Below are 115,343 nucleotides of genomic sequence, written 5' to 3'. Positions count from 1 at the left end.
GGGCTTAATGTCTTTGTGACGCAGCAGTGGAAACCGCTGCGCCGTTCTTGCCGGTGCGAACAGATTTGAGGATTAATTGGGTGGTTACAACCACTTTGCCCTCCAGGCTTCGACGGATCGCCACCATGCAGCTTCTGATCGGTCGCAGGGAGCAAGCGCTTTCGGCTACCAAGTTCGACGACCCCAGATTATGTCATCAACGGCCATGCACCGGGGATGGACTAGCGGACCTGTTTCGGCGACCGGCCCTTTAATGCTTCGGCGGATTACGATCGGAGCCGCCGGCGAGCCCGAGCCTGTCCGGGGAATACATCATGCCCCCACGAGCCTCGAACTAGCACTCGAAGAGATGCTGGCCGACCCCATCGTCCAGCTTGTGATGAGGCGCGATAACATCGTCGCGGACGACGTGCGGCGGGTCATTCATGAGGCTCGGCAGGCACGCAGAATCGAGAACTGCTACTAGAACGGCGCATCGGCCTGGTGTCCGACACCCTCAGCGACTCAACCAATGACAAAGGCGGGCCCGAGTTCTGGAGACGAACTGAAGGAAATAATGCCTATGAGCTTTGACGCATCCAATCTGCGATTGCGGATGTTCGCCACTTTACTATTCTTTTTACCTCGATGGGCCGGCTAGACAGCCTGACGCGTCGCTACATGGCTGTTCGCTCCTGACATCGATCTCGATGTTGCCACAGCAAGATTGTTCGGATTCGTGTCTGATCCCGATGCGCCCTTCGGACCAAAAGCAACCCCCTACGGCCTTTTGCCGCCCACAGGCTCGCTGCATCTGACAGTATATTCATCTAACAGTGACTAGGCTCTTGCCCTTTCAAGCGGGCTGTTCGGAAGCGTTGTGCGGCTCGGGCGATTAACGAGCGCCAGCATCAGCTCCAAGAAGGCGGGCTCGAATGCGCTCTGGAAGAATTCGCAGTTATCGGGTGTCGCCGACTTTATCGAACACAAGGGAAGAGCGGACTTTGCGGGGCATAGCTATTTCTTGTCCGAGCCGGCGGTTCAAAAAGATCTAGTTGCTTTAGTTAGGGACCGCCTCAAGGCTGGTGATCCCGGTCGGCCGCTCGTCGAAATAAAACGTCTATTTTGGGGAGTGCTCAGCGGCAATAGAAAGCTATCTCACTGATAAGAATACTACTTCATTTGTGACGCTCTGATCGGTCGTCAGATTCGGCGGTCGGGTTAGACTATAGACTGGCCTTCGCCGCTTGGCCTTTAACCGCAGCTCGATTTGCTGTCGCGCGAGCTCATGCAAGGCCTCGGGTGTATCGATGTTAAATTGTCGCCTTGTTCAGTGTGTCGTCGACTGTCTTGCGCATTTTTGGTGTGAATCCGCTGATCAGACCCGCGGATATCCACTTCATCTCATGGATTTCCATGAGGTGCGGTTCGGCCATGGCGGGATTAGGGTGGCCTATGAGTTCGCCAGGCCAGATATTGAGAACAAGTGCTCTACGAAGCGCGCTGATAGCCCCCAGGGCTTTCTTTGTCCGGCAGGAGAAGCCAATGATATGCGTCTGGTCGCACCGCCCCCAATTCTTGCATCTGGGATTTTTTGTCGCAGCCTATGTTCTGGGCTGCGGTTTCGCTCAGTCGCTCGCAATCGTACCCGGAACAGGTATTTCCATATGGCCTCCGGGCGGGCTTTTCATGGCTACGCTTATCCTCGCTTCCAGGCACAGCTGGCCGTGGTGGGTGCTGGGGGGCCTTCTGGCGGAACTGGTTAGCAATCTCCTGTGGTTCCATAGTCCGTTTCCTGCCGCCGTCCTGATCTATGCCGGCAACGCTCTTGAAGCGGCGGCCGGCGCATGGCTCGTGATCCGGATCTGCGGGCGGCCGGTGCGGCTTGAAACCTTGCAGGAAGTTCTCGCATTCGTCGTCTTGGGCGCTGGAATTGCGCCTGTCATAAGCGCTACGGTGGGAAGCGCGACACTTGCGTGGTTTCGCATACAATCGCAATCCTTCACAACTGCCTGGCCTCTTTGGTGGATCGGAGACGCAACCGGAGTCTTGATCGTGGCACCACTGGCGCTGGTCGTGTTGCAGAACTGGCGCGGCAAGGCCCAGCTCTCGGCCGCGCAATGGATAGAAGCTTGTGTCCTTGGGCTGATCTTTCTTGGTGTCGCTGCCCTTTCCTTGAGCGGTTACCTGCCCTTCGCCTACATCATCATGCCGCCTCTTCTTTGGGCCGCAGTGCGCTTCGAGTTCAAGGGCGCCGCGGTCAGCTTGACCCTCCTCGCTCTGATCACGGCAGTATTCACGATATCCGGCGCCAGCCAATTTGCCGGCGATCCTGAGTCCCAGAGGCATAAGCAGGTCATGCTGCAGCTCTTTCTGGCCGTCTCGGCATTTTCGGCGCTCATCGTGGCCGCCATATCCCGGCAGCACCAGCTGGCGGTGCTCACATTGCGCCAAAGCGTGGAGGCATTGCGCGACCGGGAGCGGGAATTATCGCAGCTCGTGAACATGGTTCCGGCCCACATCAGGCGTCTGACGCCCGCAGGCGAGCCGACCTTCTTCAACCAGCGCTTGATAGACTTTTTCGGTCTGGATGTAGGGGATTTGGACAAGCCGGGTATGAGCCGGCTGGCTGCAGTCATACAGGGCCTCGTCCATCCCGATGATGCAATTAGCCTGCTGGAGACGGCCCGCCACTCCTTTGTTACCGGCGAGCCCTTCTCCAGGAAATATCGTATGCTCCGTGCGGACGGCGCATACCGCTGGGTTGATAGCCGCGGGGAACCGCTGCGGGATCAAAACGGAGCGATTGTGCAATGGTACGTAATTTCCATCGAAATCGACGATGAGATGCGCGCCCAGGAAGCGCTGCGCGACCGGGAGCGGGAGCTCTCGCAGCTCGTCGATCTGGTTCCGAGTTTGCTCTGGCGGTTGAGTTGGGAGGGGGAGCCTACCTTCTTCAACGAGCGCCTGAGAAATTTTCTCGGCCTGGACACTGCAGATGCAGACAAGCCGGGCATGAGCCGGCTGGCGGCCGTCATAGAAGCCGCCGTCCATCCGGATGATGCGGCCAGCCTCGAGGAAGCGCTCAACCATTCCTTCGTCACCGGCGAGCGCTTCTCCAAGAAGTATCGCCTGCGGCGCGCAGATGGCGTTTATCGCTGGGTGGAAGGCAGCGCGGAGCCGTTGCGGGATGAGAGTGGGCGCATCGTCCAGTGGTACGGCCTCTCGCATGACATCGACGATCAGTTGCGCGTCGAGGAGGCGCTGCGACGCAGCGAGCGGCAGCTTCAGGAACTCATTGACACAGTGCCGGTGCAGATTTGGTGCGTAACGCCAGGGGGCGAGCCCGCATACATCAACAAAACCATGATTGACTATATCGGCCTGAAGCTGGAGGACTTTGATGCCCAGCAAGGATTAGCCGGGGCAATTCAGACCATCGTCCATCCTGACGACAGGATCCCTTTGCAGCGCGCCCTAACCCACTCCTTCAGCACGGGTGAAGCGTTCGAGTTGAAATTTCGCAACCGCCGATGGGATGGTTCATACCGCTGGACAGAGGGGCGTGCGGATCCGCTGCGCGATGAGAGTGGCTGCATCATCCGGTGGTACGGCGCCAACGTCGATATCCACGATTTTGTGACTTCTCAGGAAGCGCTGCGCGAGAGAGAACGCTCGCTATGGGAGCTCGTTGAAACGCTACCGGTAATGATCGATTGCGCTGCGCCGGACGGCGAGCCGTTATATCGCAGCCGACAGCTCCGCGAATTCCTCGGGTATGAGCTTGAAGAATTGGACGGAACCGGGAAGTCTCGCTTGGCCGGCACACTCGACGCCGGTGTTCATCCCGACGACGTGGCGGGTGTCAAAGAGAGATATGCCCATTCGTTATCCACCGGCGAGCCGTATGCTCGGAAGCACCGTCTGCGGCGCTTCGATGGCGAATATCGCTGGGTCAATACTCGCGCCGCAGCGATGCGCAACGCCGAAGGTGCCATCGTGCAGTGGAACGTCATCTGCCTGGACATCGACGGCGAGGTTCGGGCGCAAGAAGAGCTGCGTCTGGCGCAGGAGAGCCTTGCGCGTGCGAGTCAGGCGGCGAGCCTTGCTGAGCTTTCGGCTTCTATAGCGCACGAGGTGAACCAGCCATTAGCGGCCGTCGTGGCGAACTCGCACGCCTGCCAGCGTTGGCTCACGGCTGAACCGCCAAATCTCGAGCGCGCGCAAAAGACGGTGGAGCGCATCATTCGTGACGCAAATGCCGCCGCCGAGGTCGTGAGCCGCATCCGCGCCTTGTTCAAGCAGTCTGTCGAGACGAGGCATGCGATGACACTGGACAGTGTCATCGCGGAGGCGCGTGACCTCACGGCTGAGGAGGCGGCGCGGCGGCGCGTCCGCATGGACGTTGATGTCGAAAACAATCTTCCGGCCGTCGCGCTCGATCGGGTCCAGATTCAGCAGGTTCTTGTCAATCTTATTCGCAACGGCATGGAGGCAATGGACACCATTACGACTGACAGAGTTCTCCGGATCCGCGCGCGGCGGATGCAGAACGCGGTCGAGACCGAGGTCAGTGATCGCGGCCGGGGCGTCGAATCTCCTGACAAAATCTTCGAGCCGTTCTTTACGACGAAAGAGCACGGGATGGGCATGGGGCTCGCGATATGCCGTTCGATTGTCGAGTCTCACGGCGGACGGCTGTGGGTGGAGCAGAACCAGCCGCATGGAGCGACCTTCGTCTTCACATTACCCGTTGAAGTGGGAGCAGCGTGATGACGACGGACGATCATATCGTCTTCATCGTGGATGACGATGAACGCATTCGAGAGGCGCTCAGCGAGCTGCTGGCCTCACACGGCATGCGCGCAATCGCGTTCGGATCGGCCGGCCACTATGTCAGCGCGGACAAGCCGAACGTCCCTGCCTGCCTCATCCTCGACGTCGAATTGCCGGATATCAACGGCCTCGATCTGCAGAGGCAGATCGCGGCGGGCGATCATCCGCCGATCGTTTTCATCACAGGACATGGTGATATCCCGTCCTCGGTGCGCGCGATCAAGCACGGCGCCGTGGATTTCCTGACCAAACCGTTCAGCGATGTGGACGTCATGGCCGCAATCCACGCGGCAATCGCCCAGGACCGGGAACAGAGAGCAGAACGCGCCGACCTCGCCATGTTGAGGCAACGCTATCTGGACCTGACGCCGCGCGAACGCGACGTGCTGCCACTCGTGGTGAGTGGCCTGCTCAACAAGCAGGCCGCAGCCGAACTGGGGATCAGCGAAGTCACGCTGGAAATTCATAGAAGGAACGTGATGCAGAAAATGGCAGCGGCGTCGTTCGCTGATCTCGTGCGTATCGCGGAGCGATTGGAAATACCGATTACCCACTCGCGCCGAGCAGGAGGGAGCGAAGCGTGAGCAAGCGAAGACCTGTCGTGGCGATTGTTGATGACGATCCAAGACTGCTCGAGTCGCTGGAGAATCTTCTGGAGTCCGCGGGCTATGCCGCCCGCAGCTTCCCGTCGGCGGGATCGCTACTCATCAGCGGGCTGTCGGGCGTGGACCTGCTCATCACCGACATCGGCATGCCAGGCATGGACGGCTTTGAACTTCGTGACTGGGTGAAGAAGGTTCGTCCGGAGCTGCCGGTGTTCCTGATCACTGGCCGCCACGAGATAGCGGATCAGGACCGCGCGCGGGGCGTCGGCGCGTTTTTCCGCAAGCCCTTTGATGCACAGGCCTTGCTGGCGGCCGTCGACGACGCCTTACGCAATCGAAACATGGAGGGTGATGATGATGGTTGACCAGTCGTTCGTGCGGAGATCGGCGCCGCTATCAGCGCAGCAGAGGATTGAACCGGAGCAGCCGCTCGTCATCATTGTCGATGACGATGCGTCTGTGCGGGAGGCGCTGTCGGAGTTGATCCTGTCGGCCGGCTTCCAGTCGGTTTGCTTTGCCTCGACCCGCGAATTGCTCGCCACCAACGTCTTGGAAAGCCCCGGCTGCTTGATCCTCGACGTGCGCATGCCAGGAGCCAGCGGTCTCGATCTGCAGCGTCATCTGACCCAAAATGGTAACCCCAAGCCAATCATATTCCTGACCGGGCATGGTGATATTCCCATGACTGTCCAGGCTATGAAGGCCGGGGCTGTGGACTTTCTCACTAAGCCAGTGCGGGACCAGACGCTGCTTGACGCTGTGATTGCGGGCGTTGCGATGGATGCCGCGCGGCGCCAGGAAGCCGTGATCGTCAAGCGCAATGTCGAACGCCTCGAGACGCTGACGCCACGCGAGCGCGAGGTTCTGCACGAAGTGGCGCGTGGACGCCTCAACAAGCAGATCGCCTTCGATCTCGGCATTAGTGAAGTTACTGTCAAACTGCATCGAGGTAATGTCATGCGCAAGATGGCGGCTGCTTCCATCGGCGAGCTGATCCGGGCATGGGAAACGCTGCCCGCGCCGATGCGCGAGGTCGGCGCGACCTAGGGTACTCATAAATTCGGTTCTATAAGCATGGCTCGCTGAATGTCCGCTCGCTCCGAAAGCGACGCGATTGTTGCGTTGCCGCGAAATGCCGCGAAGGGCCACTTGCTGACGTGAGCAGAGCAGTGAACTATCCTCTGAAACCGGGCAATGGCCGATCAGAGGTTTGCGCCAAGAAGCAAAACGCCGCCGGGACACCTGCATACCGCCCGGAGCACAACCGGTGCGGCGCGGAGATTCGACCTGCCGCGGTAGAGAGCCGAGGCCTAAGCCGGCGAAGATACAAGCGGCGTCGCACGAGGCAGCGATCGACCAGTTGTTCAAACGCATGCGGTCGTCTAGATCGTTTCATTGTTTCATGGAAACAGTGAAACGATCTAACTCTTTGAAAGTCCGCAACTCCGGACGGAAAACCGTTACACGCTTTTCCTAGAATTGCTCTCGTTCGGCCCTAACCTAATAAGCGGTCAGTAGTCCCAGAAGACCGGTACCCAACGAAAGGCGTCGCCGTCGACCGCCACCCGGCCGACGGACGGGAACGGCAGGTGAGTGGCCACCAGCTGTTCGCCGGTTGCCGCCAGCTCCTTCAAAAGACGGATCCGAACGCGGGCCGCCTCTTCGGGGTCGTGTTCGAAACCGTTGTGCCAATCGGGATGGTCGAACCCGACCGCGAACACGGCGTCACCGGCGAAGGTCAGCCGATCGCCGCCGGATGCCAGGCGGACCACGCTGTGCCCAGGGGTGTGGCCGCCAGTGCGACGGACGACCACCCCAGGCGCCACCTCGTGCTCCTCATCGAACAGCCGCAGCTGGCTGCGGTACTCTTTTGCGAATCGGTTGGCGGCCGCCCGAAGCGCGTCCGGGAACCCATCCGGCATGGAGACCTGGGTGAAGTCGGGCGCCTCCCAAAACTTGACCTCGGCGGCCGCCACATGGATCCGCAGATCCGGACGGAGCCGGTCTTTCACCCCGTCAACGAGCAACCCGCCAATGTGATCCATGTGCATGTGGGTCAGCACCACGTCGGTCACGGACGCGAGATCGATGCCGGCAGCCTCCAGCCGCTTGACCAACTGCCCGGCCCGCGGCAAGTTCAAGGCTGGGTCCAACCCTAGTCCAGCGTCGATGAGTATGGTCTGCCCGCCGCTCTGCACGACGACCACATTCAGCGGCCAGTCGAATGCGTCCGGCGGCAAGAACATGTTGTCCAGCCAGGCCGCCCGGACGGCCGGGTCGGTGTCGTGTGCCAACATCGCGGTTGGGAGCGGTAGCACCCCATCGCTGACCACCAGCACGTCAATCTCGCCGACCCGCACCGCGTAGCGCGACGGAACCAACTCTTCGGGCCCCGGTTTACCGGGGTGTGAGATGTTGTCCAAGCTCATGTTCGTCTCCTGCTGACCAATCGAACGGGGTTTTGTTTCTGGCTGCGACATGATGCGCTCCTGTTTTGGGTGATCGAAACGTGTCGGTCACGAGCCACCTCGCTGACGCTATGTTGAAGCGTGTTGGCGGTCGAGCTACACCTGAGGATAGGCCAGCCTGTGCTCTTAGTGGACCGCAGCGAAGATCTGGTGGTGAAGAGGCTGGTATGAAGGAATAGACGCTCTCGCCCGCCGAACGGTGCCCCGCGCTCAGCGTTGACTCGAGGCCGCTCGGCGTTTTGATGTCCGCGACACTCTCGAGGTGGTCTTTCGGGCAGGAAAGATGTCGGGAGGAGCTGCTATTCAACTACGTCGACAGCGTTACCCACGGCAGTATCGGCCACCTCCGCCGCCAGCCCCGTGGGTCGGCACGCGCGCCGAACCCGAAATTAGCTTGCGCCGTGTGCAACCTACCACGGCAGATCGCCGCGCGGTTGAGTGACACGATTGGGATCCCCATCCGCCGGGCGCATCCGACCTAGACCTTGCCCTCGCATCACAGAGACTTCGGTACAATGGTTCTCCGGACGCATAGGCGCATTCTCGTCATTGCCGGCCATAGCCTGCATGGAGGAAGCAATGCGCAATATCATCGGAATTTGGGGGCGTCGTGGCTGAGCTCAACAAAAAAAAGATAGTCGGCTTGCTGTTGTGCCTCGGCGCCGTCGCCGTCCTGGCCGGCGGATGGGCCTGGGCGCGTCCGAGCAGCGAAGTGTCGACCGACAACGCCTATATCCGCGGGAATGTTACCTCGCTTGCCCCAAAGGTCGCGGGCTACGTCACGGCGGTCGAGGTCGAGGACAACCAAGCGGTTCGGGCGGGCGACGTGCTCTTCCGGATCGACGATCGGGACTACCGCGCAAAGCTTGCGCAAGCGGTGGCCAATGTCGAAGCGGCCCAGGCGCGGCTGACCAACGTCGATGCGGAGATGGCGCTTCAGCATGCCCTGATCCGCCAGGCCGAAGCGCAGCGACGTTCGGTCGTGGCCGAGTTGAATCTTGCGGCCAAGGCCTCTGACCGCCGCCGCGCGCTTATCCGCAGCAACACGATCAGCCAGGCCCATGTCGACGAAAGCGACGCGGCGAAATCGAGGGCCGAGGCGAACGTGTTGGCGGCTTCCGCAACGGTCGAGGCTCAGCAGCAGCGCATCGCCGTGCTTGCCGCGCAGCGCGAAGGCGCCGTTGCTGCGGTGGCGCAGGCGGAGGCCGCGCGCGACCTTGCCGGGATCGATCTCGAGAGCACCGTGGTGCGCGCGCCCGTCGGCGGCGTCATCGGCAACCGGCAGGTCCGCGTCGGCCGGCTCGTTGCGCCGGGCGCTTCCCTGCTCGATATCGTTCCGCTCGACAATGTATGGATCGTCGCGAATTTCAAGGAAACCCAACTCGAACATATCCGGCCCGGTCAACGCGCCAGCATCACCATCGATGGGTACCCGAGCGGAGCGCTTGAAGGCGTGGTCGACAGTTTTGCGCCCGGCAGCGGCTCTGCCTTCAGCCTGCTGCCAGCAGACAACGCCACGGGCAACTTCGTCCGGGTCGTCCAGCGCGTTCCGGTGAAGATCCGGTTTGCCGGCAATCCGCTGGCGGGCCGCCTCGTGCCGGGCCTGTCGGCGCGCGTCGAGATCGATCTGGAGAGCGGTTCATGACCATCGCCACCGCCACGCCGAACCGCGACATATCCATGGCAGGGAGCCTTCTCGTCGCCGGCATAGTGCTTGCGACGCTGACCGAGGCGATCGCCAGCACCGTGCTCTCGCTCGGGCGCGGCGATATCATCGGCGACACATATGCGACGGCCGACGAGTTCGCCTGGGTGGATGTCGGCTACACCGCTTTCAAGCTTATCGGGTTCATGGCCGCCTCCTGGCTGATGAGCCGCTTCGATCCGCGCAGCCTGATCGTCGGCTCGACCCTCGCCATGGGCATGGCGTGCGGCATTGCCGCCATGACGGCCCGGCTGGACCTCCTCGTCGCTCTTCGAATGATTCAGGGCTTTTCCGGCGGCACCCTGCTCGTCGGCGGCCAGGCGATCATCTTTCTCGCCTTTCCGCGATCCCGCCAGCCGATCCTCCAGGCGCTGTTCGCGATGGGGTCCGTCGTCGCTCCGGCGACGATCGCCCCGGCGCTTCAGGGCTGGCTGCTCGATAGCCAGTCCTGGACATGGATCTTCTTCAGCATCGTTCCGCTGGCGCTGGCGGCTGCCGGGCTTCTGCTGATCGCGGAAGCGCCGATGCCCGCACGAGCGGCGCGGCGGCGGTTTGACTGGATCGGCTTCTCCCTGATTTCCATTGCGCTTTTTTGCTTCACCTACGTCTTCAGCCAGGGCAGCCGGTGGGACTGGCTCGAAGAACCGCGAATCCTGTGGCTGGCAGTGATCGGTACGGCCACGCTTCTTGCCTTTCTCGGCCAGCAGGTGCTCGCCAAAGGACAGGGCCTGTTCGACTTCACCCTGTTCGAAACGGAGGATTTCTGCTTCGCCTTCATCGTGAGTTTCGTCGCCGGCGCCGCATTGTTCGGGAGCGCGTTCCTGATCCCGTCCTTTGCCGTGTCCGTCCTTGCCTTCACGCCGACAGACGCCGGGCAGCTCCTGCTGCCGAGCGGGGCACTCTTCATCGGCGCGCTCCTCATCGCCGCCTTTGTCATGCAGTTCCGCCGTGTTCCTCCGGTCGCCACCGTGCCCTTCGGCATCCTGATGATCATGGCGGCGATGTGGATGCTGTCCGGGTCGACCAGCGAAAGCGGTGCGGGCGACATGATGGCAGCGATCCTTTTGCGCGGCGCTGGCCTTGGCTTCCTGTTCCTGTCGATCACCCTGATCGCCTTCAGCAATCTCAACAGCCGAAATCTCGCCTCCGGCATCGGCCTCTTCAACACGGGCCGCCAGCTCGGCGGACTCATAGGGGTCGGCGCACTCCAGACCCTGATCGAACACAACGTCTCCCACAATCTCGCGGTCCTCGGCGCCAACGTCACCGCAGGAGCTCCCGCGGTCGCCGAGCGGCTGACGACCACCGCTGCCCTGCTGACGGCAAAAGGGATGGACGCGGCTGCCGCAAGCCGCGGGGCGGCCAGTCTTCTCGGCCGGGCCGTGGCAGGTCAGTCCACCGTGATCGCGTTCGACACCGCCTTCAATGCGATCGCCCTGCTTTTTGTCATCGCCGCACCCATGCTGGTCGCCGTCAAGATCGCACTCTCCCGGTACGCGAGAGCGCGCGCTGCATTGCCCAAGACGAAGGCGTATCAACGTGAGAACTATCCGGTTTTGTGGAGCACGCACGCCAAATGTTGGTGTGGACCGCCGTTGGGACCTGTAAACACGGTGGACGGGTCAAGGAACGTTACATGAACCACCGCTGCTTGTTGCTATTCATCTTCGCATTACTGATGCCGTACCAAACAGCGCTGGCTCAAGCGGGCCTCCATCCGGTCAAGCAGCAGCCATCCGTTGCGGCACCACCTCCGGAAGATTTGCGAGAGCTTATCGACCTCTTGCGACGCCCCGACATTCAAGCATGGTTTCAGTCTCAAACGGGGAGCGGTCCGGTCGAAGCGCAAAGTTCAGCCGAGGCAGAGAACGCCAGCGAGATTATCGTTGGCCGGTTGAATGCTGCGCGCGCCTTCGTTCACGACATGGCGACCGCCATTCCGACGCTGCCTGCCGAACTCGTTAGAGCGCGTGTCGCATTGATGACCGAGATGAAGGAACAGGGACCCTTCGCCGCCATTCTGTCACTGGTCTTTTTTGTGATGTTAGGCTTCGGTCTCGAGTGGTTCTATTGGCACGCCACTTCCGGCCTCCGCAAGCGGATAATCGCGACACATCTGGATACGATCGACGACCGATTGCGCGTGGCGGGATTGCGTATGCTCTACGCCCTGGGCATCCTTCTGGCCTTTGCCGTCGGAAGCATTGGCGCCTTCTTGCTGTTCGACTGGCCACCGCTACTGCAGCACACTGTCCTTGCTTATCTTCTCGTATTTCTGGCAGTGCGTTTGACATTGGTTGCGGGGCGGATCGTGCTCGCTCCCGGTGCGGAACGGTTTCGGCTGATGCCGATGGCGACAGTCACCGCTCGCTTCTGGTTTTTCTGGTCGGCAGTGCTGGTTGGCAGCTTCGCATTCGGGCATTTCACCTATCAGCTGTTGCCGATACTCGGAGTAGGACGCGAGGCTAACTACATTGTTGCGCTTGCATCCGGTTTGATCCTGTTCGGCCTGGCCCTCGTCGCACTTTGGCACTGTCCAACATTCGACGGTGTCGATTTGGTCAATCGCCGCCACCGCGTCGGCACGGTGCTTGGTACGCTCTATATAATCGCCAATTGGTTGGTCGCGCTCTCCGGCATCGCCGCCACGTTCTACATTGGGGTAATACTTCTGATTTTGCCGATCGCGATTTCGTGCGTGAAGCCTTCAGTAGACCACATTATGCGTCCGCCGGGCGCGATGACCGCCGATGGAGGTGTTCCTGCGCTCACCGGGGCAGCATTGGAACGTGGTTTGCGCGCTCTGCTGCTGATCGGAGGGGCCTACCTCATTGCATCACTGCTTGGACTCGACTTCGGCGCACTGGCGGCCAGGGACACCATGGCGACCCGTGTTATTCGAGGGCTCCTGAATGCCCTTGTCGTCATTCTGCTGGCCGATATTACATGGCGGACAACGAGTGCATGGATAGATCGCAAGCTGATGCAGACAGCGGCGGACCACGCGATCGACTCCGACGAGCTACGACGAAGCGCCAGGCTTCGCACACTGCTTCCGGTCTTTCGCAACCTATTGTTTGTTGTGCTGCTCGCGATGGCCATACTGATGGCGCTTTCCAGTGTGGGCGTGGAGATTGGCCCGCTTATCGCCGGCGCAGGCGTCGTTGGCATTGCTGTTGGTTTCGGTGCCCAGACGCTGGTGAAGGACATCATCTCCGGAATGTTCTTCCTCCTCGACGACGCCTTCCGGGTCGGCGAATACATCGAGAGCGGCAGTATCAAAGGCACCGTCGAATCCTTTTCGTTGCGCTCGATAAAGATCAGGCATCATCGTGGTGCGCTACATACGATCCCTTTCGGCTCGCTTGACAAGATAACCAACTATTCGCGTGATTGGGCTATCGACAAGATCATGGTGAGCGTCACCTACAATACCGACTTAGACGTCGTAAAATGTACCATCAAGGAGGTTGGCAAGCAGCTGCTGACAGATGAGGAAATCGCGCCGAGCATCATGGAAACACTGAAGATGCAGGGCGTCGAGCAGTTTGGCGATTTCGCTATTCAGATTCGCATGAAGATCATGACAAAGCCGGGCGAGCAGGCGGTGATCCGTCGCCGTGCCTATGCTTTGATCAAAAAGGCCTTCGATGCCGAAGGGATCAAATTTGCCGTTCCGACTGTCTCCGTCGCCGGCGGGGACGCAAGCAACGCGGTCGCGCAGAAGGGGCTTGATCTCATCAAACCACCGCCCCAGACCGAGCAAGCAGCCTTAGATGCCTAGCAACAGCGCTCAAGCCGCCCCTCGCCGCAAGCCCTTGTGAATGTTTATGACCGGCAGGTTCCCGATGCAGCGCCTCGAAAGTCGGTGAAAGCGGGGAAGCTCTTCAACCGGTAGGATCAATCTCGCAACCGCGATCGGTGTTCACTACCTTGCGTAACCGCAACGACGGCGGTTTTGCCGCAAAAGTTGGCATTCATGGCGGATGAGGTGCGTCGGCAATCCTGTGGTTTACGTGGGGGTTCCCCGAACTGTTGCCTGCGCTAACCAGGCGGGGACCACATCATCGATGTTCATGTTCTGTGCCCAAACGATCGCATAATATATCGACGGGAACTGCGGTAGCGAGCCAGGTCGAATCGGCACCGCACCAGCAAGTGCGATGCCCTTCTGACAATCATCCGCGACGTTTGCCGCGACGCCACGGCGCGTTGCTCTGCCAGTCGCCGGCCATGATGGAGCCATAAGGGCTGACCTCGTCGACGACTTCGGCGAGACCGCAATGCTCGAGCTTCAGGGGAAGCTTCATCCTCACGTAAAACCATCATTATTCGGAAATGGCTTTATATTAGAGCTATTTACCCAAAACTGGTCAAGGGGACCGGGGTTCGAATCCGTTCAACTGCAAGCTCGTGTAACCGTGGGGTGCGCGGTCCCTTCGAGAGTTCAAGAACTACCACCAGCGAACTCGACTGCTCGCAAGAAAGAAATTTCGGGCCCATCCCCGCTACTGGACCATGAAGCGCGAGCTAAACGGCAGGCTCGCTGCGCCAACAGCTTTCGGGGCCGCGGAGGCTCGGCCGACGACTGCATTTACTGACGGAATTTCTTGCCGGATCAATGCGCATAACTCCGCACAGATCTCGGTGGGCGCGAACGACGAGAGAACGATTGTCTTGAGTTCGATGAATTGCAGCAGCGATTGCGTCGAGTTGACGAGGCTCTTGGCACAGGCCTGTTGCCAGGCGGCAAGCGCCGGCCCGATGGCTGGCCAGGTGGGAGCCTGACCCCAGAGCGCATCCGCCACAGCATCGCCCGCCGGTAGGGCGCGCTCCAGCGCCAGCACGCCGACATCGTAGCTCAGCGGTGAATTGCCGTTGTAGATCTGATGGTTGAGCACGAGACGGCCATGCAGGCGGGCACCGAGATAGAAGAACAGGAAATCCTGCAATTGCCGCGCTTTGCCGAACAGGCTTTCGCCGCCGGCTGCCGCTGTTATGTCGTTCTGCACGAACACTGGTAGGCCGTGTACATTTTCCAGATACCGGTGCAGCACGTCATGGTCCGGGCCGGAATGGATCGGTGGTGTGGGCAGCGCAAGGCCGATACCGGCAATGCGCGCCTGGCGGCTTTCCGAAAGGCTGGCGATGGCCTGGTGGATTTCGAACGCCAGCGCTTCCGGCGCATCGAACGTATCGGCGGTCTTGTGCGGCATAACACGCTGATGCTGCACATTGCCGATGAAGTCGACAAGGACGATATGGGTATTGCGATAACCGACGCTGACGCCGACAGAAAAAGCGCCCTCGGAATTCAGCATCAGCGGCGTAGTCGGCGGGCCGACGCGGCCCTTCTGCGCTTCCCCGCGCACGACAAGACCTTCCTGTTCGAGCGAGCGCACGATGACGGAAATCGTTTGTGCCGAAAGGCCGGTCTTTTCACCGATTTCGAGCCGGGTCGTCGCCTCGTTCTGCAGGAGCAGCGAAAGGACCAGGCGTTCGTTGTGGCTGCGCACGCTCAGTGAGTTGAGACCGCTCGCGCGATCGGCAATGCGGAGGGGGTTGGGCGGCGCGAAACGCATATCAGGCAAAGGCGCGATCCTCCCCACAAAGGCCGACCATCAGGGGGCAGGACTTATGCATCGGCCCACCCGATTGCCAGAACTTCCTGCGCCAGTGCTTCGCCAAGCTGGCGGTGCGCTTCCTCGTCGATATGGAAGCCATCGGCCGGTGAACATTGGCAGACCGTGTCGGCGTCGAAGAAGTGCGCCTCTAGCGAATCCGCCATGATCTCGAATTCCAGCGCCAGCTTGCGGGATTTTTCCTGTGCGCCGGAGAATATCGATTCCCATTCACGCAGGTCATCCAGCATCGGCGGCGGGGCGACGATCATGATCTCCGGGTCGTGGCCGGCAGGCCCCGGCGAGAGTTCGCGAATATCATGCACGAGGCAGCCGATGCCCATGGCAACCTCCGAGGGCGGCATGTTGAAGCGCCGCTTCAGGTCGTTCGTGCCGAGCATGATGATGATGAGATCGAGCGGCGTGTGGCTCTGCAGGCAGGGCCGCAGATAGGTACGGCCGTTCTTCAGCGCGCCCTCGATCGGATCGTCGTGAACGGTCGTGCGGCCGCTCAAACCCTCCTCAATGACCTGCCAGCCGGGGCCGAGCAGGCTCTCCAGCACGCCGCCCCAGCGCTGCTCGCGGCGGTAGCGCTCAAGCGGCCCGCGGCCGGGAATCTGGCCATGGGTGTTGGAATCCCCGAAGCAAAGAACGGTCCGCGTCACTGTCTCCTCCGCCGGGTCGTATGTCCGCTTTTCGGGTTCAGATTTCGCATTCGGTGGGGCGATTTGCAAGGACCATCTATTATTCATTCAGTCTGAATAACTATTGACAGCCAGATGCGCCAGTGATTTTGTGTCGCCCGGAGGAGAGTTTCAGGTCGTTGCAAGGCTGTGCACGAGCGCCGGACATGGGTCGCGGGCTGTCGCTGCCGCATGCCCTACGGCCGGCGAAATCCTTCGTTGGACGCCTACTTTGGAGGAGAAGTATGAGCAGCATCATCAAGAAAATCGGCCTGTCGGTTCTTTTGGCCGGCGTGGTCTTCGCAACGAACAGCTTTGCGCAGGAGGTGCCGCTGCTCGAGGGCGTCACGACCCGTGCGGAAAACAATCCCACGGTGGAAGAAGGCAAATACAAGAAGGATGCACCCTGGGTCATCGGAATGAGCAGTTTTGGCGTCAACGCCAACACGTGGACCGTGCAGGTGGCGCATGAAGCGCAGGCCGCAGCCAATAATGACAAGCGCATTACAAAATTCATCCTGCTCGATGCTGGCTTCGACCAGAAGAAGCAGGTCGCCGACATCGAGGACCTGATCGCCCAGAAGGTGGATGCGATCATCGTCCAGCCCGTCACGTCGACTTCGGCCAATGCCAGCATCGAGAAGGCCGTCGCGGCGGGCATTCCGGTCGTGCTGCACACCGGCCGGATCGAATCGGAGGCCTATACGACGGAAATCCAGGGTGGTGCCGAGCATTTCGGCAAGGTCATGGGTGACTTCCTCGTCAAGGAACTCGGCGGCAAGGGCAACATCTGGGTGCTGCGCGGCCTCGCCGGCCATCCAGAAGATACCAACCGCTACAATGGCCTCAAGCAGTCGCTCGAAGGCACTGAGATCAAGATTGCTGCCGAGGAGCACGGCGACTGGCAATACGACAAGGCCAAGAAGGTCTGCGAGACCCTCTACCTCAATGACCCGAATGTCGGCGGCATTTGGTCATCGGGTGCGGACATGACACGCGCCTGCGTCGACGTCTTCAAGCAGTTCGGCTCCCCCATCCCGCCGATCTCGGGCGAAGGCAATAACGGCTTCTTCGGTCAGTGGATTGCCGACGGCTTCAAATCGATTTCGTCGGAATATAGCCCCGCGCAGGGCGCGGCCGGCATCCGCGCCGCTGTCGCACTGCTCGAAGGCAAGGCGCTCCACAAGCACTATGACTACAACCCGCCGGGCTGGGACCTCGAAAAGGCCAATAAATACTACCGCGACGACCTGTCGGCCAATGTCTGGTGGCCATCGGAACTCTCCGAAGAACAGCTGAAAGAATTCTACGCCAAGCAGTAAGGCGGACCACGCCGGGGGGCGGCGCGTGCCTGCCTCCCGTCATCGGGGCAGAGGAAGTCCATGTCGCATCTTATTGAAATGGCCGGGATATCGAAAGCGTTCGGCGGCAGTGCCGCGCTTCGGAACGTATCGCTGGCGCTGACGCCGGGAACCGTGCACGCCCTGATGGGCGAAAACGGTGCGGGAAAATCGACGCTGATGAAAATTCTCGCAGGCGTGCATCAGCCCGATAGCGGCGAGATCCGCCGCGCCGGCCGGACCGCCAGCTTCGCCAATCCGCGCGCGGCCTTGGAAGCCGGGATATCCACGGTCTTCCAGGAGCTTTCGCTGCTTCCGAACATGACGATTGCGGAGAATATGTTCCTCGGCCGCGAGCCCCCGGGGCGGTTTGGCGGCATCAACCGGCGGCGAATGCGCGAGGAGACGAAGGGCGCGCTTGCGCGTCTTGGTCTCACGCTCGATCCCGATACGCTGGTCTCCGAACTTTCCATCGCCGAACGGCAATTCGTCGAGATTGCCCATGGCATCGACGCGGATGCCGACGTTTTCATCCTCGATGAGCCGACCGCAGCGCTCAATGCGGCGGATGTCGATGTGCTCAACCGGCATATCCGGGCATTGCGCGAAGCCGGCAAGACCATCGTCTACATCTCCCATCGCATGGACGAGATTTTTGCAATCTGCGATGTGGTGACGGTGCTGAAGGATGGCCAGCTGGTCGGCACGCGGCCGCTCTCTGACATGACGCCGGCCTCGCTGATCGCGATGATGGTCGGGCGCGAGCTGGAGGATCTTTTCCCCGAGCGCGGCGAGGGAGAAGGCGGCGCCGCACTCTCCGTATCCGGCCTCATGCTTCACGCGGACGCCAAGCCCTTCTCCTTCACGGTGAAGAAGGGCGAGATCGTCGGCTTTGCCGGGCTCGAAGGGCAGGGGCAGCAAAAGGCGCTGAGGGCGCTGGTCGGGCAGTTTTCGCCGGCCGAAGGCACGGTTTCGCGCAGTGGAAACATCATCCGGCTTCCCGTGCCGAAGGAGAGCGGCGTGCGGCGCTGGCAGGCGCTCGGCGGTGCCTTCGTGCCGGAAGACCGCAAGGACGAGGGCCTGTTCCTCGAGCACTCCGTCGGCCAGAACATCGTGGCGGCATTGCATGCCAGCCGTCCGGCCTTGAAGGCCGCAAAGCGCTACGGCGCGGTGATAGCGGAAACGATGCGGCGGCTGAACGTCAAGGCGTCGGGGCCGTCCGCCACGGTCGGCGCGCTCTCCGGTGGTAACCAGCAGAAGGTGCTGCTCGGGCGCTATCTCGCCACCGATGCCGACCTGCTGCTCATCGAGGAGCCAACGCGCGGCGTCGATGTCGGCGCCAAGGCAGAAATCTACCGGATCCTGCGGGACTTCGCGAAATCGGGCGGCGCGGTGCTCGTCCTGTCGCGCGAGACGGTCGAGCTGATCGGCCTCTGCGACCGCCTATACGTGATCCACGGCAATACGATTGTATCGGAAATGCGCGCTGCGGAAGCAACCGAGCACGGCATTCTCGATGTGGCGCTGAGCGCATGACGGACGGAAAAGCCAGATGACACCTTCTTCTTCCATCCTTGGAAAATTGCTAACCGGTTGCGGCAGCCGGCAAGGCCTCTGGCTGCTGCCGCTCGTCATCGCCCTTGCCATGGCACTCTGGCTCGCCGCGACGACCAGCCAGTTCGGCCAGTGGGGCAACCTTGCCAATCTCGTCGCGCAGGGCATGCCGCTGCTGATCACAGCGGCCGGTCAGATGTTCGTCGTGCTTGTCGGCGGACTTGACCTCTCCATCGGCTCGGTCGTCAGCTTCACCACGGCGATCCTCGCGCTCGACCTGCCAGGCTATGTCACCATTCCCGGTGTCTTTCTGCTTGCCGGCCTGATCGGCGCCACCAACGGCTACTGCGTCACCCGGCTCAACGTGCATCCGATCGTCGCGACGCTCTCCATGCAATACGTCGTGCTCGGCATCACCCGCGTGCTGCGTCCGGTCTCCGGCGGTACGGTACCCGAGGGCGTGCGTTGGCTGGTCGAGGGTTCGCTCCTCGGTCTGCCGCTGCCGGTCTTGTGGGGCATAGTCACGATCCTTGCCGCCTGGAAGCTGCTCTATGGGTCGCGCTATGGTCTGCATCTCTTCGCCATCGGCGGCGGCAGGGCCTCGGGCTCGGACGATGCGGCGCGCAATTTCGGCATTCCCGCGAACCGCAATATTCTGCTTGCCTATGTGATCTGCTCGCTGTTTGCCGCCCTTGCCGGCGTGTTCCTTGCCGGCCGCATCCTCTCCGGCGATCCGAATGTCGGCCTGCTGATGGAGCTCGATGCCATCACGGCGGTTGCCATCGGCGGCACGCAGCTTTCCGGCGGCGTCGGCAGCCTGCACGGCACGGTCATCGGCGTCGCGGTTCTGGCATTGCTCTCAAACGGCATGAACCTGCTCAACGTCACGCCTTTCGTGCAGACGGCGATCAAGGGCGTCTTGCTCATGGCGGTCGTGGCACTCCAGTCGCGCAAGAGGATCGGACTCTGATCATGTCGGCTCTCGTCAACTCGACCCTCTTCCGGCGCGTTTCCAAAGTTCCGCCGTCCTATTATCTGCTCGTAGTGCTGCTGGTGATCCTCTTCGTCGCCCGCCCGCAGATGCTGAACGCCAATGTGCTTGGCGTCTTCGTGCGCCAGGTCGTGCCGCTCGGCATTCTCGTCCTTGGCCAGCTCCTGGTCATGCGGGTGAAGTCAATCGACCTTTCGGGCGGCGGGGTGATCCTACTCATCAATTACTGCATCTCGTCCGGCATCTTTCCCGGCGCCTCGCTCGGCTTCTATGTCGTGCTGGCACTTGCGATCGGCCTTGCCATCGGCCTGTTCAATGGCCTGATGGTTGCCAAGCGCCGGGTGTCCGCGGTCATCGTCACGCTGGCGCTGTCCATCGTGCTCGTCGGCTTTGTGCAATATCTTTCGAGCGGCAAACCGCCGGGCGACGTGCCGAAGATCTTTGCCGAGCTGTTCAATACCCGCTTCATCGGTCTGCCGAGCCCGGCCCTCTTCTGGATTGCGCTCACCGCGCTGATGGCGCTGTTCCTGTCGCAGACCGTCTTCGGCCGCTTCGTCGCCGCCGTTGGGGAAAGCATGCCGGCCGCGCATTTTTCCGGCGTGCCGGTGGAGCGTACGGTCATCCTTGCCCATACGCTCGCCGGCCTGATGGCAGCCATCGCAGCGCTCGTCCAGACGGCCTCCATTGCGGTCGGCAGCGTGCGCGTCGGGCTCGACCTGCCGATCCTGTCGGTCGCCGCGACTATTCTCGGTGGCGTGGTCTTCGGGCGAGGTGAGGGCGGCGTCTGGGGTCCGTTCTTTGGCGTGCTCTGCTTCGCCTTCCTCTTCGTCGTGATGACGATGTTCGGCGTGGGTGACGCGGGAAAACTCGTTGCGCAGGGCCTGATCATCCTGTTTGCGGCCATCTTCTACGGCCTTCGCGCCGGCAAGTGACATCAACAGCCATTCAAGGAGGACTAGATGGCCGAAAAGCGCTCGATCCTGTGCTTTGGAGATTCTTTGACCTGGGGCTGGATCCCCGTGAAGGAATCCGCTCCCACACTGCGCTACCCCTACGAACAGCGCTGGACCGGTGCCATGGCCGCCAAGCTGGGGGATGGCTACCATATCATCGAGGAGGGCCTCAGCGCCCGCACCACCAGTCTCGACGATCCGAACGATCCGCGGCTGAACGGCAGCGCCTACTTGCCCTCGGCGCTCGCCAGCCACCTGCCGCTCGACCTCGTTATCATCATGCTCGGCACAAACGATACGAAATCCTATTTCCATCGCACGCCCTATGAGATCGCCAATGGCATGGGCAAGCTGGTCGGTCAGGTGTTGACCTCGGCCGGCGGGGTCGGCACGCCCTATCCGGCTCCGAAGGTGCTCGTCGTCGCCCCGCCGCCGCTCGCGCCGATGACCGATCCGTGGTTCGAAGGCATGTTCGGCGGCGGCTACGAGAAGTCGAAACAGCTCGCTGGCCTCTACAAGGCCCTCGCCGACTTCACCAAGGTCGACTTCCTGGCGGCCGGCGATCACGTCGAAACGGACGGCGTGGACGGCATCCATTTCTCCGCCGACACCAACATTAAGCTCGGACACGCCATCGCGGACAAGGTCGTGGCGCTGTTCTGAGCGATGCCACTCCGGCGTCTCCCGTGCCGGAGTGGCACCCCGCATTTCGAACGCATTGTCCTCGCGCCGCGCAACGCTCGACGGGCTGGGCGTGATCATGCTCGCCGATTGGCTGGTCAACCGAAACATCAAAGATCACGCCTTGGTCGATGTCTTTCCCGACCTCGAGGTAACTGCCACAGGCTTCGCAGCGGGGATATGGGCACTATACCCGAGCAAGGCCTTCCTACCGCAGCGCGTCCGGTCGCCATTGATTGCCTCTGAGAGGTGGCAATGCGCATCTGTCACAGTAATTCCGCAGCGCAGCCCGCAGCAGCTCCAGCTAGCTCTGAATTCGATGCTCGCAGCCTTCGCCGCACGAACCCGACCGCCAAGCTCAATATCGCCACGACGGAACAGAACCGGGAACGGTTCTGGAAGTTGGCGCAGCAGATGGGGATCACATCAGGCGACGAGATAGTTTCTGCCCTGATGGACGCCTAGGAGCGCGATGCCATGAGGGGAGGGGACCGATAAGCGGTCGCCCCTGCATCCAACCATTCCGGCCGGAGGAGATGGAGCCGTGAAAGCGCAACGGGATACGGCGGGCCGTCGCGGTATCCCCCTTTGCCTCTGCCTTGCTTTATAGGACGGATGGCTGGCAGGGCGCGCGCCAGCCGCAGCATCGTCGCCCTAAAAATTTCCCCGGCCTTCGCCCTCCTCGCGCGACATTTTGAGGGCTATGATGCCCTCCATTGCATTTCGGCCCTACGGGTGCACCCGTCGCTTTTCGCCCTGTCTCTTGAGCCCCCGTCAGCAAGACGAGGCAAAGGAGATAACCATGAGCGAAGGCCGCACAGATACCTATCAGCGCATCACCGACACCATCGTTTCCGCCTTTGAGGCCGGAACCCGGCCAAAGGCTATACCGTCTTCAATCTCTCGCAGATCGATGGCCTGCCCGAAGCCTTCTACGCCTCGCCGATGCCCATGCTGGAGGACCGACGCATGGAGCGAGCCGCTGTTATCCAGCATCAGGGCGATCGAGCCTGCTACATTCCCGCGCTCGATCTAATCAAGATGCCGCCGTTTTCAGCTTTCGAAAGCCCCGAGGCGTACTATTCGACGCTCTTTCACGAGACAGCTCATAATGCCGACATCCAGGTTATGCCGGCACCTGTTCCTGTGAACTGGAAAACAGTCGCCTCCGGCTCAAAGGTGTCGGCATAATCTTGGGGGCTGGCGACACCTAACACGAGCTAACTACTGCGCTGAGGCGTCTCAGGTCACGTCTAGATTTGGATCAGACCGCTGTCGTTAAAGGCTTTCAGAGAACGCCTTGCAATGGAGGAAGCAAAGCTTATTGCCCTCAGGATCACGAACGTATGCGGCATAAAAATCTTCGCTGTAGATGGGACGATCGCCGGGTTCTCCCTCGTCCAAGCCGCCATTCGAAAGTGCGGTGCGCCATGCCCGATTTACAGCATCCCGTGAACTGCACATGAAGCTAATTTGAACCCCGTTCCCCGCGGAGGCAGGCTCGCCATTGAAGGGCGCACGAAGCGCAAACTGCGGCCACCTTTGCCCGTCCCTCTGCCAGATAATGCCTGCGGGCCCAACGGATTGGAGCAGGGTTGTTCGCTCCAAGCCGGCATGGGAAAGGACCACATCATAGAACGCGACCATCCGCTCCAAGTCGTTCGCGCCAATCATGATATGACTGAACATATTTTGCCTCCCTTTGATGCTCTCAAACAATGGCCGGAGTTTGCTTCGCCGTTGACAGCGCTTGTAGAGAGAAGCTTTAGGGTATCCGCAACGCGCCAATCCGACATGCAAGGCAATCGGCCTAACTTGTGTGGCGCAACGCTGCGCCACACAAGATGATCCTGCGCTACTTTCCCGCCGCTTGGGCAGCATACACGTAGCTGTCGTAGCTGTATTCGGCAACGCGGAACCACTCGAAGGACTCGTCACGGAATTTCTTCCAGGCCGGATAGATCTTCGCCCAAGCAGGGTGCTTCTCGGTGTATTCGGCATAGAGCTCAAAGGTCGCCTTAAAGGCGGCGTCCATCACGTCGCGCGGCATCGGGCGAAGGTTGACGCCCTTGCCGACCAGGGAGCGGATCGCCGTCGTGTTCTTCACGTCGTAGAGCGCCTGCATGTTGATGTTGGCAGCCTTGCAGGCCGTGTCGAGCGCGACCTTGTAGGCCTCGGGCAGCGCTTTGTACTGCGCCTCGTTGATGAAGAAGTGGATGGTCAGCCCGCCCTCCCAATAGGCCGGGTAGTAGTAGTAAGGAGCGATCTGGTAGAAGCCGAGGCGCTCGTCGTCATAGGGGCCGACCCATTCGGCGGCATCGATCGTCCCGCGTTCAAGCGCCGGATAGATGTCGCCGCCCGGAAGCTGCTGCGGCACGACGCCAAGGCGCGACATGACCTCGCCGGCAACGCCGGCAATGCGCATCTTGATGCCCTTGAGGTCGTCCAGCGCCTTGATCTCATTGCGGAACCAGCCACCCATCTGGGCGCCGGTGCCGCCGCCGGGCTTGCCTACGATGCCGTATTCCTTCAGGAACTCGTCATAAAGCTCGTTGCCGCCGCCGTGATAGAGCCAGGCATTCTGCTGGCGGGCGTTGAGGCCGAAGGGGATGGTCGAGCCGATCGCGAAGGTCGGGTTCTTACCGGTGAAATAGTAGCCGCAGGTATGGGCGATTTCCACGGTGTTGCTCTGCACAGCGTCGATCGCCTGGGGGCCTGGCACCAGTTCGCCGGCCTGGAAGACCTGGATCTGGAATTTGCCCTCGGTCATCTTCGACAGCGCTTCCGCCATGACGACGGCGCCGCCATAGATGGTGTCGAGATTGTTCGGGAAGCCGGACGTCAGGCGCCATTTCAGGGTCGGGAGTTCCTGGGCGATTGCAGGTGCCGCGAGCGATGCCCCGGCGACCGCTGCCGCGCCGCCGAGCGCGCCCTTGGCCAGAAAGTTGCGGCGGTTCAAAAAGTCAGTCATCGTATCCTCCTCAGGTGGCTGCGTGTCCGGCCGGCGCGGATGGCCAACCGGGACCGTTGGTTGTGGTCAGTTGGACTGGGCGGGCTGGCCGAAGCTTGGCTGCGGCGAACCGAATTCCGGTGCTTGCGCTCCGAAGGACGGCATCGAACTGTCATCAGACGATTCCGGGGCGCCGAAGGGCTGCGTCGGCGTTCCGAACGGGTTTTCACCCTCGGCACCGGGCATCGGCACATTCAGCTGGATCGTTGCCGGATCGACCGCCGCCTGACCGGACTTGTAGTGGGTGACGAGACCCGGGAATGCCACGACCATCGCGACCATGAACAGTTGGATCCCTAGGAACGGCAGGGCGCCCATGTAGATCTGGCCCGAGGTCACCGGCTGGATCGACGCGCCGGTCACCCTGTCCTTGTAGGCCCGGCTGGGTGCAACGGAGCGCAGGTAGAACAGCGAGAAGCCGAAGGGCGGATGCATGAACGAGGTCTGCATGTTGATCGCCAGCATCACGCCGAACCAGACGAGGTCGATGCCGAGCGCATCGGCGACCGGCGCTAGCAGCGGGATGATGATGAAGGCCAGCTCGAAATAATCGAGGAAGAAGGCCAGGAAGAACACCAGCAGGTTGGCAACGATGAGGAAGCCGATTTCCCCGCCGGGGATCGAGGTCATCAGGTGCTCGACCCAGATATGTCCGTCGACGCCGTAGAAGGTCAGCGAGAAGACGCGCGCGCCGAGCAGGATAAAAATCACGAAGGACGACAGTTTTGCCGTGGCATAGAGCGCCGACCTCATCATGGAGAGATCGAGGCGGCGGTTGGATGCGGCCAGGGCGAGCGCGCCGACGGCTCCCATCGCGCCGCCTTCGGTGGGCGTCGCAAGGCCGATGAAGATCGTGCCGAGCACCAGGAAGATCAGAACGAGCGGCGGCACCAGCGAGGTCACCACCTTGCGGCCAAGCTTCCACCCGCGCAGCGTTCGGGCCTCCGGCGGCAACGCCGGAACGCTGGCGGGCTGTAGGTAGGACATGAGAATGATGTAACCGGCATAGATCGCAACGAGCAGCAGGCCGGGCACCAGCGCGCCCTTGTACATGTCGCCGACCGAGCGGCCGAGCTGGTCGGCGAGGATGATCAGCACGAGCGACGGTGGGATGATCTGTGCGAGCGTTCCCGACGCCGCGATCGTGCCGGCCGCCACGCGCCGGTCGTAGCCGTAGCGCAGCATGATCGGCAGGGAGATCAGGCCCATCGAGATGACCGAGGCCGCGACGACGCCAGTGGTCGCCGCAAGGATCGCGCCGACGAAGATGACCGCGAAGGCAAGCCCACCGCGGATCGGGCCGAACAGCTGGCCGATCGTATCGAGCAGGTCCTCCGCCATGCCACTTCGTTCCAGGATCAGCCCCATGAAGGTGAAGAACGGAATGGCAAGCAGGGTTTCGTTCGACATTTGCCCGAAGATGCGGTCGGGCACGGCGCCGAACAGGTTGATCGGCAGCAGACCCATTTCGATGCCGATGAAGCCGAAGACAAAGCCGACGAAGGCCAGTGCGAAGGCGACGGGATAGCCCATCAGCAGCACGACGACCAGCGACAAGAACATGATGGGCGCGAGATTTTCGGCGAAGAAAGCAAACATGGGATCGGTTCCTGGCGTTAGAGCGTCTGGGCTTCGGCGTCGGCAAGTGCCGTCGCGTCGGGCATGTCGCCGCGCAGAATCGCCACGCGCTTGATGAGCTCGGAGACACCCTGCAAGGTTAGTAGGCCGAAGCCGATGGGGATCAGCGCCCAGACCGGCCAGAGAAGCAGGCCGCCGGTGTTGTTCGACACCTCACCGCTCAGGAACTTCGACACCACGATCGGCCAGGAGAGATAGATGGTGACGAGGCAGAAAGGGAACAGGAAGAAGATCGTGCCGAGAATCTCGACCCAGAGCTGAGCCTTGCGCGGCATGTGGCCGTAAACGAGGTCGACCTTCACATGTTCGCTGCTAAGCAGGGTATAGGCCGCCGCGATCAGGAAGACCGCGGAAAACAGGTACCACTGCGCTTCGAGCCACGCATTGGAGCTCAGGTTGAAGAGCTTGCGCGTGACGGCGTTGACGGCACTGATCAGCACCGCGGCAAGCAGCAGCCACGACACCGATTTTCCAATAAACGTGTTGAGCGCGTCGATGACGCGCGACAGCGACAAAAGGCCGGACATGATGAATTCCTCCCCAGCCGGCACCCTCCGCCGGCCGTCATCGGAACTCGTATGGCGTCCTTATTGGGTGAACAAGATAGCTGGGGTCACCAATGAAAACCGCCTACCCAGTAGTGGGTAGGCCTACCGGTCAGCCGTCCGTGAGGCTAAAACCGCTGTCGATCGCATAGCGAATAAGGCCAGCGGTGCTGGAAATTCCAAGCTTCTTCTTGATGTTCTTGCGATGTGTTTCGACCGTCGCCTCGGAAAGGGCCAGCGACTGGGCAATGGCGCGGTTGCTCTTGCCGGATGCCAGCAGCATCAGCACGTCCTGCTCGCGGGTGGTCAGCGGATTTGCGGGCTCGCTCGGCCGGCGATCGAGAAGAACGTCGGAGACGCCGGTGGAGAAATAGGTCCGCCCCGCAGCAACGGTCTCGATCGCCGTGACGATCTCGTCAGTCGAAACATCCTTGAGGACATAACCGGACGCGCCATGCAGGACAGATGCCGAGATGTATTCTCGGCTGTCATGCATGGACAGCATCACGATGCGACAGTCGGGCAACTTCGCCTTGAACAGCTCGATTGCCTCGATTCCGCTGAGCTTCGGCATGTTGATGTCGATCAGCACCACCGCTGGGTTGGTCTGAATCGCGACTTCCAAGCCGGTCAGCGCCAGGCCCGCCGTGCCGACCACCTCGATATGCGCAAACGTCTCCAGCACGGCCCGAAGGCCGTCGAGAACCAGCGGATGATTGTCGATGAGGACGACCTTGATTGGCTTGACAACACTCATGCAGCTTCCGTCCGGTTCTCCAGGCTGACATTGGCCGAAAGAGGAAGCATCGCGGTTAGCACAGTTCCTTCCGGCTTGCTCCGGACGAGGAGAACACCGCCGAAATGCGCCATGCGCTCCTGCATGTTGCGAAGGCCAAGGCCGCTCTGCTGCCCGGTCCGGCCAAGGCGAGCGCTTTCTTCGAAACCGTTGCCATTATCCGAAACCGTCATACGCATACGGCTGCGAGTACTCCAGAGCTTGATCCGCACCTCGCTGGCGCCCGAATGGCGCTCGATGTTGTTCAACGCTTCCTGGGCAACCCTGTAGAGCGCCGTGCTCGCTTCGGTCTTCAGCCTGTCCTTGCCGGCGTCGGCCTCCAGTACCGTGCGGATGCCGGTCCGTTCGGAGAAATGATTGCTCAGTGCTGTCAGCGCGGCGGTCAGACCGAGGTCGTCGAGCGCGGGCGGCCTCAGATCGTGCGACAGTCGGCGGACCTCCTTGATGGCGACGTTGAGCGCCTCGACGCCCTTATCGATGGCGCCGGAGGCGTCATCGGCGTGGTTCCGGACCTTTCGGCCGGCAAGGTCGATTGCATAGCGCACGCCGACAAGGTTTTGCGATATGCCGTCGTGCAACTCGCGGGCAAGGCGTGCGCGCTCTTCCTCCTGGGTGTCGATGATGCGCTGTGTGAGGGCCTTGAGCTTGTTATCTGCCATGCGCCGTTCACGCAACGTGACGAGCATGCAGGTGGCAAAGACGACCATAACGGCGGGCACAGCTATCAACGCCACCACGAGGAAGGTATGGCCGATCTTTTCGCGCAGGTCCGCTTTCGCTGCCGCCGTCTGCGCGAAGACGTCATCGAGATAGACGCCGGTTCCCAGCATCCACTGCCACTTGTCCAGTCCCATGGCGAAGGAGAGCTTGTCGGCCATCGTGCCGGATGAGGGTTTCTCCCACTTGTACTGATACAGACCGCCGCCTTCCTTGGCCTTGTGGATTAGGTTGGCGATCACCTGGTTGCCGTCAGGGTCGGTCAGATCCAACCAGTTGTGGCCCGGCCGGAAGGTCTGCCGCGGGTGCACGACATTGTTACCATCGTAGTCATAGACGAAGAAATAGCCGTCCTTGCCGTAGTCGAGAGACGTCAGAATGCTGCGCACGCGATCCTTGGCCGCTTCATCGTTCGCGTCCGCCGAGGCATAAACTTCCTCGATCGCCGAGCGGGCGAGGTTGGTGAGGTTGAGCAGCTCAGTCTCCTTCGCTTTGAGCATGTTGCGTTCGAACGTGTCGATGCTGCTCTGCGCGAGGCTGGTCGCCTGCCACGTGATGAAGGTGGTAATGGTGAGGATCGCAATGACGAGCGGCACGACCGCAAGAGCGACGATCTGATGGCGAAGGTTCACGGCACTCCCCGATGCATTTATTCAGACGCTAAAGGTAAAGCGAGCCACGGCCCTGCGCCAGACCCCTGGTCTCACTAGCCAGAATTGCTCCTCGGGGGGCGTGTTCGCTTAGCTAGTGCCCGTCCATAAACGCCTGTTTTTCTGATTTGTCAGAGGTGTTTTGCCCGCTGCAGCGTGTTTTTCGGGACGCATGATGGCATCGGGCTTCTAGGATCTGGTCGAAGGGCGATTTGGCGGCAATACGGTCGTGGGGTGTCGGCCGGCGCTCGTGGCCTGCTCCCGAACGCGGCGTCATGATCGGCGTCAGGTCGGCCTGAGGCGGGCGAAGAGGGCGTGATTGTAGGCGACCACCGAGGGACCAGACGTAGGTCTTGAAGTGGTCAAGCCCGCGCCAGGTGCAGCGGGCCAGGCCATAGGTCCGCTTCAGGCAGGAGATGCCGGCCTCGATGCCGGCCCGGAAGTTTTTGAGCTTTCGATACACCCAGCGGCTCCTGACCATGTCTTCGATCCTGAGGCCGCTCTTCTTATGGAAGGCCATGTCGCGTACACCCCAGGCCTTGGCCTGGCGCAGGTTTTCACGGTTCGCACAGCCGCCGTCGGCGGCCGCCTGCCGCGGTGCCTCGCCATAGAAGGCGATGTGGCGCTAGATGGACGCGCTCTTGGCCGCGAGTACCGGTGCGGCCCAACGACGGATGAGCGCCGAGCCGCCGAAGAGATCCGGCTCGATCGATATTTCGTAAAAGCGTGCCATGTTTCTGGGCGCTGATGCGCTAAATATAAAGGCGGAACCGATGCTGGGTCATGGCTCAAATTTGGCCAGACAAGGCTCAGGCGTCCAACGACAATTATGAATCGATCAGCGCTGATCGATTCAACACGTTGATGCGACGGTGAGGTGTCCGTCCGTCCCATGCGTTAGCCGAAGAAGCCGACAAACGGCGCAGCGGGGCGGAACGATCATTGTCGCGCTCAGCGTCTGGCTCGAGCACCGGGCGGGGTGTCGCCGGGCGCAGCCAATCGGCGGCGATCGAGAAGGAGTTCCGCCCCGCTCCCGTTTTCCACTCCGCCTTTGGCGGAGCGAAGCAGGCGGAGGCCTGAACGCGCATTCCATTGCGCCGAAGAGAAGGCCGGAGCCGGTGGTAAACGGGGGTGGGGCGGCTGCCGCTTCGTAACCTCATCGCGCGACGGCAGGCATTTCAACTGCGCCGCCATGGGAGCGGTGTCGTTTGCTTTGGGCCGCGCTTGCGCCCTCTTGCTCCTCCGCATCCATGCGGGATGCGCACCGTCGGTGCAGGACGAGGCCGGGCCTAGGCTCCTTCGCATTGCAGCCCCCTCCGGTTCTCGCGCTTCTGCCGGACGGCACCTTGCCATCAATGGCCTGCGCGCGCCAACCTTCGTGGAAGGCCTGTGTTGGCCATGACGGCGGCGGCCGACGCCGCCCGGCCTTTCAAGCCGCGTCCTTCGGGACAGAGCAACGAAAGGAGAGAATCATGGGACTCGACATGTACGCCTGCACTCTTCGCGATTTCATTCTGTGGTCAAAAGATCGTTGATCGCTTTCCTGAAGATGCACCAGTGTGACAGTGCGGCGCCGGTGCAAGTCATCGACTAAGCATTGACGGCGACGCAGCCGGAGTTTCGGCTGGGTCTTTCGATTTGCCTACTGGCTGGTCCGACCAGCGATAGATGAGAGAAGGCTTGTGGGAAATTGCCGCTCTGCCGCTTGAGACGGGGGTCGTACTCCTCGGCGAGCAGCCCGACATCGTTGCGGAGCGCCAACAGCCGTTCGAACAGGGCGCGGGCCTCCGCATTGCGGTTTTGCAAGGTGTAGTTGTCGACGAGCCAGAAGCTGCAGGGGAGGAAAGCGCCCTCGCCGGGGGGAAGCCCGTCGACGCCCTTCTGTGTACGGTAGCGCAGCACGAGGCCATCCGCCACCAACTCGCGCTCAATAGCGACCACCGTGCCAAGGACGCGCGGATCGTCCGGCGGCAGGAATCCAACGATCGGGATCAAGAGGAGGCTGGCGTCGAGTTCGTCGCTGCCGAAACTCTGCGTGAAGGTGTTACGGCGGCTGTCGAACCCTCGTTCGCAGATCGTTGCGTGCATGCGGTCGCGCAGTGCCCGCCAGCGCGCGACAGGCGCATCGAGTTTGAAGCGCTCGGCGTCCCGGAGCGCCCGATCGAGGGCCACCCAAGCCATCACCTTGGAATAGGTGAAATGGCGCGCCCCGCCCCTGACCTCCCAAATGCCCTCGTCCGGCTGGTCCCAGACGGTTTCCAGGTGCTGGATTAGGCTTTCTTGTAAGGCCCAACCGGACGGGGCCGGGGCCAAACCATGATTGCGCGCCTGGTGAAGGGCGTCGAGGAGCTCTCCATAGACATCGAGCTGCATTTGGTCTGAAGCTGCATTGCCGATGCGCACCGGACTGGAATCCTGATAACCGGGCAGCCATGGCACCTGCCATTCGTTCAACTGCCGCTCGCCCGCGACGCCGTACATGATCTGAATCTGTTCGGGGCTGCCAGCGGCGCTCCGCATCAGCCAGTCGCGCCAGGCGCGTGCCTCCTCGACATAGCCGGCCGACATGAGTGCGATCAACGTCAGGGTGGCGTCGCGCAGCCAGCAATAGCGGTAGTCCCAGTTGCGCCGCCCGCCGATCTGTTCGGGCAGCGAGGTGGTGGGCGCGGCGACGATCCCGCCGGTGGGAGAGAAAGTGAGCGCCTTCAGCGTGAGCAGCGACCGCTGGACCGGCTCCTTCCATGCACCTTCATAGGTGCACTGCTTGCACCAGCCGCGCCAGAATTTCTCTGTCGTCTGCAGCGCGGCCTGCCAATCGAGTGGCGGTGGCGGCGGCAGATGTGATGGGCCATAGCTCAGCACGAAGGGGACGCATTCGCCTTGGGAGACAGCGAAGTCTGCCACCGTGGCAAGGTTCTCGCCACACAGTTTGATCGGAGTGCGCAGGGCGACGGCGTTCGGGCCGGCAATGGCGCTGAGACCCGAACCCTCGTCGAGCCGCGTGACCCACGGTACCGAAGCGCCATAGTCGAAGCGCAGCCTGAGGTCCAGGCGCATGGTCACTTTGCCGGAGCGCCCTTGCACCAGCCTAACGACAGAAGAGTTCGACCGCCCGGCGGGCATGAAATCGATGAGTGCGACCTGGCCCTCACGCGTGTCAAAGACGGTCTCCAAGATCATGGTGCCATCGCGATAGGCGCGTCGCACACGAGCCGCCGGATCGGCGGGGCTGATCCGCCAGCGCCCGTGTTTCGCAGTGCCGAGCAGGGCGGCAAAGCAGGCATTGCTGTCGAAGCGGGGCCAGCACAGCCAATCGATGGAGCCGTTGCGGCCGACGAGCGCTGCCGTGGTGCAGTCACCGATCAGCGCGTAGTCCTCGATCGCGAGCGGCAGGTCAGATCCGGTATGGCGAGCGGGTTCAACGGAAGGCTGCCGGTGTTTTAGCTGCCGGCCGTCGGCCGGTATCGTGGGGCGGTGGCCGCGTTTGCCATCCGACCGACCGTGCTCCAGGTCCAGCTCACGCACGATCTGGGCGACAATCGTATCGACGGGCGAAGCGATCTCGACTGTGATCGCGTGCTCCTCCGGCAAAGGCGCCTCGAGTGCCGCGGACTGGCTGGCAAGCAAGTCGGCCGGCATGAAATGGCAGCGGCGGGCAGCGAGCCGTGCCGCAAGCAAAGCGGGTTCTCCGCGCAAATACACGAAGCGGACCTCCTGTCGCCCAGCAGAGAGAAAGTCGCGATAGCTGCGCTTTAGCGCAGAACAGGTGATAATGCCGGCAGTGCCCGCCTGCAGCCACCTGCCGATCCAAGCCGCGATTTTTTCCAGCCACGGCATGCGGTCGGCGTCGCTAAGCGGAATGCAGGCGTTCATCTTACCGATATTGGCCCCGGGGTGCAGATCGTCACCCTCTTCGAACGGCCAGCCGAGCCGTTGAGCGAGCGCCTTGCCGACGGTCGTCTTGCCAGCTCCGGAAACACCCATCACGACGAGAATGGGACGCGACTGGTCAGGAGCGGCCGTGAACGCGGGCTCCTCAGTGGTGTTTCCGGTTCGTCCGGTCATCGTATCCAACTCCTCACGCCGCAGGCTGACGTTTTTTACGCAGCGGCAGCCAGGCGCGGCCGTCGTGCTTCATGAGTGCATCGGCGGCCGATGGGCCGCTGCTGCCGGCTTGGTAGAGATTCACGCCACTGCCGACCCCTGCCCAAGCATCCAGGAACGGCTGAACCGCGCTCCATCCCGCCTCGATGTTGTCGGCGCGCTGAAAGAGCGTCGGATCGCCGATCAGGCAATCATAGATCAGCGTCTCGTAGCCGGTGGACGGCTCTGCCGCAAAATAATCCGAATAGTGGAAATCCATGTCCACTTCGCCGAGCCGCACGGTGCGGCCTGGAACCTTGGCGGCAAAGCGAAGTGACACGCCCTCGCTTGGCTGGATGCGGAAAACAAAGAGGTTGGGATCAGGCAGGTGGGATGACGTGTCGCGGAAGAGCATCGTCGGTGCCTGATTGAATTGAATGGCGACCTCGGTGCGCCGGACCGCCATCGATTTGCCGGTCCGGATGTAGAAGGGCACGCCAGCCCAGCGCCAGTTGTCGATCATTAGCTTGAGCGCGACATACGTTTCTGTGTTGCTGTTGGGCGGAACGTCCGGCTCCTGCCGGTAGCGCTTCACTGCTTGGCCGCGCACCGTGCCCGCGTCGTACTGGCCGAGCACCGAGTTTTCCATCGCCTCCTTCGGCGACCAGTGGCGCACCGCCTCGATCACCTTCGCCTTCTCCGAGCGCACCGCATCCGCGCCGAAGGAGTTCGGCGCCTCCATGGCCGTCATCGCGAGAAGCTGGAACATGTGGTTCGGGACCATGTCCCGGAGCGCGCCGGTGGCGTTATAGAAGCGCCCACGGTGCTCGACACCGACGGTCTCGGCGGCGGTGATCTGCACGTGGTCGATATGGTCGCGATTCCACAGCGGTTCGAAGAAGCCGTTGGCAAAGCGAAGCACCATGATGTTCTGGACCGTTTCCTTTCCCAGAAAGTGGTCGATCCGGTAGAGCTGATTTTCGTTGACGACCTTCAGAATGCGGCGGTTGAGCGTTTTGGCCGAGCCGAGATCGGTGCCGAACGGCTTTTCGATGACAATGCGCCGGAAGTCTTTTTCCGTTTCGCGGGTAAGGCCCGCCGCACCCAGCCGCTCCACCACCGTGCCGAAGAAGCGCGGTGCTGTCGCCAGGTAGAAGACGGCGCTGCCATGGCCGCTTTTCTTGGCGCGCCGTTCCAGGCGCTCGGCGAGGTGGCGATAGGTCTCGGGATCGTCGAAGTCGCCTTTCAGATAGTCCAGGCGCCCGGCGATCCAATCCCAGGCTTCCGTATCGAGCAGAGTCGCATCGAATTCCCCGTCGCCCTCCGTCACAAGAGCTTGCATGGAACTGCTCAGGTAGGCGCGGAAATCATCCTCTGTTCGCTCCAAATGATCGACGCCGATCACCTGGAAGCTTGGATCGAGGGCTTTTCCCTTGACCAGGTTGTATAGCGCCGGCATCAGAAGTCGCTTCGTAAGATCGCCCGAAGCGCCGAAGATGACAAGCGTACTGGGCGGCGCCGGTTCGGCGTCTGCAGGCAGATAGGGACGTGGGGTAGGGGACTTCATGATCGACCTCCAAAAGGACCTTCGACATGGCCACCGAATTTGAAACGCATCGCCGAAAGCAGGCGCTCCGCGAAAGTGTGCTCCTCGCGTGAGCGGAACCGCGCGTAGAGGGCGGCCGACAGCACCTCGGCCGGGACAGCTTCCTCTATTGCCGCCATCACTGCCCAGCGCCCCTCTCCGGAGTCGGCGACCGCACCGGAAAAGTCGGATAGTGCCTCGTCCTCGGAGAGCGCCATGGCGCTGAGGTCGAGCAGCCAGGATGAGATGACGCTGCCGCGCCGCCAGACCTCGGCGATGTCGGCGAGACTGAGATCATAGCGTTCGTCTGCGGGCAGCGTCTCCGAGGCTCTGGCTTTCAGGATATCGAAGCCCTCGGCATAGGCCTGCATCAGGCCGTATTCGATGCCGTTATGGACCATCTTGACGAAGTGGCCCGCGCCGACCGGGCCGGCATGTATGTAGCCCTTCTCGGGGCGGGGATCGCTGCCATTGCGGCCCGGCGTGGGCGTCACGTCTCCCGGGCCTGGAGCGAGCGCGGCGAAGATCGGGTCGAGCCGGTCGACCGCACGGCTGTCACCGCCAACCATCAGGCAATAGCCACGCTCCAGCCCCCACACGCCGCCCGAGGTCCCGGCATCGACATAGTGGATGCCATTGGACTTGAGCGCGGCGGCGCGGCGGATGTCGTCCTTATAGAAGGTGTTTCCGCCATCGATGATGATATCGTCGATGCTCATGATCTTGCGGAGGCATCGGATGGTCTCTTCGGTGGCATCGCCGGCCGGCAGCATCACCCAGACCGCGCGCGGAGCACCCAACATGGCGACCAGGTCTTCCAGACTTGAGGCGGCCTGTGCGCCCTCGTCGGCGAGCGCGTGCACGGCATCGGCATTGCGGTCATAAACGGTGCAGCGGTGGCCCGCGCGGCCAAGTCGGCGGGCGATGTTCGCACCCATCCTTCCGAGTCCGATCACTCCCATTTCCATGGCCATTCTCCTGCGTTTGTTAGAGGCGGCCTGTGAAGATCCGGCCGCTGTGGGTGCTGCTTGCTTGAGTCTAGGCAAGGTGTGGGCCAGGCACTCAAATGACTGATGGACAAGACAAAAGTTCGATTGTGTTCGGCATTTGCCGGGGTGCGCTGGGGCATATCCACCTTGTTGGTGGACGAAATCAGCCTATTCGCGCTCTACGATCCGGAGGGTTGTCGTCCGTGCAGACAGTGTCGCGCCATTCGGAAGACCGACGATAAGATGCCCAAGGCCGGCGCAGGCACTGTCAGACGAGCCGCGGTCTCTGAACGCGAATATGGAGACGAAGTCCGCTAGCGTAGCATCAGGCTGGACGTGCTATAGCTGCGCGCCTAAGCCCTCCCGTAGCTTGTCCTTGACCCTCAGCGATGCCGAGAGCCGCTCACGGATGTGTTCACTCTGCCAGGTGCAGGCCGCATCCCTGATGGCATCTCAAGGCGAAAGAGATGCAGAACCGTTCTTGCGAGTGCGAGGAGATAGGGGACGGCGGCCCAACTGGCGGCATTCAAGCTGCCACCGAGCTAGCGTTCGGTGGTGGCCGACAGAAGTTGCACGCTTTCATTCACCTGGCCCATGAACGTCACGACATGAACGTCACGACAGGCTCCCGAAGGGCCCCGGTCCGGCTCGTGCGGCGGGGCTCCTGCATGATCCGGGCGCCATGTCAGTGAACCGGGGCCTGCGGGCCGCTCGTTGCAGGGCGCATGAGGAGGACAAGAGGCACGAGGGCGACGAAGATCATTGCAAGCAGCAGGAAATTGTCGAGGAAAGAGAGCGTCAACGCCTGCTTCGCAATTTTGTCGGCTATCACCGCCTGCGCTTGGTGCAGCGCCTGCTGCTCGCTCGAGCCCGCCACCATGAAATGCTGCTGTAGCCCGGTGAGCACCTGCCGGTAGGCGGGACTGCCCGGCGTCACGTGGGCGACGAGCACCGTATGGTGGGCTTGCTCATGGCGTTGCAGCATCGTCCCCAGGAAGGATATGCCGACACTGCCGCCGATGTTGCGCGATACATTGATGAGGGCAGAAGCGCTGTTGCTCTTCTCCGGCGGCAGGCCGACATAGGCGAGCGTGGTGATCGGGATGAAGAGGAAACCGAGCCCGATTGCCTGAACGATCCGGGCCTCGGCGATGGACCAGTAGTCTACGGTGAGGTTAAAGTGCGACATGCGATAGAGCGACCAGGCTGCGATCGCGAGGCCGAAGGCGATCATCAGTCGCGCGTCGACGCGCCCCGTCATCCGCCCCACCAGAGGCATGACGAGCATCAGCGCAAAGCCGCCTGGCGAGATCACCATGCCGGCACCCGTTGCCGTGTAACCGAGAAGCTGTTGCGTGAACTGCGGTAGCGCCGCCGTGGTGCCGAGCAGGATAAAGCCAAGCATGAACATGAGTGCATTCGAAACCGCGAAGTTGCGGTTGGCGAACAGCCTGAGATCGACGATCGGGTTTTCGGCCCTTAGCTCCCAAAGCACAAAGGAAATGAGTCCGACGGCGGAGAGGAGGGCAGCGGCAAGGATGAAGTGCGAGGCGAACCAGTCGGCCTGCTGGCCGCGGTCGAGCACGATCTGCAAGGAGCCGAAGCCAAGCGCAAGCAAGCCGAAGCCGACATAGTCGACCCGGACTCCGCTCGCGCTGAGCCGCAATCGCTCGGCGACGAGATGCGGTGGGTCCTTGATCGACCGGCTGATGAGCAGCGACAGGGCGATGCTGACCGGCACGTTTATGAGGAAGACCCACCGCCAGTCAAAATTGTCGGTGATCCAGCCGCCCAGCGTCGGACCGATGGCCGGGGCCACGACGACCGCCATGCCGTAGAAGGCGAAGGCCATGCCGCGCCGTGCCGGAGAAAAGCTGTCGGCGAGGATGGCCTGGGAGACCGGCTGGAGGCCGCCGCCGATCAGGCCCTGTAGGGCGCGCGAAAGCACGAGGATCGCCAGGGTTGGCGCGAACCCGCACAGGAGGGAACTGGCGCCGAAGCCGAGGATGCAGCCGACATAATAGCGCTTGCGGCCGAGCACGGTGGCGAGCCAGCCACTCATCGGCAGGACGATGGCGTTGGTGGCCAGATAGGAGGTCAGGATCCAGGTCGCCTCGTCCGCGCTCGCGCCGAGTTCGCCGGCGATGTTCTGAAGCGCGACATTGGCGATGGACAGGTCGAGAACCTCCATAAAGGCCGCGAGTGCCACCACGATTGCAAGGGTGAAGGGGGCTGCGCTTGGCTCCGCTGGCCGAGCGGCGGTGGTCTCGGACATCGTCATGAGTGCGCCCGTCCCTCGGGGCCAGTGGACGTCGTGCCGACATGGACCGTCGGCTCGACGGAAATTCCTGGCCCCAGCACTGTCTCAGGATTGATCGGATCGTCGATGACGATCTTGACAGGCACCCGCTGCACCACCTTCACGAAATTGCCTGTAGCATTTTCCGGCGGCAGGAGGGCGAAGGCGGCGCCGCTGCCGCGCTGAACGCTGTCGACGTGACCACGGAGCACCTTTCCCGGATAGGCATCCACGCTGATGTCGACCGGCTGGCCGGGCCGCATGCGCTCTAGCTGCGTCTCTTTGAAGTTCGCCACGACCCAGGGCTTGCCGACGACAAGGGACGCAAGCGTCTGAGCCGCTTCCACCGCATCACCCGGATTGACGGACCGGTTGGTGATGAAGCCGTCGCTCGGCGCTTGGATTTTCGTGTAGGAGAGGTTGATTTCGGCGGTGTGCAAATCCGCCTCGGCCGAGGCTACATTTGCTTTTGCGGCGTCGCGTTGTGCGCGCTTTTCCGCAACCTGCTGGGAGGCGGTGTTGGCGGCGTCAAACTGTGCCATGGATTGGACAAGCTGAGCATGGGCTACGACGACAGCCTGCTCGTCCGCGATCAGTGCCGCCTCGGCGCTTTTAAGGGCGGCCGTCGCCTGATCAAGTTGCTCCTGCGAGGCGACGGAATCGGCAGCAAGCTTGCCATAGCGTTCGGCCTCGACCCGGTCGTAGTCCACATCCGCCTGGCTGGCAGCGACCTTCTCCTTGGCCTCCTTCACCGCGGCTTCGCTGAGCGCAACGCCGGCCTTCGCCTGTTCAAGATTGGCCGCGGTTGTTTTCTGGGTGAGTTCCAGAGCGCGGCGCGCCACCTCCTCGTTCGCCTTCGCCGCATCGAGCGCCCCGCGTGCCTGGGCGCGGGCGGATTCGTAGTCGCGCGGGTCGATCTCGATAAGCAGGTCACCGGCGCCGACTTTATGATTGTCATCGATGTGGCTCGCCCGGACGGTACCCGCCACACGCGAGGCGATCTGAACGACATTGGCCGCAATGAACGCGTCGTCCGTTGTCTCCTCGTTGCGGGTGAGGAACCAATAGGCCGCTCCCGCAACGATCAGCCCCGCAGCCACAACGCCGGCAAGAACCAATTGGAGCCGGCGATGTGGTGCCGCGTCGCCATTGGCGGGCTCCTCCATCTGATAGGGACTTTCGTTATCGTTCGTCATCGGCTGTACTCGCGTCCCAGACAAAGATTTGCGGCATGTCTTTCGCTGTCCCTATTGGGCTGTTGCGGAGAATGACCCCTCAGGGGGGTACCTTTGATCGCCGGCGGGCGCTCCAGAAAAAGGGTCGGGCTGAGCGTTATGAAACGGCACGTCCTCGGTCCCCCACGCACGTTTGAGGTGATGGACATGCACATGGCGGCCATGATGCGCGTGGAGAACCTGAAGCGCCTTATTCTCTTGGTCGAGGTTGCGCGCCTGCACCCAAAGCAGGAGGCCGCCATTCGCGAGTTGAGCGGCGACGGGGTCACGGTGGTGCTGCGAAATCGTATGGGCGAGAAAACCGCGCAACGTGCCCCCTGCCGTACCCGCTAGGAGCAACGCGGCGAGCGCCAATGCGAGCGATCCACCGGAGGCCACGACCGCGGCATAGCCGCCTATCGCCGCCGCATAGATCGGGACGCCGACTGCGGCGGCTTCGATCTCAGCGAGCGAGTCGGAAGAGACGAATGCGCCAAGACGTGTGTGTGGATCGTCCTCCAGCAAGCTGAGAGGCGGGAATTTCGCCGAAGTGCCACCTCTTTCGGCGCCCTTCGATTGGTATGCCAGAACGCTGATTTGTTGCCGATCGAAGCCGGAGAACGACAGCTCGTCGACGGCGGCTTCAAGCTCATCCTCAGTCGGGAGCACTCCGACCACCTCCGGCGAGCCGTAGGATACACCGTCGGCTTCCACGCCGTTGAGCTGGCGATACGCTGGGCTGGCACTGCTTTTCCTATGCATCATCGGATCCTTTCGTCTTTGCCGTCGAAGCCGCGAAGCCGTTTCGCAAACGCTTCAACTGGATAGAAGCAACTCGCGAGCCACTTCACAGGCCGCTGATGTCAACGGAGAAACTTTCAATGAGACCAATTTATCGCAGCGGCTTGGGTGATATGAACCGCCGCCCACCGCCGCAGCGGCAAAAAGGCTCTCAGCCGGCGTTGATCTGACCTGGGACCTCAGACGCAACTTGCTGGGTGAGCTTCTGCGCTTCGACGACATCGCCCTCGGGCATCGTCTTGACCAGCGCGTCGCGCAACTGTTGCGCTTCATAGTTGCCTTCCCGAGCGGCGATCTCGTACCAGACATAGGCCCAGATCGGATCCTTCTTCACGCCCCACCCGTTGGCATAGAGCTTCCCGACATCCAGCTGCGCCACGGAGTCTCCGCCATGGGCGGCCTGCTCCAGCCATTTGTGTGCCTTCTCGAAGTCCTGCACCGCTTCGATGCCATTGAAATAGATTTCTCCAAGCCGCATTTCGGCCGCGGTCCAGCTGCCTTCAGCCGCTTTGGTGTACCACTTGAGCGTGGTCTTCATGTCCGTCGGCACGCCAAGACCTTGTTCATACATGTCACCGAGCCAGAAGGCCGCTTCGGCATTGCCGGCTTCGGCCAAGGGCTTCAATATCTGCAGCGCCACGTCGCCGTTTCCAGCCCTCAAGGCTGCGACGCCTCCATCCACCGTGTCGTCATTTAAACCCGCACGCGCCTCGATCACGCGGGCGAGTTCTCCCTTGAGTTCGACATAGCGGGCGTTTTTCTGGTCGGCTGGCGCCTCCTCGGCCAGGTCAGCGATGCCGGTGCGCAGTGCAATGATTTGCGGAGCCTGAGCATCCGAGGCCTGATCGATCGCTTGGTCCATGTAGCTCAGTGTTAGACCGAGCTCCTGCGCGGCCTGCTCGGCGTCGTGGGTTGTGAAACCGGCGATCTCGGCGAAGGACAGGTGCAGCTTGGCTTCGATAACGTCGGCTTTCAGATCGGACTTGGTGCCGGCACGCTGAAGCCCGGCAGCGACGTATTCAACCCCTCTCTCCGACAACGCTTTGGCCCTTTGCCAGACACCGTCCAGTCGTGATGGCACGTCCGCGGACTTCGTGTCGATGTCCGCTCTCAGCGATTGCGCTTCATCCGACAAGTTCTGCGCCGCCTTGCGCGTCTTTGTATCCGTATTCTGCACTTCTTGGTTCAGATATCCGATGCCCCGATCGACATCAGCCTTTGCCGCGTCATAAGCGCCATCGGCATAATCCTGGGCAGCCTGCCAGAGAGACCGGTGCGCCTTGGCCAAAGGCTCCTGCACGACGACAGACAGATAGACCACGTTGTCCTCTGCGGCCTCCAGCGCAGCGTTGGCCGCTTCGACATTCTTCCGGCGCAGTGCTTCCTGGGCCTCCGTAACAAGACGGCGTGTCGCATTCAGCGCAAGGTCTACCTCGCGATAGGCGGGTGTTCCCTTCGTCGCCGTCCACGTTTCGTCCTTGATCGTTCTGCCTGAGAGGGAAGACTGGACGAGGTCCAGCAGACCGAGGGCCCTTCCAAGTTCCCGGTCGGCCGCGTCTACGTCATTCTTCGCCAGTTCTCCTCTTGACCGTGCGATGAGGCGCAAGGCCTTGGCGGCGGCCGGGGAAACGGCGGCTTCGCTCTCCGACTCAGAAGAAGGGGCGCTGGCCGCGGTCGCTTGCTGATTAGTTGGCGCAGCCGTTGCTGGCGTCATTGCCGTAGTGATCATCAGGGCAGTCAGAACGATCACCGCTGACGGTGCCGCCGTAATCTTCCGGGATTCACGTGGCATCGTATGTTTCTCCTCAATTGTGACCAATGTCTTCGCGCCATCCTCATTCTCCGGGTCGGCGGACACACGGGAACGGATGCAAGGTGAAAAGCAATCGGCGCGCCAGCGGCCATAGCGCCGTCAGATCAAAGGCTTGCACCTTCGGAAGGGGGACGCCCACTGCTGCTCTGGCTCAAATGCACCACCTTTCCTTGCTGAAATCCACCAACGTCATAGCAGTGGCTTCCCGGAAGCCTTTCATAACAGGCCGTTTCGTCGCGTCATCGGACTTGCTGGATGGCAGGCGTCGAGCACACCCTACGAAGAGACGCAAGATGGACAAGAAGCATCAAGCATCGCTGCCGCCGCCCCGCTGTTCCTGTTTCGGGGATGGTATGCGACCTGGCGCACCGTGGACCCAATTCCGAGTTCGAGCGGTGAGCAGCAGCTGGTGGGCCACTTCGAGAAACCTCTGAAGGATGGCCGCACCGAAAGCGCGACCCTCTCGACCGCAGCGCTCTCCTTCTCTCTCTCACTGCACGCCAGCACCGCTTTGTTGTGCAGGTAAGTCTCCCGGACGAATCACCCGTGACTTGCCCACGTCTGGCGTTGGCTCGACAATTTCCGTGTCGCCGACCTTTGGCGGCCTGATCACGCCATTGCAGTCATCGAGCTTTTGGGTAAGCGGCTTCTGATCCGCGCCCGGGACGGCGCGGCAGGGGTCGGCCTCGGCGCTCGGTGAAGGTGCCTGCGACAGGGCAGGCGTGGCGATCAAGGTCGCGAATGCGAGCAACGGAATCGCGATAGAGTGTCTGTATTCTGTCATCGGATGGGTCCCTTCTATCGGCCCCATCGGAACCGCCGCACTTCCGTCGAGGGACTAATCGTTCTCTCGGCCAACCGCGACCGACCGCAATGGTTCCGGTGATTGTTCTGAGCTGGCGAGGTGCAACTGGCCATCTGCTCACTCCGCGGGCCCGCGTGGTGTTTGCCGCAATTCGACGGGCCCTTGGCCGGAACTTCGGCCGGCTAGTTCCAACGCTTCGTGCCGGACTTGATGTATTCGGGTTTGTCGCAGTCACTCGACCTGTCCAGTAGTCCTTCATCGAGAAGTGCTGAATTTTTTGCTTCATGGTCACCGACCGCGCAAACTGAGGGCTTCCTCAAGTCTGTGAGGGTGATACAAATCCTCGAACAATAGGCTCTATTCTCCGAGTTTCCGTATCAATGTCTGGCTCCGTCACTCAACGTCAAATCGCCCGGACCGTGCTCATTGAGCGCGGAATAGCACGCCTGGCGGAGCTTCGGAACGCTGGTGTGACAGCGGCAACCATGAGCCGGATGGAACGGGATGGTGAGGTGCTGCGGCTTGCTCGCGGCCTCTATCAACTTCCCGATGCCGAGCTCGATGCCAACCATAGTCTGGCAGAGATAGCCAAGCGTGTTCCGAAAGCCGTTGTCTGCCTTGTTTCAGCTCTCGCATTCCACGGCCTGACCGATCAGCTGCCGAGACACGTATGGCTTGCCATAGGCCGCAAAGACTGGGCGCCGAAACCAGATGGCACACCAATTCATATTGTGCGTTTCGCGGGAAGCCTACTCAACGAAAGCGTCGAAACCCATGTCATTGAAGGCGTTACGGTGAAGATTTTTGGAGTTGCCAAAACAATTGCCGATTGCTTCCGCTATCGCAGCAAGATCGGCCTTTCTGTGGCGATCGAGGGACTTCAGGAAGCGCTGCGGCAGCGCAAGGCCACGCCCGGCGACATTGTTGACCAAGCCGAACGCGGTGGTGTCGGCACCGTGATCCGCCCTTATCTCGAGGCGCTGACCGCCAATGGCTAAGGAAATCAGAAATGTCGGCGCCTCGGTGCGGGCCCGCCTGCTGCAACTCGCCAGGCAAGCGGGCAAAGCTTTGATCTGGTTCTGACGCCAATCGCCCCATGCTGGTCGTTTCGTGCTGAAGGGCGCCATGCTGATGATGAGCTGGTTCGACGATCCGCACCGCGGCACGCGCGACCTCGACCTTCTGGGATTTGGTGATCCCGAACCGGACCCGATGCTGGAGACATTTCGGGCAATCCTGGCGCAAGAGGTTGATGACGGTGTCATATTCGATGCCGACACCCTGCGGGTGGATCGCATCCGCGAAGAGCTGGAATATGGTGGGCTCCGGCTACGAGCGGTCGCTTCGATCAGCGGCGCCCGGATCAACCTGACCATCGACATTGGCTTTGGTGATGCGCTTTGAGCCCGGGGCGGAGATGCTGGGCTATCCTTCCATGCTGGATTTCCCAGCGCCACGGCTCCGGGCCTATGCGCGGGAGACGGTCATCGCAGAAAAGTTCCAGGCAATGGTCATGCTCGGGCGTGTGAACAGCCGGATGAAGGACTTTTACGACATCTGGATTCTCAGCAGGTGCTTTGATTTCGATGATGACAGGCTGGCGCGTGCAATCGCCGCCACCTTCGAGCGCCGCGAAACGCCGATCCCAGAAGACCCACCGGATGCTTTGACGGATGCTTTTGCTAAGGACGTTCAAAAGCAAAGGCAATGGCGCGCGTTTGTCGAAGGCGTTGCGCACAATCCGGGGGATCTGACGCACGTCATAGCGGAGATTGCCGCATTCCTGATGCCGCACGCTATTGCAGCCGCGAAGCTGGGAAAATAATGAGCTTGGCTTCAGACCGTCGAACTGTGGAGAAATGGCTTGACGGGCTATTCGACGATTCCGTTGCCTGCGAAAATCCCCTCGGCGGAATCGCGTACTACGCTGCCTCCCAGACCTGATTGAGAATCCGGGCCGCGAACGTCGCCTTATCCTGCGGCAGGAAACGACATGGATGTAGTCGCAGATAGTAGGCATCGTAATCAGCGGAGCTTCGCTTGGAAACTGGCCAGCCACTCCTGCGCCATCGCTGAGTAAGGTGCTCTTGGTTTAGGATCTAGTCCAAGTGCGACAATGACGTGTGAAGGGTAGGGCATCAGCTACTCGCAAATGTGCCATGAAGACTTCGGCCGGCGTGCGGTAGCCCAGGCACTTGCCGACTGTCCTTTGGATTTGGAATACTGTCACATCCAGGTCGCCGGCCGCCATTGCGGCAAGCGCATCCTGGGTCGCATCGATGCCGACGACGATCACATCGTCCATCGACACCCCGGCGGCCTTGAGCGCTTGAATCGCACCGATCGCCATCTCGTCATTGTTGGCGAAGATCACGTCGATCGGGCGGCCCGCGGTGACCCAGTTCGTGGTCAGGTCCATCGCATTGGTGCGCGTCCAGGCGGCGGACTGCTCGTCGGCGATGGTCACGCCCTTGCAATCGCCTGCTGCCAGCGTCTCCTTGACCGACGAGGTGCGATCGCGCGACGCCTGGTGAGCCAGGTCGCCCATCAAGATGTAGGCCTGCGCATCGCTCACCTTGCCACTCTTCTTCAACAGGTCACAGGCGGCCTCGGCACCGAGCCTTCCCGAGTCGGTCTCCTTCGAACCAACATAGACCTGCTTTTCGGGCGATCGAGATTTTCCGGCTCGAGATTGAGGTAGACGAGTGGAATTCCTGCTTTGCTCGCAGCCTCGCTTATGCCCGCGGCGGCTGACGTATCCGCCAAGGTCATGATAATTGCGTCCACGCCCGAGGCGATGAAGTTGTCCACCTGGCTGCGCTGTTTGGCAATGTCTGTCTGAGCATCCTCGATCTGAAGATTGACCCCGCTCACCTTGGAAGCTCTTGCATCGAGCCCCTCGCGCAGCAGTGTCTGAAAGTTGTTATCGAAGCTCTGCATCGAAACGCCGGTCGTCCCGGCCGATGCGGTACCCGCCATGAGGGCGGCCAGGACAGCCGCCACAAACTCGTTTTCATCTCATCCTCCCATCGGGCGCCGGACCACCCAGTTCAATCCCCGGAGGCCGGTGCGGCCCAGCCGATGACGCGCAGCTAAGCGAGCGTTACGCGAACCTCTCCGTCGATCACTTCCGCCGGATAGATTTTTAGGTTCTCGCAGGCGGGAAGCCGGATGGCCTCGCCGGTGCGATAGTCGAAGGCGCCGGAATGCTTGGGACATTCCACCTCGAAATCCATGACCAGTCCGTCCGCGAGATGGATCGCCTCGTGCGTGCAGAGCCCTGCGGTGCAGTAAACGCTGTCGTCCGGCCCGCGATAGATCGCGTAGGTGCGCCCGCCATGGTCGAAGCGGATGGCCCCTTCCTGCTCGATATCGTCAAGCTTGCAAGCTGAAACCCAGGTCATTCGGCAGCCTCCCCGGTTTCGACGCGCGCCTTGCGGGCCGCGAGTTTTTCCTTGCGCCTGCGGTAGCGTTCCTGCATCCGCGCCTCGCCCTCCGCAGAGCCGTCGTGCCAGGTGCCGAACCATTCATCGAGCGGGATCAGGGCATCGCCGTAGTTCACCTCGAAATATTTGTGGTGCAGGTAGTGAGCATAGGCGTGGCTATCGACCAGCTTGTCCTCGCCGATCTCCACCTTGTCGAAGCCGACATGGCCGGGAATGGCCCCGAAGCCCGCATAATGAAGCTATAGAGCATCAGCCCCGGATTGGAGGGCAGGATCAGGTGATAGAAGGCCGTTCCGAAATAGAGCAGATGCTCGACCGGATGCATCGATAGCGAGGACCAGGGCGAAGGATTGACGGAATTGTGGTGGACCGAATGCACCCACTTGTAGAGCAAAGGGGTGTGGATGAGCCGGTGAATGCAGAAGAAATGGAACTCGTGGATGATCGGAACCACGAGCGCGACCAAGGCGAGCGTCCAGGGATTTCCTGCAAAGTCGAGCCAGGGCGCATATCCGTTGGCATAGGCCCACAGCATGGCGACCTCGACTGCGGTCCAGATCGTCACACCCGAGAGGAATGTACGCAGGATGTTGTCGAGGTTCTGGCTTTCGAACCAGAATGCCTTGCTTTTCTGATCGGCCGGGAACCTGCCGTTGTACTTGAAGCGGTTTTCCTGCCGTTTCAAGACATAGAGATGCAGCTCGAAAGCGCCGTAGAATAGTAACACCGAGATAGCGTTCACCACGTAAAGCCACGCGATCCACTCGATGCCGAGTGTCTGCATCCTTTCCACCGGCGGGATCACCCAGGCCCAGTAGGCCACTGCCGAGGCCGCAAAGATCATATTCCATGGAAAGAAGTAGTGCGGCAGCCACTTCAGGACTGCCTTGAGGCGCGGCGGAAAGGCGAATAGGGGCGCGGTTTCGACCGGCTTGTTCGGCGCCCAGTCACCGCGCTTGTTGCGCGTTCCATATTTGAGATCGTCCATAGCGCTCTCCTTCGGGCGGTGGATTGAAGGTCCCGCGCCCGTTCGAATTTTTACGGTGGAAGGAGCGATGCAGTCGCGCCGTTATCCGGTGCGCAGCTCTTGCAACTCAGGCTCTCCTCCTTGCCGCGAAGTTAGCAGGAGGCTTTCCGACCTGCGAAACCTTCTTTGATCTAATTAGATCAAAGGCCTTCGGGGGTAATGGTGATGAAGCGAATAGGGGCGTAATCCGGTTCGCTCGCCGTCAAGCCGATGCGACGCAGGATCAGATCGAGCGCACGCTGCGCCTGGGCCTCGGGCGCTTGATCCAACACGACATCCATAATGCCCTCGCGCAGGGCGGCGCGCGTGTATTCGGTCAGTTCGTGCCCGACGAACAGTACATCCCGGCCGCGCCGATGACGGCGAAGCACATCGATAAGGGCGGAGTTCGCGCCGCCGGCATTATAGAGCCCGACCAGATTCGGATAGTTTTCAAGTGCAGTGGACAGGGTTTCGGCGCTGTAGTGTTCTTCGTCGCGAGTGAAGCCGAGCCATTCGAAGGCAATGGGGCCGGGGTTGTCGCGGAAGTAGTCGGAGAACCCCCGGATGCGATCGCGGTGTACCTGATAGATGGGATGGCACAGGGCGACGACCGGCCCCTCTGCCCGCGCCATGCGGGCGATGAAGTGAGCCGCAGTCCGCCCGGCCGCGTAGTTGTCGATCCCGACGAACTCCCCCTTGTCCACTGAGGCTCGGGTTACAACGTGGACGACCGGCAGGCCCCTCTCGACAACCGCCTCCACGGCCGCGCTGATCACCGGACTGCTGGGTACGGCAAGGATCAAACCGGCGCGCGTGAGGTCCGCGGACAGGATCCGCATTGCGATCTCTTCCGGCTTCATCTCTTCGGCGAAGCTGCGGTGTACGACCACCAAAGGATCGAGGGTGTCGGCAATTCTTTCGAACGCCTTGGAAAGCCGCCGATAGAAGGTCGTCTCGGGGCGGACCAGCAACACTTCGATGCGCAGCAATCCTCGATGGGCGTCGGGAAGCGTGCGCGGGTAGTTCAGTGCGCGCGCGGCAACGACCACCTTCTTGACCAGCTCCGGTCGAACACCTCCGCGCCCATTCAGCACACGCTCGACCGTTGCCGTCCCCACGCCCGCATGGCGAGCGATGTCGCGATAATTCGGCTTGCTCACTTTCCGGCACCCTCTAATGGGCTGACGCGACCATGGTTGATTCCATGCGCGTGTCCTTTGCTCATACACGGTGAGCCCGCAAGCCTCACAGAGGTATGCAGGGAAGTCAAAAGCGGGGCGAATGGAGATTGGCCGCGGGAAATTTGGTCACGTGACATGTCTGCTTTGCGCCATTCACCGGAAATTGCAGATGCTAGCGGCGAGATCTCCTTTGGCGAAGGCAGCCGTTCTTCAGTTCTTCACAAGGCGTGTGCAGGGCTTGTTGCGAGGATTTTCTCGATCTGTGCTCATAAGATCGCGTAATGTATCGTCCGGAACGGCTCCTCGACCATGGAGGAATTTCAGCTTCGCGGAGCCCGGGTGCGCCTTTGCAGCGATTTTTGCCTCGCCTGCATGACGCTCTCGGCTTCTTGTCTCGTCATACCACTCGTCGCGTTGAGAAGATCGGCGAGTGCCGAAAGCCCAGGTCATTTCACTGGCTAGGAACACTCCCCCAGGAGCCAGTTCGGTGGAGTCCAGAGCACACATCCCCAATATATCCAAAACCGGCTCCCTCCTGTCCTGTGTGGCGTGCGCACTCGCCGTAGAATTCTCCTGCAGCCGTTCGTGAATATCTCCGTAGGAGCAATCTGTCCGGAACGGCAAGCATCGAGCAACTGCGCGGGCTCCAATCATATATGATGCATGATACTTGACGCTCTCCCCGGAGAGCGATAGCTTGCTCGCAGTTACTACGATGGCCCGCGCAACAACCATGATCATGGGAGGACGAACGTGAACGGTAATACTGATATTTCCACGGAGCAGATCGAGCGATTGGGAGACCGAGCGCGTTTCGTGCGCTTGGAGACCATCCGGCTGATCGAAATCGCCAAGGTCGGCCACTATTCCTCGGTCTTCTCCTGCGCCGAGATCTTCGCAGCCCTCTACTACGACGTCATGTTGATTAACGATGACCCGAAATGGCCGCTGCGCGACCGTTTCCTGATGGGCAAGGGGCATGCCGCCGTAGGGCTGTTCCCGATCTTGGCGGATCTGGGCTATTTCCCTAGGGAATGGCTTGACAGCTACACCCGCCTCGGCAGCCCGCTAGGCGATCACCCGGACATGCGCAAGGTGCCCGGAGTCGATTTCAGCTCCGGATCCATCGGACATGCGCTTTCGAACGGCGTCGGTATCGCCCTTGGTGGCCGGATGCAGGATCTGTCCTTCAACGTCTTCGTGATGTTGGGCGATGGCGAAATGCAGGAAGGACAGGTCTGGGAGGCCGCAATGTCAGCCGCTAGTCATAGGCTGTCCAATGTCATCGCTATCGTGGACCGCAACGGGTACCAGTTGGATGGAAAGGTGGACGATGTCATTGCTATCGAGCCCCTGGATGAGAAATGGCGCGCCTTCGGCTGGGAGGTGCACGAGGTGGACGGACATGACATCGTCGCGCTCACATCGCTTCTGCGTCGGGTCAAGGCGGACAAGAGCCGCGAAAAACCCTGCTGTATTATTGCCAAAACCGTAAAGGGCAAGGGCATCGACTACATGGAGACCGAGCCCGGCTGGCATCTGGGCTACCTCTCACCCGAAGACGGCGAGAAAGCCCGGCAGACCATCCTGAACACCCGCATCAGCGGAGGAGCGCAATGAACATCAAGTCCGACCTGACTCCCGCAAGCTGGCAATATCGCGACCTGAACACCCGTGCGCCCAGCCTCTTGGTCCTGGCCGACACGCTGATCGAGCTGGCCGCCGAGGGCTATCCAGTCGCCGCGGGAACCGCGGACCTGCAGCACTCGAACGGGCTGGTGAAGTTCGCGCAGGTGCACCCCGACCGTTTCGTGCAGTTCGGCATCTCGGAACAGAACATGGTCTCGGCCGCCGCCGGCATGGCCACCACCGGGATGATTCCCTATGTAGCGACCTTCGCCTCGTTCCTAGGCTTGCTCGCTTGCGAGCAGATCCGCATGGACGTAGCCTATTGCGCGCAGCCGGTGCGGCTGATCGGGCATCACACCGGCATTTCGATGGGCTTTTACGGCACCTCCCATCACGCCACCGAGGACATCTCCACGATGCGCGCGATCGCTGATCTGGCCGTAATCTCACCCGCCGACGGCGCGCAGTTCCGCCAGCTTCTGCGGCATTCGGCGACCTACCCCCTGCCGATCTATTTCCGCACCGGTCGCGGGCACGATCCGGTTGTCTATGATAGCGACGAGCCCTTCGAGATCGGCAAAGCCAAAGTCCACGGCATCGGCAAGGATGTCACGATCATCGCGTGCGGGATGGCGGTTAACGGTGCGAAGCAGGCAGTCGCGGCATTGAGCGAGGCGGGTTATTCCGCTGGGCTGATCGACATGCACACAATCAAGCCTTTGGATGAGGCCGCGGTGCGCGAGGCGGCGGAGGCCTCGCGCATAGTGCTGACCGTCGAGGAACACAACATCCTTGGTGGCCTTGGCTCGGCGGTGGCCGAAGTCATGGCGGAAAATCCCGGTAAGGCGCGGCTCAAGCGGCATGGGATCATGGACGAATATGCCCTCATCTCGCCGCCGATGCGGCTTTACCAGCACTACAAACTCGACGGGAACGGTATCCGGCAGGTGGCGGAGGCGCTGCTCTGACAATCTGTCTCAGCTGGCATCGGCTGTCCGGATTCTGTGAGGCCGATCGGTCGAAGGCGGCGGTCCCGAGGCACGGGGCTGCCGCCGCTCTTTGTTGAAGGGGCGCCGGTAACAATGGCGCGCCGGGTGTGTCGCGCGCCCGTTTCGCTCCGAAGGCCCGTTCAAGTGAGATCCAACAACACCTTCATCGCCTGGCTACGATCCTGCGCCAGGGCAAAGGCCTTCTCGGCTTCTGCCAGCGGGAAGCGTTGGGAGATCAGCGGGCGGACATCGATGTGGCGCTCGGAAATCAGCCGCACGGCCTGCTCGAATTCCACGTCGAAGCGGAATGTGCCGCGGAAGTTGAGCTCCTTCGTCACGACATGGGTGAGGGGTGCGGTGGTTTCCGCGCCGAGCATGCCAACCTGGACAATGGTGCCGCAGGGGCTGGTGGCGGCGATGGCATCGGCAATGGCGGCCGGATGAGCGGAGCATTCAAAGGTCGCGTGCATTTCGCCGCTTCCCCTGGTCAGTGCCGCCAATGCTCCCGGCTGCGACGTATCATGGGTAGCATCGGCGCCCAGCTTTCGGGCCAGCGTTAGTGGGGCTCGGGCCACGTCAGTCACTACGATCTCCGCCGCGCCCGCATGACGCGCCGCAAGCAGGCACAGCGCTCCGATTGGGCCGAATCCGGTGATAAGAACACGCTTGCCCCTCAGATCGCCCGCCTGCGCCACGGCGTGCAAGCATACGGCCAGGGGCTCGGCCAACGCAGCCTCTTCCAGCGCCGCGCCCACGAAGGGCACGGCTTGCGCTGCCGTGCAGACCACATGTTCGCGAAAACCGCCCTCGATCGGCGGGTTTCGCATAGCACTGCCCATGAAGCGCATATCCTCGCAAAAGCGAGGCTTGCCGCCGACGCAGTGTTTGCACCTGCCACAGTTCAGTGAGGGATTGACGGCGACCATCTCGCCGATGCGAGCGGAACCGACGCCTGTCCCGACGGCCTCGACCCTGCCGCAAATCTCATGCCCCAAGATCATCGGCCCGCGCATCCGTACGGTTCCGAACCCGCCATGCAAAAAATAATGAAGGTCAGAACCGCAGATTCCGCCATAGCCGATACGCACACGCAGCTCGCCCGGTCCGGGCTCCTGCAGGTTTCGGCTTTCGATTCGCAGCTTGCGTGGCTCTTCAAGGACAAGCGCCTTTGTCACTTCGCTTCCTCCTATTGCGGCGGAGAATCGGCCGCTTGACGACGATGAAATATCATGCATCATACATGAGAGCAAGGAAGCGGAGGGGGCATGCAGATCGACGGAACCACGGCGGTGCTGGTGCATCTGGCCTATCCGGCAGCTCACCTGCAAACGCCCCAGCGCTTCAATCCTCGTTGCGCAGAACGTCGCATGAACGCCGTGCTGGTGCCTTGGCAGGTCCGGCCCGAGGATCTGGCCGCCACCATGGATGCACTGCGAAAGGCGGAAAGCTTGGCCGGCGCCATCGTCACGATTCCGCACAAGGAGACGTGCGCGCGGCTATGCGACAGGCTCGAGGGTGCCGCGGCGATCCTCGAAGTCGTCAACGTGATCCGGCGCGAGCCGGATGGCACGCTGACCGGCCGCATCCTTGACGGCGCCGGCTTTGTCGGTGGGCTGCGCGAGCGTGGCGTTTCGCTTCAGGGCCGCTCCGCGCTGATCGTCGGGGCAGGGGGTGTTGCGCTGGCCATTGCCGCCGCCCTGATTGAGGCCGGGATCACACGTTTGCGCGTGGCCAATCGCACCCGCTTTCGGGCCGAAGCGATGGTCGCGCGTCTGGACCAGTTGGTCGAAACCCACGGCGCATCCGTCCGTCTAGAGGTCGGGAAGGCTGATCCCACCGGCTTTGACATCGCCATTAACGCGACCTCATTGGGAATGCATGAGGGCGATGCGTTGCCTCTGGCGCCCGAGCGCATCACCTCTGCGATGACCGTCGCCGAGGTGGTCATGCTGCCCAGGATCACGCCGCTGCTGCGCGAGGCCGAGACGCGCGGCGCCGTGATCGTGCCGGGCGAAGCGATGATCACCGGCCAGATCGACCCGTTCATAGATTTCGTGCTCGGTCCCGCCGGCGGCGGATCCGCGCACCAGACCGTATAATAGGAGGACAAGATGATCGTTTTCGGAGCGCCCCGCCGCTATGTGCAAGGGCCCGGCGTGTTGGGCTGGATCGGTAAAGAACTGGCCGCCATCGGCAAATCGGCGGTACTCATTGCGGATGAGCGGGTCATGAGGCTTTGCGGCGACACTGTACGTCAAAGCGCCCAGGTCGAGGGCATCTCGGTTGCGCCGATGCGGTTTGGCGGCGAGATCACCTATGACGAGATCGCCCGCATCGTCGCCAAGATCGGCGATACCCCCACCGATATCGTGATCGCGGCTGGTGGCGGCAAGACCATCGACACCGGCAAGATGGTGGCGCGCAACATTGGCGCGGCCTTCGTCTCGGTCCCGACCGTGGCCTCGAACGATTCGCCGACCAGTCATATCGCGGTGATTTACGATTCCGATCACAAGCTGGTCGGCGTCGAAGAGAACAAGGGCAATCCCGATCTGGTGCTGGTCGATACCGAGATCGTCGTCAAGGCCCCGCTGGAGTTGCTTTCGGCCGGCGTGGGCGATGCCCTGGTCAAGGTCTTCGAGGTCGAACAATGCATCGGCTCGGGCGGCAAGAACGTCTTCGGCGCCAGCTCGCCATTGACCGCACTGGCGCTGGCACGCGCCTGCTATTCAACCGTGCGGGAGAACCTCGTCGGCGCCTACGAAGCCCATGCGGCCGGCACGCCTGATCCGGCCTTTGAGGCGCTGGTGGAGGCCGCGGTGCTGATGAGCGGCCTCGCCTTCGAAAGCGGCGGCCTGTCCGTCAGCCACGGCATGACGCGTGGATTGTCTGCAGTCCCGGGTGTGGCCAATGCTCTACATGGGCATCAGGTCGCCTATGGCCTGTTGGTGCAACTGGAGTTGGAGGATCGCGATCCCGAGTTCATGGCGGACATGCGCGAATTCTACCGTGCGGCGAGATTGCCGCTGAAGCTATCTCAGCTCGGCGCGGATCAGACCTCGAATTCGACCGTGCAAACCATCGCCGATCTTTCCGCCGCCGCGGCGCATATGAAAAAGTTCAACCGTGAGCTCACCGCGAACGACATCGCTGAGGCCATCGGGCGGATCGAGGCAGCCTGAGATGAGCATCGATCTAAGCCAGTTTTCGCTCGAAGGCCGCGTTGCCCTGATCACCGGGGCGGGGAGGGGCATCGGCCGTGCCTTCGCCCAGGCGCTGGCGCACGCGGGAGCGCAAGTGGTCGTCAACGACCTGCGCGCTGAAATTGCCGAAGAAGCCTGCCACGTCATTGAAAGCGCGGGCGGAAAAGCCATTCCCGCGGTCTTCGATGTTACCGATTTCGAGGCGCTGGACTTGCAGGTCGATGGCATCGTCTCGGTGTGCGGGCGGCTAGACATCCTGATGAATAATGCCGGCATCCTGATCCGGGCGCCAATCGAGGATCACGGGATGGGGGATTTCACCCGCGTCATCGACATCAATCTGAACGCCGTCTACGCGATGGCGCGCGCATGCGCGGGGCCGATGAAGGCGCAGGGCAGGGGGCGGATCATCAATACCGGCTCGGTCATGTCGATATCATCCCGGCCTGGTGTCATCTCCTATGTCGCGGCCAAGCATGGCGTGCTGGGCCTGACCCGCGGTCTGGCGGCCGAACTTGGTCCGTATAACATCACGGTCAACTCCATCGGCCCCGGCTATATCCTGACTGAGATGAACCGCCATGTCCTGGGCACGCATTTCGAGCAGGTGGTGATCGAGCGGACTCCCATGGCCCGCTGGGCCGCGCCTGAAGAGCTGACCGGCACCGCGATTTTTCTGGCCTCGGACGCGGCAAGCTTTGTGACGGGCCAGTTGCTGATGGTTGATGGCGGCATGACTAGCAACTCGCTGCTGGTGGAAAGCCAGAACCTGGGGGCATCAAGTTGAGCCCACTTTCCGAAACCGTCACCCGTGCCGAGATCCTGAAGCTGGTAGTTCCGCTTGAGCGGCCGGTGCGCCTGGGCGCCTTGCCGATCCGAGAACGTGCCTATGTGGCGCTGCGGCTGGACCTTTCGGGCGGGGCTGCGGGCTACGCCTATGGCTATGACCGTGGCATGCCCCTTTTCGAGATCGCGACCGAGGCGGCGCGGCGCTATCTCGGCCGTCCAGTCGCCGACAAGGTGCGGCTGCGGATCGAGGCGCTTGGTCCCACACCCGCTCCGCGCGCGACGATGGTGCGAGGCGTCTCGCTTTGCGACATTGCGCTATGGGACGCCGAGGCGCAGGTAGCCGGGCTGCCTCTACACGCCATACTGGGGACGGTGCGAGATCGCGTCGAACTGATGCCAGTGATCGGCTACGGCATGAGCCCCGAAGTCGCTGCGCGCGAAGGCGCCTCTTTAGCCGCGCGCGGCTTCCGGACCATCAAGCTGATGATCGACGGCAGCGACATCGCCTTTGACCGCGAGGTGGTGCGCGCGCTGGCAGGGGCGTTGCCAGAGGGAATTCGGTTCGGCCTCGATGCACATTGGTCATGGCGCCGGGCGCATGATGCGCTGCCCTGGTGTCGTCTGGCCGAGGAGACCGACGCGCTGTTCCTGGAAGATCCAGTGGCGCCGACAGACTGGCGCATCGCGGCGGAGCTGCGACAGCGCACGACCGTTCCGCTTTGTCTGGGTGAGGATGCGATCGACCTCGCCGCACTGCGGGACATGGCCGAGGGCGCGGATATCCTGCGGCTGGATGCGGCTTCTTCGGGCGGGGTCGGCTATGCACTCGACGGGCTGGCGCTCGCGCGGGCGCAGGGCAAGACGGTCATCCCGCATGTCTTCCCCTCGCTTCATCAGCATCTTGGCTTTGCGCATGAGACTGTTTCGCGGATCGAGGCGATTCTGCCCGAGTTCGGCGCTGATCCGATCGATGCCTTTCTAACTCGGCCGATCCAAGTCGAGGGCGGCATGCTGCTCGCGCCGGACGCACCGGGCGCCGGCCTGGCGCTGAACTGGGACGCATTGCAACCGTTCATATCCCGAAGAGAGGTCCTGACCCGATGACAGACGCACCCGCATCGGTGGGCGGCGCTGCGCTCCCTGCGCTCCCCGACTTCATCTTCGATCATACAGGCTTCATCACCCCGGATATCGAGGTTTCGGTGAGATTTTGGCGGGACGTTCTGGGCTTCGAGGCCCGGCCCATCGGCGAGCGCCGCCAGGAATGGATCTCGGGCTTCATGGGCGTCGAAGGCGCGCAGGTGCGGCTGGTGCATCTGTTCGGCCACGGCACCCACATAGAATTTATCGAGTTCGAGACACCCGAGGACAGTCCCGCCGTCGCCCGCGCCTCACAGGCGAATGTAGCCCATATCTGTTTGATGACGTCGGACGTGGACATGTTGCGGGCACGCATCCTTGCCGGCGGCGGCCGCGAACAGGGCCGCATGGTCGCGATCACCGAGGGTGTCGCCAAGGGCCGCAGGGGATTGTATATGATGGATCCGCACGGTGTCCTGATCGAGATCGTCGAAAAGTCGCGCGACTGAGGATGAAGCAGATGACCAAGAAGATCGTTCGTCAAAGCCTGTCGGAACAGCTGTATAACAGCCTGCGGCTGGCCTTGATGAACGGCCAATATGAGCCGGGGCACCGGCTGACCATTTCGGGGCTGGCCGAGGAGTACGGCACCTCGATCACTCCCGTGCGCGAGGCGATGTTCCGGCTGGTGAGCGAGCGCGCCCTGCAGATGCGGGCCGCAACCTCCTTTCAGGTGCCGCGTTTCGACACGGCACAGCTTTTGGAAATTCAGGCGATACGCTGCGAACTCGAAGGGCGCGCGGCCTATGAGGCGGCGGCGCGGATCACGCCCAAGCAGTTGAATGAGCTGCGCGAGATTCATACAAGATTTATCGCCGCAGCGGCGCGCGACCCGGCCAAGGCCAGCATCCTGAATCGCGATTTCCATTTCGCCTTGCTGCGCATGTCTGGCATGCCGCTGCTGGTGGGATTATGCGAAAACATGTGGACATTGATTGGCCCACTCCTGCGGCTTTTCCACGTACGGATGCCCGCGCGCGAGATCGCCAGCGATGAACACAAACATCATGAACTACTCGATGCGCTTGCCGCACGGGATCAGGAGCGTAGCCGCAAGGCAATCCAGGAAGACATCGCCTGGGCGGAAGACCTGATCCGCGAGATCGGCGCCGAACTGGCAGAGGGCGCCGCCGCCAGCTGACGCGAGGCGCACGTATCCATCACGGACCCGTTCACGGGCCGCCGGTACGTCCCGGTGGCAGGTCGTCGCATGCGCGCCGCAACTGGTCGCTTCCGCTCAGAAAAAGCAGAAAACGGCAGAAAATTCCTTGACGTTAAGGACTCATCATGCATCATATATCATATAGGGAGGGTCCGGTTCGCCGCATCTCGGGGATCGGGAGGTGAACGGGCTGGGTGGCCGCCCGGACGCCGGAAAAACGGCGCACAAGATGCGCTTTGGGAGGAGGAGGATCCATGTCCATTACCAGAAAGCAGTTCCTGAAGACCTTTGCACTTGGAGGCGCGGCCGCGGTGTCGGGCCTTGCTGCGCCGAGCGTCCTGCGGGCGCAGTCGCCGGTGCTTCTGCGCATGAACCTCGTGGTCGGAAACCAGGACCCGAGCTTCCCCATGTGGCAGGATTTCGGCAAGCGTATCGAGGAAGCGGCCGAGGGCACATTGCGCGTCGAGGTCTATCCCACCGAAACGCTGGGCAAGACCAATGACATGATCGAGGCGGTGTCTCGCGGCGCACCGATACTCCAGGACAGTGACCCGACCCATCTGTATAATTACAAGCCCGACTTCGCCGCAATGATGGCGCCTTACCTTGTCAAGAAGCCTGAAGACATCGGCACTCTGTGGAACTCGGATCTTGTCCGCGGATGGGAAGAGGAGGTTCAGGCCCAAGGCATCCGCGTCCTGACGATGACCTATTTCGGTACCCGTCATTTGCTGTCCAGCCGCCAGGTCGGGAAGCGTGCCGACACCCACGGGCTGAAGATCCGCAACGCGCCAACGAAGATGTGGAACGAGGTCGGACGCGTGCTCGGAGGCATCATCACGAACACCGCTTTCTCGGAAGCCTACACAGCGCTCAGCCAGGGCGTCGCCGATGGCGCGGAAAGCCCTCTCTCGGTGATCTATTCCACGAAATGGTTCGAGACGAAGCCATACGTCTCGCTGACGGGGCATCTGGTGGCCACGACCTCGATCCTGATGTCACAAAAGGTCTATGGCGGCCTGCCCGAGGCGGCGCAGAAGGCGCTCGATAAAGTCGGCCGCGGCTACACCGCGGTGCGCCAGCCGCAGATTGTCGCGCTCGAGGACGAATATCGGGGTAAGCTTAAAGAGGCCGGGCTGACCTTCAACGACGTGGACCGCGCGAGCTTCTTCGCCTCGGCCGCCGAGACCCCCGGCCATTTCCCGGAATGGACGCCGGGGCTTTACGACAAGATCCACGAGATTATCGGCTGAGCCGCACGGGCTGCAGCATGCGATCGCCGCCTCCTTCGTCTTCAAGGGGGCGGCCAAGTGCTCGCGCATTCGGCCTTGCGCGATACAAGTTCCAGCAAGGTAGATGATGACCCATCCTCAAACCTCCCGCGCACGAATGATCGCCGACAAGGCCGAGCTTTACGTGGCGGGTCTGTTCTTCGTGATCATGCTTGGCGTGGTCGTTGCCAATGTCTTCCTGCGCTATCTGCTCAGTACCGGCCTGCTCTTCACCGAGGAACTGGCCTATCTCGGCTTTTCCTGGTCAGTCTTTCCCGCAATCGCCTGGCTCTACCGGACACGGATGCTGATCTCGGTTGATGTCTTCTTCGAATTGCTGCCGAGGCGGCTTCAACGTAGCGTCTCAGCCCTGGTGGATTTGACGCTCGTCGGGGCGAACCTATGGTTTTGCTGGCTGTCTTGGGTGCTGGCCGCGGGCGGCTTCGTGCGCAGGACGCCGGTGCTGGAGGTCCCCTATTTCTGGATCAATCTCGCGCCCCTGCTCGCCTTCGGGCTGATGGCATTTTATTCGGCGGTGCATTTCGTCCAGCGGCTGAGGGGTTCCCACCCGACTTCCCATCCGGGAAAGCAGGCCGAGCTTTGCGAAGGCTCCTCGCCTTGAGCAGGGCCGTGATCCACGCCTAATCCGAAAGAGACCCCAATGACGCTGCTTTCGTTCTCGCCGGTGATCCTGCTGTTTGCGCTATTCGGCCTGCGCGTACCCATCGCGATGGCGTTGTTAATCGCGACGGCCTTCTATTTCGGAATTGTCAACACCTTCATGCCGAAGGAGACGATGATCCAGACCATGGTCGCCTCTATGGAGAGCTTTCCATATCTGGCGATCCCGTTCTTCACCTGCGCCGGTGTGGTATTCAACTATGCGGGCATCACAAAACGGTTGTTGGGCCTCGCTGACCTACTCTTCGGCCATATGCGCGGCGGCATGGCGCAGGTCAACGTGGCGCTTTCGGCGATGATGGGCGGGCTTTCCGGCTCGGCAAATGCCGACGCGGCGATGCAGACCAAGATGGTCGTGCCCGAGATGGTGCGCCTGGGTTATGACAAGGCCTTCTCGACCGTAGTCACGGCGGCCTCGTCCTGCATCACGCCGATCATTCCGCCGGGCATCATTCTGATCCTTTACGCCCTCGTGGCGGATGTGTCTGTGGCCAATATGTTCCTGGCGGGTTTTCTGCCCGGCCTGCTGCTCTGCATCATCCTAATGGTCACCGTCGCGATCATCTCGCGGCGTAAGGGCTATGCCCCCTCGCGCGACAGCCGGGCGGGCCTGCGCGAGATCGGCGCGCAACTGGTCGAAAGTATCTGGGCCCTGCTGCTGCCCTTCGGCATCATTATGGGGCTGCGCTTCGGCGTCTTCACGCCAACCGAGGCGGGCGCTGTCGCGGTGGTTTATGCCATCTTCGTCGGCGTGGTCGTCTATCGCGAGCTGAACTGGAGCCATGCCGGCGCGATCGTTGAGGAATCCGTAGTGGCGACGGCAGGCGTGATGTTCATCATCTGCGCGGCCAACACTTTTTCGACGTATCTGACCTGGGAGGGCGTGCCGAGCGCCTTTTCCAGCTTCCTGCTCGGTTCGATCCACGATCCCATCATCTTCCTGCTTGTCGTGAACCTGCTGTTACTGGTCATCGGCTTCTTTTTCGAAGGTGGATCGGCGATCATCCTGATGACGCCGCTGCTGCTGCCGGCGGCGACCCAGATGGGAATTGATCCCGTGCATTTCGGCATCATTCTGGCGGTAAACCTGACCATCGCCGGGTTCACCCCGCCTGTCGGCACGATGATGTTCATTACCATTTCCATCGCCAAAGTCCGAATCGAGGATTATGTGCGGCAGGCTTGGCCGTTCTTTATCGCGCTGGTCGTGGCATTGTTGCTGCTCACGCTAATCCCGGCCATCTCGCTGCTCCTGCCGTGGATGTTCCTGTGAGAAGCGCGGCCCAGCTTTCTTTTGCCGCGCAGTCTCCCTTGGCGCGCAGGAGCGCATCGCCGCCCAGAGATGAGCGCGGCCTTTGGAGCCACAAACGAGTTGGTTCCATCGAAACCTACAGGTCCGGGAGGTTGGAGATGCGTTCTAGCCAGCGGCACAAAGCATTGGGAATGAAATCACCCTGCTCTTCACATCCGGTGAGCTTTCGGTCGGCGAGCATCTAAAGACCTAGCGTTTGGGCGTTTCCCGCTCTCCGGTCCGAGAGGTCATGGATATGCTCGCCACTCAGGGACCGCTGGCGGTCCGAGCCCCCCAAGACGGCGACTAGGTTGACCACTCACAACCTAAATGTAAAGCACGCCGCATGTCGTGAGATGGGAGATGGAAGTGTTCGAGCTAAGCCAACTCAGGTGTTTTGTTGCGGTCGCCCGTGAGCTGAACTTCCGACGCGCGGCCGAGCATCTTCATATGACTCAACCGCCGCTCAGTCGGCAAATCCAGCTGCTGGAAGACGACCTTAACGTTAAGCTCTTCGAACGCACGAGTCGCTCTGTACGTCTGACTGCAGCAGGCAAGTCCTTTTTTGTCGAGGCGCAGGATCTTCTCAAACGCGCCGAAGCCGCGTCGCTGACCGCGCGTCAGGCCGAGGCCGGGCAACATGGGAGCATTTCATTCGGGTTCATACCAGTCGCCGCATTCGACATCATGCCTCGGGTCATACAGGCGGTGGGCAACGAAGCGCCGGGCGTGAACCTGCTACTGCACGAAATGTTGACGATTGAACAGATCGAGGCGCTGACCGCTGGCCGGACGGACCTCGGGCTGATCCGCCTGCCGCGCGAAAAGGAACGACTGGAGCTCCAATGCATCCAGCGCGAACCTTTCGTTCTCGCCCTTCATGTGGGGCACCCACTCGAGCACAAGGAGAATATCGCGATCGAGGATCTCGATGGGCAGCCTTTCGTGATGTATTCGCCGGCCGATGGTTGGTACACCTACGAGATTCTTGCACCTCTTTTCACATACGCCAAGGTGCGGCCGAAGTTTGCGCAGTATCTCGGCCAGACTCATACCATTCTCGCGCTTGTGAGTGCCGGCGTCGGCTGCGCGCTTATTCCGCGGTCTTCGCAAGTCATCTCCCTACCCAACATCGTTTTCCGGCCCATCGAACTTCCCGAGGAGGCGCGCGTCGAGGTGTTTCTGGCCTGGCGACGCGGCAATGACAGCCCCCTGGTTGAGATGGCGAGGAACATCATCGTCGAGCATGCGGCGACCATCCTCTAAGAGGCATCGGCACGGCTGATACGTGTGGTTTGTTGATACAAGATCGGTATCGATCAATCCTCGAATGCAATTGGACGCCCATCGATAAGGTTGAAATGATCGCGCGCAGTTCAGCAGCATTCTAGGGAGTGAGCATGACCAGCCATGTCAAGGAAAGTGATGTCGCCACGGCATCTTTGACCACCGGCACGATCGACAAGATCGAAATCACCACGTTTACCGTCGATATCAAGAATTTCGCACGGAACTACAAATCGAACGTCATCGGCGGGTCGATGGTCTACACACCGGGGGCAGTCTACACGCGACCAGTTCTCATGGTGCGGATCTTCACATCCGATGGTCCTGTCGGCGAATATGCCAACTTCGCCACCACAGGCACCGTCGACCAGGCCGTCGTCGCTGCCAAGGTTGCGGTTGGCAATCGCTGGCACGAGCGCGAGCTCATTTGGCGCACTGCCCGCCGCGCAGGCCGACCGGCGAACTCGTATGGCCTGAGCTTTGTCGATAATGCGCTGTGGGATCTCGCCGGCAAGGCGTACAACGCCAGCCTGTCACAGTTGCTTGGAGGATTCCGGGAGACAATCCCGGCCTATGTTTCTTGCCACAATGGCGACCGCCTCGACAATCTGCCCAGCAAGGAGGCCGTCGCCGACTTCTTTCTAGACCTCAAGGAGAAGGGCTGGAAGGGATTCAAGATGCACAGCTGGCACGAGGGCAACAAATGGGAGGAGGCGGAGAATGTCGCTTACATGCGCGAAAAGCTCGGCGAGCGCAGCGAGCTGATGCTCGACCCGGCCTGCGTCTTCGATTCCATCAGTGATGCAATCTTCGTCGGCAAAGCCTGTGAGGAGGCCGGCTTCCGCTGGTTCGAGGATCCATTGCGCCCACTCGGGGTTGGCATTCACCAGCACAAGGCACTGTGCGATGCCCTGAACATCCCCATTCTGCAGACGGAGCACGTGACGGGACCGGAAGCGAAGGCTGATTTCCTGCTTGCAGGCGGTACGGATATCCTGCGCGCCGACGCGCATTACGATCTCGGCGTAACCGGCTGCCTGAAGACGATCCGCTTTGCCGAGTCCCTCGGTGTCAGCGTCGAGATGCACGGTCCGAGCCCGGTCCATCGCCATCTCGTCGCCGCCATGCAGAGCACGACCATGTATGAGTGCGCGAACGTCTCGCCTGCAATGGATGATCCCTCGCCGGAGATCTACACCTGTGGGTACAGCGACAACGTGAACGCCATCGGCAAGGACGGATCATTGACGGTTCCCAGTCGTCCAGGGATTGGTGTCGAATACGACGCCTGCCTGATCAAGAGAAACCATCAGGCGACGGAAGTCGTCACTGCAGGCTGACCTGACGCAGCCTCGGGCGTGAACTACAGGTCCGAAGCTGTACATAGGCGTCGCGAGACCGAGGCCCGATCAGGGCCTCGGCCAGCGACGAGGACGGAGGAGGCGTCCACCATGAACGCAATAAGCAGGCCCTCGAGCCGCACCATCGACAAGGCGGCGATATCCCCGCTTGTCGAGGTCAACAACGTGACGCTCCGCTACAAAACGCAGCAGATGATGATCACGGCCACCGAGGGCGTGACCTTCAATGTCAATCGAAGCGACCGCTTCATCCTGCTCGGTCCCTCCGGCTGCGGCAAATCCACCCTGCTGAAAGCAGTCGGCGGCTATCTCCAGCCTGACGACGGCGAAATCACCATCAACGGCCGGAAGGTGACCCAACCAGGCGCCGACCGGATGATGGTCTTCCAGGAATTCGACCAACTGCTTCCCTGGAAGACGGTTCTCGGCAACGTATTGTTTCCACTGCTGAACGCCGCGAAGCTCCCGATCCGGGAGGCGGAGGAGAAGGCCCGGCACTACATCGAGAAGGTCGGCCTCAGCCGGGTCGCAGAGGCCTATCCGCACACGCTATCCGGCGGCATGAAGCAGCGCGTCTCGATTGCGCGCGGGATGGCGATGGAACCCGACGTTTTGCTGATGGACGAGCCGTTCGCAGCGCTAGATGCCCTGACGCGCCGCACCTGCCAGGACGAACTCCTGCGGCTTTGGGATGAGACGAGGTTCACGGTCCTTTTCGTCACCCATTCAATCGGCGAGGCGATCAAAATCGGCAACCGCATTCTGTTGCTGTCGCCGCATCCAGGCCGGGTAAAAGCGGAGGTCTGTGACGTGGACAAGATCGACGTCTCCGACGGTTCGGCAGCGAAACTGGAAGCCGAAATTCACGAACTGCTGTTTGCCGGGGAGCAACACTGATATGCAGGCCACCATCATCATGCGACCAGAGGTTCCCGATGCGACCGGCAAGGTCGACCTGCAGGTGCGCCTCTCTGGCCGGGAGTTGTTCTGGTCGCACGGCGCGGTGCGCAAGACCTTCATCCTTCTCGTCCTAGCCGCGATTTGGGAGGTTTATGCGCGCGCACTTGGAAATCCGCTGCTCTTCCCAACCCTCTATGACACGCTCCTTTCGCTCTGGTCGTCCGTTCTGAATGGCGTCCTCTTTGAGCGGACATGGGCTTCCCTCAAGATTCTCGTGCTGGGCTACGGCCTCGGCGTCATACTGGCCTCTGGCCTGACGATCCTTGCGATCAACACCCGCCTCGGCACGGATCTACTCGAAACATTGACGGCGACATTCAATCCACTGCCCGCGATCGCGCTTTTGCCACTAGCGCTCATCTGGTTCGGCCTCGGAATCGGCAGTCTCGTTTTCGTGCTCGTTCACTCCGTTATGTGGGCGGTTGCGCTCAACACGCATTCAGGCTTCCGTAGCGTTTCGCAGACGATCCGTATGGTCGGGCGGAACTACGAGCTCAAGGGGTTGAGCTATGTTTTCAAGATCCTGGTGCCCGCCGCCTTTCCGACGATCCTGACGGGCCTCAAGATCGGTTGGGCGTTCGCCTGGCGCACCCTGATCGCGGCCGAACTCGTGTTCGGCGTTTCTTCCGGCCAGGGTGGCCTCGGCTGGTACATCTTCGAGAACCGCAACGTTCTCGACATTCCTGCGGTTTTCGCCGGCCTCCTGATGGTCATCGTCATCGGCCTTGTGATCGAAAACCTCATCTTCAAGACCATCGAGCGAGCCACCATCCAGAAATGGGGCGTGCAAAACTGACCTGCGGGACGAGGCAGGTCCACCAAAGGAGGAAAACACAGTGAAATTCAAGAAAGTTGGCGTAATCGCCACGCTGTTGGCCGCAATGGCTGGCAGCGCCCTGGCCCAAGATGTGCGCTTCGCCAAGCAACTGCAGATGAATAACCTGCCATCGATGGTGATGGAGGATCAGAAGCTCTTCGAGAAGCACGCTGCTGCACTTGGCCAACCGGACCTGAAGGCACAGTGGATTACCTTCGCAAATGGCGGCGCCACAACGGATGCGCTCATTTCCGGCAATGTCGAGTTCGTGTCTGCGGGCCTGACGAACTTCGCCATCCTGTGGTCGCGCACCAAGGGCAATGTGAAGGGTGTGGCCGGCGTCGCCGGGATCTCGCTGCCGCTGCTGACGCGCAATCCCGATGTTAAGTCTCTGAAGGATTTCACCGAGAACGATCGTATCGCGGTGCCGACGGTGAAGGTATCCAATCAGGCAGTCATGCTGTCCATGGCACTCGAAAAGCTCTACGGTGAGGAGGGGCGCACGAAGCTTGACAGCCAGACGGTGCAGCTCTCTCACTCGGATTCGCTGCAGGCGCTTCTCAATCCCAAACACGAGGTCAACACGCATTTCTCGACGCCGCCCTATTCCGTTTTGGAGCTGCGGGACGCGAGGGTGCACAAGGTATTCGACAGCGCGGAATTGTCCGAGACGCCGCTGGTCAGCAACATCATGTTCACCACCACGGCATTCCACGATTCCAATCCGGTGGCCGTGAAGGCGTTGATCGCCGCGCTGGATGAAGCGAACGAGTTCATCAACAAGGACAAACAGGCGGCAGCCGAGCTCTATCTGAAGATTAGCGGCGACAAGCTCAGCGTCGATGAGGTGCTGAAGGTGCTGAACGCAAAGGGATCGATCTTCTCGGCGACACCGCAGGGGACGTTGCCCGTCGTGCAGTTCATGCATCGTGCCGGTATCATTCCGAGCGGCCCAGAAAGGTGGGAGGACCTGTATTTCCCTGAAATCACCGCGCGTGAGGGTAGCTGACAGGCCCCATCGCTGGGACTTTTGAAGGGTGGGGAGGGATCCCCGCCCTTTCTCGTGTTCGCTCGAGATCGATACAATTTCTGTATCGATCAAGTGACTTTATGAAATGGACCTTTATCAATCCACCTCCTAGCATCCCTTTCAGTTCAGATGAAATGCAGGAAACAGGGAGGTTTGCATGGGCGTTCAATTCGATCTCGCCAAGGCTCTGACGGGCATATCGGGCATTCTCGTCACGCCATTCGACGGGCAGGATGAGGTCGCGCCGCAGCGCCTGAAGCCGATCATCGACCGGGCAATCACGGCCGGCGTGCACATTCTCGTCTCGAACGGCAATACCGGCGAATTCTATGCACTGACGACCGACGAAGCCGAGACCATGGTTCGCGCCGCTGCCGAGCAGATCGACGGCCGTATTCCGCTGCTGGCAGGCATCGGTCGCTCGATCAAGGATGCCTGCAGCCTGGCGAAGGCCTCAGCTGAAGCGGGTGCCTCCGCGCTGATGATCCACCAGCCGCCGGACCCTTTCGTTGCACCGCGCGGTATCGTCGATTATGTCCGACGGGTGCACGAGGCAAGCGGCGGTCTGCCGCTCATCCTCTATCTTCGCAACGATCTCATCGGCCTCAAGGCAATCCAGGACATCTGCAGTCTCGAAGGCGTGATCGGCGTCAAATGGGCGACGCCCAACCCGATGAAGCTTGCCGAGGCGGTCCATAACACGCCGTCGCATATCGTCTGGGTTGGCGGCCTCGCCGAAACCTGGGCGCCGCCACTTTATGCCGTTGGCGCGCGTGGGTTCACCTCCGGCCTGATCAATGTCTGGCCGGAGCACTCCGTCGCCATTCACAAGGCACTCGACGCCGGCCGGTATGAGGAGGCTGCAGCGCTCATCCGACGCATGAGCGCCTTCGAGGAGGTGCGTGCGCAGGAGATGAACGGGACCAATGTCACGGGTGTTAAGGCGGCGCTGCAGATGATGGGCCACGATTGCGGCGCAACGCGTTCACCCTCGGCTTGGCCGCTGACGGCAGTGCAGAGTGAAATGCTGTCGTCGCTGCTGTCGGCGGAAAAGCTGATTGGGAGACTTCGAAAAGCCGCATGACCAAACCGCCCGCGCCGGGGGAGGGCGTGGGCGCCAAATCAATCAACGGGAGGAACGCATGCCAAAGGGAAGAACGTATCTTGCAGCCGGTATTTCGGGGCTTCTAGCCGTGGCCGGTCTTGCACCATATGCCAGCGCGGCCAACGAAACGGTGACCGTCGTTTTGCCGGAGGAACCGCCATCACTCGAGCCTTGTGAATCGAAGCATTCCAGCGTCGGGCGAGTGCTTATCCAAAATATCACCGAGCCTCTTACCGCCATCGACCCGGAGACCGGGGAGGTGAAGCCGGAGCTGGCGACGAGTTGGGAGCAGACTGCGCCAGATACTTGGCGTTTCCATCTGCGCGAAGGCGTGACGTTCTCCGACGGTGCGCCGTTCGATGCGCAGGCTGTCGTGGCCTCCATTGACCGCCTGCAGCGCGGCGACATGACGTGCAACACGAAGCAGCAAACCCTTGGCGGCGTCGACATACATACGACGGCCGTCAGCGACTACGTGGTCGATTTCAAAACCAATAAGCCGATCCCGATCTTCCCCACGATGATGACCGTGGTACAGATGAGCTCACCCAACATGACCTTGGAAGGTGCGAGCCGTAATCCGATTGGCACAGGGCCCTACGTGCTGACCGCCTGGAATGCTGGAACGGACATCACCGTGGAGCGGCGCGACGATTACTGGGGTGAAAAGCCGGTCGTCGCCGGAGCGCGCTATGTCTGGCGCTCCGAATCGGCACTGCGCGCAGCGATGGTCGCAACCGGCGAGGCCGACCTCACGCCGATCATCTCGGTTGCCGATGCCAACAATCCGGAGACGGATCTTGCCTATCCAAACGGCGAGACGACCCGGCTTCGCATCAGCACGAACGTGCCGCCGCTCGACGACAAGCGCGTCCGTCTGGCTCTCAACCTCGCGATCGACCGCGAAGGGCTGAAGGTGCTGTTCGGCGAGGAGGCGAAGCTCGCCGAACAACTCGTCGGGCCGAACGTCAATGGCTTCAATCCTGACATTCAGCCGTTCCCCTACGATCCCGGAAGGGCGAAGCAGCTTCTTGCTGAGGCGAAGGCGGACGGCGTGCCGATCGACAGGGAGATCACCATCATCGGCCGCAACGAGATCTACGTGAATGCCGGCGAGGCCCTTGAGGCTATGCAGGCGATGTGGAGCGAACTCGGCCTCAACACGAACATCCGCATGTTCGATACAGGCAACTGGCTGCGCTACCAGAACCGGCCTTTCCCGGAGCCCGACGTGGCAAACCTTCACCAGGACCAGCATGACAATCTCCTGGGCGACGCGACCTTTACTGCATTCAACAAGTATCACTCGGAAGGCGTCAATTCTGCTGTCCATGACAAGCGCGTTGACGAACTGATCGCCAAGGCAGAGCCTGCCACCGGCGAGACTCGTACGGAGGCCTTCCGGGAGGCGTTCAAGCTGCTCCACGACGATCTAGTGGCCGACGTCTACATGTATCACATGATCGGCTACACGCGCGTCAGTCCGCGCCTCGACTGGCGCCCATCGCTGGCGACTAACAGCGAGATCAACCTGTCGGAAATCCGCTTCCGGGCCAGCGAATAACACCCCGCATGATGCGGCCCCAGCCGGGGCCGCATCATCCTCACGCACCCTCCCACGAAGGAAGAGGTCATGAGATTCTTCAAGCGTTCGTTTTTTACCCTGATGTCGATGGCCGGCCTTCTGCTGCTCGTCTTCTTTCTCTCGCGCATGACCGGCGATCCGTCTTATCTGTTCCTGCCGCTCGATGCGTCGCCGGCCGATCGCGAAGCCTTTTCACGGCTCCACGGCTTTGACGATCCGATCTACGTTCAATTCGGGCGCTATGTGGTCGATCTCCTGCACCTCGACTTCGGTACCTCGCTGAGCCAACAGCGGTCGGCGATGGACATCGCCCTAGAAGCTTTCCCGCACACCCTCACTTTGGCGTCCATGGCGCTTGCGATCGCATTTGCTGGGGCGATCCTGTGCGGCTCGCTCGCCGCCCGCAAGCCTGGGGGCGCTTTCGACCGTCTGATCAGCGTGCTTTCTCTGACAGGGGCCAGCACCCCCGATTTCTGGATCGCCATCATTCTCGTTCTGATCTTTGCTGTCAGCTTCGGCTGGTTGCCAACCTCGGGCGTTGGCGGGCCTGCCTACTGGGTCATGCCGCTCTTTGTGCTCGCGTTGAGGCCCTTCGGCCTGCTCGGGCAGGTGGTGCGCGGTTCGATGATCAGCGCGCTCTCGTCTCCTTACGTGAAGACGGCCTATGCAAAGGGCGCCAGCCAGCCGAAGATCATCTTCGTGCATGCGCTGCGCAACTCGATGCTGCCTGTCATCACTGTCGCAGGCGATCTTGCTGCTAATCTTTTGAACGGCGCGGTTATCGTCGAGACCGTATTCGGCTGGCCAGGTATCGGGCGACTGATGATCGATGCGATCATGCAGCGCGACTTCGCCGTCATCCAAGCATCGATCCTCGTTACTGCCTGCGCCATCCTCATCCTAAATATCCTGCTCGACATTGCCTATGTCGCCCTCGATCCGCGCGTGAGGCACGTATGACCTATCTTATCGAAACCACCAAAGCGATGAACTCCGCTCCACGACGCTCCGGCCTCGGAACGGTCCTCTCGCTGCTATGGGCGGACAAGTTCGCGACGCTCGCCGCACTCTTTCTTCTCCTGCTTACGATCACCTGCCTCGTCGGACCCTTGCTGGTCGGAGACGCAGCGGGCGGCGTCAACTTTGCCGGGCGCAATGCGCCGCCCCAATTCGAAAAAGGCTTCCTCTATATTCTCGGCGGCGACAACCTCGGCCGCAGCCTGCTCGCCCGCATCATTGTCGGCGCGCAGACCACCATGGCGGTCGCGGTGACGGCAGTCATCACGTCGGTCGTTGTCGGTGCACTGCTTGGGCTCATCGCCGGCTACCGCGGCGGACTGGTGAGCGACGTGATCATGCGGTTGACCGACATGATCATGAGTTTTCCCTCGCTGCTGACGGCGCTCGTCGTCCTCTATGTGCTCGGGCCGAGCGTTGCGAACCTTGTCATCGTACTCGCAATCACCCGCATCCCCGTCTATCTGCGCACGACGCGTGCCGAGGTGATGGAGGCGCGAAGCCGGGTCTTCGTCACAGCAGCCATAGCCATGGGGGCAAGCCCCGCTCGTGTGCTCTTCCGGCACATCGCGCCGGTCGTGCTGCCGACGCTGTTGACGATAGCCGCCGTCGATTTCGCCGCCGTCATCATCACGGAATCCGGCCTCAGCTTTCTCGGTCTCGGCATCCAGGCACCCGATTTCACCTGGGGCTCGATGGTCGCTACGGGCCGCAACTACATCGCAAGCGCTTGGTGGCTGTCGTTCTGGCCCGGCCTTGCCATCACGCTCACTGCGCTCTCGCTGAACATCCTTGCGAGCTGGTTGCGCATCGCGACCGACCCGCAGCAGCGCTGGCGGCTTGAAGGGAGACGCAGGAATGACTGAACCGCAAGCACCCTTGCTGGAGATCGAAGACCTCAAGGTCCAGTTTTCCGGTCCCCGCGGCGTGGTGAAGGCCGTTGACGGAATCAATCTCAGGGTCGAACGCGGTGAGACGCTGGCGATCCTAGGGGAATCCGGTTCAGGCAAGAGCGTTAGCGCGTCGGTGGTGATGAACATCCTCGACATGCCGCCCGGCCGCATCACCGCCGGCCGCATTCGGTTCGAGGGTCGGGATTTGCTGAAGATGACGCCCACGGAACGGCGGAAGATCAACGGCGCTGAGATCGCCATCATCTTCCAGGATCCGCTCGCCCATCTTAACCCAGTCTATAGCGTCGGCTGGCAAATCGCGGAGGTCTTCCGCATCCACGGACGTGCTCGCGACAGGGAGGAAGCCAAGGAAAAGGCGATTGGTCTCATGGAGCGCGTCGGCATACCCAATGCCCGCGTCCGGGCAGATCAGTACCCGCAGCAGTTTTCGGGCGGCCAGCGACAGCGCGTGATGATCGCCATGGCCCTGGCGCTTTCGCCGAAGCTTATCATCGCCGACGAGCCGACGACGGCGCTCGACGTTACGGTCCAGCGCCAGATCCTGGACCTCCTCAAGGATCTCCAGCGCGAAATGGGCATGGGCCTCATCCTGATCACCCACGATCTTGCGGTCGCCGGCCTTATGGCGGACAGGGTTGCCATCATCAAGGACGGAACGATCGTCGAGAGTGGCGACATCCGAGAGGCCTTCACGACGCCGAAGGCCGCCTATACGCAGCAACTTCTGGCCGCGATCCCGCAGGTGGAAAGGACGCAGCGGAGCGGAGTGGCGAGCGAGCTGCGCCCCCCGCTTTTGGTCGCCCGCGATCTTTCCAAGGAGTATCATATCTCACGCGGCCTCATTGTCGGTTCAGCCGGGACTCTGCGCGCTGTCGATCGCGTCAGCTTCACCCTACGCGAGAAGCAGACGCTCGGCATCGTCGGTGAATCCGGCTCCGGCAAATCGACGGTTGCGCGCCTGCTGATGCGGCTGACTGATCCGAGCTCCGGCTCGGTGCACTATCGCGACAAGAACCTGTTTTCGCTGCGCGGTCCGGACCTGCTCGCCTTCCGGCGTGACGTCCAGATGGTGTTTCAGGACCCCTATGGTTCTCTCAATCCGAAAATGGCGGTCGCCGATATCATCGCCGAGCCTCTGGCCATCCACCGGGACATCCTGCCAAGGGCGCAGTGGCGAGCGCGCGTCCGGGAGCTGCTCCGCCTGGTCGGCCTGGAGCCTGAGCACGCGGAGCGTTATCCGCACCAGTTTTCCGGGGGCCAGCGGCAGCGTATCGCCATCGCCCGGGCGCTCGCCTCTGAACCGCGCATCATCATTTGCGACGAGGCGGTATCGGCGCTCGACGTCTCGATCCAGGCGCAGATCATCACTCTGCTGGCTGACCTCCGGGACAAGCTCAATCTATCCTATATCTTCATCACCCACGACCTGCCCATCGTGCGCAGCTTCGCCGACGAGATCATGGTGATGAAGGCTGGTGCCGTGGTCGAACACGGGCGAACTGACGACCTCTTTCTCCGGCCGCGGGACGAATACACCCGCAGGCTGCTCAGCGCGGGTGAAATTCCTGCTTGGATGCAGCGTATCGAGGCGGCCGAATATCACGGCGCTTAGAGTTCAGCGACAAGGAATGCATGATGAAAATTGTGAATGTGGAAACGGTTCGTGCCGACATCGTCCGTCTTCTGAAGGCGACCGGTCTCAGGGAGGATTTCGCTGAAGATATGAGCCACATCATGGTCGAAAGCGACCTCATGGGGCATAGGACCCATGGCCTTGCCATGCTGCCCACCTATCTGGACCGGTTGATGAAAGACCTCATCCGCAAGGACGGTGACATTACGGTTGTCTGGGAGACCGCCTCGACGCTCAACTGGCAGGCGCACCGTTTGCCTGGCGCCCATGTGGTGCGGCGGGCGATGCGCTCTCTCTACGACAAGGTCGCGAGCGAACCCGTTGTCACGGCGAGCATCGCCAATTGCTCTCATATCGGCAGCCTACAGGCCTATCTCGAGGAGCCGGCACGGCGCGGTTATCTTTGCCTGATGATGGTGACGGATCCCGGCGTCGCTTCGGTTGCGCCCTTCGGCGGCTGCGATCCGGTGCTCACCTCCAATCCAATCGCCGCGGCCATTCCGACGCATGGCGATCCGATCCTTATCGACCAATGCACCTCCCTCGTTTCCAACGCGCAGGTGCAGGCCGCGGACAGGAACAAGCCGCTTCCCGGCCGCTGGGTCGTCGACAACCAGGGTCGCCCCACCGATGACCCCAATTCCCTGACAGCAGATCCGCCGGGCACGATCATGCCGCTTGGCGGCGAGGACTTCGGCTACAAGGGTTTTGGCTTCGGCATCATGGTGGAAGCCTTCGCACTGGCGCTATCTGGCCACGGCCGGCTGACGCCGAAGCAACGCGGCGCCCAGGGCGTCTTCCTGCAACTGATAGACCCGAATGCCTTCTCGGGGGCCGAGGCGTTCCTTGCTGAAAGCACGGACTTCGTCCGGCGCTGCAAGGCTAGCCGCTTGGCAGAAGGGGCACGGGGGATCCGGCTGCCCGGAGAGCGGGCCATGTCCGAGAAGCGACGGCAATCGCACAGTGGCCTTGAGATTGCGGACGATCTGTTCGAACGCGTTGCCCTTCTAGCGGCGTCACAGGAGATAGACGCCTTTGCCGACGTACCAGTCTCCGCCTGAGTGGATGCTGGCGCCGGTCGATTCCATGCTCACGTGAGAAGGCCCATGACACTTCACCAGAACCTGATAGCCGGCGAATGGGTCGGCGGAGACGGCGTTGCGAACATCAACCCGTCGAACACCGATGATGTCGTCGGAGAATATGCACGTGCGAGCGCCGAAGACGCGAAAGCCGCGATCGCGGCGGCAAAGGCCGCCTTTCCCGCGTGGTCGCGCTCCGGCATTCTCGAGCGCCATGCGATCCTGAAGAAGACCGCCGACGAGATCCTGGCCCGCAAGGACGAGCTGGGACGCCTTCTCTCGCGCGAAGAGGGCAAGACGCTCGCCGAGGGTATCGGCGAGACGGTCCGCGCCGGCCAGATTTTCGAATTCTTCGCCGGCGAGACCCTGCGTCTTGCGGGCGAAGTCGTCCCGTCGGTCCGGCCGGGGATCGGCGTTGAGATCACCCGCGAGCCGGCCGGCGTCGTCGGCATCATCACGCCCTGGAATTTCCCGATCGCCATTCCCGCCTGGAAGATCGCCCCGGCGCTTTGCTACGGCAACACCGTTGTCTTCAAGCCGGCCGAGCTGGTTCCGGGCTGTTCGTGGGCGATCGTCGATATTCTCCACCGCGCGGGCCTGCCCAAGGGCGTGTTGAACCTGGTCATGGGCAAGGGATCGGTCGTCGGCCAGGCGATGCTCGACAGCCCGGACGTCCAGGCGATCACCTTCACCGGCTCGACCGCGACCGGAAAACGGGTCGCCGTCGCCTCGGTCGAACACAACCGCAAGTACCAGCTGGAAATGGGCGGCAAGAACCCGTTCGTCGTGCTCGACGATGCCGATCTGTCCGTCGCCGTCGAAGCGGCGGTCAACTCCGCCTTCTTCTCGACCGGCCAGCGCTGCACCGCCTCGTCGCGGATCATCGTCACCGAGGGCATCCATGACCGGTTCGTCGCCGCCATGGGCGAGCGGATCAAGGGTCTCGTCGTCGACGACGCGCTGAAGGCCGGCACCCATATCGGCCCGGTGGTCGATCAGAGCCAGCTCAACCAGGACACCGACTATATCGCCATCGGCAAACAGGAAGGCGCCAAGCTCGCCTTCGGCGGCGAGGTGATCTCGCGCGACACGCCCGGCTTCTATCTGCAGCCGGCGCTGTTCACCGAGGCGACCAACGAGATGCGCATCTCGCGCGAGGAAAGGCCGGCAAACGCTTTGGCGTAGTAGTCGGCACGATCATAATGCACAGGGTCAAGGTAGCCGTGCGGTCCATACTTCATGGCAAGGTGGTCTGCCCAGCTTCCACGCAGCGAGACTTCGATGCGCTCGATAGCATCCATAACATGCAGTCGAAGTCGTCTATCGAATCCATACAACGCCAGCACGTCATCGAACGACGTGCCATCCTTGAACTTGTGAGCTCCAGCGGCTGGTGCCCGATGCGGGTAGGCGCGCCAGGCAAGTTGAGTGCAGTTGTGCCCCGCTCCACTGCGATCCGCATGGCCGCGAGATGCTCTCTTTTTCTGGGCCTCCAGAGTCGCATAACGTATCGATCGGAACTGCGGCGCCTTGAGCCATGAAAATCCAGCGTAGTAGACTAGCTTATCAAATCCGCCCGGTAACTGTCCGGGATTTAGTGGATTTGCTGTCCGCGACTTACTGAAATCGGTGTTCCGGGACTTAACGAAACACTCGCACCGGCGGCGTCTCTGCTCAAACAGAGCTATTTCTGCTTCTTGCGAAGGCTGAGCCCGCTGTCCGCGAACTTGACCTGAGCGCCCGGAACGGCGCCGATCTGCGCCCAGTCAGCAAGGACGAAACGTTGCAACTCGGAGAAAGCAGAGCCTCGCGCGCGGTGCTGCTGAATTGAACCACTTGATGCGTGGTGCGGCCGCTGGCTCGTCTTCACGAGCCTGCCGAAGCCGAGCGTTCTCGCCGTATCCAAACCCGCTGACGCTGACGAGATTACGTGCTGTACTATGAAGCTGGAGGTCGGAAGACATGCTGTCCTCCTTTCGTTGGGGCCAGGACACCAAGGTCCCGAAGCAGCAGCGCCCTTGATCCGGCTGCTGAAGCTATCAGCATGCATTCTTTAACGGACATACGCAATGGCGACTGGCTTTTTGCTATCGATCAACGCGTTAAAGGATGTCGCAGAGGGGTCGACTCGGAGGGAAGCGGCGGACGATAGCATTTCTTGCGGGCAACGATTCCGATCAAGTCTATCGGCGAAGGCCGGGCCACCGCCTTGATCTCAGACAACGGAAGGCGTTTGACGAACGGCGTCAGCTGCCCCCTAGATCACCTTTGGAAGCCATAGAATAATTGCCGGTCTGCTTTGAGTGGTCATACTGCCGCGCAAGACGAACAAACGATCTACCCCCGCGCGAACTCAGGTATCTGGAACCTTCGCCGGTAGGCGCCCGGCGTCATCCCGGTGATACGCTTGAACAGCCGGCGGAAAAACGCGGCGTCCTCGTAGCCAACGCGCCAGCTGATCTCATCAACGGGCGAGCTCGTCCGTTCCAGTCTTCGTTTGGCGTCCTCAATGCGCAGGCGCTGCACGTAGGCTATCGGCGCAAGGCCGGTCGCAGCAGTAAAGCGTCGCTTGAAGGTGCGTTCAGCGAGTTTCGACCGTCTGATCATCTCGTCGACCGGATTGGCAACCGAAAAGTGGTTCGTCAGCCACGCCTGTGCGCTTTGGATCTCGGCGTCGCCGTGGTTGCTCCTGCCCTCGAATATTATATAAGGGGCAAGTCCGTCCTGATGCCATTGCAGCGCGAACATTCGCGCGACTTCCTGCGCGACGGTGGCGCCGACGTGATGGGCGATCAGATAGAGCACCATGTCGTGCCATGTATTCGAAGCGCCTGAACTGATCAGGTCTTGGCGCACCCCGGAGATTACCAGAACACGTTCGGGATGGATCGGCACTGCGGGGTAGCGAGTTGCGAACTCATTCGCATAACCGAAATGCACGGTGGCGTCCCTGCCGTCAAACAGCCCCGTTTCGGCCAGAAGGAAGACCCCTGAACAGGCGGAGCAGAGCCGCGCGCCGCCATCGTGCATGCGCTTGACCCAGTCCACGAGCCGCGGGTAGCGACCCGTTTGCCATCCACCTGGTTTCAGCAGGACAGATGGGACGATAAGGATGTCGCACGCTGCGACATCGTCGATCGAACGTTGCACGTCGATGGGGACGCCGCTGGCCAGCCGGAGCGCGCCTGCCTCCTCTCCGACAATCTCTACCTGGAAGGGATGCTCTGCACCGGGTCTGGCAATCCCCAGCATCGAAACCCCATTCATGACGTCGTAGATCCCTGCCAGCGTGGAGATCACCGCGTCCGGCAATGCGACGAGGCAGACACGCAACGGTGCCGATCCGTTCAGGTTCGCCTGTTCGATCATTGTGACCTTTCGTGCCACGCCACGAGAAAGCGCCCGATATGGCACGAATGGACCGATTGGGGGCGATAGCGGCTCTGTCGCGCAGCCTGCTGAAAGACTTACACCACAGCTGCTTTTGAACACAACCCAAGCATTGGAAGGAAGAGTGCGATGCGGGATACACCGAAGATCGACGAGGCGAGGCTCGAAGCATTCGCCACACGGGCAATCGGCGACCTGACGGCCGGTTATACCGGGGTGATGGTCAGCCTGGGCAGCAAGCTTGGCCTCTATCGAACAATGGCCGGGGCCGGCCCGCTGAGTGCGAAGGAAATCGCCACGCGGGCAGACTGCGCCGAACGCTACGTTGCCGAATGGCTGAACGCCCAGGCGGCCGGTGGCTACATCACCTATCACGGTCTGAGCAACACCTATGAACTCCTACCGGAGCAGGCGATGGTGCTGGCAGACGAGAACAGCCCCGTCTATATTCCGCACGCATGGAACGTGCCGGCGTCGATGTGGTTCGACGAGGCGAAGGCCTTGAACGCATTTCGCACCGGCAAAGGTGTCGCATGGGGCGAGCATGACGGGCGGCTCGCCTGTGGCTCGGCCGCTTTCTACCGCAACGGCTATCGCGCCAGCCTGGTGCCGCAATGGCTGCCGGCACTGGAAGGCGTCGTTGAGCAGCTCGAGACGGGCATAGCGGTCGCCGATGTCGGCTGTGGCCATGGCCACTCGACACAGCTTATGGCCGAAGCGTTCCCGAACTCGCGCTTCCACGGCTTCGATACCCATCCCGCATCGCTTGACGAAGCGCGGCGCAATGCTGCGGCGGCGGGCCTGATGGACCGGATCGAATTCGCGCTTGCAAGGGCTGACGATTATCCGGACGGCGAGTACGGCCTGATCTGCTTTTTCGATATCCTTCATGATCTGGGCGATCCCGTCGCCGCCGCCCGCCATGCGGCCAGCGTACTGGCGCCTGGCGGCACGGTGCTGCTTGTCGAGCCTTTCGCCCGTGACCACGTCAAGGACAACCTCTCGCCGGTGGCGCAGCTCTACTACTCGGCCTCGACCATGATCTGCTGCGCTCACGCGATTTCCGAGGGCGGCAACATGGTACTCGGGGCCCAGGCGGGACCAGCGCGCCTGGCCGAAGTGTTCCGCAGGGCGGGCTTCACGCACTTCCGCCGTGCCGCGGAAACCCCATTCAATCTCATCTTCGAGGTGCGGCGTTGAAGCGCCGCATCCCGTCGATCGACCGCGAGACGACCAATGAGAAAGTCATTCGCAAATGTGGTGCTGGCCGCAGTCGCGGCGATGCGTACCAAACGTCAGACACGGCGCAACGCCAAAATGCTTCAGCACCTTTCGGATGCGCAGCTCGAGGACATCGGCCTGAAGCGAGCCGATGTTTGGGACCTCTATTAGGCCGAGACGGCACCGTTCGCCCGTTAAGGGCGGTCCGCGGCCCGACAAGCTCATCGGCCGAATGCCGCCCGACCAAGAGCCGAGCGGTTCCCTCGTGGCAAAATGAACGCCGTGCGAAGGCGCCCAACCTTTCCTTCGAACAAAACCGCAGGGCACACCTCAAACTACCTGTCACTAGGCAGCTAAAAATGAGAATGCGGCCGTTTCCGCCAGGTTTTGCATTAAAAATGAGAATCCGGTCAGCCGGGTTCTCATGGGGTGGAGGCGACCGCGAAGGAACTGTCGCGTGGACTAACCGGACGGCAGTGGCGATCCCTAGTGATCTTGGCGAAGCAGGGCTTGCAAGTGTTCGGGCGTTGGTACTGCCATACCAAGCACGCGCTGCAGTTTCTCGAGTGCGCGCTCACGCAGCTCCTTGAAGGAGATGTCTCCGTAGTATCGGACGCCCGACCGTCACCTTCATGAAGTATTCGCGATCGAAGTCAGGATCCATATAGGCGAGGCTGAAAAAAGTATTCATTTTGTTCAGATCCTCGGCAGGCAAAATCTTTTCGATAACGATGGACTGCAGTCTCATGTTCGCCTCATAATTGAAAATGGCAGAATATGCAACTAAAGGACGCCTTGCAAGACTTACATGAACGCTTCGATTCGAGCGTGTGCCAACATCACGCCATTTCCGAAATTTCGCTGCCAAACGTGGATCTATGGTCAGATCACGTTCGATCCGGTGCGCATTCGTTGTCGCAGTGGCGGCGGCGACGAACTCATGGAAAGGGACGGCCACGGAATCCTCGACAATTACCCTCCGGTGTGCCTGCGCACGTGTTCCGGCTGATCGGCAGATCGTCTCACGTTGAGAAGTTGGAATTCTCTATGATCGTTGTCCGCGCCGCGGACATCATCGCAGCGACTGAAAGTTCTCGCACTGTGCTCGAGAGATCGCCAGTGTATCATCGGGAACCAAGAGCTCGGTTCGCGGCGTTGTTGCGGGGCCAACGCCTCAGCTCTTTTGAAAAGCGACATGGAGGCCGAGGCCGATGAGCACCGTACCGCCTGCACGCTGCATCAGACACTGTGCACGACTGGAGTGCTTCAATCTCGCAATGACTGCGCCGGCCAGCACGACACCCACGATGTCGGCCAACGAAAACATCGCATTCACGATCGTGCCGAGAATGAGGAACTGCAGCCAAATCGGAAATGCTGCCGGATCGCCGAACTGAGGCAAGAACGCCAGGAAGAAAATCGCGGTCTTCGCATTAAGCATTTCGATGGCGATGCTGTCGAGGAGGGCACGCCTGCCGGATGTCGGCTGAAAGCTTGGTGCGACTCGGTCCCCTGTGGGCTTGGCGCGGAGCAACGCGAAACCAAGCCATATCAGATAACCCGCACCTGCGAGTTTTACCGTCATGTAGAGCACCGGCACGGCATGAAAGAGAACGGATAGGCCCACGGCCGCTGCGATGACGTGAACATAGCCCCCACGTGAATTCCGCACGCCGCCATCTGCCTGACATAGCCACGCTCAATCAGCGTTCGGAGCACCGCCGAGCGCGGCTGAAAATGATCGGTAGCTTCAGAAACCTGCATAAGCATTCTCCTGTTTTTGCCGTCAGGAGACCCGCCGAAACAACAAAGCCGCCTGGACGGCGGCTTGTTTCAACACATGATCGAAACGCGCCGCTCCTATCGGAACGTCGCATAGTAAAATGCACCAGTGAGCGCGGCTTTGATCATGCCCCGCAACCTACACGATGGCTCTCAATCTTTCAATTGATGGAGAAGGCGCGCCACTTTCAGCAAACACCGGATATATGCCCACCTCTGTAGGCGAGCGGCAGCTAAGGGCAGTGGGGAGCCGTTCTCCATCAGCCCTGTGCACCTTATTGCCAGGATGTTCATGTTTTGGGCTAAGAAGATCGCATAAAGCATCGGCCGGAACCTAAGCCCGGCGAAAGATTGCAGCCAGTCCTGTATTCATTGGCCTGACGTGTTTGGGGCCCCTGGCCTTATGGATTGCCCGACGTGAGCATAGTTATGGCAGGCAGAGGGCCCCTCGGGCGCTTTCGTCTTCGGGGCAGGCATTCCGACCCGGATCCATCCGAAATTTTCGGTTCCACCTGCCACCTCACGTGGGTTCTACCATGCGCGGCAGAGCCGTAGATGCCCGAAGGAGCGTGTTATTCGAACATCGGTGTGATAAGCTTCTTTGCCGCCGGAGGAGGGGGGTCGATGGCCAGGAGCGGCCATGTGAATATTGCAGCGTGGCTCAAGAGCTTGGGCCTGGAGCAATATGTCTCGGTTTTCGACGACAACGCTATTGATGCCGACGTCTTGCCCTGCCTCACGGCTGATGACTTGAAGGAAATCGGGGTGGGCGCGCTTGGCCACCGCAAGCGAATCCTCGAGGCGATAGCCGGGTTGGAGGACCAGCCGGGGACTGTGTCGGGAAAGGCAGAAGCGACGGCCCCAGCAATTTCGATGTCGCGGTCGCTTGAGCAGCCCGGCGAAACCGGACGCCCCCGCGAGGCGGAACGGCGTCAATTGACGGTCATGTTTGTGGATCTTGTCGGGTCTACCGCTCTCGCGACGCGGCTTGACCCTGAGGACATGCGCGATGTCCTCAGGCAGTTCCAGAATACCACGGCTGGCGAAGTCCTTCGCTTCGCGGGGCACGTCGCAAAGTTCATGGGCGACGGCGCGCTGGCGTATTTCGGATGGCCGCAAGCGCACGAAGACGAAGCCGAACGCGCCGTCCGGGCGGCGCTTGCGGTAGTGGGTGCCGTCAATGGGCTGTCGATCAAGGGCGATCAGAAACTCTCGGTTCGTGTCGGCATCGCGACGGGGGTGGTGGTCGTTGGGGACCTCATAGGCGTCGGGTCAGCGCAGGAGAACGCGGTCGTGGGAGAGACCCCTAATCTTGCCGCCAGGCTCCAAGCAGTAGCCGAACCGGGAACGGTCGTCATCTCCGAGCTTACCTATCGACTTGTCGGAAACCTGTTCGAGGTAACCAGGATTCGGCCACAGAAACTAGCAGGGTTCGACACCCCCGTCAGCGCATTCAAAGTGATTGGAGAGGGTGGCGCAGAGAGTCGGTTCGAAGCACTTCATGCAGACGAATCAGCGCCGCTTGCCGGTCGGGAACACGATGTCGCCTTGCTGCTCGATCGATGGCGGCTCGCCGCATCTGGTGAAGGACAAGTAGTCGAACTCTTCGGCGAGCCTGGCATTGGCAAGTCCCGTATTCTGCAGGAGCTTCGGGAGCACCTGAAAGACGAAGCGCACACGCGACTTCGGTATTACTGCTCGCCCTATCACGCAGAAAGCGCCCTCTATCCCGTCACGGAACAGTTACTCCGAGCTGGGGACATAAAGCGGACCGACCCGCCTGAGCGCCAGCTTGACTTGCTCGAGCAACTTCTCGTCGGCTTGACCGAGCACCCAAACGACGCGATACCGCTAATCGCGGCATTGCTGTCCATCCCGACCGAGGGGCGCTATCCCAAGGTCGACCTTATGGCGCAAAAGCAGAAGACGCGCACGTTCGAGGTTCTGATCGAACAACTAGAGGCGCTTGCCCGCAAGCAGCCGGTGCTGATGCTCCTTGAGGACGCGCATTTTCTAGATCCGACATCGGCCGAACTATTTGACCAAATTGCTGTTCGGATTCAGGATCTACCGGTACTGCTGGTTGCAACTTCGCGACCGGAAGGCGCGCCACGATGGAGCGGTCTCCCGCACGCGACATTTTTGACGCTCAACCGGCTCAGCCGTGCTCAGGCGGCCTCTATGATTGCAGCGATGACCGGGGGCAAGCAGCTGCCGACCGCAGTGCTTGACCAGGTTCTCTCGAAGACCGAGGGTGTTCCGCTGTTTGTGGAAGAATTGACCAAGGTCGTACTGGAATCGGGCATGCTTCAAATGCGCGATGGACAGCTGGTTTTGGCTGGCCCGCTGCCTCCACTAGCGGTACCCGCGACGCTGCACGACTCACTGATGGCCCGCCTCGATTGATTGGATTCCGTGAGGGACGTGGCGCAGGTCGGGGCGGTGATCGGACGCGAATTCACGCACGAACTGCTTGCGGCGGCTACGGGCCTTCCTGAATTGGAGCTTGAGCGCGCAACGAGCCAGTTAGTGACGGCGGGCCTTGTTTTCCGGCGTGGCAGTGGCAGTCAAGCAAGCTATGCCTTCAAACATGCGCTTGTCCAGGATGCCGCATACAGCAGTCTGCTGCACAGCCGTCGTCAGCAGTTGCATGCTCGGATCGCCTTAATCCTCGAGGAGCGCTTCCCTGAGATTGTGGCCACAGAGCCCGAGCTGCTCGCGCACCACTTTAGCCAAGCTGGCCTTATGGAAAGAGCTGTCGAGTACAACGAACTCGCGGGCCGCCGAGCGCTTTCACGCTCCGTGTTGAGAGAGGCGCTTGCCCGATTCGACACCGCTTTGGGCGTTCTTTCGGCGATGCCCCCGTCCGAAGAGCGTTCGCGCCGAGAACTTTCAATCCAGTTGGCGCTCGGCAGCACGCATGTTGCTGCGCATGGCTTTGCCGCGCCACCAACAGCAGACGCCTATGGTCGCGCGCGCACACTTTGTGAAGAGCTGGGCGAGACGCGTCTACTTTTTCCGGTGCTTTACGGTCTGTGCCTCTACCACCTCTATGCTGCCGAATTGGTGGAAGCACGCAGCGCAGCTGACCGCCTGCTAGAGTTGGCGAAAGAGAGCAACGATAGTGGACTTTCCTTCTTTGCTCACCGGGCGGCGGGCGTCAGCGCGTTCCCTGCCGGCGAGTTCTTGCGCGCCCGGGCACATCTGGAAGAGGCACTCGCCCTCTACGATCCTCGAGAGCACCGGTCCCCGGCGTTTGTCTACGCCTTCGATCCGCGTGTGGTGTGTCTGGATTATCTCGCCCGCACGTTGCTGCCACTCGGCTTCCCAGATCAGGCTTTGGCCGCAAACGACGAAGCGGTTGCTGAAGCCCATCGTGCAGGTCATCGCAATAGCCTGGCTTTGCCATTATTCTTTGGCGGGGTTATCCGCCAGATCCTCGGTGACCACGAAGGTGTCCAAGAGCGGTGCGCAGAATTGACTCGCATTGCCAGCGAAGCTGGATTTCGCTTCTGGCTTGCAGGTGCCACAATGTTGAACGCTTGGACAATCGCGGAGGCCGGCGATTTCGATCGTGGACGCGTCGAACTTCGACGGGGCCTTAGTGAATGGCGCGAAACTGGCGCAGAATTCATGGTTCCTTATTTCGTCGCTCTTCAAGCGCAGATCGAAATGAGAGCGAGCGACCCCGGTGCTGCACTTGTTCTGCTCGAAGCAGCGCAGGCAGGGGTGGAACGCACCAAAGAGCGATGGTTTGCAGCCGAAATACTTCGACTGGACGGGGAAGTGCTGCTGCAACTTGGGAAGGACAAAGCCCAACAACCCGAGCATCGCCTCTTGGACGCACTGGCAACGGCTCGTGCTCAGGGCGCGCGTTTCTGGGAACTGCGTGCTGCGCTGAGTCTCGCTCAAGCTGCCTGTCCCCCTTCAGGCGCCCGCGAGCAGCTCGCTCTGATTTATTCCGAGTTCACTGAAGGCCTGACGTTGCCAGACTTGCAAGCCGCACAGAGGCTCGCGGCAACGGCTGAAGGTCTTCCGGCAGCCAATCGATCGAGAAGCTAAGCCAGGGAGGACGCCATGTCATCGTCCGAAGATATCCGCGACGAAATTCAGAGGGCAAACGATAGGTGGAATTCAGCCTTCAACAGCGGCGATGCTGACGCTGTTGCTGCTTTATATGCGGCCGACGCGATCGTGTTGCCGTCTACTCACGCAATCGTCAGGGGAGGGAGCGAAATCAGAGACTTCTGGCGTGGATTGATCTCGGCCGGAGTGCAGGACCATAGGATCGAGATGATTGATGCCCAATCAATCGGCGACATTGGCTATGCAATAGGCAAATGGTCGGCAAATGCTCCAGGCGAAAGCGGTGACGCTCAGAGCTACGAGGGTACTGTCGTTATGATTTTCCGACGCCAAGGCCATGGATCTTGGAAGCCTTGCCTCCATATTTGGAATTGAGCTTGCGTCTTGGCAATCCGTTCCTCTGCGGCCGCCGGCAACCCTGTCGCTCAATTCAACCCCGGGCAATAGACGCCCGCTACTTTCTCGGAGGTGTCACGTTCGATTCCTTCCAAGGCGAAGGATAAGAGCTGACATCCGTACTGGGCGGCATGTCGCCGGCTTCCGATCGCCCGCGCCTTCGCTGAGAAGGTCCATGTATGCGCGATAAACGAACACCCGACCACGGCGTCCCCCCCGGTGGCTTCTTCGACCATGCCAAGTTTCTGTAGTTGGCCCAGCGCTGCGTTCACTGTCGGGACTGTAAGGCCGCTTCGTTTAGCCGCGGAAGCTGCGGTCAAATAGGGGCTCGTGCGCATGATCTCATGAATCTGGAGGACCGATCCGGTCCGCTCTGATTCCCTGACAATAGGTTCCCGGTCGTCGTCGAAAAATCGTGCAATACGCGACAAAATAAAATCCATGGAGCTCCGCTGTCGGAGGGCTGCGACAAGCTTAAAATCCGCACAGCAGAAAGGTGATGCGCCAGCCGAGAAGCCGGCTGCGAAGCACGGGCCTCGTTTCGTGGTCACCCGGATGACAGGCTGAGCAAGACCGCACGGCTTGGCAGCAACAAGGGGTGGCGAGGATGGCCGTAAGTCCTGTTTGAGCCCGCGGATTTGCAATTGACCATACTGGATGATGGCAGCAGCCATGGCGATCAGTCCGGCTGCGTTGCTACCACGTCCTGTCGCCGAGCGCCTTCTACATTCCACAGATACCAGTGATTGGTGCGAACCCTGTCAAGGTGGGCCCGTCGCCAACCCCACCGATGCTATCACTGCACTTGAGCCGCCTAACAGCCGCAACGTTTCTTAACGCCATGACATACCTGCCAACCGCCAGATCGCTATCATCTGATCAGGATCATCCGACGGCGCATATGCCGGTGGATCAAACTGAAGGTCGTATTCATGGGCGGGACATCCCGATCACTCTTTTCCAGCCTGCGTCCGGTCATCGGTGCGCTGTCGCTCTGGCTTACTTTCGTCCCGGTCGCACAGTCGGACGAGCAGATGCCCGTCACCGTCGTAGTCGCCCGTCAGGATGACGTCATCGAAAGGGAGCCCGTCGTCGGCTCGCTGATCGCGCGGGAGGAAATCGAGGTTCACCCCTTTATTCAAGCACGGGCGATCGAGCATATCCTGGTCGAGATTGGCCAAAGGGTTGAAAAGGGCCAGCCGCTTGCGGTTCTCGACACGACCGAAGCGGTGATGCTGCTCGGCAAGAACGAAGTAAGCCTCCTGCGCGCCCGCGCCGCCGTCGAGGTGGAGGTCAGCAAGCTTGAGGTAGCCGCGGTGACCGAGGCGGAAACCCGCAAAAATCTGGAACGCAGCCGTACGCTGCAGCCGAAGGGAGCCGTGTCGCAGCAAGTTCTCGACCAACACCAAAACACCCATGCCCGCGCACTGGCGGAACTGGGTCTCGCACGGCAGTCGCTTCAGCTTGCCAAAGCCGACGCGGAACTGATCGTCCGCGAGCGCCGCGAGATAGAGCTCACGATCGAACGCAGTACGGTGAAGGCGCCGGATGCCGGGCTGGTTTTAAGGAGAAGCGCGCGCGTTGGCGCGATGACTTCGAGCTCCGCCAGTCCGCTCTTTGTCATCGCTAAGAACGCCGCAATCGAATTCGTCGCTCAAGTCACTGAGACTAGCTTCATGCAGCTTGAAGAGGGCATGCGGGCGGAAATCTCGCTTTCGGGGCATGACCGCCCGCTCAGCGGCACGCTGCGGCTGAACGCGGCGGAGCTGGATCCGACGACCCGCAGCGGCGAAGTGCACATTGAACTCGACGAGACCGCAGGGCTGAAGCCGGGCGCTTTCGCCCGCGGCAGCATCTACGCCTCGGCGCGCCGCAACATTCTCCTTCCTGGCAGCGCGGTGAAGACCGCCACCGGTGCAAGCAGCGTTCTCGTCGTCAAGGAGGGTGTCGTCGATGTCCGCCGGGTAACCGTCGGCGCGCGCCAGGACGGGCTAGTCGAGATTGTCGCCGGCGTCAGCGACGGAGAGATGGTGGTCTTGAAATCCGCAAGCTTCCTGAAGGCTGGCGAGAAGGTCCGCCCGGTTATCGCCACCTCCGGCCAGCCCTTCGCAAACAACCTCGAAGCCGCCCTTCCCACGTCCGAAACAACCGGAGCGATCCAGTGATAAACGGCAATGTCTCGGCCTGGGCGATCCGCAACCCGCTCCCGTCCATCCTCCTTTTCGTCGTCCTGACGGTGGTCGGCCTCTACAGTTTCGCGAGGCTGCCGATCACCTATTTTCCGACGATCATCACCCCGGCCGTGAAGGTCACGGTCGAGCAGTCCGGCGCGACGCCGGTCGAACTCGAAACAGAAGTTACGCGGCTGGTCGAGAACGCGATCGCCTCGCTGCCATCGATCAAGGAACTGTCGTCGACGATCGGCGAGGGCCGGTCCGTTACGACCGTGGAATTTGAACTCGGCGTGATCTCGCCCGACCGCGCGATGGCCGAGGTTCGCGATGCGGTCACGAAGGTCAGGGGCGATCTGCCCGGCACGATCGACGAGCCGATGATCGAACGGATCGAGGAGGAGACGCAATCCATCGTCACCTATGCGGTGTCGAGCCAGGACATGACCGTGGCGGAACTCTCCTGGTTTGTCGACGACGTGGTGACCCGCGATCTGCAGGGCCTGTTGGGCGTCGGTCGCGTCCAGCGGATCGGCGGGGCCGACCGCGAAATCCGTATCGAACTCGACGCCGACCGGCTGCAGGCGCTCTCGCTCTCGGTCAGCAGGGTGAACGAAACGATCATTCAGGCGCAGCTCGACCGTTCCGGCGGTCGAAGCGAGATGGAAGGCAGCGAGCAGATCCTGACCACGGCTGCGGCAGCGCGCACGGTGACCGACCTGGCCGAACAGCGCCTGTCTCTATCGGGCGAGAACTCCGTGCGGCTCGCGGATGTCGCAAGCGTCCGCGATACGTTCGCCGAACCACGCGACTTCGCGACCCTGGACGGATCCGATATCGTCGGCTTTGCCGTCTACCGCTCGCAAGGGGCGAGCGATGTCGCGGTAGCAGAAGCTGTATCCGGTGCGGTTGAAAAGCTCGGCATTGCCCATCCCGCCCTCCGCTTCGGTCTCGTAGACGACAATGTCTCCTACACCGAGGGCAACTACCGCTCAGCGATGCACACGCTGCTCGAAGGCGCGGCCCTGTCGATCGTCGTCGTCTTTCTCTTCCTGCGTGACTGGCGCGCAACTCTCGTCGCGGCCGTGGCCCTGCCGCTTTCGATCATCCCGACCTTCTTCGCCATCGATCTTCTTGGCTTCTCGCTCAACATTCTCAGCCTGCTGGCGATCACGCTGGTGACCGGCATCCTCGTCGACGATGCGATTGTCGAGATCGAGAACGTCGTCCGCCACCGCAACATGGGCAAGTCCGGCTACCGTGCCGCGCTCGATGCGTCCGACGAGATCGGCTTGGCGGTGATCGCAATCTCGGCGACGATCATCGCGGTCTTCGCGCCTGTCGGTCTGATGACCGGTGTGGTCGGCCTCTATTTCCGTGAGTTCGGATTGACGGTGGCCCTCGCCGTCTTCTTCTCGCTTCTCGTGGCAAGGCTGATCACGCCGATCATGGCCGCCTATGTGATGGCGAGTGCGCCGCCGGCAAAAGAGCACAAGGGCCGGTTTTCGACGGTGTACGAGCGCCTGTTGCGAATGAGCCTGCGCTGGAAATGGGTGACGCTCGGCTCTGCCCTCAGCTTGTTCGCGGTTGCCATGACGGCGCTGATGTCGGTACCCACGACCTTTCTCCCGGAAGAAGACACCGGGCGGCTGATGCTGACCGTCGAACTGCCGCCCGGCGCGACGCTCGACGAGACCCGTCGGGTGACGGACTTGATCGTGGCCGAGATCGGCACACGGGACGAGGTGGAAGGCGTGCTGGTGAGGGCAGGATCGAGCATGAGCGGCCAGCAGGATGTGCGCTACGCCACCGTCTCTATCGAACTCACCCACAAGAGCGAGCGCGACCGCTCGTCCTTCGCCATCGAGGCCGAACTGGAAACGGCGCTGGCCGATACTCCCGACGTCCGCCTGCGCTTCCTCAATGATCGCGGCGGGCGTGACTTGACCTTCTCGGTGCTGGGCAGCGAGGGCGAGGCCGTGCAGGCGGCGACTGACCGGATCCTGCGTGAGATGGCTGAGGAGGACAGCTTCGTCGGTCCGGCAAGCGACAATGCCGCCATGCGGCCGGAACTGAGGATGAAGGTCCTCTCCGACAAGGCGGCGACGCTCGGGGTCTCGGCCGCGGCCGTTGCCAGCACGATGCGCATCTCGACCATCGGCGACGCGGATCCACGACTGGCCAAGTTCGTCGAGGGATCGCGACAGATCCCGATCCGGGTCGTACTCGATCGCGAAGCGCGCGGTAAATTGCCGATCTTCGAGACGCTGAACGTACCGACGATCGACGGAAAGCAGGTGCCGCTGTCGGCCGTCGCCGAGATCGGCTTCGACGAGACGGTTGCCGCAATTGACCGCTACGACCGCCAGCGCCGTATCGAGATCGGCGCGGACATGGCGGCCGACCTCACCTCCGGCCAAGGACTCGACCGGCTCTGGCAACTCGAAAGCGTCAACAACCTTCCCGACGGGGTGCACATCCAGGCGACCGGCGATTCGGATACAGAGGGTGAAGTGTTCGAAAGCTTCGCTGTCGCCATGGGCGCCGGAATAATGCTCGTCCTCATCGTCCTGATCCTCTTGTTCAAGAGCGCGCTGTCGCCCTGGACCATCCTCTCCTCGCTGCCGTTGTCGGTCGGCGGTGTCGCGGCGGCGCTTCTCATGAGCGGCTACGCGATATCGCTTCCCGTGGTGATCGGCATCCTGATGCTGATGGGCATTGTGACGAAGAACGCCATCATGCTGGTCGATTTCGCTATCGAGCGGGAGGCGGACGGGCTTTTGCGCGGCGACGCCATGGTCGAGGCATGCCTGGAGCGGGCGCGCCCGATCGTAATGACAACGCTCGCAATGGCCGGCGGGATGCTGCCCTCCGCCTTCGGCGCCGGCGATGGAGGAGAATTTCGCGCGCCAATGCCAATCGCCGTGATCGGAGGGCTGCTCGTCTCCACCGTCCTGTCGCTGGTCGTCATCCCCTCGCTGCATCTCATCCTGTCGGGCGTCGGCGATCGCCTGGGTCGTGTCCTCCAGCCTTTCCTCCAGTCGGCTGAAGCGCGTCTCGAACGTCCCGACAAGAGCGCGCCGAAACCCTGAACGGTACGCACAGGCGGGGCCGGCTCGTCCTTCGGCCGGCCCCGTCACATCTCGCTGCAGCTCGTAATAGAACACAACATATCGTTAAGCCGGCGCCGCCGCGGTTTTGCCAAAACGCCAGGGAGTTTTTCTCTCAGAGGCTTCGACGATCATGAACCACGCCCAAATCCCCTTCTTGCAGCTCTACCGCATCAACGCGCTTCGGGCGCTCGGCGGGCTCGGCTTCGGCCTGCTTGCCGTCACCGCCGCGCCGCCGGTCGCTCCCCTGGCCAGCGTCGTTTTCGAGATTCTGGGCACGCTGGCGGTCGTCGTGGCGATTGCGGCCGCGCCTGGTCGCTGTTCTATATCGGCGGTCGCAAGAACTCCGAACTCGTGACTGATGGTCCCTATTCGATCAGCCGCAATCCGCTGTATCTTTTCAGCCTGATCGGTATTGCCGGCGTCGGCGCGCAGAGCGGTAGCCTACTGTCGATGACTGTCCTCGTGCTGGCGGCATATCTGGCCTTCAACATGGCGATGCGCGGCGAGGAGACCTATCTGCGCAGCCGCTACGGCAAGGATTTCGATGACTACAGCAACTCCGTGCCGCGTCTCTGGCCGGACCTGTCGCTCTGGCGGGAATGCGACGACCTTCCGCTTCGTTCGTCGAGCGCGGTGAGGAGCCTGCGGGACGCCGTCGTCTTCCTGGCCGCCTGGGCTGCGATCGAGATCATCAAGCTCGCTCAGTCGGCAGGCCTTCTCCCGGTGGTCTGGACCCTGCCAGTCTGAGGCCACACGCAACGCCTTCCCAACCGTGGCAACAAAACTTAATAAAGCGAAACATGTGCGGCCTGCGGCATCGGTAGTGTCGCAGTTTTTCGGGCAGGGGAAGAACGGCAGTGCAAGCAACGAGTGTCAGCGTGAAAATTCTCATCGTCGAGGACGATCCGGAAATCGGCAAGCTGCTTGCGCTGACCGTTCAGGAGAACGGCATGATCCCGACCGTTGCTGAAGACGGTCATGTGATGAACGCCCTGTTGCGCAGCAACGAATTCGACCTGATCATCCTCGATGTCATGCTGCCCGGAGAAGACGGGCTCAGCATCTGCCGCCGCATCCGGTCGGAAAAGAAGACGCCGATCATTCTGCTAACCGCGCTCGGCGAGGAAATCGACCGCATCGTCGGGCTGGAAGTCGGCGCCGACGACTATGTCACCAAGCCATTCAGCCCGCGTGAGGTCGTAGCCCGTATTCGTAGCCTTTTGCGGCGGGCCTCCTACGGCCTCGTCAACACGGCTAGCCGTAAGCTGCGCTTCGAAGGCTGGCAGATCGATCCGCTGCGCCGGCAATTGCACGATCCGAGCAGCGCTCGGGTGGCGGTGACGACGACGGAATTTGACCTTCTCCTCGCGTTCTGCCGCAATCCGGGTCGGGTCATCACTCGCGAGGAACTTCTCTCGCTCACCCATACCGGTCTCGCGGGTCCGATTGAACGCAGTGTCGATGTCCATATCAGCCGCCTGCGCCAGAAGATCGAGGCGGATCCGAAGAACCCGGTCCTGCTACAGACGGTTAGGCTCGGCGGCTACATGTTCACCGCCAGTGTCGAGCAGGTCTGAATATTTCCGCTCAACGAAAAAGCCGGGCGGCGGCCCGGCTTTCGCGTAATTAAGAACAGTTTTCAGAATTTGTAGCCGACGAATAGGGAGGCGGACGGTTGCAGTTCCTTCTCGACAATCGGGCTGTCGGCCGCGTCGCCGGTCAGGATGCCGACACCCGCTTCACCGCGGACGAGCCAGTTCTCGCTCAACAGATAAGTGGCGGAGGCCGAGACGTCGACGCGCTTCAGGCCGGCTTTCGCCTCGTATTCCGGAAGACCGGAGCGTGCCGACTGGGCGGCGTTCACGCCGAAATAGGCTTCCATATGCTTGTCATTGGCGACGACCGCCTCGACACTGGCGCCAAGGATCAGCCGCTCGGTGACGGGTGCCTGGTATTCGGCTCCGAAGGTTCCGATCAGGCTTTCGCTGCCATCGATTGTCTGGTCGACAGCGGCATAGAGTTCAAGCCCCTTCCAGTCGTAGGACACTTTGGCGCCCACCGTCGCGGCAAAATCGATGTCGCCCAACCCGTTGAGGCGATCCGCGTCGCCTTCGTCGCGGCCGCCCTCGTAGCCGACCGTAGCCGACACTGCGAAGCCGTCCTGCTGGAACGGGGTGATCGTCAAGCCTCTTGGGTCGATTTTCAGCCACTTGCCATACGTGAAGACGATAAATGGTACGGGCTGTACTTCGAACTTGTCGCCGCCTTCATATTCTGGCTCATAGATGCCGCCGGCGCCGACGATGAGACTCCATTTCCGCTCCGGCTTCTCGACGTTGAAGCGTTCCCGGTCGAAGGGCGGTTCCGGGGTCGCCTCCAACAGGCTCGCATCGGCGGCAAGCGCGCCAGGAGCCGTGCCGAAAAGCACGAAAGTGACGCAGAAGGCGCTCGATAGAAGTCGCCGATCGGTCCATTGATTAAAAGACATGGGTGCTCCAGTGATTTGACACGGCGCCGCCAAGGCGGGCTGCGTATGCAACACCTTCCTCATGTCATGGATGAAATTCGAGCAGCGTGTCTTTATGTTACGCTTTGTTGCAGGTGCGTCATCACCCTCGAAAAGAGCGGCCATCGCTCGGGTCGACACAAAACTTAATGTCGGACGAGCGGCGAAATCGTTATCTTCTCCATGCGGCCCGGAACATGGGCCGACTATTCGCGTGACGCATGGCGTGACCGCCGAGGAGAGATCTTGCGACTTAAATTGCCCCGGTGGAGCTCGACAATTCATGGCCAAATTACCGCCGTCATTCTCGCCTGCCTGATCATCGCCTTCGTCATCGGCTCGACGCTGGAACGCTGGGTTCGGGACGAATACAAGGCTCCTGACCTGGAAGGCATGTCAGCTCGCATTTCGGCGATCGCCTCGGTTCTGGCGCATGCAACCCCTGAGGAAAGAAAGGTCGTGCTGGCGGCAGCCAATCGCGGCGAGCAGAAACTTGACCTGCGTCCGCTCTCCTATTTCGACAATTTCACCACGTCATCGCCGCACGAGCCGCTAGTCCAGATCGCCATTGATCGCTTGCTCCCTCCGGAAGACCGGCCGGTCCCATTCGGGGGATGGAGAACCTTCATCGATGGCAAGCGCGTCCTTGCATCAAAGGTTGATACGGACACACTGGTCGTCACGGAACTGCGGCCCGAGAGCTTTCTCCGCAACGACGCGCTGAGGTTCGGTTCGAACTACCTCGTGGCAACGGTGACGCTGATCATTCTGCTTTCCGTCTTCGCCGTCTGGGCGATCACAAGCCCGCTGCGCCGGATTGCGTCGTCGGCCATGAAGGCTGACATCTCACTCGGGTCGGCACCATTCGAAGAGCGCGGCAGTGTCGAAATCGTGACGCTCGCCCGATCGCTCAACGCCATGCAGAGCCGCATTTCCACCATGGTCGACGGGCGCACGCGGATGCTGCGCGGCATCAGCCACGATCTGCGCACCCCCCTGACGCGTCTGCGGCTTCGCGCCGAGCGCGTAAAGGAGCAGGAGGTCCGCGAGGCACTGCTGACCGATATCGAGCGCATCGACCGCCTGCTGAAGGAAAGCCTCGGCTATTTGCGCTACAATCACCAGCAGGAAGCGTTTCAGCGTGCAGATCTCGCCTCCATACTACAGACCGTATGCGACGAATTCGCAGATATGGGGCACAAGGTAAGCTATAGCGGCCCGGCACGGATGGTGGCGAACTTCAAGCCGCTCGCGCTTACGCGCGCTGTCACCAATCTTTGCGAAAACGGCGTAAAATTTGCAACGAAGCTCGATGTCGAACTTCGAACAGACGGCCGCCATGCAATCATCAATGTCATGGACAATGGCCCAGGCATTCCTGAAGAATATCGAAGCCGCGTTCTCGAACCGTTCTTCAAAATGGACGCCGCACGCGGGAATACGGACGCGGGCTTCGGCCTTGGTCTGTCTATCGTGACGGAGATCATTCAAGCCCACGGCGGCAAGCTGGAACTCCTTGACCGACGCCCGAATGGACTCACCGCTACCATCACCTTAGCGTTGTCGCGCGCGTGAAACAGATGGCAGATGACAGTATGGAAGAACAGGGTGCCATTGCCCGATGGATATCTACAACGCGACAGGACGGCTTCCCAATCAAGTCACCGCCGAAACAAGCTTTCTGCGCATACTAAACAAGATTCGTCAGGCTCCCGATACGGTCAGAAGCGCAGACAGCTAGCCGGTGGTTCAATGTCCGCTGTCGGCGCTCCCGTACCAAGGCGGAAGTCGACCCATTCACCCATTCAGTACGAGGCCAATAGTTTAGCGGACACTTTCAGGAACTCGATCGGGTGGTGCGGACGTGCAACATGGAGGCGCAAAGCGACCAATCACGACTCCGCCTTTGAGAGTCTGCTTCGAGTCGAGAGCAGCTGTAGATCCTTTGATGCAGCGTATTCGAGTTCCCGTTCCGTGCTCAAGAAGATCGCATAATGTATCACCCGGAACTGACGCTCACCCCGACAGAGCCGATCCTTTCAAGCCAAACCGTTTAGAACGACGGCGTCACGCCGGCAAAGCTCAGACGCGATCCAGGAACTCAAGCACTCGGGTGGTGAGTAGCGCGGTCGCATTCGCGTCGTACGACGGAAGCGAGCTGTCGGCGAAGTAGTGCTGATCGCCGGGGTACAGGAAAAGCTCTGCGTCCTCGACCTTCTCCACAATCTCGCGGGCGGCGTCGATGTCGCCCTCGCCGACGAAGATCGGATCGTTGTCCATACCGTGGATTTGGACCGCGACGCCATCCGGCCACGGTCCGAAGGCCCACGCGCCACTGATCGGCAGGCAAGAGTAGAAGAGTAGGGCGCCGCGGGCGCCGGGCCGTGTCTGTGCAAGCTTTTGTGCCGGCAGCACACCGAACGAGAACCCAGCGTAGACGAGCTCGGAAGGCAGTTCGTCGGCGACGCGAACGCCGCGCTCCCGCATTTCGTCGAATCCGATCTCACCGATGTAGGCGAGACCTTCGTCAATGCTCTGAAACTTGCGTCCGTCGAACAGGTCCGGCGTGTGCACGATGTGGCCCCTGGCCCCCAAGTCGTCGGCGAACGCGCGCACACCGGGTGTCAGCCCCTGTGCGTGGTGGAACAGCAAGACCTCAGCCATATGGAGCCTCTAGGTGGGATGGTCGGGAGAACGTTCGATCACTCTACAGCGGCATCGTCTCGCCGGGAAGAATGCGCACACGTTTTCGGAGTAACGTTTCCGGTGGCACATTCTGATCGCCCGGCATCCCAGCTTAGCTAACAGCCCATTCGGCGATCGAACGCGCCGCATTTCAGACCGCCGACATCGCGCATCGGCGGCTGCGCGGCGGCGAGCTCTAACCGGATAGGTGACAGCATTGCCGACGGCTTGCTTCCTCAGCGCGCGGCGCTGAACTGCTGGTTCGGGAGGGTGCTTTCTCTGGCCATCTCTGTTAGAATTGAGGGGCATCTCCTCGGAGATAATGGCCATGGAACGGCGGCTTTCAGCGATCCTTGCGGCGGATGTCGTCGGCTATTCAGCCCTGATGGAGCAGGACGAGGCGGGGACTTTTGATCGTCTCCGCGCGCACCGCAAAGAGCTGTTCGAACCCGAAATAGAGAAGCATCACGGCCGCGTTTTCAAGTTGACCGGCGATGGCCTCTTTGCGGAATTCGCAAGCGTTGTAGACGCGGTCGAATGCGCCGTCTCGCTTCAGCGAGGTCTCGTCGAGCGTAATGCCGATTTGGTGAAGACAAGCGGATCGATGTCCGCATCGGCATCAATCTCGGCGAAGTGATCGTCGAGGGCGATGATCGGCTTGGCGAGGGCGTGAACATTGCGGCAAGGCTCGAACAGTGTCACCTTTTTCGGCCACGACATTCTGGACCGACAGGTGAGTGACCTGATCAAGGCAGGGCTGCCAGAGAAGTAACGGCTAATGTCGTCGGCCTCCTAATCGCATAAATGTATCGTCGGGGACCGACTAGTTATAAGATTTTCACGATCGTCTTATAGTAGGCGGCCCTTGCCAGCCAATCGTGGTGCAAGTTATAAGAAAATTGCGTAAATCTTATAGCGAGCTTGCTGATGAAGACGATCGACCTGATGTACCGGACAATGTTCGCAGAGCTCGTTCAGCGTAGCCTTGATGCGTCGTTTGAGACAGACTTCTCCACGTCGGGCAATTTCGTCCGGGTTCCTGTGAAGGGGAGATATTACTGGTATTTCGAGGAGACCCAGCCAAAGAAAACACGCAAATATGTCGGTCCAGCAGATGATCCGGAGATTGCACGACGTGTGGAGAGCTTCCAGAGCATCAAGGATGATCTGCGCGGCCGTCGAAAACTGGTGTCGACCCTGACCCGGGAGGCCGGGCTAGCGGGTCCCGACCGGTTCACGGGAGACGTGGTCGCAGCCATGGGAGCAGCTGGTATCTTCCGGCTACGCGGTGTTCTCGTCGGCACGGTCGCCTTCCAGACCTATGCGGGATACCTGGGTGTCCGGCTGCCCGGAGCCTCGTTGCAGACTGGAGACGCTGATTTCGCTCAGCATTATTCGGTGTCCTCGACTGTCGAAGACAGCCTGCCGCCCGTCATCGACATTCTGAAGAGCGTTGACGCCACTTTCAGGGCGATACCACATCGATCAGACCCGCACAGGACCACGCAGTTCGAGAATGCAGCCAGATACCGGGTCGAATTCCTCACACCCAATCGGGGTTCCGATGATTATGCTGATCATGCCAGCCCGATGCCCGCGCTTGGCGGGGCGTCGGCACAGCCATTGCGTTTTCTGGATTTTCTGATCCATGAGCCCGTCCGGACTGTCATGCTGCATCGCTCGGGTGTTCCCGTGATCGTGCCATCGCCGGAGCGCTATGCAGTGCACAAACTGATCGTCGCCTCCCGCAGGCAGTCGGATGTAAACGGCATCGCGAAACGGGAGAAGGACGTGTATCAGGCCAGCCTCCTGATCGACGCGTTGGTAGCCACACGCCGACAAGAGGAACTCGCGGAGGTCTTTGCCGAGGCCTGGGGCAGAGGTCAGAGCTGGCGCGCCGCGATCCAGAAGGGCCTTAGCCTGCTTCCGGAAAAAAGAAAGGCAGCCGCCGAGCGCAGTCTTGGAGACGCCTTATCATCAATCGGAGCGGAACTCGAAGGCTTTACCGGCGCCGCCGTTAAATAGCAGACAAGCTCGTTGGTGGTTTTTTGGCTGCGTTTCCCCTTTGCATGAATGGCATCGCTGCGATTCTGGACTCCAGGGCCTGCAGTTCCATTCCCTTCAAGGCGAGGGATTCGCAGTCGGCTTGCCGCTGCGCCGCGTGGGCAAGCGCCGATCGTCTCGGTTGGGTGGTGCGGAAGTTCGACGCTCGAGCATACGGCGGCTGCTATGCGGGCAACACCGGACAATGATCTCGGAGGACTTTCAACGGATATGCCTATGCCCGCAACCCGGCGAGCACTGTTGACTCGCGGCAAATCCCACCCTTCGCCATCGAGGTAAATGATCCGATGGCAATTTGCGTACCGGAGATTTTCTCCCGAGCGTCGTCAACCTCGAGTCCACGGCGGCATTTCGTAAGGTTCAATTGGGATGCACATTCAAGCTTCACTTGAGGTTCGTTTCCTTTGTACCCTTGGGCCGATTACCTACAAGTATGACGACATGCCGCACGCGTCCTTGACGGACGGCTGGACAGCTCTACTGGTCGAGGGTTTGGTCCCGCGCTCTCGTTTTCTACCTTTCTGCGCGGGCTGCCACTGCTTCCATGGCAATCGCGACAATGCTGTCGGCGAAGCCCGCGTCGAGTGAGCGATGCCCGACGAGCAGCCGGTAGAAGACGGGTCCGTAAATCATGTCGAGCAGCACCTCGAGATCTTGCTGCAACACAATCTCTTGCCGCGCGGCCGCCTCGATCAACAAGGCGCGACCGGCCTCGCGGCTCGAGAGGATGACCTGGTTGCGGAAGGCTTTCGTAAACTCGCTTTCGGGGTCGGCGGCCGCGAGCGTCATGGCAATTTGGCGCCCTCTCGTCGTGGCAAAAGCCTGAATCAGCGATCGCATCTGCGCCGTGAGCGCCGATCGCAGACTTGTCCCGCCTCCTGCGAAGATGCCCGGATCTCCGGACATCAAGGCGGCCATGGCGAGTTCGGAGGCGTTCGCCCATTGCCTGTAGATCGTCGGCTTGCCGACTCCCGACTTCGCGGCAACGGCCTCGACGGTTAGACGGCCAAATCCCTCCTCGATCAACATGTCGTGCGCCGCTTTCAGGATTCTCGCCCGGGTCAGTAGGTTTGGCGGTCTTCCGCGCCGTTTCAGTGGGCTCATATGCTCTTGACTCATTAAATTATGAAACGTAACGTAACGTAAAAGTACACCAGCGACAAGGGGCCGGCCATGTCCACCTCGATTTCGTCCCTGAGGCCCTACTTCATCGTCAAGAATGCGCGGGAAGCGATTGACTTCTATCGAAGCGCCTTCGGCGCCGAGGAGCGTTTCCGTTTAACCGATCCCCGGGACGGTCGGATCGGCCACGCGGAACTCACGATCGGCGAAAGCACCGTCATGATTGCCGACGAGTATCCCGACTTCGGTGCACTGAGCCCAGACACGATCGGTGGCTCTCCCGTGACCTTCCACCTCGCAACTCTGTCGGTCGATGCCGATCTTGCCCGCGCCGTCGAGGCCGGGGCCGTCGTTCTGCGTTCCGCTGCAGATCAAGGCTATGGCGAGCGCGTCGCCATGGTCGTCGATCCTTTCGGCCATCGGTGGATGCTCTCGCAGAAGATCGAGGATTTGGCGCCGGAAGAGATGCAGCGCCGCTGGAACGAGGAGACGGGGGCATGAACTGGGCGGACGGAAATCGAACTGAAAGAGCCGGCATGGCTCTCTTAGAGAACAGCATAGCCAAGGACAGTCTGTCGCACAGCCGTCGCGACATCATCCTTTTGCAGCCGGGAGAAGGGCGGCACTACGGACTCGGCCTGCTCACCGGCGTGTTCAAGGCCGACGAAGCTGAGACGGAGGCCGCCTATTCGGTGTCAGAGTGGATACTCAAGCCTGGCCTGAACGGTGTCGGCCGGCACAGCCATGTCGCAAATGACGAGGTCTTCTATGTGCTCGAGGGTGTGCCCGAAATCCTCGTCGGCACCTGCTGGCGGCACTGCACGCCGGGAACTTTCCTGCGAATACCGGCCGGCGTCGTCCACGATTTCCGAAATACCGGAGAGACGACCGCGAGACTGCTCAATCTTTTCATACCCGGTGGCTTCGAGCGCAATATGCCCACGATCTGCGCTTGGTTCGCCGCCCAGCAACAGGTCTAGTGGGGTCGAAAGCGTTCCTGAGTGAGAGCGCCTCAAGCCCTCACGGAGCGCGGCCCGGGCTGCTAGAACTCGATCCGCAGCACACGTCCGGGCGTCGGCCAGCTGAGCTATTTCCAGGCAAACATAGGATTGCAATAACTGGTGCCTTCGCCATCGCTTGTCAGCAAAATCGTCTTCAAATGGGTGTAAGCCGCCCTAGGCCTCGTAGGTCGCTACGACCGCAATGGGTCGATCTTTCCGGTTCGATCCGTGGCAAAAAGATTATGCCTGACCGTCAGCGGGACCAGCGATGGCGACGCTTCGATGAGAAGCGCCGCCATCAGTACTACAATTCAACTTGCTCAGAAATGGCCAGGGCGTCGTCCGCCTCGATTCCGAGGTATTGTACGGTGCTCTCCAGCTTTTTGTGACCGAGCAAGAGCTGGACGGCGCGCAGGTTCGTTTGCAGACAGGAGCCGTCATAGTGCCCTGCCGGGAACGCCATGAGGTGTCCCGGCGGGAGATTAGTTCAGGCTACTGCGAGGAAGGGGGCGCGGATGGTACACATCAACGATAGGTGCGATTCTGCCGACCGTGAGGTTGGAGCCCCTTCGCGTCCTAGCTGATTTGCCCTAAGCTGTGTGAGCTAGCCCAGGCCCCTCCGCGACCGGGTCAACCGTACAAGGATGGGCTGGCAGCCTGCCGTCGCGCCCCAGGGCGGCGCTTGCTGGTTCAGAGAGTTTAGGAAGCCAAGTGCCCGATATAGAATCCGATCCCTATCGCATCGCCAGCATTGGCGAAGCCGATCTCAAGCTGCTGCAGACCTGGCTGGCCGACGAGCAGCTGGCGCGCGGTCTGAACATTGCAGCCCGGCGCTACAGCGAAGAGGAGGTTCGGCGCTATGCGTCCAGCTTCGACGGCGAGAACTCGATCCTTGTCGGCATCTATACGTTCGACCCCCGCACGCTGATCGGGATTGCCACCTTCGACGCCAATCCACGACATCGCACCGCGAGCTGGACCCTGGTCATCGGTGATCGGCGGCATCGCAAGGAAGCCGGGGTGATGGGAGTTTGCGTCACGCTTTTCGATTGGGTCTTCACAGCGGCAAAGCTGGAAAAAATTTCCAGCCGGATTGCCGCCCACAAGCTCGTGCTCATCCATCTGCTCGAGCGTGTCGGCGTGCCGCGAGAAGGCTATCTGCGTAGCGAAATCCTCTCCGCCGACGGCCTGCGCCGGCATGACGAAGTTCTCCACGGGCTGCTGCGCTCGGAATGGCCGGAAGTTCGCCGCGCTGCCATGGAAAGGAGGGCTATGGCCCTTCTGCGCGAAAGGGAGCGATAGCGCTCCGCTAAGCTACTGTTGCAATTGGGAAACACGCCGGTGGAATCCGTGCCGCGCCTGAGTTGCCCCTTGTGACGATCGGCAACTCCCGGCTAGCAATGGCGAAATCTTCTTTGGAGTGGTGCCGTGCGCAGCCATCAGCCTACGCTTTGGTCGAAAGCGCGTCGAACCACATCGGTTCTCGCGATTGCTGCCGCCTTGGGCGGGGCGCAGGATCGCGCCCTGGCCGCCTGCTCTGACAATGAGCCCGACAGCGGCGATACCGTCCTGTGTAGTCCGGAAGGCGGGCCGGATACCACCGGGGTGAACGCTCCTGCCGCATCCAACGTGACGGTCGAGGTGAGCGGGCCAGGCGGCGGCATCCAGAGCGGATCGGTCCAGGCCATCCACCTCGGCGACTCCGCAACGATACGCACCGACAACGACTCTCGGGTGGAGTCCGGCTACTACGCGGTCCAGGTCGGGGACGATGCCAGTATCACCGCCGGCAACATCCTGAGCTCGGGCAAGGGCGTCAATGCGGTCCGCGCCGGCGACCGCCTGACATTGCTGCTGCAGGAAGGCGGTTCGATCGTTGCGAGCGGTAAGGGTGGGACCGGCATCTTCGCGGGAGACGATGCCGCCCTCACCATTTCCGGCGCTGTCCGCACCACCGGCCTCCGCGACCCGGACGAGCTCGGGACCATCGGGAGCACGATCTTCGCCGGCGACCGCGCCAGGATCGTGGTGACGGAGACGGGATCGGTCGAGGGGCTCGGGAGTCAGGCGCAGGGCATCTGGGTCTGGCAGGATTCGTCCATAAGGGTTGACGGTAGCGTCGTCACCCGCGGCGATTCCGGTTTCGGCTTCCACGCCAACGCCATCGCGGTCTACCAGGGATCCACCGTGGACATCGGCGAAAGCGGGGTGGTTCAGGCCTTTGGAGCGGCGTCCGACGCCGTCGCGCTGCAGGGCAACGTCGATCCCTACAGCTCGTCGCTGCTTGCGCGCATGACGGTTGACGGTCGTGTCGAAGCCTTCGGCGACGGCGGAGCCGGTATTTTCGTCAGCGCGGCGCGGCCCCTGTTCGGCCCGGGACCCGACCAGCCCGAGGCCTTCATCGATATTGGCGAGGGGGGCGTCGTCTCTTCCGAACACTTCATCGGCATCTACGAGCAGCCGACCTCCTTCACCCGGCTTCCGGTCGACACCACAGTTCGCATTGCCGGAACCCTCAGCGGGGTCGGAACCCTCAGCGGGTTTGCTACCAACGGCGTCGCGCTGTTTCTGGGGGGCGGCGACGACCAGCTGATCCTTCTGCCGACCTATTCGCTCACTGGCGTCTCGATCGGAAGCGAACTGGATGCCCAAGGCAATGTGACCAACGGCCCCGACGAGATCGATCGTTTCGTCCTCGACGGTGCCGCCGGCACGCAGGGCCGCTTCGCCTTCAACCAGGACGAGGAGCAGATCCTTGGCTTCGAGGAATTCTGGAAGACCGGCGCGGGCCGCTGGATTCTCGACGGCAACGCCTCGGATTTCGCCGCGTCCGGCATAGTGGCGGAGGGCGAACTTGTCGTCGACGCCGACATTGCCGGGCTCGACATTTACGTCGCGCCTGATGCGGTCCTGTCCGGCACGGGGCGGGTCGGCAGCCTGTATGCCGACCAGGACGGTATCGTCGCGCCGGGCGACGGCGGTCTCGGCACGCTTCGGGTCGCCGGCGACGTCGATGTTTCGCAAGGCTCAATTCTCCTGATCGGCATCGAGAGCGACGGCACCCCGGCGCGACTCGAAGCGGACGGGGTCGCCAGGATCGACGACGGCGTGCTGGTGGTGAGCGTTTCGCCGCAAGGCCTGACGCAGGTTCCGGATGGCGTCTTCCTCTCCGCCGGCGGTGGCGTCGACGGCCGCTTCGGCAGTGTGCGCGACGACATTCCCGACCTGGACATCGTTCCGATCTACACGCCCAACGAAGTCTCCCTGGGGATCACCAAGGGCGCCGCTACCGGGACTTTTTCGAACAAGGATATATATCCCGAGACCCTCTCAGCCCTGCTGGACACCGACCTGTCTTTCATCCGCTCACTGCGCTCACACGGGCGGCAGGACCTCGTGGGCGCGACAGCCACGGCAGTGGCGCCGCTGGCCTTCGCCAGGGAGGCGGGCGCATCAGGCCCGGGTGCGGAGATCGGACCAGCAAACGTGGCGAACGCGCCGCGGGCCTGGATCGGCGGAATGACCGGCGGCATCGAGGTCGACGGTTCCGAGGCTTCCTCCGGTTTCGATGCCCGCACCCGCGGGCTGCTCGCCGGTCTCGACATAGCAGCGGACCTGGGCGGCGGCGTTCTCGTGCTCGGCATCGCTGGCGGCCATACACATGCGGATGTCGACACCAGCGCCTCGGGCGCCGATGTCGACATCGGTCGGATCGGCCTTTATGCCGGATGGGAGGGCGGCCCGTGGAGCCTGACGGGCGCGCTCGCCTATGGCCGCGCCGGCATCGACACGATCCGCGCCTTCGACCTGCCGGGCTGGGCGGCCACCTCCGACACCAGCGCCGACCTGTTTTCCGGCTCGCTCGCGGCATCCTACAACCTTGCGCCAGGGCTCGGCCTCGGCCCGCAAACCGTGCTGGCGCCGCAGGTGACGCTCGACCTTGCCAGCATCCGCCGCGACGGCTTCGGCGAGAGTGGTGCAGGGATCCTCGGCCTGTCGGCCAACGACGAAAGCGCGGACCGCGGCCTTGCTGGCATCGGCGTGCTGCTGCGCACCCGCTTCGAAACAGGAGCCGGCTGGTCGGTTTCGCCGGAAGCCTCGCTTGCCTACCAGCGCGGTTTCGGCGACCGCAACGTGGAAAGCCAGCTGGCGATCGCCCTAGCGGGTGCAAACTTCAACGAGATCGCGGCGGCGACGGCACGCGATCGCCTTGCGGTCGGCGTGGGCGTCTCGTTCGAGTCGGGCGGCGCTCTTTCGGCCACTGTCCGATATGACGGCGCCTTCGGCTCGGGCCTGAACAGCCAAACCGGCTCTGTCGGATTGAGGTACCGCTTCTGACGTAGGGGCGCAAAGGCCGTTCGCACGGATCGCGGTTCCCGATGCTGCAGGCGCCCGGGCACGTAGGCGATTGGCTCCGATTTTGCGAAATCGGGGGAAACAGTAAGATGTGGGCATTCCTTCCGGTCACAAGCCGGAAGCAACCGCACTTGAAGCCAGCGCAAACGCGGCTCCTCAAGCGCCGCATGGTAGGGCAACGCCAAGAGATTTGGCGCTCCGATTCACCTATTTTCCTGAAGCCCTGCTCCATCCCAATTCTCGTTTCACGCGCCTACACTCGACGTTCGCTTTGCGTGCGGGCACCCCCCATTCGACTCACGAGCGAAGCGAGGAATTGACCCCCGCTTTGCCTCAAGCAAAATGTTACCGATAGTGTCGATGCTCCGGCTGGGATGGCCATGGCGCGCCTCCGTAAGACAAAACTCGGCTAGGTTGAAAGGCGACGGCACGCTCACGGTCCGTCGGCGCCCGACCGATCGTCGGACGCGCGATCGTCTACCGGCGGAACGCGTCATCAATAGCATCAAACTTTTGCGCGCTCCCTGACCCTGCGTGCAGTGCTACTCGTCGTCGATCACGGCGATTGCATCCACTTCGATCAGATAACCTGAATTGGCGAGGCTTGCGACGCCGACCAGTACGTCTGTGGGTTTATGGTCGCCGAACAGCGCCAGCCGGCCTTGTTCGATCATCTCAAGATATTCACGCTTATAGTTGGCAACATAGATACCGAGTCTTGTCACATGCTCGGGACGTGCGCCGACTGCGGCCAACGCCAGACCGAGGTTGCTGAAGGCCTTTTTGGCCTGCGCGACCATGTCGCCCGGTCCCACCAGCTTGCCATCCGCATCCTCAGGATATTGTCCGGCGACGAAGATCATTTTGTTGCCCTTGGCCACGACAACATGAGAATAGGTCTCAGGCGTACTGATTCCTTCGGGATTCACGCAAAGATGCGACATAGATCGTTCTCCTCTTCTAAAGCTGCGGCGCTTGCAGGAAACCTGCCACCGTCTTCATCGGGTGGAAAAGCGGATTCTTTCTTGCTCGTCCCGATCGCGCTGCGCGCTCGAACACTGCCTAGGATTATGAGCTGTCAAATCGCTCTTCGATCGTCGGAACGGAATGATGCTCGTGAGTGATCACCCATTCATCGTCACGCTTCCGCGCGAGACGGGGCCGGACATAGGACACGCACAGACAAACTGCTAGCGCTTTTCATAGGGAACCTCCTGGTTGGGTCGTTCTGTACCTTCGGGCCCCACAGCCTGCCCAAGCCGGGTTTCGAATGTTATCAGAGCGGAATGTGATAGTGCGGTGGCGGACGCCTGGGGATGTATGATTGATGTTTAGGCATTCAGGTGGACGACGTTTCTCGCGAGCATTTTGATGGACATTCGCTTTGTGGCCGGCAGCATGATAATCGGGTTGTTGTGCATGGCCGCAATTTGGCAGTTTGCACCTCGATCCGCGCCGCAGGCAATAACGTACGGTGAGTACGAGCGAGCCATCGCGGCCTTGCGGAAGCGGACAGGGGCAACCGAGGAGTTTGTGAGCAAATGCTCGGCCTTGATGGTACCCGAACTCAAAGAGTCAGATCTTATCGGGACCTCGTTTACAGATCGAACTCCAATGGCAGGGAACATCTGCCGGCGCTTTCTGGCGGTGATGCTTGACGGCAGGCTTACACTTGCCGAAATCAACGACCCGGAAGGCTTATCCTTCAAACTGATTGAGGAAGCAGAGCGTCGCGCACAAAATCCGGCGATAAATAGCGAGCGCCTGGACGACCCGTGAGCTGCCCTGAGCCGGACGAGGGTTGCGGCTTCGGCGCTACCACCTTATTCCTGATGCTGAACAGTGCGCCAATTGAAGGTCGAACGAGGGGCCTGCGGGAAAGCGGAGCTGTATATGGGAAACGCAAGCCCGGTTGCCGGGCCTCTCCCGATGAGGTTGAGGCTTGAAGCCGCGATGGCGCTCAAACAGTATAACAAGGCGCAATGCCACGCCGACCGGCTCCGACAGCGGAAGCACGAACTCGACGTGCGAGGACGGGCCCTACTGCAGGAATGGATTGATCGTCAGGCGCAAAAGGCGCCGCCAGCAGACCTGGACGCACTTGTAGCACAATCTCGAATCGTAGCCGAGCAACGCTGCACGCTTATGCAACAATTGATCGAGGCTGAACGCGCCCTCGCGACAGCCTTCGAGCGTGCTCAAGTGGTCCTGCGGAAACTGGGTTTCGGCCGAGAATCGTACCTCGGGTGAAGCGCACGTTGTGCAGGCGGCCTTACTTCTGTAGGGCTAAGCGGTGCTTAGTTGTTTTTGATCTGCTCGGCTGCAGCCAACAGCAGTTCATCCATGGTGCTGCGAATCTGACTATCTGATAGGACGACGCCGGCCGCATCGAAATCGTTGCGCACCTTGCGGAACACATCGTTGTCTCCCGCCTCTTCGAAGTCGGCCTGCACCACCTCCTTCGCATAGGCGTCCGCATCCGTCCCGGCTTTGCCGAGCTTTTCGGCGGCCCACAGCCCGAACAATTTATTGCGGCGGGCCATGGCCTTGAACTTCGTTTCCTCGTCCATCGCAAACTTCTTTTCGAAGCCTTCCTGACGATCTCTTATGTTGTTCACGGCTTATCCTCCAGTTCCAGTGTGGATTTCCGACTGTCCGATATCAGATGGCCAGGGTCGTCGGACTTGAGCATGGCGCGAATGGATGATGCTGGCAAGCCGGGATCGTGTACGTGGGTGGTCGCTCTGTCTGCCGCAGTTGAGCTATACGTAGATGGTCCAGGCTAGCGAACCAGCCATCCTCAACAGTGAAGGGCTAACTCGCCGGGGCTTTCACGATGCCACCCAGGCCGACATCACGGCATTGGGGCTACCGTCCTGACTGACGAGGACGTCGCTGAAACCGATGTTCTCGCCGTCGGCTCGATAAACCGCTTCGCGCTCGAGATTACTGATATGCCCAGCGCCTAACCGCGGCACGGTAACAAACGGGCCTTTGGCAATATGGCCGGAGTCCGGGCTCTGATAGGCGTTTGTTTCTTGCGTCTAGGGGGCGCGGTCGGATCAAGTTCTCGAACTCCACCGCATGTGAGTTCGTCATCAGCCGTCAGCAAGTTCTGATACAGTTGAGCGGCAGGAACTTGAACAACACACCGCAATGGAGGGGACCTTTGAAACTCAAACGTATGAGCATCGGTACGTTCAATCTCTACAATCTCAACGAGGCGGGATTACCCATCTACACCGACAAAAACGGCTGGTCGCAGGAGGAGTATGATCGCAAGATTGACTGGACCAGCCGCACGATCCGCCTGTTACATCCCGACATCTTCGGATTCCAGGAGTTGTGGCACTCGGCGTCTATCGAACGAGCCCTCACCGGGTCCGGGATAGCCGGAGAGTACGATCTGATCGTCCCGGAGAATGCCAACGGCAAACGGATCGTCTGCGCCGCCATCGTGCGCAAGGGGCTGGTGATCGGCGAGCCTGAATGGATCGAACACTTTCCGGAAAAGTTCATTCTGAAGAGTTCCGGCGACGATCCTCAGACGCCGGCGATCAGCGTTTCCATCCCGAGCTTCTCGCGCCCGGTGCTGCATATTTCGGTACGGCCGCGCGAGGATCACGAACCCATCCACGTCTATGTCTGCCATTTCAAATCGAAGGGACCAACCAAGGTATTTCGGGAAGACTGGTTCGAGGCCGATGAAGCGATCTACAAAAAGCACGCGACCAGCATCGGTGCGGCGATCTCAACGATTCGCCGAACGGCGGAGGCCGCGGCGTTGCGTTTCATGCTGACTGAGCAGATGAAAGAGACCCGCACGCCCGTCATAGTACTCGGCGACATCAATGATGGCCAGCACAGCAACACCGCCAACATCCTGACCGAGCAGCCGCGCTATCTCGTCGGAGATTCCCTTGGCGGCGGCGATGTGAGCCTCTACACCGCCCAGACCCTGCAGGAGTACCGCAGCACGCGAGATGTCTACTACACCCATGTCCATCAGGACATCATGGAGTCGCTCGACCACATTCTGGTCAGCGAGGAATTCTACGATAACTCACGGCGACGGGTGTGGATGTACGATGGCATGACGGTCAACAATGACCATCTGAATTCCGATGACCACAAGGAAGCGGGCACCAGCGATCACGGCGTGATCTGCGCCACGTTCAAATACAAGCCGATCAAAGCCGAAGCGCAGGAGATAGCCGACTGCACGGCATGACGACGGCCAAGCTGCGGTGCGTCGCGCCGCCTGAACTAAAATCAGGTGCGGCGGCCTTCCGCGGCCTTATCGTCACAACGTCCTCGACTGCTTTCCCCGCGCGACGATCCCTTCAGCAAGATCCGGCCTCGGGGGCGGCTTTGGGCCAAATAGTTCTCCTCGCCTGGAGGAGATTTGGACCAGAGACACTTGAATAGCAGGACGAGATCAGTCTCCGTCAACTATCGGGATTATCTCGCTGGTGATGTAGCTCGGCAAGCGATCACGCGAGGTTCTTGTGCACACCGCTGGGTAAGCGCAAACTGTTTTCCACCCACCGGTTTCGGGAGATCAGATGATGACCTACAGAACCATTCTCCTTGTGGTCGGCGTCGACCAGTTCGAAGGTGACCTAAGGGCAGCCGCGGATCTTTGCTCTGCGCTAGATGCTCACCTCTCAGTTATGCCTGTTGCAATGGCTACGCTGCCTCCGATCAGAGACTTTGCGGCTGTTTCATGGGATTACGACAGGACCAGCCAAATAGTGCAACTCCGTCAGGTAATCGAGCAAGCTCGGGAAACTCTCAACAACATTGGGATTTCATTCGATGTCCATGGGAGATACGCCGATTCGATGCAGATAGAACACGATCTCGGGGAGTGTGGGCGGTTTGCTGACGTCACCCTGATCGGTCCAAGTATGAAGGGGGATAAACGCCTGCGGCGCCTCATGATAGAAGGTGCTCTCTTCCATTCGGCGCGCCCGATCCTGCTTGCGCCCGATCTCCGATCGGAAATTTTGAAACCGAAGAACATCCTTCTGGCGTGGAACTCCTCCATCGAATCGGCGCGGGCCGCAAGGGAAGGGCTGGAGATGATGAGAGGTGCCGACCGCGTGAACGTTGTCCTGGTCGACTCTCGAGCCGTGGCCAAAGAAGAAACGGGAGATGCCGTCGCCTCCTATTTGGCTCGCCACGGCATCAAAGTGACGATCGATAGGCTTCGAGGTGGCGGACGCCGGACCGAGGAAGTTCTCAACCAGCATGCGGTCGATACGTCGGCCGACCTGATCGTCATGGGCGCGTATGGGCATTCGCGTGTTCGCGAGAAGATTTTCGGCGGTGTCACCCAAGCGATGATCGACGCGCAGGTGGTGCCGGTAATGTTGGTTCGATAATTTGATCCGCGCCGTATGCCAAGCTGATTGGCAAGACTGCTATCCCCGCAGAGGTTCCGCCCATCCCGCGAGGGCAAACTGGCGCCCATACGCCTCTGTACTGATCGCGGGAGTTGACTACCTTACCGGAAACCCTATCCTTTCTATGCCAGACCGGGCCCCTCTGGCGGTTGCGAAGCGATCGCGATGTCGGACTGGAGGATTGTGGGCGCGAGCGCACATTTCACCCGCTTAAAGGGTCGTGTTTCTTCCGCCTGCAGTCCTTTCGTAGCACGCGATTAAGTTTCCGCGGTGAAAGGAGCGGCCCTTGGACTTCCTCTCCGTTGAGTACGCCGGACAGCCGGCTTGGCTCTGGCTTGGCTTCCTGAGCTTTATTGGCTTCTTATTGTGGCTTGACCTGGGCATCATCAATCGGAAGGACCAAGTCATCTCGCCTGCTAAGAGCGCGCTGATGTGGTCGAGTTTTGCCGCATTAGCCGTGCTTTTCGGGCTTTGGGTCGGTCTCCTGTATGAGCCAGCTCCGCAGTATTACGAGATACCTACCGATCTGAACCGCCAAGCGGTCGTCCAATACTTCACCGGTTATCTCCTCGAAACCGCGCTAGCATTCGACAATATCTTCGTCATTTCATTGATCTTTGCCCACTTCAGCATCCCTCGCGAGTATCAGCACCGCGTGCTGTTCTGGGGGATCATAGGAGCGATCGTGTTTCGCGGGATCTTCATCTCGCTTGGTGCCGCAGTCGTGAACTCGTGGACCTGGGTGCTCTACCTTTTCGCTGTGTTCCTTATCTACACCGGATGGAAGATGATCACCGGACGCGGAGCGGAGTTCAGGCTCGAGGACAACAGAATTCTCGGCTTTGCCCGCCGACACCTGCGTGTGACAGACCAACGGTACGGTCACCATTTCTTCGTGCGCCTGCCGCATCCTGCGACCGGACACGCGACGCTCTACGCCACACCGCTCTTGCTGACGCTGGTGATGGTTGAAACCGCTGATATCGTTTTCGCTGTAGATTCTGTTCCGGCTATCTTCGCTGTCACGCGTGATCCCTTCATCGTCTACACCTCCAACGTATTCGCCATACTGGGCTTGCGTTCCATGTATTTCATGCTCGCCGCAGCGGCGGCGCACTTCAAATACCTGAAGTACGGGCTGGCACTCGTGCTCGTTTTGATCGGAGCGAAGATCATCTGGAATTTTGCCCTGTCAAAGGAGCTCGGCTGGGTGCCCTACCTCGCGCCGCAGTGGGCATTGCTTGTAACGCTGCTAGTGATCGGTGGTGCCATCGCCTATTCCGCGCTGAACACCCGCAGATCCCGCTCCTCGGACCAGGCATAGGAGCGGCGCATCGAGCGAGATCGGCGGGCCGACAACTTGATCAATCCTGAGCACAGCCGTCACATCCGGAACCAGCTGCAAACTGAGGGTCGGTTTCGCGAGACCGTTTCCGTTTCGTCGCAGGACGGAAGATCTGTTTGATGACCACGCTCATTCTCGCAGTTTTGTTCGGCCCGCGGCGGTGAGGAAAGCACCCCGATGGAGTTTTTGCTGGATCAACCCGTCGGCGGCGAGACGCTTGAGCATCTTGGCGATGGCCGGCTGAGCGGCGCCAATCCCCGGGCCCACCTAGCGGGTCTCGCGGCCGTCGGAGATCAGATTGGCAATCCCGCTCGACGAAATCCTGGACGAGTTCGGTGCGCCGACTGTCGCGCGTCTGGCGAAACCTCTCGCCTGCCTTGCGCAGAGATAGCTAAGGCGTCGTCGCCCTTGCTCCCCAGGTAACTGCGCGGCGCTCTAAGAAGTTGGTTCAGGGCGAAATGACGTAGCCGAAGCCGCGTACGGTCTTTATGAGGGGCCGTTCGTCCGCGCCATCGATCTTGCGGCGGAGGTACCGTATGTAGACATCGACTACCTTCGTTTCGGGGTCAAAGCTCAGATCCCAGACATTGTTGAGTAGTCGCGTGCGACTGATGACGGCGCCAGAATGCGACATTAAATAGGTGAGAAGCCTGAATTCTTTGGCGGTCAGGCTAATCTCGCGCTCACCACGCCAGACCTTTTTGCTGGTCGGGTCGAGCAGAAGATCCCCGACCCGCAGCACCGGATCCGCGCCGCCCGCGCTGGAACCCCGACGAAGCAGCGCTTCCATGCGCGCGATCAGTTCATCGAAGGCGAACGGTTTGGTCAGGTAGTCGTCGGCGCCGCCCTTTAGTCCCTCAACCTTGTCCTGGAGGCTGTCTCTGGCCGTGAGCATCAGGATAAGATGCTCGTGCCGCTCGCGCCGTAACCTCCGACACACTTCCAGGCCGTCGATTCCAGGAAGCACCCGGTCGAGAATGATCAGCGAATATGGTGCGTCCCGCACCATCGCCAGAGCGTCCTCGCCGTTGCTTACCAAATCGACGAGATAGCCCTCTGCTTCTAATCCTCGCTTGATAAAACCTACGATGCGATCGTCATCCTCCACCACCAGAATCTTTGGCATGCGACATCACCTCCGTCCCCCGTGACCCGAGCATCTCACGCAACTCTCGCGGTCCCGATCACTCTGTCAAGCTTCTAAGAAACGGAGAAGGTCGCGGTTTATTCCATGCTGGCTTCACGCGGGATGTTTTTCGAAGCGATCATCGCTGCGCCCGTGCTCTCATCCGAAGAGGTGTCCCCGCATGGAATGCGGATGCGAACCTCCGTAAAAGCCCCGACCTCGCTCGTGAGTTCGATCTCGCCCTGGTGCTTTTCGATCAGCCATCTGGCGATCGAAAGGCCGAGGCCGCTGCCAGGCTGCCGCGATGCCTTTGGACTTCTGCCGCGGTAAAATCGTTCGAACACCTTGGATATTTCCTCAGCTGCGATGCCCAACCCCGTATCCCGAATCGCAATCTCGGCATGTCCGTTCTCAACGGTCATGGTCAAGCTCACCGAGCGCCCACGTGGAGAATACTTTATGGCGTTGTCGAGAACGATGAGGAGAGCCTGCTTAAGTCGCTGCGCGTCGGCAGTGATCCAAACCGGATCGGTACTGTAGTCCGCCGTGATCGAGATATCTTTGGCGCGCGCCAGGATCTCGCCTTCGTGGAGTGCGTCGGCGACGATGATCACGAGGTCCGCGCGGCGGGCTTCGAAGCGGATAGTATCGGTTTCCGAGCGGGACAAAAAAACCAGATCGTCCACGAGGCGACCCATCTCCAGGCTCTGGGTGACGATTCGTTCCAGCGCATCGCGGTAAACTGCTTCGGGCTTTGAACCGTGGCGCAGCGGAATTTCCGCTTCGCCGCGAAGAGCGGTCAAGGGCGTACGGAGTTCATGGCTAATGTCTGCGAGGAACTGGACTCGCAACCGATCGAGGTCGGTTAGGCGTTGGTTCGCCGCGGCAAGCTGCGCGGTTCGCGCGGCCACCTCATGCTCGAGCTCCGCTTTGGCATTGAGTAACCGGTTGCGTTGGTCTTCCTGGATGGCGGCCATTTCATTGAAGCGTTTGGCCAGCGCACCGAGTTCGTCGCGGCTGTCGTAGCTGATTCTGTGGTCGAGTTCGCCGTTGCTGATTGCCTCGGTGCCCCGGGTCAGAAGGCCGATCGGGCGCATCAGAGATCGGGCAAGAAGGATAGCGGCGACAAAGCAAAGGAAAACGGCCGCGGCCGCAAGCGCCGCTGTTATCCAAGTCAAGCGTCGCCACAATGCATCGGCCTGCAGCTCGGTCCGGCTGACCTCTTCCTCTTCGTCGCGTCGTGCTGCCTCCAGAATGTTTTCGAACTCGGCGTCGAAACGGTTCTCGATGTCACGGCGAAAAACCCTGACCGCCTCTTCCTGGCGCCCCTGGTTGCGCAGGCTGATTGCTTCGGAGGTGGCCTTGTTGATTTCCCCGGAAAGCGTGCGCATCCGCATAATGCGAAAGATTTCATCACCGCCGTCTTCTTGTTGACTGCTGCCCACAAGGAATTCGGCCTCGCCTCTGGTCAGCCTCTCGAGCTTATCGAAGCCTTGTTCAAGTTCCGCACTGGCGCTCTCGTAATCGGAGCGCTCGGGTTCACCAATCAGGAGGAATTCGGCGATCTGCTCGGAATATCGGTTTGCGTTGACGGTTAGCGCCGTGACAGCATCGAGTTGGTTGTTGGCCCACTGGATACGCTGCGTGTAATAGTTTGTAGAACGGATGGTAATGTAGACAATGGCGGCCATCATCAGGACTGATGCGACCACAATCGTTTGAAACAGAAGAATGCGGAACCTGATACCCATCGGCCGTCCATCTGCGTTGACAACCCGAATCCGACGGGTTCATGAAAATCCAATTCCGCTCCCAGATGGGCCGAAAGCGGTAGAGGCGTACGCTCGGCGGCCGGCTTGCTTAGATCGGCGGAAATTTGCACTGCGCCGCTCGACCATACATAGCCGACGACGATTAAGTATACGGGAGAGGCAGATTATAAATTGGTGAGAATTGGCATTGTGCCGCAGGACTTCACCCCAGCGAGGGGGAGACCAGCCGGGTACCTCATTACATCGCACGCCGGGTGAACGGCCGCGCTTAGGGACCAGTTGTAACCTTGAACAGCACGAAGGTCGTCGGTTCGCTGTCCTTCTTTGTCTTGTCGGTGACCATGAGAAATAGGTCCCCCGATAGACGCGCCAGCCCCTCGAAGTTATTCACGAGCATCGCATCCGGCCTGGCGGAAAGCTCTATCAGGGGGCACTCCCGTTCCGCGGAGCAAGCGGTAAGATCGAGATAGCGAAGGCGCGCCGATGGTGTGCCCCCTTTTCCGTCGCGCGTTCGCTCCAGAATCAGGAGATTGCCGTCCGGCAGCTCTTGGATCGCCTTGAGCCTGCTGTCGGGCTGAAAAGCCGCGAACGACCAAGTCGTTCCGTCGGCGGCATAAATTGTGTGCCGGTCTTCCGGCTGCCCCTCCAAAGGCTGTTCCGGCGCGGTCAGCACACCGTGAAGCCTGTCAAATTCGACCGCTTCGAGGCGGCTGTTTTTCTTGCGGTATTGCCGCTCGTCGGCCAGGGCGCCAGGCAATGCAATGTCGACGATCCGGTTGCCCTGTGGTGTAAACCGGACAATCGCAGGTCCGTCCTCGAACGCTACCAGCAGCTCACTGTCCGATCGCTCACCATTGTCATGGTTGAGTACCGTCAGTCCTTCCGCATTGGTGACCCGCTCGGCCGAAGTACCGCCTGTCAACGCTGCGATCGGGGCGGAAAAAACGGGTTGAATCTCCTCGATCCGGAGCCCGTTCAACCGAAGGCGAAAATGGTGGAGAACGCCGCCATCGGAAACCGCATAAAGGAGTTGCTCATCCTCATCCCACGCCAGGCCGGAAAATTCCTCGATTCTGACTCCGTTTGCGCCCTCAGCGGGGATGTTGATGCTGTCCAACGCCTCCAGCCTTGGCGCGGCTGCGGTACTCTCCGTTGTCACGGCCGACGTGGCAAGCAGCATCGAAGCCCACGCAAGACGATTGAACATAAGACTAACCGCTTTTCGACTAATCATGTGACCAATACCCCTTGTGGCGCGGGAACGCCTCCAAGCTTGCGAAGCGCCGGAAGGAATTTGTTGTGCTTCTTCGTCTGGTTCAGGATCGCTATGCCGGTGCAGTATTTCGAACAGTTTCTAGTGGGATGCTGGTGCAGCGTCCGCAGAAGGCGGTCGGCTATCCCATTGCCATTTGCTGACTTGGTTTCGAGGATGAAGCGGTCATCGCGGACGGCATGCGACGAACCAGGAGCAAAGAAGTGCAGTTGACCATCAATCGTCATACGCTCCCCGCCTTCTTTCGCGACCAGCGTCATGCGGACATACCGCATGTCGATGACCCGAGAGAGTTCGTATGGAAAATGCTGACCATACTGATCGAAATAGACTCGGTCGACATAGCCTAGCGCGGCGTCGTCAAGGACACCGAATTTGCCTGGATCGTAGGGCAGCCGCTTCTTGATAGTGGCGCCGCGCTTGTCTTTGAGCTTTACCTCGACGAAGCAGAGGTCCGCCTCAAGATATTTCCGGATTCGGACCTTGGCCCGCCTGCGCCGGCCTTGGTGGTGATCGAAATAGCTCTGCCGGTCCGCACCGTCGAAATAGCAGGTTTCGTAGGTGAATGACCGGCGTCCGTTGATCTCAAGCACATCGAAATGCAACGCCAGCTCAGTCGCGGCGCGGCTCAGAACGGCCGCCCCGACGACATATTTGTTGTCAAGCCGTTCCAGCATGGCTGCCTTTGCGTTGAGGGTGTCGAGGCTGATGGGCTCGAAGACCCACTCCAGCCAACCGTCAGTGATTGCGATAGTAGACATTGAGCCTCGCCATTTCCGTTATGTAGTCGAGTTGGAGAACTTGATAGGACAGCACGTCGACGCCCAACCGCTCTGAGAGCTCGGCGCGCATCGTCTTGGGGTCCGACAGCAACGTGAGGTGGATCTTGTCCAGCGTGACCTTCGCCCCGCTAACGGATTGCAGGATCTTTGGATGATCGACGACGTAGGCACCGACGAGCACGAACAGCACGACCATGGCCGCGAAGGGCAACGTGGTTCCCTGCACCGACGAGATGACTGCGATGGCGACGCTGCCGAAGAAATAGGTCATCTCGGTTTTGGTGAGCGGCTCGGAGCGCAGCGTAAATAGGGCCAAGATAGCGAACAGGCCGAAACCAGCTGCCACGCTGAAATTCACAGACGACAGGACGGTCAGCACTGCGAAGGTAAATATATTGAATAGCGCGGCCGCCGTGACTAATTCCTTGTCGCGGTATCGTCGATAATACATGCCGAAGATAAGCAACATCATTCCCGCGAGGTTCAGGGCGAACCTGATCGACTGAGCCGCGAGTGGATCTTGGAGGGTTTGCACGAGGTCGGTTGTCATGACGCCCTCACCGCCGCCGAGACACCGGGCACCGCTGCCAAATTCAAATCAAAGATATTCATTTCAGCTCCCTCGGTTATCCAAAGCGCCATCGAGTGGTGCTGGAGAACTCGCGATACAGCGCCCAAGCCGGTTACCGATCAACAGTTTGCCCGCACGCCTTTTCGAAATGTGACAGTCCGATGACACTTTTATGAACTACGCCGACTAAGGCCGAGTGTGAGGCCGGCGAGATTTCGGAGAGCCGCAGA

General features: G+C 61.1%; 92 protein-coding genes and 11 pseudogenes. 61 read left to right on the top strand and 42 right to left on the bottom strand.

Going from position 1 to position 115,343, the window contains the following annotated elements:
* Positions 1–1,524 precede the first annotated feature (1,524 nt).
* Genes M1D34_RS29840 through M1D34_RS29825 form a run of 4 tightly spaced genes read left to right on the top strand, consistent with a single transcriptional unit; the run spans position 1,525 to position 6,467 of the window.
* Positions 1,525–4,752, top strand: coding sequence for a PAS domain-containing protein (locus M1D34_RS29840; protein ID WP_498784805.1), 3,228 nt, complete (start codon positions 1,525–1,527; stop codon positions 4,750–4,752).
* Positions 4,752–5,399 carry a response regulator transcription factor gene (locus M1D34_RS29835; protein ID WP_498784803.1) on the top strand — a complete coding sequence of 216 codons (648 nt, stop codon included), beginning with the start codon at positions 4,752–4,754 and terminating at the stop codon, positions 5,397–5,399. The genes M1D34_RS29840 and M1D34_RS29835 overlap by 1 nt, the downstream gene beginning before the upstream one ends.
* Positions 5,396–5,785, top strand: a complete 390-nt coding sequence (locus tag M1D34_RS29830; RefSeq protein ID WP_498784801.1) for a response regulator — start codon at positions 5,396–5,398, stop codon at positions 5,783–5,785. Before M1D34_RS29835 ends, M1D34_RS29830 begins: the two co-directional genes overlap by 4 nt.
* On the top strand, positions 5,775–6,467 hold the full coding sequence (locus M1D34_RS29825) for a response regulator transcription factor (protein ID WP_498784799.1): 693 nt from the start codon (positions 5,775–5,777) through the stop codon (positions 6,465–6,467). The genes M1D34_RS29830 and M1D34_RS29825 overlap by 11 nt, the downstream gene beginning before the upstream one ends.
* A gap of 464 nt (positions 6,468–6,931) precedes the next feature.
* Here M1D34_RS29825 and M1D34_RS29820 read toward each other — a convergent pair whose 3' ends face one another.
* Entirely contained in the window at positions 6,932–7,900 is a 969-nt protein-coding gene (locus M1D34_RS29820) for an MBL fold metallo-hydrolase (RefSeq protein ID WP_498784797.1), read from the bottom strand.
* A 598-nt stretch (positions 7,901–8,498) separates the two neighbouring features.
* Between M1D34_RS29820 and M1D34_RS29815 the strand changes: the two genes are divergently transcribed.
* Genes M1D34_RS29815 through M1D34_RS29805 form a run of 3 tightly spaced genes read left to right on the top strand, consistent with a single transcriptional unit; the run spans position 8,499 to position 13,377 of the window.
* Complete coding sequence (locus M1D34_RS29815) at positions 8,499–9,533, top strand: HlyD family secretion protein (protein ID WP_498784795.1); 1,035 nt, start codon at positions 8,499–8,501, stop codon at positions 9,531–9,533.
* The gene (locus tag M1D34_RS29810) at positions 9,530–11,233 is read left to right on the top strand and encodes a DHA2 family efflux MFS transporter permease subunit (RefSeq protein ID WP_498784794.1); all 1,704 of its coding nucleotides are present in this window, start codon (positions 9,530–9,532) and stop codon (positions 11,231–11,233) included. Before M1D34_RS29815 ends, M1D34_RS29810 begins: the two co-directional genes overlap by 4 nt.
* Positions 11,230–13,377, top strand: a complete 2,148-nt coding sequence (locus tag M1D34_RS29805) for a mechanosensitive ion channel domain-containing protein (protein WP_498784792.1) — start codon at positions 11,230–11,232, stop codon at positions 13,375–13,377. The genes M1D34_RS29810 and M1D34_RS29805 overlap by 4 nt, the downstream gene beginning before the upstream one ends.
* Before the next feature lie 394 nt (positions 13,378–13,771).
* Here the strand turns inward: M1D34_RS29805 and M1D34_RS29800 are convergent, their stop codons facing one another.
* The 3 genes from M1D34_RS29800 to M1D34_RS29790 form a co-directional block, all read right to left on the bottom strand.
* Positions 13,772–13,909 carry a hypothetical protein gene (locus tag M1D34_RS29800; RefSeq protein WP_498786282.1) on the bottom strand — a complete coding sequence of 46 codons (138 nt, stop codon included), beginning with the start codon at positions 13,907–13,909 and terminating at the stop codon, positions 13,772–13,774.
* A 192-nt stretch (positions 13,910–14,101) separates the two neighbouring features.
* On the bottom strand, positions 14,102–15,175 hold the full coding sequence (locus tag M1D34_RS29795) for an ROK family transcriptional regulator (RefSeq protein ID WP_498786186.1): 1,074 nt from the start codon (positions 15,173–15,175) through the stop codon (positions 14,102–14,104).
* Between the two features lie 53 nt (positions 15,176–15,228).
* A complete protein-coding gene (locus M1D34_RS29790; RefSeq protein WP_498784790.1) occupies positions 15,229–15,879 on the bottom strand; it encodes an SGNH/GDSL hydrolase family protein in 651 nt (216 codons plus the stop codon).
* A gap of 263 nt (positions 15,880–16,142) precedes the next feature.
* Here M1D34_RS29790 and M1D34_RS29785 point away from each other — a divergent pair, with 263 nt between their 5' ends.
* The 7 genes from M1D34_RS29785 to M1D34_RS29755 all read left to right on the top strand — a co-directional run bounded on the left by M1D34_RS29785 (position 16,143) and on the right by M1D34_RS29755 (position 22,607).
* Positions 16,143–17,219: an ABC transporter substrate-binding protein gene (locus tag M1D34_RS29785; protein ID WP_498784788.1), complete on the top strand. Its 1,077-nt coding sequence runs from the start codon at positions 16,143–16,145 to the stop codon at positions 17,217–17,219.
* Positions 17,220–17,279: 60 nt separating this feature from the next.
* Complete coding sequence (locus M1D34_RS29780; protein ID WP_498784786.1) at positions 17,280–18,773, top strand: sugar ABC transporter ATP-binding protein; 1,494 nt, start codon at positions 17,280–17,282, stop codon at positions 18,771–18,773.
* Positions 18,774–18,789: 16 nt separating this feature from the next.
* A complete protein-coding gene (locus M1D34_RS29775; protein ID WP_498784785.1) occupies positions 18,790–19,761 on the top strand; it encodes an ABC transporter permease in 972 nt (323 codons plus the stop codon).
* A 2-nt stretch (positions 19,762–19,763) separates the two neighbouring features.
* Positions 19,764–20,714 carry an ABC transporter permease gene (locus M1D34_RS29770; RefSeq protein ID WP_498784783.1) on the top strand — a complete coding sequence of 317 codons (951 nt, stop codon included), beginning with the start codon at positions 19,764–19,766 and terminating at the stop codon, positions 20,712–20,714.
* Positions 20,715–20,741: 27 nt separating this feature from the next.
* Positions 20,742–21,398 (top strand): SGNH/GDSL hydrolase family protein, encoded by a 657-nt coding sequence (locus tag M1D34_RS29765; RefSeq protein ID WP_498784781.1) that lies wholly within the window; start codon positions 20,742–20,744, stop codon positions 21,396–21,398.
* Between the two features lie 273 nt (positions 21,399–21,671).
* Positions 21,672–21,881 carry a hypothetical protein gene (locus M1D34_RS29760; protein ID WP_498784779.1) on the top strand — a complete coding sequence of 70 codons (210 nt, stop codon included), beginning with the start codon at positions 21,672–21,674 and terminating at the stop codon, positions 21,879–21,881.
* A 504-nt stretch (positions 21,882–22,385) separates the two neighbouring features.
* A complete protein-coding gene (locus M1D34_RS29755) occupies positions 22,386–22,607 on the top strand; it encodes a zincin-like metallopeptidase domain-containing protein (protein WP_498784777.1) in 222 nt (73 codons plus the stop codon).
* A gap of 87 nt (positions 22,608–22,694) precedes the next feature.
* On the opposite strand, the gene M1D34_RS29750 is transcribed toward M1D34_RS29755, so the two are convergent.
* The 17 genes and pseudogenes from M1D34_RS29750 to M1D34_RS29670 form a co-directional block, all read right to left on the bottom strand.
* The gene (locus M1D34_RS29750) at positions 22,695–23,105 is read right to left on the bottom strand and encodes a VOC family protein (RefSeq protein WP_498784775.1); all 411 of its coding nucleotides are present in this window, start codon (positions 23,103–23,105) and stop codon (positions 22,695–22,697) included.
* A gap of 166 nt (positions 23,106–23,271) precedes the next feature.
* Positions 23,272–24,387 carry a TRAP transporter substrate-binding protein gene (locus M1D34_RS29745; RefSeq protein WP_498784773.1) on the bottom strand — a complete coding sequence of 372 codons (1,116 nt, stop codon included), beginning with the start codon at positions 24,385–24,387 and terminating at the stop codon, positions 23,272–23,274.
* Positions 24,388–24,453: 66 nt separating this feature from the next.
* Positions 24,454–26,025 carry a TRAP transporter large permease gene (locus M1D34_RS29740; RefSeq protein ID WP_498784771.1) on the bottom strand — a complete coding sequence of 524 codons (1,572 nt, stop codon included), beginning with the start codon at positions 26,023–26,025 and terminating at the stop codon, positions 24,454–24,456.
* A 17-nt stretch (positions 26,026–26,042) separates the two neighbouring features.
* A complete protein-coding gene (locus tag M1D34_RS29735) occupies positions 26,043–26,591 on the bottom strand; it encodes a TRAP transporter small permease subunit (protein WP_498784769.1) in 549 nt (182 codons plus the stop codon).
* A gap of 130 nt (positions 26,592–26,721) precedes the next feature.
* On the bottom strand, positions 26,722–27,366 hold the full coding sequence (mctR, locus tag M1D34_RS29730; RefSeq protein WP_498784767.1) for a two-component system response regulator MctR: 645 nt from the start codon (positions 27,364–27,366) through the stop codon (positions 26,722–26,724).
* Positions 27,363–28,754: a two-component system sensor histidine kinase MctS gene (gene mctS / locus M1D34_RS29725; protein WP_498784765.1), complete on the bottom strand. Its 1,392-nt coding sequence runs from the start codon at positions 28,752–28,754 to the stop codon at positions 27,363–27,365. Before mctS ends, mctR begins: the two co-directional genes overlap by 4 nt.
* Positions 28,755–29,057: 303 nt before the next feature.
* Positions 29,058–29,397, bottom strand: a pseudogene (locus M1D34_RS29720) (transposase); the annotation flags it as partial.
* A gap of 1 nt (position 29,398) precedes the next feature.
* A pseudogene (locus tag M1D34_RS29715) lies at positions 29,399–29,557 on the bottom strand (WGR domain-containing protein); the annotation flags it as partial.
* 805 nt (positions 29,558–30,362) lie between these two features.
* Positions 30,363–32,165: a glycoside hydrolase family 15 protein gene (locus M1D34_RS29710; RefSeq protein ID WP_498786184.1), complete on the bottom strand. Its 1,803-nt coding sequence runs from the start codon at positions 32,163–32,165 to the stop codon at positions 30,363–30,365.
* A 189-nt stretch (positions 32,166–32,354) separates the two neighbouring features.
* Positions 32,355–32,756 (bottom strand): annotated as a pseudogene (locus M1D34_RS29705) (gluconokinase); the annotation flags it as partial.
* Positions 32,757–32,850: 94 nt separating this feature from the next.
* Positions 32,851–34,422 carry a glucose-6-phosphate dehydrogenase gene (gene zwf / locus M1D34_RS29700; protein WP_498784763.1) on the bottom strand — a complete coding sequence of 524 codons (1,572 nt, stop codon included), beginning with the start codon at positions 34,420–34,422 and terminating at the stop codon, positions 32,851–32,853.
* Positions 34,419–35,408, bottom strand: coding sequence for a phosphogluconate dehydrogenase (NAD(+)-dependent, decarboxylating) (gene gnd / locus M1D34_RS29695; protein WP_498784762.1), 990 nt, complete (start codon positions 35,406–35,408; stop codon positions 34,419–34,421). The genes zwf and gnd overlap by 4 nt, the downstream gene beginning before the upstream one ends.
* A gap of 706 nt (positions 35,409–36,114) precedes the next feature.
* Entirely contained in the window at positions 36,115–37,710 is a 1,596-nt protein-coding gene (locus M1D34_RS29690; protein ID WP_498784760.1) for a DHA2 family efflux MFS transporter permease subunit, read from the bottom strand.
* A complete protein-coding gene (locus tag M1D34_RS29685; RefSeq protein WP_498784758.1) occupies positions 37,707–38,924 on the bottom strand; it encodes an HlyD family secretion protein in 1,218 nt (405 codons plus the stop codon). The genes M1D34_RS29690 and M1D34_RS29685 overlap by 4 nt, the downstream gene beginning before the upstream one ends.
* A gap of 51 nt (positions 38,925–38,975) precedes the next feature.
* A complete protein-coding gene (locus tag M1D34_RS29680) occupies positions 38,976–39,704 on the bottom strand; it encodes a hypothetical protein (RefSeq protein WP_498784756.1) in 729 nt (242 codons plus the stop codon).
* A 190-nt stretch (positions 39,705–39,894) separates the two neighbouring features.
* Positions 39,895–41,601, bottom strand: coding sequence for a tetratricopeptide repeat protein (locus tag M1D34_RS29675; RefSeq protein ID WP_498784754.1), 1,707 nt, complete (start codon positions 41,599–41,601; stop codon positions 39,895–39,897).
* Between the two features lie 445 nt (positions 41,602–42,046).
* Complete coding sequence (locus tag M1D34_RS29670) at positions 42,047–42,340, bottom strand: hypothetical protein (RefSeq protein WP_498784752.1); 294 nt, start codon at positions 42,338–42,340, stop codon at positions 42,047–42,049.
* A gap of 401 nt (positions 42,341–42,741) precedes the next feature.
* On the opposite strand from M1D34_RS29670, the gene M1D34_RS29665 reads away from it, so the two are divergent.
* Positions 42,742–43,359 carry a type IV toxin-antitoxin system AbiEi family antitoxin domain-containing protein gene (locus tag M1D34_RS29665; protein WP_498784750.1) on the top strand — a complete coding sequence of 206 codons (618 nt, stop codon included), beginning with the start codon at positions 42,742–42,744 and terminating at the stop codon, positions 43,357–43,359.
* Positions 43,352–44,186: pseudogene (locus tag M1D34_RS29660) on the top strand (nucleotidyl transferase AbiEii/AbiGii toxin family protein). Before M1D34_RS29665 ends, M1D34_RS29660 begins: the two are co-directional and overlap by 8 nt.
* 317 nt (positions 44,187–44,503) lie before the next feature.
* Here the strand turns inward: M1D34_RS29660 and M1D34_RS29655 are convergent.
* From M1D34_RS29655 to M1D34_RS29640, 4 genes and pseudogenes are all read right to left on the bottom strand, one after another.
* Positions 44,504–45,340, bottom strand: a pseudogene (locus M1D34_RS29655) (substrate-binding domain-containing protein).
* Positions 45,341–45,453: 113 nt separating this feature from the next.
* Positions 45,454–45,765 carry a MocE family 2Fe-2S type ferredoxin gene (locus M1D34_RS29650; protein WP_498784748.1) on the bottom strand — a complete coding sequence of 104 codons (312 nt, stop codon included), beginning with the start codon at positions 45,763–45,765 and terminating at the stop codon, positions 45,454–45,456.
* A pseudogene (locus M1D34_RS29645) lies at positions 45,762–46,795 on the bottom strand (sterol desaturase family protein). Before M1D34_RS29645 ends, M1D34_RS29650 begins: the two are co-directional and overlap by 4 nt.
* 179 nt (positions 46,796–46,974) lie before the next feature.
* Positions 46,975–47,976 (bottom strand): LacI family DNA-binding transcriptional regulator, encoded by a 1,002-nt coding sequence (locus tag M1D34_RS29640; protein WP_498784746.1) that lies wholly within the window; start codon positions 47,974–47,976, stop codon positions 46,975–46,977.
* A 774-nt stretch (positions 47,977–48,750) separates the two neighbouring features.
* Here M1D34_RS29640 and M1D34_RS29635 point away from each other — a divergent pair.
* Positions 48,751–49,617, top strand: coding sequence for a transketolase (locus tag M1D34_RS29635; protein WP_498784744.1), 867 nt, complete (start codon positions 48,751–48,753; stop codon positions 49,615–49,617).
* A gap of 2 nt (positions 49,618–49,619) precedes the next feature.
* Positions 49,620–50,594 (top strand): transketolase family protein, encoded by a 975-nt coding sequence (locus M1D34_RS29630; protein ID WP_498786182.1) that lies wholly within the window; start codon positions 49,620–49,622, stop codon positions 50,592–50,594.
* Between the two features lie 161 nt (positions 50,595–50,755).
* Here the strand turns inward: M1D34_RS29630 and M1D34_RS29625 are convergent, their stop codons facing one another.
* Positions 50,756–51,790 (bottom strand): L-idonate 5-dehydrogenase, encoded by a 1,035-nt coding sequence (locus M1D34_RS29625; protein ID WP_498784742.1) that lies wholly within the window; start codon positions 51,788–51,790, stop codon positions 50,756–50,758.
* Between the two features lie 90 nt (positions 51,791–51,880).
* Here M1D34_RS29625 and M1D34_RS29620 point away from each other — a divergent pair, with 90 nt between their 5' ends.
* From M1D34_RS29620 to M1D34_RS29520, 21 genes and pseudogenes are all read left to right on the top strand, one after another.
* A complete protein-coding gene (locus tag M1D34_RS29620; protein WP_498784740.1) occupies positions 51,881–52,714 on the top strand; it encodes a shikimate dehydrogenase family protein in 834 nt (277 codons plus the stop codon).
* Positions 52,715–52,726: 12 nt separating this feature from the next.
* Entirely contained in the window at positions 52,727–53,797 is a 1,071-nt protein-coding gene (locus M1D34_RS29615) for a glycerol dehydrogenase (RefSeq protein ID WP_498784739.1), read from the top strand.
* A 1-nt stretch (position 53,798) separates the two neighbouring features.
* Entirely contained in the window at positions 53,799–54,605 is an 807-nt protein-coding gene (locus tag M1D34_RS29610; RefSeq protein ID WP_498784737.1) for an SDR family NAD(P)-dependent oxidoreductase, read from the top strand.
* Entirely contained in the window at positions 54,602–55,711 is a 1,110-nt protein-coding gene (locus M1D34_RS29605) for a mandelate racemase/muconate lactonizing enzyme family protein (RefSeq protein ID WP_498784735.1), read from the top strand. Before M1D34_RS29610 ends, M1D34_RS29605 begins: the two co-directional genes overlap by 4 nt.
* Positions 55,708–56,196, top strand: coding sequence for a VOC family protein (locus M1D34_RS29600; RefSeq protein ID WP_498784733.1), 489 nt, complete (start codon positions 55,708–55,710; stop codon positions 56,194–56,196). The genes M1D34_RS29605 and M1D34_RS29600 overlap by 4 nt, the downstream gene beginning before the upstream one ends.
* 11 nt (positions 56,197–56,207) lie before the next feature.
* A complete protein-coding gene (locus M1D34_RS29595; protein WP_498784731.1) occupies positions 56,208–56,888 on the top strand; it encodes a GntR family transcriptional regulator in 681 nt (226 codons plus the stop codon).
* Positions 56,889–57,163: 275 nt separating this feature from the next.
* Positions 57,164–58,162, top strand: a complete 999-nt coding sequence (gene dctP, locus M1D34_RS29590) for a TRAP transporter substrate-binding protein DctP (protein WP_498784729.1) — start codon at positions 57,164–57,166, stop codon at positions 58,160–58,162.
* A 106-nt stretch (positions 58,163–58,268) separates the two neighbouring features.
* A complete protein-coding gene (locus M1D34_RS29585; protein ID WP_498784727.1) occupies positions 58,269–58,802 on the top strand; it encodes a TRAP transporter small permease in 534 nt (177 codons plus the stop codon).
* Positions 58,803–58,841: 39 nt separating this feature from the next.
* The gene (locus tag M1D34_RS29580) at positions 58,842–60,134 is read left to right on the top strand and encodes a TRAP transporter large permease (protein WP_498784725.1); all 1,293 of its coding nucleotides are present in this window, start codon (positions 58,842–58,844) and stop codon (positions 60,132–60,134) included.
* A 387-nt stretch (positions 60,135–60,521) separates the two neighbouring features.
* Positions 60,522–61,418, top strand: coding sequence for a LysR family transcriptional regulator (locus M1D34_RS29575; RefSeq protein ID WP_498786180.1), 897 nt, complete (start codon positions 60,522–60,524; stop codon positions 61,416–61,418).
* 134 nt (positions 61,419–61,552) lie between these two features.
* Entirely contained in the window at positions 61,553–62,779 is a 1,227-nt protein-coding gene (locus M1D34_RS29570; protein ID WP_498784723.1) for an enolase C-terminal domain-like protein, read from the top strand.
* 111 nt (positions 62,780–62,890) lie between these two features.
* Positions 62,891–63,697: an ABC transporter ATP-binding protein gene (locus M1D34_RS29565; RefSeq protein WP_498784721.1), complete on the top strand. Its 807-nt coding sequence runs from the start codon at positions 62,891–62,893 to the stop codon at positions 63,695–63,697.
* Position 63,698: 1 nt separating this feature from the next.
* A complete protein-coding gene (locus tag M1D34_RS29560; RefSeq protein ID WP_498784719.1) occupies positions 63,699–64,556 on the top strand; it encodes an ABC transporter permease in 858 nt (285 codons plus the stop codon).
* A 40-nt stretch (positions 64,557–64,596) separates the two neighbouring features.
* Positions 64,597–65,586: an ABC transporter substrate-binding protein gene (locus M1D34_RS29555; protein ID WP_498784717.1), complete on the top strand. Its 990-nt coding sequence runs from the start codon at positions 64,597–64,599 to the stop codon at positions 65,584–65,586.
* 178 nt (positions 65,587–65,764) lie between these two features.
* Positions 65,765–66,691 (top strand): dihydrodipicolinate synthase family protein, encoded by a 927-nt coding sequence (locus M1D34_RS29550; protein WP_498784715.1) that lies wholly within the window; start codon positions 65,765–65,767, stop codon positions 66,689–66,691.
* A 58-nt stretch (positions 66,692–66,749) separates the two neighbouring features.
* Positions 66,750–68,276 (top strand): ABC transporter substrate-binding protein, encoded by a 1,527-nt coding sequence (locus M1D34_RS29545; protein ID WP_498784713.1) that lies wholly within the window; start codon positions 66,750–66,752, stop codon positions 68,274–68,276.
* 69 nt (positions 68,277–68,345) lie between these two features.
* Positions 68,346–69,257 carry an ABC transporter permease gene (locus M1D34_RS29540; RefSeq protein WP_498784711.1) on the top strand — a complete coding sequence of 304 codons (912 nt, stop codon included), beginning with the start codon at positions 68,346–68,348 and terminating at the stop codon, positions 69,255–69,257.
* A gap of 26 nt (positions 69,258–69,283) precedes the next feature.
* Positions 69,284–70,180 (top strand): ABC transporter permease, encoded by an 897-nt coding sequence (locus M1D34_RS29535; protein ID WP_498786178.1) that lies wholly within the window; start codon positions 69,284–69,286, stop codon positions 70,178–70,180.
* Complete coding sequence (locus M1D34_RS29530) at positions 70,173–71,840, top strand: ABC transporter ATP-binding protein (protein ID WP_498784709.1); 1,668 nt, start codon at positions 70,173–70,175, stop codon at positions 71,838–71,840. Before M1D34_RS29535 ends, M1D34_RS29530 begins: the two co-directional genes overlap by 8 nt.
* A 23-nt stretch (positions 71,841–71,863) precedes the next feature.
* A complete protein-coding gene (locus M1D34_RS29525) occupies positions 71,864–72,922 on the top strand; it encodes an Ldh family oxidoreductase (RefSeq protein ID WP_498784707.1) in 1,059 nt (352 codons plus the stop codon).
* A gap of 45 nt (positions 72,923–72,967) precedes the next feature.
* Positions 72,968–74,104: pseudogene (locus M1D34_RS29520) on the top strand (aldehyde dehydrogenase family protein); the annotation flags it as partial.
* Here the strand turns inward: M1D34_RS29520 and M1D34_RS29515 are convergent.
* Both M1D34_RS29515 and M1D34_RS29510 read right to left on the bottom strand, forming a co-directional pair.
* Positions 74,044–74,289 (bottom strand): Abi family protein, encoded by a 246-nt coding sequence (locus tag M1D34_RS29515; RefSeq protein WP_498784705.1) that lies wholly within the window; start codon positions 74,287–74,289, stop codon positions 74,044–74,046. The pseudogene M1D34_RS29520 and the gene M1D34_RS29515 sit on opposite strands and share 61 nt — an antisense overlap.
* A gap of 991 nt (positions 74,290–75,280) precedes the next feature.
* Positions 75,281–76,312: a GlxA family transcriptional regulator gene (locus tag M1D34_RS29510; RefSeq protein ID WP_498784703.1), complete on the bottom strand. Its 1,032-nt coding sequence runs from the start codon at positions 76,310–76,312 to the stop codon at positions 75,281–75,283.
* A gap of 150 nt (positions 76,313–76,462) precedes the next feature.
* Here M1D34_RS29510 and M1D34_RS29505 point away from each other — a divergent pair, with 150 nt between their 5' ends.
* Complete coding sequence (locus M1D34_RS29505) at positions 76,463–77,533, top strand: class I SAM-dependent methyltransferase (protein WP_498784701.1); 1,071 nt, start codon at positions 76,463–76,465, stop codon at positions 77,531–77,533.
* A gap of 36 nt (positions 77,534–77,569) precedes the next feature.
* Positions 77,570–77,725, top strand: a complete 156-nt coding sequence (locus M1D34_RS29500; protein WP_498784699.1) for a YjiS-like domain-containing protein — start codon at positions 77,570–77,572, stop codon at positions 77,723–77,725.
* 403 nt (positions 77,726–78,128) lie between these two features.
* Here the strand turns inward: M1D34_RS29500 and M1D34_RS29495 are convergent, their stop codons facing one another.
* A complete protein-coding gene (locus M1D34_RS29495; protein WP_498784697.1) occupies positions 78,129–78,512 on the bottom strand; it encodes a hypothetical protein in 384 nt (127 codons plus the stop codon).
* Positions 78,513–78,728: 216 nt separating this feature from the next.
* Positions 78,729–79,231, bottom strand: a pseudogene (locus M1D34_RS29490) (LysE family translocator); the annotation flags it as partial.
* 729 nt (positions 79,232–79,960) lie between these two features.
* Between M1D34_RS29490 and M1D34_RS29485 the strand changes: the two are divergent.
* Genes M1D34_RS29485 through M1D34_RS29475 form a run of 3 tightly spaced genes read left to right on the top strand, consistent with a single transcriptional unit; the run spans position 79,961 to position 83,797 of the window.
* Complete coding sequence (locus M1D34_RS29485; protein ID WP_498784695.1) at positions 79,961–81,742, top strand: adenylate/guanylate cyclase domain-containing protein; 1,782 nt, start codon at positions 79,961–79,963, stop codon at positions 81,740–81,742.
* Between the two features lie 18 nt (positions 81,743–81,760).
* On the top strand, positions 81,761–83,398 hold the full coding sequence (locus tag M1D34_RS29480) for an ATP-binding protein (RefSeq protein ID WP_498784693.1): 1,638 nt from the start codon (positions 81,761–81,763) through the stop codon (positions 83,396–83,398).
* A 15-nt stretch (positions 83,399–83,413) separates the two neighbouring features.
* Complete coding sequence (locus tag M1D34_RS29475) at positions 83,414–83,797, top strand: YybH family protein (protein ID WP_498784691.1); 384 nt, start codon at positions 83,414–83,416, stop codon at positions 83,795–83,797.
* Positions 83,798–83,893: 96 nt separating this feature from the next.
* Here the strand turns inward: M1D34_RS29475 and M1D34_RS29470 are convergent.
* Positions 83,894–84,246, bottom strand: a pseudogene (locus tag M1D34_RS29470) (winged helix-turn-helix domain-containing protein); the annotation flags it as partial.
* A gap of 504 nt (positions 84,247–84,750) precedes the next feature.
* Between M1D34_RS29470 and M1D34_RS29465 the strand changes: the two are divergent.
* The 5 genes from M1D34_RS29465 (at position 84,751) to M1D34_RS29445 (ending at position 90,679) form a co-directional block, all read left to right on the top strand.
* Positions 84,751–85,983, top strand: a complete 1,233-nt coding sequence (locus tag M1D34_RS29465; RefSeq protein ID WP_498784689.1) for an efflux RND transporter periplasmic adaptor subunit — start codon at positions 84,751–84,753, stop codon at positions 85,981–85,983.
* A complete protein-coding gene (locus tag M1D34_RS29460) occupies positions 85,980–89,081 on the top strand; it encodes an efflux RND transporter permease subunit (RefSeq protein ID WP_498784687.1) in 3,102 nt (1,033 codons plus the stop codon). Before M1D34_RS29465 ends, M1D34_RS29460 begins: the two co-directional genes overlap by 4 nt.
* A 151-nt stretch (positions 89,082–89,232) precedes the next feature.
* The gene (locus M1D34_RS29455; RefSeq protein WP_498784685.1) at positions 89,233–89,457 is read left to right on the top strand and encodes a hypothetical protein; all 225 of its coding nucleotides are present in this window, start codon (positions 89,233–89,235) and stop codon (positions 89,455–89,457) included.
* The gene (locus M1D34_RS29450; RefSeq protein ID WP_498784683.1) at positions 89,454–89,849 is read left to right on the top strand and encodes a methyltransferase family protein; all 396 of its coding nucleotides are present in this window, start codon (positions 89,454–89,456) and stop codon (positions 89,847–89,849) included. Before M1D34_RS29455 ends, M1D34_RS29450 begins: the two co-directional genes overlap by 4 nt.
* Before the next feature lie 131 nt (positions 89,850–89,980).
* A complete protein-coding gene (locus M1D34_RS29445) occupies positions 89,981–90,679 on the top strand; it encodes a response regulator transcription factor (RefSeq protein WP_498784681.1) in 699 nt (232 codons plus the stop codon).
* Between the two features lie 62 nt (positions 90,680–90,741).
* Here M1D34_RS29445 and M1D34_RS29440 read toward each other — a convergent pair whose 3' ends face one another.
* Positions 90,742–91,590, bottom strand: a complete 849-nt coding sequence (locus M1D34_RS29440) for a MipA/OmpV family protein (RefSeq protein WP_498784679.1) — start codon at positions 91,588–91,590, stop codon at positions 90,742–90,744.
* 264 nt (positions 91,591–91,854) lie between these two features.
* On the opposite strand from M1D34_RS29440, the gene M1D34_RS29435 reads away from it, so the two are divergent.
* Positions 91,855–93,183, top strand: coding sequence for an ATP-binding protein (locus tag M1D34_RS29435; protein ID WP_498784677.1), 1,329 nt, complete (start codon positions 91,855–91,857; stop codon positions 93,181–93,183).
* A 507-nt stretch (positions 93,184–93,690) separates the two neighbouring features.
* Here M1D34_RS29435 and M1D34_RS29430 read toward each other — a convergent pair.
* Complete coding sequence (locus M1D34_RS29430; protein ID WP_498784675.1) at positions 93,691–94,272, bottom strand: dienelactone hydrolase family protein; 582 nt, start codon at positions 94,270–94,272, stop codon at positions 93,691–93,693.
* A gap of 349 nt (positions 94,273–94,621) precedes the next feature.
* Between M1D34_RS29430 and M1D34_RS29425 the strand changes: the two are divergent.
* Positions 94,622–94,989: pseudogene (locus M1D34_RS29425) on the top strand (adenylate/guanylate cyclase domain-containing protein); the annotation flags it as partial.
* A gap of 231 nt (positions 94,990–95,220) precedes the next feature.
* Positions 95,221–96,318: a nucleotidyltransferase family protein gene (locus M1D34_RS29420; RefSeq protein WP_498784673.1), complete on the top strand. Its 1,098-nt coding sequence runs from the start codon at positions 95,221–95,223 to the stop codon at positions 96,316–96,318.
* A gap of 552 nt (positions 96,319–96,870) precedes the next feature.
* Here the strand turns inward: M1D34_RS29420 and M1D34_RS29415 are convergent.
* Positions 96,871–97,476, bottom strand: coding sequence for a TetR/AcrR family transcriptional regulator (locus M1D34_RS29415; RefSeq protein WP_498784671.1), 606 nt, complete (start codon positions 97,474–97,476; stop codon positions 96,871–96,873).
* Positions 97,477–97,530: 54 nt separating this feature from the next.
* Between M1D34_RS29415 and M1D34_RS29410 the strand changes: the two genes are divergently transcribed.
* Both M1D34_RS29410 and M1D34_RS29405 read left to right on the top strand, forming a co-directional pair.
* The gene (locus M1D34_RS29410) at positions 97,531–97,980 is read left to right on the top strand and encodes a VOC family protein (protein WP_498784669.1); all 450 of its coding nucleotides are present in this window, start codon (positions 97,531–97,533) and stop codon (positions 97,978–97,980) included.
* Between the two features lie 35 nt (positions 97,981–98,015).
* Positions 98,016–98,459 (top strand): cupin domain-containing protein, encoded by a 444-nt coding sequence (locus M1D34_RS29405; RefSeq protein WP_498784667.1) that lies wholly within the window; start codon positions 98,016–98,018, stop codon positions 98,457–98,459.
* 325 nt (positions 98,460–98,784) lie between these two features.
* Here M1D34_RS29405 and M1D34_RS29400 read toward each other — a convergent pair.
* Positions 98,785–98,898, bottom strand: a pseudogene (locus M1D34_RS29400) (tyrosine-type recombinase/integrase); the annotation flags it as partial.
* Between the two features lie 293 nt (positions 98,899–99,191).
* Here M1D34_RS29400 and M1D34_RS29395 point away from each other — a divergent pair.
* The gene (locus tag M1D34_RS29395) at positions 99,192–99,782 is read left to right on the top strand and encodes a hypothetical protein (RefSeq protein ID WP_498784665.1); all 591 of its coding nucleotides are present in this window, start codon (positions 99,192–99,194) and stop codon (positions 99,780–99,782) included.
* A 126-nt stretch (positions 99,783–99,908) separates the two neighbouring features.
* On the top strand, positions 99,909–102,818 hold the full coding sequence (locus M1D34_RS29390) for an autotransporter family protein (RefSeq protein WP_498784663.1): 2,910 nt from the start codon (positions 99,909–99,911) through the stop codon (positions 102,816–102,818).
* A gap of 560 nt (positions 102,819–103,378) precedes the next feature.
* Here M1D34_RS29390 and M1D34_RS29385 read toward each other — a convergent pair.
* The gene (locus M1D34_RS29385; RefSeq protein ID WP_498784661.1) at positions 103,379–103,780 is read right to left on the bottom strand and encodes a RidA family protein; all 402 of its coding nucleotides are present in this window, start codon (positions 103,778–103,780) and stop codon (positions 103,379–103,381) included.
* A 427-nt stretch (positions 103,781–104,207) separates the two neighbouring features.
* On the opposite strand from M1D34_RS29385, the gene M1D34_RS29380 reads away from it, so the two are divergent.
* Positions 104,208–104,615: a hypothetical protein gene (locus tag M1D34_RS29380; RefSeq protein ID WP_498784660.1), complete on the top strand. Its 408-nt coding sequence runs from the start codon at positions 104,208–104,210 to the stop codon at positions 104,613–104,615.
* Positions 104,616–104,789: 174 nt separating this feature from the next.
* Entirely contained in the window at positions 104,790–105,086 is a 297-nt protein-coding gene (locus tag M1D34_RS29375) for a hypothetical protein (protein WP_498784658.1), read from the top strand.
* A 47-nt stretch (positions 105,087–105,133) separates the two neighbouring features.
* On the opposite strand, the gene M1D34_RS29370 is transcribed toward M1D34_RS29375, so the two are convergent.
* Complete coding sequence (locus M1D34_RS29370; protein WP_498784656.1) at positions 105,134–105,406, bottom strand: DUF1476 domain-containing protein; 273 nt, start codon at positions 105,404–105,406, stop codon at positions 105,134–105,136.
* Positions 105,407–106,005: 599 nt separating this feature from the next.
* On the opposite strand from M1D34_RS29370, the gene M1D34_RS29365 reads away from it, so the two are divergent.
* The 3 genes from M1D34_RS29365 (at position 106,006) to M1D34_RS29355 (ending at position 109,568) form a co-directional block, all read left to right on the top strand.
* Positions 106,006–107,067, top strand: a complete 1,062-nt coding sequence (locus tag M1D34_RS29365; RefSeq protein WP_498784654.1) for an endonuclease/exonuclease/phosphatase family protein — start codon at positions 106,006–106,008, stop codon at positions 107,065–107,067.
* A gap of 337 nt (positions 107,068–107,404) precedes the next feature.
* Positions 107,405–108,223 (top strand): universal stress protein, encoded by an 819-nt coding sequence (locus tag M1D34_RS29360; RefSeq protein WP_498784652.1) that lies wholly within the window; start codon positions 107,405–107,407, stop codon positions 108,221–108,223.
* A 307-nt stretch (positions 108,224–108,530) separates the two neighbouring features.
* Positions 108,531–109,568 carry a TerC family protein gene (locus M1D34_RS29355; protein WP_498784650.1) on the top strand — a complete coding sequence of 346 codons (1,038 nt, stop codon included), beginning with the start codon at positions 108,531–108,533 and terminating at the stop codon, positions 109,566–109,568.
* A gap of 469 nt (positions 109,569–110,037) precedes the next feature.
* Here the strand turns inward: M1D34_RS29355 and M1D34_RS29350 are convergent, their stop codons facing one another.
* From M1D34_RS29350 to M1D34_RS29330, 5 genes are all read right to left on the bottom strand, one after another.
* Positions 110,038–110,715, bottom strand: a complete 678-nt coding sequence (locus tag M1D34_RS29350; protein ID WP_498784648.1) for a response regulator transcription factor — start codon at positions 110,713–110,715, stop codon at positions 110,038–110,040.
* Between the two features lie 98 nt (positions 110,716–110,813).
* Positions 110,814–112,466 carry a sensor histidine kinase gene (locus M1D34_RS29345; protein WP_498784646.1) on the bottom strand — a complete coding sequence of 551 codons (1,653 nt, stop codon included), beginning with the start codon at positions 112,464–112,466 and terminating at the stop codon, positions 110,814–110,816.
* Positions 112,467–112,755: 289 nt separating this feature from the next.
* Complete coding sequence (locus M1D34_RS29340) at positions 112,756–113,694, bottom strand: esterase-like activity of phytase family protein (protein ID WP_498784644.1); 939 nt, start codon at positions 113,692–113,694, stop codon at positions 112,756–112,758.
* A gap of 23 nt (positions 113,695–113,717) precedes the next feature.
* Complete coding sequence (locus tag M1D34_RS29335) at positions 113,718–114,521, bottom strand: polyphosphate polymerase domain-containing protein (protein ID WP_498784642.1); 804 nt, start codon at positions 114,519–114,521, stop codon at positions 113,718–113,720.
* On the bottom strand, positions 114,499–115,014 hold the full coding sequence (locus M1D34_RS29330) for a DUF4956 domain-containing protein (protein WP_498786176.1): 516 nt from the start codon (positions 115,012–115,014) through the stop codon (positions 114,499–114,501). The genes M1D34_RS29335 and M1D34_RS29330 overlap by 23 nt, the downstream gene beginning before the upstream one ends.
* Positions 115,015–115,343 lie beyond the last annotated feature (329 nt).

Source organism: Ensifer sp. D2-11 (assembly GCF_054161295.1).
The sequence above is the reverse complement of the archived record's forward strand: the minus strand, read 5'-3'. Positions and strand labels throughout refer to the sequence as shown.

Bases quoted from the DNA above. Each gene is read 5' to 3' on its own strand.
- M1D34_RS29840 (WP_498784805.1), top strand. From the start codon at position 1,525: ATGATATGCGTCTGGTCGCACCGCCCCCAATTCTTGCATCTGGGATTT.
- M1D34_RS29835 (WP_498784803.1), top strand. From the start codon at position 4,752: ATGACGACGGACGATCATATCGTCTTCATCGTGGATGACGATGAACGC.
- M1D34_RS29825 (WP_498784799.1), top strand. From the start codon at position 5,775: ATGATGGTTGACCAGTCGTTCGTGCGGAGATCGGCGCCGCTATCAGCG.
- M1D34_RS29820 (WP_498784797.1), bottom strand. From the start codon at position 7,900: ATGTCGCAGCCAGAAACAAAACCCCGTTCGATTGGTCAGCAGGAGACG.
- M1D34_RS29810 (WP_498784794.1), top strand. From the start codon at position 9,530: ATGACCATCGCCACCGCCACGCCGAACCGCGACATATCCATGGCAGGG.
- M1D34_RS29805 (WP_498784792.1), top strand. From the start codon at position 11,230: ATGAACCACCGCTGCTTGTTGCTATTCATCTTCGCATTACTGATGCCG.
- M1D34_RS29795 (WP_498786186.1), bottom strand. From the start codon at position 15,175: ATGCGTTTCGCGCCGCCCAACCCCCTCCGCATTGCCGATCGCGCGAGC.
- M1D34_RS29785 (WP_498784788.1), top strand. From the start codon at position 16,143: ATGAGCAGCATCATCAAGAAAATCGGCCTGTCGGTTCTTTTGGCCGGC.
- M1D34_RS29780 (WP_498784786.1), top strand. From the start codon at position 17,280: ATGTCGCATCTTATTGAAATGGCCGGGATATCGAAAGCGTTCGGCGGC.
- M1D34_RS29775 (WP_498784785.1), top strand. From the start codon at position 18,790: ATGACACCTTCTTCTTCCATCCTTGGAAAATTGCTAACCGGTTGCGGC.
- M1D34_RS29770 (WP_498784783.1), top strand. From the start codon at position 19,764: ATGTCGGCTCTCGTCAACTCGACCCTCTTCCGGCGCGTTTCCAAAGTT.
- M1D34_RS29765 (WP_498784781.1), top strand. From the start codon at position 20,742: ATGGCCGAAAAGCGCTCGATCCTGTGCTTTGGAGATTCTTTGACCTGG.
- M1D34_RS29760 (WP_498784779.1), top strand. From the start codon at position 21,672: ATGCGCATCTGTCACAGTAATTCCGCAGCGCAGCCCGCAGCAGCTCCA.
- M1D34_RS29755 (WP_498784777.1), top strand. From the start codon at position 22,386: ATGGAGCGAGCCGCTGTTATCCAGCATCAGGGCGATCGAGCCTGCTAC.
- M1D34_RS29750 (WP_498784775.1), bottom strand. From the start codon at position 23,105: ATGTTCAGTCATATCATGATTGGCGCGAACGACTTGGAGCGGATGGTC.
- M1D34_RS29745 (WP_498784773.1), bottom strand. From the start codon at position 24,387: ATGACTGACTTTTTGAACCGCCGCAACTTTCTGGCCAAGGGCGCGCTC.
- M1D34_RS29740 (WP_498784771.1), bottom strand. From the start codon at position 26,025: ATGTTTGCTTTCTTCGCCGAAAATCTCGCGCCCATCATGTTCTTGTCG.
- M1D34_RS29735 (WP_498784769.1), bottom strand. From the start codon at position 26,591: ATGTCCGGCCTTTTGTCGCTGTCGCGCGTCATCGACGCGCTCAACACG.
- mctR (WP_498784767.1), bottom strand. From the start codon at position 27,366: ATGAGTGTTGTCAAGCCAATCAAGGTCGTCCTCATCGACAATCATCCG.
- zwf (WP_498784763.1), bottom strand. From the start codon at position 34,422: ATGAAGTCCCCTACCCCACGTCCCTATCTGCCTGCAGACGCCGAACCG.
- gnd (WP_498784762.1), bottom strand. From the start codon at position 35,408: ATGGAAATGGGAGTGATCGGACTCGGAAGGATGGGTGCGAACATCGCC.
- M1D34_RS29690 (WP_498784760.1), bottom strand. From the start codon at position 37,710: ATGACGATGTCCGAGACCACCGCCGCTCGGCCAGCGGAGCCAAGCGCA.
- M1D34_RS29685 (WP_498784758.1), bottom strand. From the start codon at position 38,924: ATGACGAACGATAACGAAAGTCCCTATCAGATGGAGGAGCCCGCCAAT.
- M1D34_RS29680 (WP_498784756.1), bottom strand. From the start codon at position 39,704: ATGCATAGGAAAAGCAGTGCCAGCCCAGCGTATCGCCAGCTCAACGGC.
- M1D34_RS29670 (WP_498784752.1), bottom strand. From the start codon at position 42,340: ATGACAGAATACAGACACTCTATCGCGATTCCGTTGCTCGCATTCGCG.
- M1D34_RS29665 (WP_498784750.1), top strand. From the start codon at position 42,742: ATGTCTGGCTCCGTCACTCAACGTCAAATCGCCCGGACCGTGCTCATT.
- M1D34_RS29650 (WP_498784748.1), bottom strand. From the start codon at position 45,765: ATGACCTGGGTTTCAGCTTGCAAGCTTGACGATATCGAGCAGGAAGGG.
- M1D34_RS29620 (WP_498784740.1), top strand. From the start codon at position 51,881: ATGCAGATCGACGGAACCACGGCGGTGCTGGTGCATCTGGCCTATCCG.
- M1D34_RS29615 (WP_498784739.1), top strand. From the start codon at position 52,727: ATGATCGTTTTCGGAGCGCCCCGCCGCTATGTGCAAGGGCCCGGCGTG.
- M1D34_RS29610 (WP_498784737.1), top strand. From the start codon at position 53,799: ATGAGCATCGATCTAAGCCAGTTTTCGCTCGAAGGCCGCGTTGCCCTG.
- M1D34_RS29600 (WP_498784733.1), top strand. From the start codon at position 55,708: ATGACAGACGCACCCGCATCGGTGGGCGGCGCTGCGCTCCCTGCGCTC.
- M1D34_RS29595 (WP_498784731.1), top strand. From the start codon at position 56,208: ATGACCAAGAAGATCGTTCGTCAAAGCCTGTCGGAACAGCTGTATAAC.
- dctP (WP_498784729.1), top strand. From the start codon at position 57,164: ATGTCCATTACCAGAAAGCAGTTCCTGAAGACCTTTGCACTTGGAGGC.
- M1D34_RS29585 (WP_498784727.1), top strand. From the start codon at position 58,269: ATGACCCATCCTCAAACCTCCCGCGCACGAATGATCGCCGACAAGGCC.
- M1D34_RS29580 (WP_498784725.1), top strand. From the start codon at position 58,842: ATGACGCTGCTTTCGTTCTCGCCGGTGATCCTGCTGTTTGCGCTATTC.
- M1D34_RS29570 (WP_498784723.1), top strand. From the start codon at position 61,553: ATGACCAGCCATGTCAAGGAAAGTGATGTCGCCACGGCATCTTTGACC.
- M1D34_RS29565 (WP_498784721.1), top strand. From the start codon at position 62,891: ATGAACGCAATAAGCAGGCCCTCGAGCCGCACCATCGACAAGGCGGCG.
- M1D34_RS29560 (WP_498784719.1), top strand. From the start codon at position 63,699: ATGCAGGCCACCATCATCATGCGACCAGAGGTTCCCGATGCGACCGGC.
- M1D34_RS29550 (WP_498784715.1), top strand. From the start codon at position 65,765: ATGGGCGTTCAATTCGATCTCGCCAAGGCTCTGACGGGCATATCGGGC.
- M1D34_RS29545 (WP_498784713.1), top strand. From the start codon at position 66,750: ATGCCAAAGGGAAGAACGTATCTTGCAGCCGGTATTTCGGGGCTTCTA.
- M1D34_RS29540 (WP_498784711.1), top strand. From the start codon at position 68,346: ATGAGATTCTTCAAGCGTTCGTTTTTTACCCTGATGTCGATGGCCGGC.
- M1D34_RS29535 (WP_498786178.1), top strand. From the start codon at position 69,284: ATGAACTCCGCTCCACGACGCTCCGGCCTCGGAACGGTCCTCTCGCTG.
- M1D34_RS29530 (WP_498784709.1), top strand. From the start codon at position 70,173: ATGACTGAACCGCAAGCACCCTTGCTGGAGATCGAAGACCTCAAGGTC.
- M1D34_RS29525 (WP_498784707.1), top strand. From the start codon at position 71,864: ATGAAAATTGTGAATGTGGAAACGGTTCGTGCCGACATCGTCCGTCTT.
- M1D34_RS29510 (WP_498784703.1), bottom strand. From the start codon at position 76,312: ATGATCGAACAGGCGAACCTGAACGGATCGGCACCGTTGCGTGTCTGC.
- M1D34_RS29505 (WP_498784701.1), top strand. From the start codon at position 76,463: ATGCGGGATACACCGAAGATCGACGAGGCGAGGCTCGAAGCATTCGCC.
- M1D34_RS29500 (WP_498784699.1), top strand. From the start codon at position 77,570: ATGAGAAAGTCATTCGCAAATGTGGTGCTGGCCGCAGTCGCGGCGATG.
- M1D34_RS29485 (WP_498784695.1), top strand. From the start codon at position 79,961: ATGGCCAGGAGCGGCCATGTGAATATTGCAGCGTGGCTCAAGAGCTTG.
- M1D34_RS29475 (WP_498784691.1), top strand. From the start codon at position 83,414: ATGTCATCGTCCGAAGATATCCGCGACGAAATTCAGAGGGCAAACGAT.
- M1D34_RS29465 (WP_498784689.1), top strand. From the start codon at position 84,751: ATGGGCGGGACATCCCGATCACTCTTTTCCAGCCTGCGTCCGGTCATC.
- M1D34_RS29455 (WP_498784685.1), top strand. From the start codon at position 89,233: ATGAACCACGCCCAAATCCCCTTCTTGCAGCTCTACCGCATCAACGCG.
- M1D34_RS29440 (WP_498784679.1), bottom strand. From the start codon at position 91,590: ATGTCTTTTAATCAATGGACCGATCGGCGACTTCTATCGAGCGCCTTC.
- M1D34_RS29430 (WP_498784675.1), bottom strand. From the start codon at position 94,272: ATGGCTGAGGTCTTGCTGTTCCACCACGCACAGGGGCTGACACCCGGT.
- M1D34_RS29420 (WP_498784673.1), top strand. From the start codon at position 95,221: ATGAAGACGATCGACCTGATGTACCGGACAATGTTCGCAGAGCTCGTT.
- M1D34_RS29415 (WP_498784671.1), bottom strand. From the start codon at position 97,476: ATGAGTCAAGAGCATATGAGCCCACTGAAACGGCGCGGAAGACCGCCA.
- M1D34_RS29410 (WP_498784669.1), top strand. From the start codon at position 97,531: ATGTCCACCTCGATTTCGTCCCTGAGGCCCTACTTCATCGTCAAGAAT.
- M1D34_RS29405 (WP_498784667.1), top strand. From the start codon at position 98,016: ATGGCTCTCTTAGAGAACAGCATAGCCAAGGACAGTCTGTCGCACAGC.
- M1D34_RS29385 (WP_498784661.1), bottom strand. From the start codon at position 103,780: ATGTCGCATCTTTGCGTGAATCCCGAAGGAATCAGTACGCCTGAGACC.
- M1D34_RS29380 (WP_498784660.1), top strand. From the start codon at position 104,208: ATGGACATTCGCTTTGTGGCCGGCAGCATGATAATCGGGTTGTTGTGC.
- M1D34_RS29375 (WP_498784658.1), top strand. From the start codon at position 104,790: ATGGCGCTCAAACAGTATAACAAGGCGCAATGCCACGCCGACCGGCTC.
- M1D34_RS29370 (WP_498784656.1), bottom strand. From the start codon at position 105,406: ATGGACGAGGAAACGAAGTTCAAGGCCATGGCCCGCCGCAATAAATTG.
- M1D34_RS29360 (WP_498784652.1), top strand. From the start codon at position 107,405: ATGACCTACAGAACCATTCTCCTTGTGGTCGGCGTCGACCAGTTCGAA.
- M1D34_RS29350 (WP_498784648.1), bottom strand. From the start codon at position 110,715: ATGCCAAAGATTCTGGTGGTGGAGGATGACGATCGCATCGTAGGTTTT.
- M1D34_RS29345 (WP_498784646.1), bottom strand. From the start codon at position 112,466: ATGGGTATCAGGTTCCGCATTCTTCTGTTTCAAACGATTGTGGTCGCA.
- M1D34_RS29340 (WP_498784644.1), bottom strand. From the start codon at position 113,694: ATGTTCAATCGTCTTGCGTGGGCTTCGATGCTGCTTGCCACGTCGGCC.
- M1D34_RS29335 (WP_498784642.1), bottom strand. From the start codon at position 114,521: ATGTCTACTATCGCAATCACTGACGGTTGGCTGGAGTGGGTCTTCGAG.
- M1D34_RS29330 (WP_498786176.1), bottom strand. From the start codon at position 115,014: ATGATGTTGCTTATCTTCGGCATGTATTATCGACGATACCGCGACAAG.